The sequence below is a fragment of the Nostoc sp. FACHB-190 genome (assembly GCF_014696905.1).
Classification (GTDB): Bacteria; Cyanobacteriota; Cyanobacteriia; order Cyanobacteriales; family Nostocaceae; genus Nostoc_B.
Map to the genome: position 1 here is coordinate 1 of NZ_JACJQW010000024.1, position 115,343 is coordinate 115,343.

The window sequence follows — 115,343 nt, forward strand, 5'->3', positions numbered from 1 at the left end:
CCTAATCAACCTAGCGGTTGATAATGGTCGGAGGTCAACTCGTCGTCGCCCAAAAATTCATCTCATCGCCTCCCGTTCCGGGTAGGCGAGAGGCTTCTTTTTGATCAAGCTAAATTTAGAGAGTTGATACATTCATTTAAAATATCAAACAAAATTATTTAGGAAAACAGAGTACAGAGGTCAGGATAGAACTCATATCAGTAATTGAGGTAAGGCTACTTTCCTACTCTATAAATACACAAGTAAATTAGGAAATTAACCAGGATTTCTCTATTTAGGATTCATCTCTGGTTACCATCGCTGCGACTTCTTAAATTAGTCGGGAGATGATTTGTCCAGTGACTTATATGCAAGTAGATTTACTGAGGTTTTACAGATTTAATCATTATTAATATATATGTAATCTTCAGGGTATTAAAAATGACTAGCCTGCCGATTCAATGTGCAAATTTAAAAGAGCAAGTTGAATTAATCTTACAACTTTTCCAGCAAGAACCTGCTTTACGTTCTCAGGATATCACACCTGTACAAACTTCTTTAGGCAAGGCTATTTCTCCCAAGTTTGAAATTGTGTTTGCGGGTGCGTTTAGTGCAGGTAAATCTATGCTAATTAATGCCCTCCTGGAAAGAGAATTACTGTATAGTGCAGAAGGTCACGCCACAGGGACAGAATGCAAAATTGAATATGCAGAACTAGATAAAGAAAGAGTCGTACTAACTTTTTTAAGTGAATCGGAAATTAGAGAACAAGCCAGTTATTTATGTCAGCAAATAGGATTTACAACCGCAGTCAATATCAATCAAGCTGAAGTAATTAATTTGCTCAATCAAGGCTGTGACTTAATTCTACAACAGGAAGGTGGCGAAAGTCGTTCGGAACGTGCAAAACAAGCTAAGGCATTAATTTTATTGTTAGCAGGTTATGAAGCGAACCGTGAGCATATTCATACAGTTAATAATGCGACTTATTCAATGGAAACATTTAATTTTTCCAATTTAAAAGAAGCTGCTGGATATGCAAGACGCGGAAGTAATAGTGCTGTTTTAAAGCGAATTGAATATTATTGCAATCATCCTTTGCTGGAAGATGGCAACGTTATTATTGATACACCAGGAATTGATGCTCCTGTAGAAAAGGATGCACAGTTAACTTACGCTAAAATTCAACATCCCGATACTTCAGCAGTGGTATGCGTGCTGAAACCTGCATCGGCTGGTGACATGACAAAAGAAGAAACGCTGCTTTTAGAAACAATGCGGGGAAATAGCGGAATCCGCGATCGCGTCTTTTATGTGTTCAACCGCATCGACGAAACTTGGTACAATACCCAATTAAGGCAGCGATTGGATGATTTAATTAGCAGTCAGTTTCGTGATACCAGCAGAGTTTATAAAACCAGTGGCTTACTTGGTTTTTATGGCAGTCAGATTAAACAGACAAGTATACAGAACAGGTTTGGTTTAGATTCTATCTTTGCGGAAAGTGTAAAAGGCTTGAATGGAGAAGAAGAAACACCACAGTTTGTCTACGCATTTAATAACTATTGTGTGACTTCTGGTAAGCTTTCCTACACTAATTTTCGCATTTCTCTGAATGGATTTGAAACTCCCAATCAAAATTATTCGCGGATTTTAGCTGAACAAGGTATACCTTTAATTAATCAGCTAATTCTCGATAGTGGTATTGAAGAATTTCGCACAGCTATTACCCGCTATCTCACAGAAGAAAAGCGTCCGATGCTGTTTCAAAATCTGGCTGATGATTTAGAAGGTATTTGTATTAAACTGAAAAAAACTTATCAGTCAGTTTACCGAGATTTAGACAGTCAACCAAGAGAAATTGAGGCGATGAAGTCGCAGGAATTACAGCGACTCAACCAACAACTCCAGGAAATTGGCAAAGATTTTAATCAACATATTATCGCAGAAATCAACCAAGTCATTAATAATGGTTCTGAAATCTTTGAAGCTGATTTCCGTCAATTACAATCACGGATGATTCGGCGTTTAGATGAATTGCTAGATACCTTTTCTGTGGCTGAAGCTTATCGCCGTGCAACTCTGAGTCATTTACGGAATGCAACTGCGCCATTGCTGGCGATTTTAGTCGAGGCATTTTATTATTTATCCAATCAGTTGGAAGATATTTTAGTTAATTCCTCTGAACAATTAGTTGCTAATTTCTTTCAACGCTTAATTGAGACAATTCGCAAAACCGAATATTATCGTCAGTTATATCGTTTATTGGGGAATGATGGTGGGATTGAACAAAACATCAAAGCCATCGAAAAACAGGTAACATTAGCTTTAGTAAGTGCTGCTAGTGTAGAATGCGATCGCTTCGTGCGCGAAAGTCCGAGATTTTATGATGAAGGCACTTTTTCTATCTATCAATTTCGTCAAACTTTGCAGCAAACATCCCAAAGTTATGACTGTGAAAGTATGATTGAAGCTGAACCAGCAATTCGGCAATTGTTAAAGTTAGATTTTGAACCAAAAGTTTCCTATACCATTCGGACATCTTTCCGCCAAACCATCAATCAAATTCTAAAAACACAATTGTTACCAATGGCGGAACAACAAGCTGATGATATTCTCCAACAATACCCCCAAGCGCGTGTTTATTTAGAACAGACTTTACAACACGAAGCCGAAGAGAAAATTTTGCAGAACCGCCGCTTGCTAAGTGCTGTGGAACAAAAAATAGAAAGTTATAACACAGCAGTATCGGGAATGAATAGTTGTTTACAAGCAATGCAGTTATATGACTATTTATTGCCAGTAATTAATCTAAATGAATTAGATGCTGTGGAAAAGATTGCTGCAAGTAATGGTGTAATAATTTCTGATGGTTTGTTGGATGGGATGGTGCAAATTCAAGATTGATTAACCACAGATGAAAGTAGGGTAAAGCCTGAGATATTTGCTGCCTAATTTATTGGTGAATCAGAAGATACCTGACTTATTTGAGAAGTTGGGTATCTGTGGCTATCGAGGTGATGATTAATTTTTAAATAGAGGTTGATATGGAAGATATATTCAAACCCATAGAATGTAATGATGATGATGTTCTAGAAATTAAAGATAACATTTATAAAATTAGCAGGATTAAGTCTGGAGTAAGTCAATCATCTAACGAGGATTTATCATACAGTTTGGAACAAGAATTAGGTAGGGGAAGCGTTGATTTTCCATCATGTAATTATTTCTCTGATGAAGGGATAGACTGCAAAATTCTAACATTAGGTTCTCAAAATTGGAAAAATGGAAAAATAAAATTTAAACTCAGCATTGAGTTTTATATTGAAGAGGATGTGGAAATAAATAATAGTCAAGATTTAGATGTCGCTGAAGTAGAATCATCACTGGATGAATTACGACGTAAGCTTCAGGAGGAAAGTTGAGGAATAAAAAAATGGCGTTGCATAAATGCGGGATGAAATCATAAAATTCTACTTTTAAAACTCTTGCTCTTTGCGCCTTTGCGTGAGACAAAAATCATCCCCGTAATCAGCAACGCAAAAAAATATATATAGCCATCCCATCGGAGTTGTGAAAAAGTATTCTTTTTAACGAACCGCAAAGGACGCAAAGGACACAAAGAAGAAGAAGAAAGAGAAGAAAGAGAGTTTTATAAATGATGTAGGATTGCTATATATACCCAGCTTTCTATCTAAAGAGAAGTATTCTTCCTACTTCTAGCCTACACAAATTGAGTTCATTTTTGATTTTGAGGCCAGCGCCAATTATAACGATTCCAATCATAAATGCCTTGAATTTCAAATTCAGAACCGTTATAAAAGCGAATAATGCAATTTGGAGAAGAGTTGTTATTATTGCTGATTTCATCGATGTAAACTACCGTGCAGAGAAACCATTCTCGTTGACAAGGGCCATTGTCTTGCACCCATTCCCAGAGGGCGTTGGAAACTTCGATGCGATCGCCTACTCTTAACTTGAGTGCATCTTCAAAATCAGCATATTTATCAAAATGATAGGACTCAACTCGATTCAACCATTGCAAACCATAGCGTTCGCGGATGAATTGGACTGCGCCTGAGTTTTGGTTATGCAGCCAATCATTGAGTAGTTGCACTTTCCAGGTGCGGTTTTGTTGTTCTTCTGTTTTGACAAATTTTAAAAATGCTAACAGTTCTTCGGAGTCTAATTCGTCTAACGGGTTAGCAATATCGGATGTGGAATCTTGAGGAATTTGCTTGACTACTTGCAGTAATATCTGTTTCTGCGTCTCAGAGAGAGGACAGCTGGCTACATCACAACGCTTAAAGGCTGTTTGCAATGCTGTTTTAATCTCATCTGGGTTCATAGGTCGTCAAGAGCAACTTAGAGGTTATGTCTCTAATTATTACAAAATCCCTAGTTAGACGGTGAACGGCAATAGTATTATTTCTTATTGCCTATTTAATTAAGAATTTTCTCATAACAGAGATGCGATCGCTCAAAATTAATTTTAATTAATTAGTTTGCAAAGCTTTGTTCGCCACCTCAATGACTTCTTTGGCTGCTTTCTCTTTACGTTCACTGTAGCGATCAGTGAGATAATCTACTTTGTCTCGTAACAACAAAGTAAACTTATAAAGTTCTTCCATCACATCCACAACGCGATCGCGGTAGGGTGAATCTTTCATAGTGCCATCTTCGTTAAACTCTTGATATGCTTTCGCTACTGATGATTGATTGGGAATCGTAAACATCCGCATCCATCGCCCCAAAATTCTCAATGTATTCACGGCGTTGAACGATTGGGAACCACCACTTACCTGCATTACAGCCAAAGTTCTACCTTGGGTTGGACGAACTGCACCTATATTCAGAGGAATCCAATCAATTTGGTTTTTCATAATCCCAGAAATCTGACCGTGTAACTCTGGACTAGACCAAACTTGCCCTTCTGACCATAAACTTAATTCACGCAATTCCTGAACTTTGGGATGGGTGTCAGGGACACTACCGTAAATTGGGAGTTCTCTGGGGTCGAAAAACTTCACCTCAGCACCAAATTCTGTAATGATGCGTGCGGCTTCTTCGGCTAACAGGCGACTGTAAGAGCGATCGCGCAAAGAACCATATAAAAATAAGATTCTGGGGGGATGGTCGAATGTTGTCATGATGGAAATAAATAAGTTTATGCTTGATTTACCGATGCGATTAATTGCGCTACCCGTTCTTTAATTTCATCGCGCACTCTCGGAAAAATCTCAGGTTGTTCAGCCGGATCATCCAATTGCCAATCTTCAAATACTTCGCGCACTACCCACTCCGGCGGTAAATTCACACCACAACCACACAGAGAAATCACCACATCAAAATCTTCGGCTTGAAAATCACTTAGGGGTTTGGAATGCTGATCAGTAATATCAATCCCAATTTCTTGCATCACTGCGATCGCTTCTGGCCTTACCTGACTCGCCTCTAATCCCGAACTAGTCACAGCAATTTTTCCCTTACCCAAGGTTTTAGCAAAACCTTCCGCCATTTGTGAACGGGCAGAATTTTTTTTACAGACAAACATGACACGTTTCATAGATAACCCCTGTTTTTTATTCCTGATAGTTGTGATTATTTACAATCCCCAAAACAACGCGGATCTAGCAAGGTTGCTTTCTCCGGTTCTCTCGGAAACCAACTTGCTGTGCGTTTACAAACTTCAACCAGCATTAACATGACTGGCACTTCAATTAAAACCCCTACCACCGTAGCCAGTGCAGCACCCGAACTCAAGCCAAATAAAATCACAGCCGTGGCGATCGCTACTTCAAAATGATTACTCGCGCCAATTAATGCTGCTGGTGCAGCATCTTCGTAAGCTAAATTCAGCTTTAATGCTGCTACATAACTAATCAAGAAAATGAAATTAGTTTGAATAAACAATGGTACAGCAATTAACAAAATATGCAAGGGATTATTCACAATTAATTCACCCTTGAAGGCAAACAGCAGTACCAAAGTTAATAACAAAGCCGTAATCGCCACGGGAGTCAAATAGTTGAGAAATCGTCTTTCAAACCACTCTTTACCTTTATATTTAAAAATCCAGTAACGGCTGTACATTCCTGCTATTAGCGGCAAACCAACGTAAATTAGTACCGACAAAACAATAGTTTCCCAAGGTACAGTTAAATTATTCGCCGCTAGTAACCATCTACCCAAAGGCGCATATAAAAATAGCATAGCCAAAGAGTTTACAGCCACCATAATTAAGGTGTGTCCTTGGTTGCCGTAAGAAAGATATCCCCACATCAGCACCATTGCTGTACAAGGTGCAATTCCTAATAAAATTGTGCCGGCAATGTAAGAATTAGCCAGTGTAACTTCACCACCGCGAATCATTTCACTTCCGACAATCAAAGGACGAAATAACCATCCTAAGAAAAACTGAGCAAAGACCACCATTGTGAATGGTTTAATCAACCAATTCACTACCAAGGTGAGAATTACCGGTTTTGGGGCGCGGATAGCATTTGTAGCTTGGGTGAAGTCAATTTTCACCATGATGGGATACATCATGAAAAACAAACAGACAGCAATGGGAATCGACACTTGATATACGCTCATTGCGTCCAGTGCTACCGCCACTCCAGGAAATAATCGACCCAGTACAATTCCGCCAAAGATACATAAAAATACCCAAACAGTCAGGTACTTTTCAAAAAAACTGAGATTACTGCCTGCTTGTATCCGACTGGGACTAGCTTGTGAATTATGAGCCATTAAAGTACACCTAAAATCAAACTTAATCGCTAAAACTTGGCTTCTTTTCGTAACAATTCACCAATCGTGAGATTCATTTCTGCTTTGCCATCAAATACTGTTCCTACCTTGCTTTGATAAAAGTGAACAGAATTTATCTGGTAGCCTTCGTCAGGTAAAGGTATATAACCCACAGAAGTTACAGCTTTTGGGGCATTTTTAATGTAAAAGTCTATAAATTCGTACAGTATTCCCCTTTGTGAGAAAGATTGAGGATTAACGTAAATAAATAATGGTCGAGAAAGTGGTTGATACATTGCTTTCTCTACTGTTTGCGGTGAAGGTGATACAGAGCCACGGCCGCTATCAATAGAAAGAGCTTTTAATTTATCTTGATGTTTTTCGTAATAAGCGTAGCCAAAGTAACCTAACGCATTTGGATCTTTACTAATGCCATCTACTAACATTTCATCATTTTCACTGGCTGTATAATCGTTGCGAGAAGCTCTAGCTTTACCAACAATTGCCTCTGTAAAGTAGTCAAAAGTACCAGATTTTCCCCCAGCACCATACAAAGTCAAAGGACGATCTGGCCAAGATGCTCGTACTTGGTTCCAGCGAGTAATTTTCCCTTGAGCCGCAGGTTCCCAAATCTTTTTTAATTCTGCTACTGTGATGTCTTTTGCCCAAGTATTTTGAGGATTTACAGCCACAGTTAAAGCATCAAAAGCTATGGGAAGCTCTATATACCCCACTCCATTATTTTTACAAGCTGTCATCTCTGCTAACAAAATCGGTCGGGACGCATTGCTGATTGCTGTTTCTCCTGCACAAAATTTTTCAAACCCGCCTGTAGTACCAGAAAATTTGACTTCAATTTGCGCCTTGTTATTAGAGTCTGCTTGAAACTCTTTGGCGATCGCTTGCGTGATAGGATACACCGTACTAGAACCATCAATTTTAATCGGTATCCCAGTCTTTTTACTATTACTCACTTCTACAGCACTTGGAGACTGCTGACTTTGAGTATTAGAAGTTGATTTATCGGCACAACTGCTGATTAGAGTCAGCGTTCCCAACACGAGAGCCAATTTCTTAACTTTTGTATTCATCGACCTCTCCACCGCGTGTTGTCGCTAAGGTTGTCTATTCCTCATATCAAATTTTCTTGATGTATAAGGTGGATGTCAACTAAAGAATACAAAAATTCATCAAAAAAACTTGATGGATACTCCGCAGAATTTAAAGTCTGCAATCTCTTGGTTGCGAAATTCAGGTAAGCTGAGGTTAAAAATAGTGCTGAATGCCGAGTTTTTCAGCACTAAGTTCACTTAGAGTAATTAATTACCTGTGTGAAATATGAAAAAACAACACAGCAAAGCATTTTTATGGAATTTCCCAACTTTGGTTATGCAGTACTACTCAAAACTGATGCAGCTAATATTTACTGTTTGTCTGTTTGCGCTTCTCTCATGGGTAATCACACCAACAGTCGAAGCCTTAACCCAGATTAAACTATTTGACATTTCTTATAAAGATTGTCCCCCAGAACTAGCTCAGGGGGCAGTGACAAGTGGCGGTAGCGCAACTGCGGCTAATTGCTTTATTGTCATAGGTAAAGCCGAAAATGGCACTTATAAAACCGTCTACGATGCAGATATCTATGGTCGGATATATGATGCTAACAACGACCCAGTTTTACAAAATCGTACCCGTCTTGGTTCTATTGCCGAAGTTCCCCCAGGAACTAGCGATTTTGAGTTGAGAATTTCTGTACCAGCAAATCAGCCATTACCTTTAAAGTTAAAGCAATTTAAAGCGTCGGGATTTAGTAGTCAAGTCCGAAGATGAGTGCTGAGTGCTGAGTGCTGAGTGTTGTACACTGAGCGCAGTCGAAGTGTGAGTGCTGAGTAACGACAGCTTTTAATAAACAGTCTGGGTTAATTAACCCAGACTTTCAATAACATCCAGTGGATAGTTAGGCAAAAACCTGCAAACCACCTACTAGACTACCTACTACTTGTCCTACTATTTGCAGCAATAAAATCGCCAACATTGGGGAAAGATCAATGCCGCCCAAGGGAGGGATAATGGAACGGAAGACATTGAGATATGGGTCAGTAATTTGGCTTAAAGCAGAAAAAGGCTGATTATACCAATTGATGGTAGGGAACCAAGTCAATAAAACTCTAATAAATAGTAGAGCCGTATAAAGCTGTATGAAGGTATTGAGAGTGCTAATCAGTAAAAACATGGATTTTGGGGTTTCCTGCTAAGTTTCACAAGCGGTCTTATAGTTGATTTTAGTTTAGTCGTTGTCATGCTGTCTGCGAATTAGTATCTATTTTGACCACGACTAACGTTTACCGCCGTTGTTGATTAGTCTGAAGATGGAAACTCAGTTGCAGAAAGCCCTTTACAGATGACTAATCTTGTATTGAGGAACGATCGCCTGCTGTTTGACTAGCACTGCCGTTTACATTACCCAACTGTTGCCTTACTTCGTCAATTGTGGCATTTAACTGAGCAATTTTATCTTCTAGCGATCGCCTAGCTGATTCCATTTCCAGATTTCCATTGTCTAAAGCTCTCATCCGTCGTTTGGCTGAATTTTTTTTCGGCTCTACCACACCATTACTGAGTTCGGCTTCTTCTTCTGTTGATTCTAAATCCAGCCGAGAAGTGATGACAGCGCCCAAAACACCACCAACTAAGCCGCCAAACAGCGCCCCTGCGAAAAAACCACTAGCAAAACCATCTCGCTGACTCATAACTTTACCCGCCTTGAAGCAATCTTACAATCTTGATCTTGTGTTAAGCGATTTTCCTTTCCTAGCTGCATAGTAACTTAAGTACCAAAAATGCGATCGCCCGCATCGCCTAATCCCGGTACAATAAAACCGCGATCGTTCACTGTTTCATCAATAGTTGCAGTGTAAACGATTAAACCCGGATACGCCGCACTTAATTTTTGCAATGCTGGCGGAGCTGCAACTACACTGACAATTCGCGTCAACTCCGGGTCAATTCCCCGTTGAGTTAATTCTGCCATCGCCCGCATAATTGACCCCCCAGTAGCTAACATCGGGTCTGTAATTAACACCCTAGTTTGCGGATCAAATTTTTCCGGCAATTTATTCAGATAACACCGAGCCTCCAGCGTTTCTTCATCACGCACTAAGCCCAAATGATAAATTGAAGCCAAAGGTAACAAAGTTTGCGCCCCTTCTAACAATCCTAACCCTGCCCGCAGAATCGGCACCACTGCCACAGGCACTTCTGGATTAATAAAAGTTGCGGGACAAGCCTGCAAAGGAGTCTGCACCGTTGTCTCTAGAGTTGGTAGCCACTCCCGCGCCGCTTCGTAAGTTAGCCATCTGCCTAACTCCGTGATGGCACTGCGAAATAATACTGAAGGTGTAGCAGCATCACGGGCAACTGCCAACCAGTGCTTAATTAAAGGATGGGGTGGAACGTAAACACGCAGCTGTACCGTCATAGCTGGAAATTGGTACTTTTGATTTTATTGGAACTGAAACCTCATCATACTCTTTCCTGTGTGTAGCTGGCAGCCAAAATCAACCTCCAAAAATTATTGAAAATCTTTTTCATTAGTAGTTGACATATATTCTCAATCAAAGTTATATTATGAATCAGTGTTCTCCTCTCTTTAAGGATCGGCAGACGGGATTAGCCAGCAGTTGCAGGCTTGTCCCTCTTTTTTGTTTTGGTCATTGGTCATTGGTCACTTGTTGGGTTTTCAGGCGTAGAAACACAACCCAGTGCAGATATTAACAGGACTTACGCACAAAGATTATCTGTGGAGATTGGGTGTAAGGGTTTTAAATAAGTACACCCTTATACCCCTGAACCCCTATACCCTCGTCAAAACCCTTGATTTTCGTTTTGATGCGTAAGTCCCAATTAAGTAAAAAGACTAAACTTCCGGAACGGAAATTAGGCTATTTTGTAGTTTGTATTTAGCAATACCAATAACCAATAACAAAGGACAAATGACCAATGACAAATAACAATCTTGTATTTGACGCAATTATCATTGGTTCGGGAATGGGTGGCTTAGTAACAGCAACTCAACTAGCAGCCAAAGGCGCAAAAGTTTTGGTGTTAGAGCGTTATTTAATTCCCGGTGGTAGTGCCGGCTATTTTGAACAGCATGGTTATCACTTTGATGTTGGCGCATCGATGATTTTTGGGCTGGGAAAAAACGGCACAACTAACTTGCTGACTCGCGCCTTAGATGCGGTCAATATGCAAATCGAAACAATACCAGATCCAGTACAAATTCATTATCATTTACCCGATGGATTAGACATTAAAGTTGACCGGGTTTATGACAACTTTTTGCAAAATCTTACTGCTTACTTTCCGCAAGAAGCAAGAGGCATTCGCCGCTTTTATAACGAATGCTGGCAAGTTTTTAATTGCCTGAACCGTATGGATTTGTTGTCTTTAGAAGAACCTCGGTATCTGATGCGGATGTTCTTCCAGCATCCTTTAGCGTGTTTTGGGTTACTGAAATATTTACCACAAAATGTTGGAGATATCGCGCGGCGCTATATTAAAGACCCTTTATTATTAAAATTCATTGATATGGAATGTTATTGCTGGTCAGTAGTGCCAGCAAGCATGACACCCATGATTAATGCTGGGATGGTCTTTTCCGATAGACATTATGGCGGTGTTAATTATCCTAAAGGTGGAGTAAGCATAATTGCTCAAAAACTAGTGGAAGGACTAGAACAACTTGGTGGTCAAATTAAGTATCAAGCGAGGGTAAAAAAAATTATCCTAGAACAAGGACGTGCTGTCGGTGTAGAACTTGCTAATGGTAAAATTTATCGAGGTAAACGTATAGTTTCTAATGCTACACGCTGGGATACATTTGGCAAATTAATTCCTGTAGAGAAAATACCTAATAATGAGAAAATATGGCAACAACGCTATGAAAAATCGCCCAGCTTTTTGAGTTTACATATCGGCGTGAAAAGCTCAGTTTTACCTCAGCATATAGAATGCCATCATATTTTGTTAGAAGATTGGGCAAAAATGACAGCCGCAGAAGGCACGATTTTTGTTTCTATCCCCACATTACTTGACCCAGATTTAGCACCACCGGGACATCATATCATTCATGCCTTTACACCTCACTGGATTGATGGTTGGCTGGGTTTATCGCCAAACAGATATGAAGCCAAAAAAGAAGCAGCAGCTTGGCGAATTATTGACCGACTAGAACAAATTTTTCCGGGGTTAGATGCAGGGTTAGATTATTTATCCGTCGGGACACCCCGCAGCCATCGCCGCTTTTTGGGGCGCGAAGATGGGACTTATGGGCCAATTCCCCGACGTAAATTATGGGGCTTGTTAGGGATGCCATTCAACCGCACAGCTATTCCAGGACTTTATTGTGTGGGTGATAGTACCTTTCCTGGTCAGGGTTTAAATGCTGTAGCGTTTTCAGGCTTTGCTTGCGCCCATCGCATCGCTGTTGATTTGGGAATTGGTCGATAGTCATTGGTCATTTGTCACCTGTAACCTGTCACCTGCCATACTCAGCACTTTTAATTTAAGCAACTTGAGACACTGTTTGTTGGAGGGGAATTTTGACGATGAATTCTGTCCCGGTTCCTGGTGAAGATTTACAGGTAATATGACCACCGTGTTTGTCTACAACAATTTGATGGCTGATAGATAAACCTAATCCTGTGCCTTTACCCGCAGGTTTAGTTGTAAAGAAAGGTTCAAATAACTTTGCTTGGACTTCGGGCGGAATTCCTGGGCCGTTATCTGCAATGTGAATGGCAACCCAATCATCACTAATCATTTTGGTATGAATTTTAATGCTGCTGGGTTTTTGGCGAATTTCTGCCAATGAACGGTGTTTGTCATATTCATCTAAAGCATCAATGGCGTTAGAGAGAATATTCATAAATACTTGGTTAATTTGTACGGCATAGCATTCGACTGGTGGTAGTAAACCATAGTCTTTGATAACTGCGATCGCGGGATGGTCGGATTTTTGTTTCAGACGATAATTTAAAATTGTCAGCGTACCTTCAAGACATTCATGAATATCGGTTTCTGTAAGATTTGCGTCATCAGTACGCGAAAAAATTCGCATAGACCTAACAATTTCTCGAATGCGTCTTGCACCAAAATTCATGGAGTTGAGCAATTTTAATAAATCGCTCTCTAGAAATTCTAAATCTGTTAATTCTAGTTCTGCTTGAATGCGGGGTGTGGGTTCTGGGTATTCTTCTTGATATAAATGCAGCAGTTTTAAAACTTCTTGAGTGTATTCATTGGCATGAACGAGATTGCCATAAATGAAGTTGACAGGGTTGTTAATTTCATGGGCAATTCCGGCTACCATTTGTCCTAAGCTGGAAAGTTTTTCGCTTTGAATTAACTGAATCTGGACGTTTTTTAGGTCAGTATAAGCTTGGCTAACTTCCGAAACCTTCTGCTCTAATAGGGAATTTTTATGTTCTAACTTGACAGTTAAATCATGTAGCTTGAGGTGTAATTGAACTCGTGATAAAACTTCTTCTTGTTGAAAAGGTTTAGTGATATAGTCTACTGCACCAACTTGAAACCCGGCGATTTTATTGGTTGTATCTGATAGTGCCGTCATAAAAATAACGGGAATATCTTTAGTTTTGGGGTTTGCCTTTAATAGACGACAGGTTTCAAATCCATCTATTTCTGGCATCATGACATCCAGTAAGATTAAGTCGGGTAAAGCGTATTTAACTCGCTCTAAAGCAACTTTTCCAGATTTCGCTACCATCACTTCCAAACCAGCCTGATCTAAAGCATCAGACAAGACACCTAAATTAGCAGAATTATCATCAACAATTAAAACTGTGGGAGTTTGTTCGGTGGTAAGACTCATAACGCTTACTGTTGAGGGTGAATGAGTGCCAGAATTTCTTGGTCTTGAAATTCTTGTGCTAGTTGTTGCAGCCGTTTGCTAAAAGGAAGATATTTGGGATCTATTTGGGAAATTAATGCTGCTTGTTTTATGATTCCCTTAAAGTTACCCTTCATCACTAATTCATAGAGAGTTTCTATCTCTGCCTGGGGAGGTAGAATTAAATCGGCTTGATGTGTTAATAACGGGTTTTCAGGGCTTTGCTCTTCATACAGCCACTCTAAGTTGAGAAATTGCCGCAATTTTTGAAATAATGCGATCGCCTGCACTGGTTTGGGGAGAAAATCATTACCACCAGCTTCAATGCTGCGATGTTGGTCGCTTTCAAACACGCTGGCTGAGGAAACAATAATCACGATGTGTTTAAAAGCTTCTGATTGGCGAATGCGGTGAATTAACTCAAAACCATCAATTTCTGGCATTAACAAGTCAGTCAGGACTAAATCTGGCTGAAACTCGGCAATTTTTTGCCAACCTTCTGCACCATCATTGGCTTCTGTAACTTCAAACCCAATGGGAGTCAGTAAGTTATAAATCACAGAGCGATTTTCCCATTTATCATCTACAACTAAAATCTTGGGTTTGCGGTCTTTAATCCCGATAATTTGGCCAAAATCATCAGCTTGGGAAGTTTTCACCCATTCTTGAGCTTCTGGTAAGTAAACATCAAACCAAAAAATACTGCCAACGCCAATTTCGCTTTGAACGTGAATGGTGCTGTCCATTAAGTCCACAATTCTTTGGCTAATGGCTAATCCTAAGCCTGTACCTTCTGTTTGTCGCCTTCTGTCGCCTACTTGCTCAAAAGGTTGAAATATGGCTTGGAGTTTTTCTGGGGGGATACCAACGCCTGTGTCGCGGACTTCAAAGCGGATTTTACCTCCAGAAGCATAGCTGATGGTAAAGGTGACTTGACCTGCATCAGTAAATTTAATGGCGTTGCTGAGGAGGTTAATTAAGACTTGTCGCAGGCGTTTTTCATCGGCGCGGATACCAATTGGTAATTCGCTGGCAAATTGATACTGAAATTGAATGCTTTTGAGTTCTGCACGAATGCGACACATTTCGGCGACACCTTGCAGAAATGCGGGAAAGTGGAAATCGCTGGTCATCAGTTCCACTTTTTGGGCTTCAATTTTTGATAAGTCGAGGATATCGTTGATTAAGGTGAGCAAATGAGAACCGCACTGATAAATGACATCAATACGCGATCGCTCATCTTGGTTGAGATGTTTAGAACGCTGTAAAATTTGGGCATAGCCGAGAATGCCATTTAAGGGTGTCCGTAATTCATGGCTCATATTAGCCAGAAATTCGCTTTTGGCATGACTGGCGGCTTCGGCTGCTTCTTTGGCTTGAGCGAGGGCAAATTCGGCTTGTTTGCGATCGGTAATATTGCGGGTGATGGCAACCATACCGAGAATATTACCTTGGGTATCTCGCCAAGGTGCTTTAGAGGTGAGATATATGCCCCGAACTCCATCCTTAGCAACCTCTTCTTCAAAGGTTTCCGCGTTACCTGTGGCGATAATTTCGCGGTCTTTTTTCATAATGGCCAAGGCCACATCTGGCGGAAATATTTCTGTGTCATCTTTGCCGATAATCTCTTCAATTGGTAAGCCAATAAAATTCGCCAAATTAGAGTTCAGGGCAACATGACGACCTTGGCGGTCTTTGACCACGATAAAATCTGGTGTACTTTCTAAAATGGAAGCTAGTACTGTGTTAGTTTGTCGCAATTCTTCTTCGGCTTGTTTGCGATCGCTAATATCACTAGCTAAGGCAATTACACCCAGAATGTTACCCTCAGTATCTTGCCAAGGAGTTTTTGTCGTCCTGAAGGTGCCATTAATTTGACCATCGGCACTACAGAGATATTCTTCATTGGTGATGGTAATACCTGTGGTGATAATCTGTTGGTCTTGAATTGCATACTTACGTGCCACTTCTAATGGCATTAATTCAAAATCGTTTTTACCAATGATCTCTTCAACAGCACGACCCATAAAGTTTGCCGCATTAGAATTTAAAGTAACATACCGCCCTTGAGCATCTTTAACGACAATATAATCGGGTGTACTGTTTAAAATTGAGCGTAGCAAGGTGTTGCTTTCACGCAAGTCTTCTTCAGCTTGTTTGCGATCTTGAATATTTGTCTGTACCCCAATCCATTCTCGAATACTACCGTCAGCTTCCAAGATGGGGACACTCCGCGTCAGCCAGTAAAAATACTCCCCATCATATCGACGAATCCGACACTCTACCTCAAATAAACTTTTATTTTTTACCGCTTTTTCCCATGATTGAGCAGTTAATAAGCGATCGTCTGGATGAATCGCATTTAACCATCCCCATCCCAACAGTTCTTCTAAGGTTTGCCCTGTAAATTCTCGCCACGCGGGAATATCGTTGGTGACAAGACCATCAGGTGGAAGTATCCAGACAATTTGACAAGTAGCTGTAATTAAAGACCGATAGCGTTCTTCGTTGCGCTGGAGGGCAAATTCAGTTTGTTTGCGTTGAGTAATATTTTCAGTAAAGATGATAATGCCGCCAACTTCACCTGTAGCCAAATGCCACGGACGGATTGACCAATTTACCCATTCTTCCGAACCATCAGCACGAGGAAAACAGTCTGCATTGTTTTGCGCGTTGGCTCCGGCTAAACATTGTTGGTGAATTTGCCTCCATCTTTCAGGGATATCAGGGAAAACCTCATAATGAGATTTGCCAATAATATCTTGAGTTAATTTATAGATTTCTAGCCATTTTTGACTTACAGCTAGATACTGCATATTTTGATTAAATATGGCTATTCCTATCGAAGCAGATTCAATAGTTTGATAGAGAGCGATCGCTAGTGGATTGTCATTGATATCTGTTGTCGCTAAAGATTGAATATCTGGGAACATTGTTGGCTCTGGTGTCTGACTCATGCTTTTTGATTACTCATTCTCTTGAAAGTCCGCACCGGGGGAATCCGCCCAGAAATTTGCGGGTTTATCTTCTGAATCAGCAATGTTGTTTTGTGAAGTGATGAGTGTTAACCAATCTACTTCATACCCAGAGTTCCCTAAAAATATTCAAAACTAACAAACAACAAAATTGAGATTATTATTGTAGAATAACTCAATAAAATTACATCTTTTGTTAACTATTTATATAATTGTGTTATACAAAATCGATATTAAGAAGCATATACTGAGAATGCCTTTGCAGGCTAATTAGAGACGTTACACTTAACGTCTCTACTTGCAGTCTGAGGGGTTTAATATGCTATTCAACTCGAAATAATTTGCACTTTACTTGCTGCTGTTGTTGCTTTTTCTCTTGCTTGCTGCACATTCTCAGCCTTAGCTAAAGCAACACCCATACGGCGATAAGGATGAGCCGAAGGTTTACCAAATAATTTTATATCGACATCTTTTTCGGCTAAAGCTTCAGCCACACCAATAAAGTTTATTGAGTCTGATTTTTCGGCAGCTAAAATTACTGCACTAGCTGAAGGGCCAAACTGTTCAATATGAGGAATGGGTAAGCCTAAAACCGCCCGCAAATGTAATTCAAATTCATTCAAATTCTGAGAAATTAATGTCACCATACCTGTATCATGGGGTCGTGGTGAAAGTTCCGAAAAAATTACTTCATCTTTAGTGATGAAAAATTCTACACCAAAAATTCCGGCTCCACCTAAAGCGTCGGTGACTTTTTTAGCTATAGCTTGAGATTGTAAGATTTTATCTTCCGATATGCCTGCGGGTTGCCAAGACTCTTGATAGTCGCCTCTTTCTTGACGATGACCAATAGGTGAACAAAAGATTGTTGGCGCATTCCATTGCTTAATTGTCAGCAATGTAATCTCAATTTCAAAGTTAATAAATTCCTCAACAATGACTTTTTGACTATCACCTCTAGAATTTGCGATCGCATAATTCCACGCCTTTTCCACCTCATCTTGATTCGCAACTACAGATTGACCTTTTCCAGAAGATGACATTACAGGTTTAACTACATTGGGAAAGCCAATTTCATCGGAGATTGCAATTAATTCTTCTAGAGTTATAGCATAACCATATTTAGCCGTTCTAATGCCTAACTCTTTGTGTGCCAATTCCCGAATTCTGTCGCGGTTCATTGTGTAGTTAGTCGCCGCCGCCGTCGGAATAACTGTAATCCCTCTTTGTTCAAATTCTAGTAACTTTTCAGTTCTAATTGCTTCAATTTCTGGTATTATCAAATCGGGCTGATGCTTTGTCACCACTGCTTCTAAATCATCAGCACTCAGCATAGAAATTACTTCCGCACAATCAGCAACCTGCATCGCTGGCGCATTTGCATAGCGGTCAACAGCAATTACATAATTACCCAACCGTTGCGCCGCAATCACAAATTCCTTACCGAGTTCACCTGAACCCAACAGCATCAGTTTTTTCGGTAACTTAATAGAATCACTCATCAATTTATCCAGAAAATTTTCAGTATCATCATCTTATAATTTTTTGGATTTTAATTATCATTATTTTAAATAAGTAAATTTAGCTCCTCGCAACTTTAAATCTTGATACTGTAACTGAGTTAAACCAATACCTTCACCCAACTGACATCCTTCTACTAAAGCCTCTGTCCAAATAGTTTCATTAAGGGTTGCGCCTGTTAAATCAGCGTTGCGTAAGTCTGCTTTAGTAAAATTAGCAAACAGGAGGTCAGCATTCACTAAACTACTATTTTGTAGATTTGCATTAGTTAAGTTACCTCTAATAAAATTTACTTCGTATAATATCAAATTAGATAAATCAGCACCAACTAAATTAGGAAACTTTAGTTGTTGAGGATTTTGTAAAAATCGCATCATACAAACTATATTAGCTTCATTTAATTTAATTTCACTTAAAAAAGTATAACGACCTATTCCTAATAATTTGAGAGTTTGTAGGCGTTGTTCAGGATTTTGTTCTAAAAATAGAATTGCACTTTTTCGTAATTCTGGAGTTGGTGAGTTCAGCATTAGAGACTATTGATACCTGATTACAGCAGATTCGATGTTTATGAGGTACAGCAACTGATTGAAAAAAGTAATGAGTCAAAATTTACCTATTACTCACTACTTATTACTCATTACTTAATACTTATGCTGTGCATCACTTACTTAAGTAAGTATAGCAATCCTAAATCATTTGTGAGATTCTCTTTATTTTCCTCTTTCTCTTTCTTTGTGTCCTTTGCGCCCTTTGCGGTTCGTTAAAAAGAATATGTTTTCACAACTCAGATAGGATTGCTATATCTATTATAAATAATATAAATAGAGTTGAATAATTTACTTTTTGATAGGTAGTATTATATCAATTGTCGTACCTTTATTAATCAGAGAAACACATTTAATCGAGCCACCATGTTGCTCTACAATAATTTGATGACAAATAGATAAACCTAAACCTGTGCCTCGCCCAACAGCTTTAGTAGTAAAGAAAGGTTTAAAAATGCTTTGGCAAATTTGTTCATTCATGCCACAACCATTATCAGTAACTGAGATAGTAACTTGATTTTCATTGGATTGAAATGTCCGAATCCAAATAGTTGCTGCCTCATCGAGATTACTATCGGGGGTTACTTCTTTTTCAATTAAAGCATCAATAGCATTATTAATTAAATTTAGAAATACTTGATTTAAAAGACGAGGATTACAATAAATTTGTGGTATTGTGCCGTAATCTTTAATGATTGAAATAGGTTTGCTATTACTTGCAAAGCGGTTAAGTCTGTGCTGTAAAATTACAAGCGTACTATCAATACCTTGATGAATATCAGCTTTTTTGTATTCCGATTCATTTAACCGCGAAAAACTAGAGAGCGATTCGACAATTTCACTAATTCTAGTTGTGCCAGACTCCATTGAGTCTAAGAGTTTTGGCAAATCAAGATGGATAAAACTTATATCACTTTTAGCAAGAGCTTTAGCAATTTTGTCATCTGGGTTAGGATACACAGCAGCATAAGTATCTAGAAGATTGAGTAAGTCATTAGTATATTGGCGCAAATATTGTAAATTACCATAAATAAAACTGATGGGGTTATTAATTTCATGGGCAACGCCAGCTACCATTTTTCCTAACGCCAACATAGTTTCGCGTTGAATTAATTGCATTTGAGATTGCTGAGTTTCTGTTAATTGAGATAGGGCTGATTCTGCATTATCTTTAGCTATGCGGTATTGTTCTTGTACTAAAAATAATCGTTGCAATGTTTGATAGTAAGTATTCACACTAAACAGCACAAATAATGAACCAAAAAAGAACACCATGCCCGTTAGCAATGGTATCCAGTCAAACAGCTTGTTAATTGTTAAGTAAATACATAATAAATAACCACCCAGAAAAAAGACCATGAGCGAAAACATAACTCGCCAATTGAGTTTATCTGATTCTGTCTTGAAAAATCTGAGAATTTTTCGCGTCTTGATAATGGATAGTCCCATTATTCCAGCACCAAGACTAATCAAGGTGACAATCAAAGACAGAATCATTGGAGAACTTAACATAGTATTCAGCCAAAATTAACGGCAACAGAACCTATACCATCGCTAAACACATAGGGAAATATTCATTTTGATTCGACTGTATCAAAGCAATTCAAGTAATATCATGTCCGTTTGATTACTTACTAAAACCTCTAAACCCCACCCCGCCAAAGCTACGCTTTGTCTCCCGTCCCTATTGAGGGGGAGAATTTGGGGGTGGGGTGTAATGATTCCAGGAATTATAAATAATTAAACGAACTTGATTTGACTGGAATGGCAGATACGCTATTAAATAGCAGAATCATAATCTAATCATAGAAATGCCCTCACCAAAGGGCAAGGGCTGACAGACTCTACCAGGATAAATCAGAAAAACTTCAAGAAAGCTTCATTAATTTTAAGATTCGATTTCGGCTAATTCTAACCAGCGTTCTGTAGCGGTATCAATTGCTTGTTTGAGATTTTCTACTTGTTCGTAAAGTTTCTGGACTTGGCTATAGTTCCCTGGCGCAACTTTATTCATAGCTGCTTCGGCTTCGGATTTTTCGGCTTCTAGTTGAGAAATTTTAGCTTCTAATTGTTCAAATTCGCGTTTCTCCCAATTGGATAACCGACGGCGTTTTTTGGTTTCGCTATCTTTAGTTTGAGTGGCTGTTTGTGCTGTGGAATTTTTGGATTTTTCTTGAGTTTTAGCTGCTTCTTGTTGTGCTGCTTCTTCGGCTTTTTTATAATCGAGATAAACTGAATAATTCCCCGGATATTGCCGGATATTTCCACCTTCTTCTAAGGCAAAGATTGTGTCTACTGTACGGTCTAAAAAGTAGCGATCGTGCGAAACTACAATTACACTACCAGAAAAGTCTTCTAAATAGTCTTCTAAGACTGCCAATGTCTGAACATCTAAATCGTTAGTAGGTTCGTCTAAGATTAAAACATTGGGCGCACTTATTAATATACGCAATAAAAATAAGCGGCGTTTTTCGCCACCAGAAAGTTTATGAATTGGTGCATACTGTTGGTTTCCGGGAAAGAGAAACCTTTCTAACATTTGGGATGCAGTAATTTTTGTGCCATCGGCAATTTGCACAAATTCGCCTTCTTCTTTGATATAGTCAATCACGCGCTGATTTTCATTCAAAGCTGTGAGCAATTCTTCGGAGTGTTGGTCAAAATAACCAATGTGAATTGTCGAACCAATCTCTACATTACCAGAATCTGGCTGTATACGTCCGGTAATCATATTCATTAAAGTAGACTTACCTGCGCCGTTACCGCCAATAATACCAATGCGGTCTTCGGGGCTGAATTCGTAAGTAAAATCTTTAATGAGAGTTCTATCGTTATAAGCTTTAGAAATATTCTGGATGTCAATAACTTTTTTGCCAATGCGACGGCTAACTGTGGAAATATCTACTTTGCCTAAACCTTGTTTAAATTCAGTTTCGCGCATAGCATGGACACGCTGAATTCTGGCTTTTTGTTTGGTACTTCTAGCTTTGGGGCCACGCTTTAACCATTCTAATTCTCGCCGCAAGACTCCTTGATGTTTGCGTTGAGTGCTGGCGGCTGATTCTTCGGCTAGGGCTTTCTTTTCGAGATAATATGAATAGTTACCTGTGTAAGTGTAAATGTCGCCTCTATCGATTTCGATGATGCGATTGGTGACTTTATCTAAGAAGTAGCGATCGTGTGTGATTAAGAATAATGCACCGCGAAAGCGATTTAAATAACTTTGTAACCATTCTACAGATAGTGCATCTAGATGGTTGGTTGGCTCATCCATCAGTAAAACATCGGGTTCTGCAAGCAAGGCTGTGGCTAAGGCTATACGTTTACGATATCCCCCTGATAATGTGGCGATGGGTGCATCAAAATCGGCAATTCCTAATTTTGTCAGAATTATTTTCGCGTTAGTTTCTAATTCCCATGCGCCTGTTGCGTCCATTCTTTGCATAACACTAGAGAGGCGCGACATTAACTGAGTATCTTCAGGGTAATGGGCGAGTTTATCTGATAGTTCTTCGTATTGGCGTACCAATATCATTTGTTCGCCACTATCAGCAAAAACTTGTTCTAAAACTGTGCGACTTTCATCTAAATCTGGTTGTTGGGGTAAGTAAATGATTTTTGCACCGGAGTTGGTGATAATTTGCCCACTATCAACTGTTTCTAGTCCGGCAATCATTTTTAATAGTGTTGATTTACCAGAACCATTAGTACCAATTAAGCCAACTTTATCATTAGCATCAATGCTAAAGTTAGCGTCTTTTAATATTTCTTTGATACCAAAATCTTTTTTAACAGATTGGAGCGTAATAATACTCATAATATAGATTTGTTATTTGCGATCGCCAGTCAGTAGGCAAGGTTCTTACCTTACCTACATTGTCCCAAATTTTAGGCAAATAAATCGAGGGGTAGATGTCCATACATTTCGTTGATTCCTCTTTCATCATAAGATTGGCAAGATACTAATACACCGCGATGATGTCCAGCGTAGGAATCAAGGTAGCACAGACCATTTTTGCCGTTTAATTTGATATAGACTGGCCCTTCGGTGGTGGGTAAATCAGTCGGGACTCCATAACCTAAAGCCCGTGAGTAAGTTTTCATCGCCAGTAGGGCTTCGGCGGCGGTGTCAGCACAAATTCCTAATATTTGATAGTCAGAAAGTTTGGTAATTAAGATTAAAGACTGACGCACCAAGGCTTTTTCGGCATTATCAAGGACTGGGGCAATATCTAAACAGTTGAATTTGTTGAGGAATTTTCGAGCATCAGCAACAGTCAGGGGGAGTTGGTTGGAGTTTGGCATAGATTTAATCATGGTTTTCGAGAATTTGCCTTTTGTGTGAGGTGAACAGAATCAATTTTAGATTGGGGATTTTGATCTTATCTTCAGCTACAAAGGGAAACAATTTGAGTGGGTAAGTTTCCTGGTATAAAGCCAAAAAATCTACAATCTGTAATCTAAAAGTGGCACTGTGAAATATATGGCAGCCCTATTGGATATCTGAACAAAAAAGACAAGGGAAGGTAGACAAGGCAGAGATGTTTGTAAATCATTGATGATTGGATATTTGGTTAATTTACCTAAATTATGGTTGATTAGGAACATTCCCCAGGTTGAAAATAAAAGGTACACTACTTTGAGATTTATCACCCATAACCAAAACTTTTGGCATTTGTGCGCCGCCTGTTTTCCATGCTTCAATTGCTTCTTTTTGCAAAACTAACTGTCCGCCTTGAGCTTTGAGTGTCTCGGCTAAAAGTCTTTGTGCTTCGGCTTTACCTTTAGCGCGATTAATTTCTGCCTGGGCTTCTTGTTCTGCTTCTCTGGCTATATAAACGGCTCTTTGGGCGCGTTGTTCGGCAATTTGTTTTTCTTCTACGGCTCTGGCAAATTCGGGCGAGAAAGTCAAGTCAACTACACTAGTATCTAGCACAATTATTCCGTATTTGTCTAAGCGATCGCCTAACGCATTATCAAAGTCTTCTTTTAGTTCACTCCGTTTAGTAATAGCCTCTTCTACTGTTCTTTTGGCTGCTGCAATTTTAAATGCTTCTTGGGTTTGGGGAGCAATGATTTTTGATACTATATTTTCTAAACTTCCTTGTTTTCTTCTCACTTCTACTACCTGTGAAGGATCAAGACGGAAGTTAATGGCGAATCGTGCCGATAAATTTTGTAAATCTTTGGTGGAACTTTCGGCTGGAACTTCAAATTTCTGCACTGTTAAATCATACACATCGATCACGGAAATCAAAGGCGGTTTCAAATGAATCCCCTCCAATAAAGCACCATCTCTAGCTTTACCCAAAATACTAATCACGCCTGCTTGCCCTGGATTGATAATGATAAAGGCATTCAGCCCAATAATCACCAGTATTCCTAACAAAATTCCTAAAGTTGTAGTTTGCCAATTGCCAAATTGTTGATTTCTCAAGGTTGTATCTCCTTTTGGATTTTCCCGCAACTCCAGTATGATTGTGAGACTTTATTTGCCTGTTAAGGCTGGCTAAATTCTACAAAAGTCAGATACTTCCTCTGCGTGTTATCATCAAATGCACACAATTTTAAACGACTGTGGCTATAGCATTTAATTCTCGTCAGATATTAAACCAGCGTAGACATTCAGTGCATCCCCTCCATCGCCTGCTTGACTACGGACACCAGTATCGTAAACAAATCTGGTTGGCAATTGGTTGTTCTGTTCTGAACAAACTGTTTGATTTAGCGCCACCGGGGTTAATTGGCGTAGCGGTGGATGTAGTAGTCAAACAGCAGGATTCTATCATTGCCCAGTTGGGTGTCAAAGATGTCTTTGGACAATTTTTAATTATTTCCCTACTCACGGTTGTCATCTGGATACTAGAGTCAGTTTTTGAGTACGCTTACGCCAAACTTTGGCGCAATTTGGCGCAAAATATTCAGCATAACCTGAGACTGGATGCTTATAACCATCTACAAGATTTGGAATTAGCTTATTTTGAAGAACGCAGTACTGGTGGTTTGATGTCCATCCTTAGTGATGATATCAACCAACTAGAGCGTTTTTTAGATGTGGGAGCTAATGACATTATCCAGGTAGCCACGACAGTAGTCATTATTGGTGGAGCTTTCTTTATCTTGGCTCCTAGTGTAGCGTGGATGGCGATGTCGCCGATGCCCTTTATTCTTTGGGGTTCCTTTGCTTTTCAACGTCTGCTTGCACCGCGTTACGCTGATGTGCGCGAAAAGGTAGGTTATTTAAATGGGCGACTAGTAAATAATTTAAGCGGGATTACTACTATTAAAAGTTTTACCGCCGAAGATTATGAAAGCTATCGTTTAGCCCAAGACAGTGAAGCTTACAAAAAAAGTAACTCGAAAGCAATTAAACTATCGGCTGCTTTTGTTCCCCTGATTCGGATGCTGATTTTAGTTGGTTTCACCGCATTACTATTATATGGTGGAATGGCTGCGGTTGCAGGACAAATGACTGTTGGCACTTACAGCGTGTTGGTGTTTTTAATTCAACGGTTGTTGTGGCCTTTAACCAGGTTAGGTGATACCTTTGACCAATATCAACGGGCGATGGCTTCAACTAACCGCGTGATGAATTTATTAGATACACCAATTGCAATTCATCCCGGAAATGTAGCCTTACCTGTGGAGAATGTGCGTGGCGAAGTACAGTTTAAAAATGTGACTTTTGCCTATAAAGATAGATTGTCGGTAATTACTGATTTATCTTTGCTGATTCCGGCTGGTAAAACCATCGCCATTGTTGGTTCAACAGGTTCCGGTAAAAGTACTTTGGTGAAGCTGTTACTGCGGTTTTATGAGGTAGAAAACGGCAGTATTACAGTAGATGGAGTTGATATTCAAGATTTAGGTTTGCGTGATTTACGCCGTTGTATTGGCTTAGTTAGCCAAGATGTGTTTCTTTTTCATGGTACGGTAGCGGAGAACATTGCTTACGGCACGTTTGATGCGACTACCGAAGAAATCATCCAAGCGGCGAAGGTGGCAGAAGCCCATGAATTTATTCAACATCTGCCCCAAGGTTATGAGACAATTGTCGGGGAACGCGGACAAAAGTTATCTGGTGGACAACGCCAAAGAATTGCGATCGCTCGTGCAGTGTTAAAAAATCCGCCAATTTTGATTTTAGATGAGGCGACATCAGCTGTAGATAATGAAACCGAAGCCGCTATCCAGCGATCGCTAGAAAAGATTACAGTAGATAGAACCACAATTGCGATCGCTCATCGTCTTTCCACAATTCGTAATGCCGACTGTATTTATGTCATGGAATATGGACAATTAGTCGAGTCGGGAACCCATGAGGAGTTGTTAGAAAAGAACGGAGTTTACGCGAGTTTGTGGCGTGTGCAGAGTGGTTTAAGATAAGTTTCGCGCAGAGGCGCAAAGGCGCAAATAAATGATGTTTGGTAGTACCCAGCCGGAAACAGGTGATAGTAAGTGGCGTAGTCAGTTAGATAGGTTTGTGAAGGCAAATCAACAAGAATTGGCGGCGTTATCTTGGGCATTATGGTTAGAAAATGGGGATAGCCAGGGTACTATCGGCATCGATTTACAGCCGACTCCGCATTTTGTTTATTGTCCCCAAGAAGCGGTAGAAAAATTAAACGAGAATGTGGAAAATCGGCTGCAAGAAATTATCGGAATTATTACCCATCATCAGCCAGAAGTGGAAGTATTGATGATAGGTATTGGCAAGGGAGAAGTTAAGTTAATTCAGTTTGCACCAGAACCAACACCGCCTGAATGTTTTGCACAAGTTGCTAAAGATGTAGATGGGTTGTTGGATTTATTAGAACAGCGAATGAGTGGTGAGATTGTTGTTTAACGCAGAGGAATGTTGAGGAAAACGCAACGTTACGCAGAGAAAGATATCAATTTTCTCTGCGTAGCTTTTTAATTTATTAGCTGTGCCAAAGTTGATAAAACTCTGGATAGTTTAGATTTTCGGCACAATGCCAGATAATTTTCAACACAGCCTCATAGCGATAAGAACTATTTTTGTAAAATTTTTGGTTCAAATAGTCTTTTAAAGATGTGAGGACTTGTGGCAAATATTCAACTTGCAGGATTTTAATCAAACTGTCAGCTATATCTAACAGATAGGATTCATAAGATAGATTGCTGGTAAGATTATTGTAGTAGTTTTGATTGTCATCAGCAGTCTGAAAGTTTTGGATGTATCCGATAAGGATAGGAATAATTTCGTTGAATTTATCTTTCACTAATATGTTGCTGGCATTTAGTTGCTCTAGATTTTGAATCGATGTCATCAATAATATTTGATGTAAATGGTTTTCTGGTGTTGTACATAATGTAAAAATTGCCTGTGGATTACCAGGATCTATTTTTGCTAAACTCTTAGCGATATACAACTTAAATGATTCATCTTGAGTATTTTGGAGTAACTGGGATAATGTACTAATTGCCAATTTATTACCAGGATCTAACTTTCCTATCAGGCAAGCTGCTTTCTTAAGACAAAATTCATCCTGAACCTTTTCTATTTTCTCTATTAGAGTCGTAATCCCGATTTTATTACCTGGGTCAATTTTTTCTAAACTCTCAACTGCGTAACATAACAAATAATAGTCTTGAGTTGAAGTAATTAGCTCAGTTAAAGTGACAAGTACAGCTTTGTTACCCAAACCTATTGATCCCAAATACTTCACGGCTATGCTTAAATATGAATGCTCTTTCGCAGTCCTAATAAGCTGAATTAGGGCATTAATTACTAGTTCATAAGTAGGATCAATTTGTGCCAGACAGATAGTTGCTTGCCATGCAATATACTGAGCATCATCTGGATATTTTGGCGATTGACCGAGATTGTTAACTAATTTGAATAGAGCGTTAATTGCAATTTGATTACTAGAGTCTGCTTCTAGGAGACTTCTAGCCATTTGCAAACATTCTATGTCAGACTGAGCATTTTGAAGTTGTTCGGATAAAGTTGCGATCGCAGTTTCATCTAATACTGATATTTGCCTAAAAGTTTGACTAATCTGGCAAAATGTAGGTTCAGGTTCATCCTCAGCAATTGGCATTAACGCCAAAGCTGCGATCGCACTTTTATTACCTGGATCGAGTTTTCCTAACTTCTCAGCCGCGAGTCTCATAATTGTGCGACTTTCAGTTGTGTGAACCAAATGAACAAAAGCCGCAACTACTTTTTTTCTATCGGTTAATTCCAGGGTTTTTCTCGCCCTCTCAACCAAAGGTTGGGGTAATATCTGCCAGTCTCGCTTATCTTGTCGAAAATAGCCATAACTCCATTTGAGCAGTTGTTCGACAATAGCATCAGCCAAACTGCATTCGGGAAACTTAGCTATTGCCTCAGCCGCCATAAAATAGGCGCGATAGCGATAAAAACCGCCGCAACCGTCGTCAAAATCTATTAAAGCCTGGATAAAATCTTCTTTTTGCTGCTTATCGACATCCTCTCGACTGAACCAGTGGAGAATATCAGCTTTCCACTCCGGTTCAAAGATGCGGTAAGAAACTTGATTTAGATTAGTGCGATCGCTCTTAAAGAAATACTGCCAATCATACATCGCCTCCTACCCACTTCAATATGTGGGACGAAAGGTCATCAAATGAAACTTATCCTACAAGTTAGCTGGCTGTCAAGTTCGTAAAAGATACTACGCTTATCATTGTCTTAGCATTAGTGACAAGGTACTATCCGCATTAGTCGATGAATTGTTGGATTTGTGGGAACAACAGATGAGCGAAAATTTTGGTAATTTATCTCAATCTCGATTCAGAAAGCTCAAATTCTGGACTTGTTATTTTTGCCTTTTGTAAAATCCCTATTAAATCAAAAGCTGAGAGGAATTTTACTCATAAACTGTTACTTAAAGTGATTTTGTGGGAAAACTTGAATCATATACTCCGTAAACCTAGGTGAAATAGGTAATTTTTATGCAGCTAATTACATCATTTGATTTGAAAAAGTCAGAGTATTTATCAAAAGACAGATTCATCAGCTATCATCATCAGTTACGATTAATATTTTCCCTTGGTAATAAAGTTAACCATATTTTAGAAATAGGAATTTACAATTCATTATTAACCGAAGTACTCAAGCGTAATGGTTATGAAGTAACTACAGCAGATATCGACCCTCATCTAAACCCAGATATAACTTTAGACTTAGCAGCAGATTTTTCATTACCAGAAGATAAATTCGATGCTATTGTACTGTTTCAGGTTTTAGAACACTTACCTTATGAACAGTCAGAAAAAGCTTTACGAAAACTTGCTCAAGCTACTAATAAATACTTAGTGATTTCACTCCCACAGAACACTCTATATATGTCAATGCAAGTAAGGGTTTCCGACGTTCCCCGGTCAAGGTATTTATCATTACAAATCCCCAAATTCTGGAGTACAAAACCTATATCTGATAAACATTATTGGGAAGTTGGACTAAAAGGCTATCCTAAAAAAAGAATTTTAACCTCAATTATCAATGCAGGCTTAACTATCAAAAAAGAATTTATCGACCCCGTTAATCCCTACCATTACTTTTTAGTTTTAGAAAAAACTATTAGTAAAAATTAGCATTATTTAAAAACAAAAGGAAATATATAGGACTAATATTTGATTTCTGAAATGTACGTAGGATGTGTTATCGGCGAGAATACGGCATCTACCGCAAAGTTTTCGGTGCGTTACGGCTTACGCCTAACACACCCTACACATGCTGAGATTTTTTCAGAAATCAAATCGGATTCCTATAGATAAGTTAAAACCTCTCTTTTCCGAGAGAGGTTTTGAAATATCGTGAACAACTAAATTTAATTTTCCACTTTTTTAAAAATGCCCACCCATCCATCTTTATTCCCTAACCAGCCAAACGAAATTAGGCATAGCAGCGCACTGATAAACTCAATAACTTGATAAATTTTGGTAGTCCAATTTCTGATGTATTTTCCTCTAACAAAAGTAAATCTATAAGGCTGTCGGCGAAACCTCAAATCTTTGAAGCCAAGTTTATTTCGGGAATAGTATTGAACCTGAGTTGCAGTTTTCCCAAAAACCATCCAAATCCCCGTAGGAGAGTATGGTTTAACATGATCAAAGTCATCATAAAAATATTTCGTTAATAAAGGTGTAGCAATAATTAAGTATCCTCCCATTTTTAATTTATCTAAATAGGAATCCATAAACTCTTTTAATTCTTCTGGAGAGAAATGTTCAATAATATGAGACATCAAAATTATATCGAATTGTTCTTCTGTCTTAGAAAAATCTTCTACTGTAATGCAATTTAAGCCTCGCTTTTGATTAGATTCAATAATTTGAGCATTAACATCTACACCTAAAGTTTGATAACCTGCTGTCGTCAGTTCTGTGAGTTTTTTACCAAGTCCACAGCCAACATCTAATATTTTGCATTTTGACCGTTCTTGTTGAGCGTACTTCTCTAAAAAACTAAGTATAATTGCCAGATCATAGTCATATAAAGTAACAGCATAATAAATTTTTTTAAGCTGTTCAAATAACTTACCAATTCCAGAATTATTCATATTTAACTTTCCAGTAAAGCGCAGTAAATAAATAGATAAGTCTCAACAATTTAGTTCTGCTTAGTGAATGCAGTAACATTGAGTTTTGTAAACTGAATTTATCCGACTGTATATTACATAAATATTGATAATTTACTAATGAGTAGGGTAATCCGAATCTATGATGTCTAGATATTACTGGCCGATTATAAGTGACTGTGTGTCCAGTAGCCGTTACAATCCTCACTGAGACATTGTTATTCATTACAAACCATGCTTGAACAAGGAACTATCAGTATACATACTGAAAATATTTTCCCGATTATCAAGAAGTCCCTTTACTCAGATCATCAAATTTTCCTGCGGGAATTAGTCTCCAATGCCGTAGACGCGATTCAAAAACTGAAAATGGTATCTCGCGCCGGAGAATACAATGGTGATGTAGACGAACCAGAAATTCTAATTGCTATTGACAAAGATAAAAAGACTCTTTCCATTACCGATAATGGTATTGGGATGACCGCCGAGGAAGTCAAAAAATATATTAACCAAGTTGCTTTTTCCAGTGCGGAAGAATTTATCCACAAATATGAAGGAAAAGCAGACCAACCAATTATCGGTCATTTTGGGTTAGGTTTTTACTCTTCGTTTATGGTGGCGCAAAAGGTAGAAATTGATACCTTATCTTATAAAGAAGGTTCACAAGCAGTTCACTGGATTTGCGATGGTTCACCAGAATTTACCTTAGATGACTCTTCCCGCACTACTCGCGGTACTACCATCACCCTCACATTAATGTCAGATGAGGAAGAGTATTTAGAAGCGGCACGCATTAATAATCTTGTCAAGACTTATTGTGATTTCATGCCAGTACCCATAAAACTGGATGGTGAAGTATTAAATAGACAAAAAGCGCCTTGGCGAGATTCTCCCAGCAGTTTAACCAAAGAAGATTATTTAGAGTTTTATCGCTATCTTTATCCTTTCCAAGAAGAACCGTTGCTGTGGGTGCATCTGAATACAGATTATCCGTTTATTATCAACGGTATTTTGTATTTCCCTAAAATGCGCCCAGATGTGGATGTGACAAAAGGGCAAATCAAGTTATTCTGCAATCAAGTTTTCGTCAGCGACAACTGTGACGAAATCATTCCGCAATTCTTAATGCCGATGCGGGGTGTCATTGATAGCACCGATATTCCGTTGAACGTTTCCCGCAGTGCGCTACAAGGCGATCGCACCGTCCGCAAAATCGGCGATTACATAGCCAAAAAAGTAGGCGATCGCCTCAAAGAACTGTACCGTGATGACCGTGAGCAGTACATTAATGCTTGGAAGGATCTCGGCACTTTCGTCAAGTTTGGCACTCTCAACGACGAAAAATTCAAAAAACAAGTCGAAGATATTATCATCTTCCGCAGCACTGCCAAATTTGACCAAACAGCCACTGAAACTCCCGCAGTTGAAGTACAGTCTCAAGAAGGTGACGTTTGGCAAGATGTCAGCCCTGCCAAATCTAGCACCTCTCCCTACACCACCATCAAAGAATACTTAGAACGCAACAAAGAACGCCACGAAAACCGCGTTTTCTACAGTACCGATGAAGCCAGCCAAGCCACATACATAGAATTACACAAAAATCAAGGCTTGGAAGTTCTATTTATGGACTCCTTCATTGATACTCACTTCATTAACTTCTTGGAACGAGAATATAATGATGTCAAATTTTCCCGTGTAGACTCCGACTTAGATAATACACTGCTAGAACAAGACAAATCTGGCGAAATCGTTGACCCCAAAACCAATAAAACCAAGAGTGAAGTCATCAAAGAACTCTTTGAAAAAGCTCTCAACAAACCTAAAGTTAACATTCGCACCGAAGCTTTAAAATCTGAAGATCCTCAAGGCACACCCCCAGCAATGGTACTCTTACCAGAAATTCTTCGCCGCTTGCGAGAAATGAACGCTATGATGCAGCAGCAAAACGCAGAATTTCCTGAAGACCATATCTTACTGGTCAACACTGCCCATCCCCTAATTCAAAATTTGGCAAATCTCAACCAAGGTAGCATCATTCAAGATGGTGCAGAGTCCCCGACAGGTCAGCTAGTCAATATGATTTGTCAACACGTTTATGATTTAGCACTGATGTCTCAAAAAGGATTTGACGCAGAAGGAATGAAATCTTTTGTCGAGCGTTCTAACGATGTACTCACCAAACTAACAGAACAAGTCAGTAAATAGTGCTGTTAGCACCAGGCTGACACAGAAAAGTTGCCTGTTGAGATGGGTGTAAGGGTTTTGAACACCTACACCCCCCACACTCCCCACTCATGCGTGAGAAATTCGGGTTTAATCAAGTAGTCCTACTACTCACTCTCCCGATTCTGTTTCCGAAGCCCTAAAATAGAAAGGTTGTATTAAAATCCAAATTCCTATGTCTCGTCGCTGTCAACTAACTGGCAAAAAAGCCAATAACGCTTTTGCAATTTCTCACTCCCATCGCCGTACAAAGCGTCTTCAACAAGTCAACCTCCAAACCAAGCGCGTTTGGTGGCCAGGCGGAAATCGTTGGGTCAAACTGAAAATATCTACCAAAGCTATCAAAACCTTAGAAATCAAAGGTTTAGAAGCAATGGCTAAAGAAGCTGGTATTAACCTGAACCATTACTAAATTATCAAGCAAAGCAAATTCAACGAGATGGTATTTGTGTACAAGAAGTACATAAATACCTAGTTTGAAATTATCAAAATAGAATTCAGGAGTCAGTCGCCAGAATTCAGAACTGAATCCTGTGCGAGTGTTGGCTGAATAAAAGGTTTAAAACTCCCACAAAATTCTTAATTTGCTGCTTCTCACTGTTGTTGGTGCTTCGCCACATACTTTTGTTCTGGCTTCTGAATTCTTCTGCAATTTTGGTAATTACAAGGATAAGCGAGATATTCGTTGAAATTACTGCCACACAATGTATCAATAGCCAAAAAAATCCTAATTATTGATGCTATTAACCTCCCTGTAAATGGGAGGTTTTTAATTAATTAGGACTTACGCATAAAAACGAAAAATCAAGAGTTTTGACGATGGTATAAGGGTGTAGGAGTGTATGTATCTACAACCATTACACCCAACACCCTTTCACCCCTGTACCCAATCTCCACAGACAATCTTTGTGCGTACGTCCTGTAACTCATACTTTTTATCTTCAATTGATATTTTTTCTTCTCCAGTTGGGTAGCCTAAGTTTATCTTGTCAAACATACCTTCATAAAGTTGTCAGCAAATGCAGTACACATCTTTAAAGTTAAGATGAAGCCTACGTATTTTATCCCAGATCAGCAACAAATTCATTGAGGTGGAAAAATCAGTATTTTCCAGAAAATATAAAAAGTTTAGCAATGGTATAACTTAAAAATCATTGTCTGGTGTTTTACTGTGTTGAGATATTAACTCAACAGGTTAAGCAAGAATTAGCATCAATAAAAAAATTATTTAACCTGAAGAATCACTCAACAGGTAAATTTCACAATTGCCCAAAAATCAACTAGCATCAAACCACTTGACAGGAAAGCAGCTATGTCTTTAAAACGCCAGCTAGTCAAGACTATCAAAATCATCTCCAAAACACTTAGTAAGTACTCTTTATTCACGTTAAAAAAGCAGATTAATTGGCTGCTACGGACTTTATTTCTCAGTAGGAGACGACGAGACTCTGTAAATGCTGGTTTTGTATTGCCAACAGTGGCGATGGTTGCGCTGGTAGTTGTTTTATTGACTACCGCCATTTTATTTAGGTCTTTTGAAAGAGCTAAAAATGCTAGTAACGTGCGAGTGAATGAAGTTGTGCTACAAGCTGCAACTCCCGCCTTGGAGCGTGCTAAAGCAAAACTTAATGCACTATTCACTGACCCTACATTACCAAGAGCAGTACCATCTGATGCAACCCTTTATAAAACCTTAGTGACTAAACTAAGTAACTACACATTAGGTGACGAAACTTCAGTAACATTAGGATATGACATAGATGGAGATAAAACTATCGAAGCTCCCACTGATGGAGCCTTAGAATCTAAGGAAGTACTAGAAACAGCCTGGAAATTCCCTGTAGATACTGATAATGATGGTAAATTTGATAGTTTTACTCTCTATGGTGTTTACTTTCGTAACCCCGCTTACGTTGGTAGTGATCCTGAGCGGAAACGTAGTCCTCTTGAGGCCAGAACTGCTCCAGTATTAGGGAAAGTGTGTGATGCTAGTGGCAGTACCAGTGCAAGTTTAGTTGGTAGTTCTAGTTGGTATAAAGTCATCACTGGAGAATTGAAAAAGAGCTTTTTTATCTACGCCGCTACAGTTCCTATCACGGATGATATGAGTACCTTTGATAGTGAGACTAAGAAACAATTTAAACATTACAAAGGTAACTTGGGCTTTTCAGCCATAGAATTGCAACAAGATCGCAAACAACTACCACTGACCAACAATGCCGTAGTTTATGAAGATGATTTAGAGATTACACCAGGCCCTGCTTTAAATTTGAATGGACGGATTTTTACTAATAGTAATTTCTTTAACAGACAAGCTACAGGTAGTGGTACTGGCTCAATTAAATTCTATCAAGTCAGCAGTACAGAGTCTTGCTACTACGATCGCGAAAATGGCAAAATAATTATTGGTGGTAACGTAGCGACAAATACTGCCATAGCTGAGAACTACGATAAAATCGACAGTAGCACCGTAGATTTATTCAAGGAAAATTCTACTCCTACCAATACAAAGCTAACAGTAGAAACAAATCAATCTACTAATAACTTACCCAACGAAGTTGCCTACAACAGCCAAGCTTACGCAGAACGCATTGATTTCTTGGTCAAAGCTCAATTCAGTCGGGATAAAGGTAATGATCCGCAGGTAGTCAAGGATAACATCTATAATCGCATAACCAAAGACCCTGGCTTAGACACAGATAAAGTCAGAAAAGAAGAATTAGAAGTCTACTTCCGTCAGCGTACTAGGCGTGTACCATTCAAGGAAGTTCCTTTAGGTACATCTGGACTCACTAAAACTGGTACTACTTTATATACATCTAGTGAAGTTCTACAAGGTGATAATGATTCGCTACGTCCGCTAGATGCTTGGGTATACCCCACAGATACAAACACTCAGTTAACCATAGATAAATCCCAGTTACCAGCCACTGATCCAGAAACCGTTGACCAGAATCCTGTTACAGAAGTACTAATAGGCGATCGCATTCTTGTCGGTAACAACCTACCTGAATTGCGATGGAATAGCACTCGCCAGGAATTTGTTGGTGAAGATGTTACAGAAGAAATTTCTGGAGAAAAATGGAAACAAAAAGATGGTAAAACCGATAGCGACAAAACACGCACCCGTACAACCCGCGTCAGACAGTTAGCAGACCTTGGTGTTACAGGACGGGACGGCTATTGGGAAACATCAGCTGCTAGTATTCGTGCTGATGCAGTAGATGTAGTTGGTGGTTTGCGAATAATTACAGGTGCAGGAGTATACAGCCCAGCAGGTTCTAATTTACCAGCACCGCCCACAGCTACTGATAATCCTAATACAACGGAAAAAGAAAACAACGCACCAGTTGTATGGCCTGATACCATGCCAATGGTAGTACCAGATCCTAGTGACCCCACCAATCCTAGCAAACAAACTCGTGGTCATTTGGTCATGCGTGCTACGGCAGTTTATCACTACAATAAAGACCCTTACGATCCAAAAACTGGTGATAACTATCAAAAGCCAATTGCTTGCGTTAGTAGCTACTACAACCCTACAAATTTAACCACTGCAACAACTGATGGTTATGACCCTAATGACGCAACTAAGATAGACAAATCTAATAATGGCTTTAGTTATGAGGTTTCTAAGACATCATCTGCCGATATTACCAGAGGGCTAACTACAGATGCCAATGGGTTATTTAGCACTTCTGCTACTGCTGCTGATGTAGCTAAAAAAACTGTTGGTTTGGCAGAACGCTTGAAGTATCAAGCTAACTTGGTATTCCCTAATGGACAATTTGTTAATCCCCTCTTGCGTCAGGCTTTGAAAAAAGCAACATCTAAACCCCTCAGCCTGTCAGAGCAAGCAGCCATTGATTCTACCATTTGTGCCTTAGAAATTGCTGATGGTACTCTTACGCGGAATGCAACTTTAGTTCCTAATGATGCGATTAAAGAAACAGCCTTTCTTGACGCTAGGCAAATCAAAAGCATAGATAAACTGACACCAGCAACGGGACAATATGACCTGGAAATGGAACAACGTCAGCCTTTAGAAATTCGTGCCACTAAAATTGATCTAGATATACTTCGTAAGCAAGCAATTACTGATACCTGGTCTGATGAATACCTGTTGCCTAATAGTGGCGTTATTTATGCTACCCGTGATGATGCTAAAGCCGATAGCAGCGATTCAAGTGCTAACGTCAGTGCCACCGACTATAAACTTGATCCCAACCGCCGCCCCAACGCCATTATGTTGGTTAATGGCGCAGATTTAAGTCGAAAAACAGATTACAGAGCAGAAGAAAAAGGCTTAATTCTCACTACAGATTTACCAGTTTATATTCAGGGTGAGTTTAATAAACACGAACACGAAGAATTTACTGACTATACCCTGAGTTCTAGCGATTACTGGAGTAATTTTTATAAACGTAAATCAACGAATACCAACTTCGCTTGCCGTCCTAACGATCCGAGATTACCTAAATGTGATAAAGGTGAAAAATGGCGACCTGCTTCTGTTTTAGCTGACGCTGTTACTTTATTGTCAAGCAACTTTAAGGAAGGGTATCGCAGCGATGGTGACTTTGATTTGAGAAACAACCGCACCGATACTAGTGATGCAGCCACAGTCAAAAACAATCGTCTGAAAAGTGGTTTTTGGGACAACAACTTTGTTACTTCCCGCAATTTCACAGATACTCTTTATTCAAGTAGTAATACTGCTGCTGGTGCTAACAGTTCCTACTTCAATAATTTCGTCACTCCTATTCAGCGCCGTGTTAACTTTCCAGAGTACGTCATGGAGATGTGTTTTAAGTTAGATGTTGCTGAATGTAGTGCAACTGATTGGTATATCGGTTTAGATGCAGATACAACTAAAAAATCTAGTGATGTAGTCGGTCAAGATGTTGGAAAACTAATAGCTGGAACAACCGCAAAAGCAGCAAAAATAATCGACCAGGGAAAATCAACAGAAAAAGATTATACAAAATTTCCTCGTCGAGTTGCATTCAAACGAGATTCGAGTGGTAGGTTACTTGATGTAGATAACAACATAATCAATCCAACAGCAATTACTAAACCTCCTGTCGCTTTAGGAATTGTATCAGGTAAAGTTGATGCTTCAGGATCTGTACCTAACGCAACAGATAATGCTCTCTGGTTTACAACTGTAGAGAAAAATCAGAATGCCAACCCGCCACTATTAACGAGAAAGTACTACAACAAAGAAACTCGCCTATTCTACAGATTCGCAACTGGTGCTACATCAACTGATCAACCGATTTTAGAGCCAATTTTGCAAATCAACGTACCTAAAGCCACCCCTTCAGACGAAAAAGACTACGGCAAAATAACTGACTTAGGTACAGAAAGTGAGCGTGTCAAGAATACTAAGTGGTTGCCTAAAGCTACAGAAACTACATTTAACTTGGTAATTGCTGCTGGTGATACCCCAATTCGTGTTGGCAACACTACTAATCCTTACTATGAAATTAATGGAGGCTTACATAACTTTCCTCGCTTTTTAGAGAACTGGGATGATGTTAAAGCTAATATTCTTGGTTCATTTATCCAGTTTAAACGTAGTATTTACGCTACGGCTCCTTTCCAAGTATTTGTAAGGCCATCTCCAAGCGGCAACGCTGTTGCCAACAGTTTATTTTCAGAACGTCAGAATAGCTACTATCACTCAGACAGTGCGGGTATAGGACTAGCACCTTATTACATGCCACCTTTACGTAACTGGGGTTTTGATGTAGGACTCTTATCACAAACTCCAGACTTGTTTGCCCAACGCTTTGTAATTCCCACCACTGACCCACCAGATGAATACTATCGAGAAGTGTCACGGGATGATCCTTGGGTGCAAGCTCTGTTATGTGCAGTTCAGGACACAACGACAAAAGACGGATTCGGTACTGGATTTGAGATACAAATAGAATCCAGTAAGAAAAAGAGTACTAAATATGCTCTACCAAAAAATCAACGTCCTAGCCAGTGTCAAAATTAAACCCGATTAAAAAGAATCGGTAGCAATTACTCTCCCAGCTTATTTGTAATAAATACACTGGGAGAGGACAAATTAAATAACTCAAAAGCAAATTTAATCATGAGTTGAAGTCAAAAATTAGCTGAATTGGTAACTATGAAATCACATCAATTACTACGATTATTTACTTATTCAGACGAGTCTGGTTTTACCATTATTGAATCACTAGTAGCTCTACTTGTAGCCGCAATTTTGTTAACTGCCATTGCACCAGTATTAGTTATGTCTACAGCGACTCGCCTACAAAGCAGACGTGTAGAACTAGCAACTCAAGCTGCAAAAACATACATAGATGGTGTTCAAGCTAGAACCATAGATCCTCCAGCAGAGACAAATACAACACCATCTGGTGTTCCCACAGCAGGAAGCCTTACCTGTGATGCAAATAAATACTGTATTGTACCTGCAACACCAGCCAACAATTTATTTTGTATAGATGGCAATACTGATGGCAAATGTACGAGTGATAACAGCCGGGATTTTGTAATTCAAGCATTTCGTTATAACAAAGCAACAACCGATGCAACAGCAGGATATCAACTAGAAATAAGGGTTTACAGAGCAGATGGCTTTCGAGATAGTAGTGAATTAAAGAGAAATGCTCCTAAAGACCCAAAAGATACTCCACAAAAAGTTACACAAAAGACATTTGCTGAAGGATTAGGCGATCGCAAAGCACCATTACTAGAAATAACCACTGATATTGTTACAGGCCAACCTTCATACAACAATTTATGTCTTCGCATGGGTGGTTGTAGTTAAAAATTCATGATTCTAGATAAATTCCAGTACCCAAAATATTTTATTCAGGAGGTACCATTATAATGAACGTATTGCAGTGGCTTTTAAAAAAACAATTCAATTATTTTCACAAACCACAAAAAAATCATGGTTTTACATTAATTGAACTTTTGGTCGCTATGCTATTGGCAGTGTTAGTTATTACTCCTTTGATGGGAGTAATGATAAGTATGTTAGAAACAGATCGCAGGGAACAGGCTAAAGCAAACTCTGAGCAAGAAATTCAAGCCGCAACTGATTATATTGCACGCGATCTACAACAAGCTATTTACATTTATGATGCTACAGGAGTTGACGCTATTAAAAGTCAATTACCTACAGTCACAAATGGAATCCCTGTATTAGTATTTTGGAAACGTGAAATTTCCAAAGATGCGGTAGTTACAAAACTCAAAGATAAGACATTTTATGATGATTCTTTTGTTAACTCTTTAGTTGCTTACTATTTAATTCAAGACAAGGCAAAGCCTTGGTCTAAAGCTGCTAGAATTGCTAGATTTCAGATTAAAGATGGTGTATTGAATAAAAATGGTAGTAAGTGTACTAAAGCTTATGATACAACTAGCATCTTTACTCAATGTCCTGATGATGGATTTCAAGTATTAAATCTTTCTCAAAAAGATAAAACTTTAGCAGAAAAAATGAATAGTTGGACTAAAACATCACAAGCATATACCCAAAAACCTATAGTTTTGATAGATTTTGTTGATCAAAGTGCTACTACAAATAATAAGGAAGTACCAAGTGCAAGTTGTCCATCTAATATGGTAGTAGTTCCAACCGGTATAACAATGACAGGTTTTTATGCTTGTGTTACTTCTTTGACTGAAGAAAATCGCAGTATTGCTGAAATTTACTTACGTGGAAATGCACTAGCTCGACTGACTGATGATGAAAGCAAAATAATTTACTCTAAGGCACAAAATGTTTATTTTCCCACAACTAAAATTCGTGTAGAAGGACGTAGTTTTATATTTAGTAAATAAATATCTAATTTCTGTAAAATTCTGTAATTTTGAACTATGAAAAGCAAGAAAAATACCGATGTTTTAATGTCAAAGCTAGGCTTTTCCCTGGCACATGAATTTATCCAAATCAAAAAACTTAACTATAACCATAATGAAGCAACTACAAGTGATGATGGTTTTTCACTTATAGAAATAATCGTAGTCTTTCTAATGATTGGTATTTTAGCAGCGATCGCCCTTCCTAGCTGGTTTAGTTTTGTTAACCGACAGCAGGTAAATAAAGCCAATGATGCTGTTTTAGCAGCAATACAAGAAGCACAGCAACAAGCTAAACAGAAAAAACTAAGTTACAGTGTCAGCTTTCAGAAAAATAGCACAACCAAAGTTATAGAAGTTGCTATTTATCGCACGAAAAAAGATGATGGTACTGATTTCAAGTCTAGTGAAATTGCATGGAAGCCTTTATTAGCAGAATTAAATGTTGCTTCTAATAAATTTTTACTTGGTTCAAATCTTACTAGTGAAAACACTGCTGGTTCTTCCGTCTCATATAGTTTAACTGCACCTACAAAAATTACCTTTGACTATATGGGGACTTTGACTTTACCTACAAACTTTGGTACACCACCAACAGGTTCTACAGAACCACCCGGATTAAAAATTGTCGTTGCTGCATCTAACAATACTATAAAGCGATGTGTGATAGTAAAAAGCATTTTAGGCTCAACTCTCAAAGTCAGAGATAGTGAGTGTAATTAAAATTTAGCAAAAAAATCCATAAAAATACGGTACATATAACTACGTTTTGATAGCAAAATTGTAATATCAGGTACAGATTACCGAGTTTAAATCTTACCTGTTTAGCAATTGATTAATTAAAATAAACAACACTCTATTTAGGAGTGTTGTACATACATTTTATTCTTCACATTTTTAAAGTAGAATCTCAAAAAAAACAACCATCAAGACATGACTAAAAGCCTAGATTTTACCGTTGCTATTCCAACTTACAATGGAGCAGTTCGCCTACCTGAACTACTAGAAAGACTGCGAAATCAACAACATACTGAAAATATCACTTGGGAAATTATTGTTGTAGACAATAACAGTACAGATAATACTGCCGAAGTTGTTCAAAGTTATCAAGCAAATTGGCGATATCCCTATCCTTTAAAGTATGTATTTGAAGCCAAACAAGGAGCAGCTTACGCACGAAAACGTGGAGTAGCAGAAGCTTCAGGTAAATTGATAGGGTTTCTTGATGACGATAACTACCCGCTATTAAATTGGGTAGCAGAGGCTTATACTTTTGCTCAAAAATACCCCCAAGCTGGAGCTTATGGTAGTCAAATTCATCCAGATTGGGAAACAGAACCATCAGAAGATTTTCAAAGACGTATTGCTCCTTTTTTAGCAATTACAGAACGTGGAGATGTACCTTTACTCTACGAACCTAAAAAGAAATTATTACCTCCCTCTGCGGGACTAGTTGTGAGGCGACAAGCTTGGTTAGAAAGCGTACCACAAAAAACCATATTAACTGGTAGAACCCCTGGTAATATGCTCACTAGTGAAGATTTAGAAGTACTATGTTACATCCAAAAGGCAGGATGGGAAGTTTGGTATCACCCCAGTATGGAAATTTATCATCAAATACCAAATTCTAGATTGCAAAAAGATTATTTACTTCCTTTTTTTGCAGGAATTGGACTTAGCCGCTACGTTACTAGAATGATTAACATACAACCTGCACATAAACCAATTGTACTTCTGATTTATATGCTAAATGACTTACGCAAAATTATAGCTCACTTGCTTAGACATGGCACAAAAATCAAAATTGATTTAGTGGTAGCTTGTGAAATGGAATTATTCATAAGTAGTTTTATTAGTCCATTTTATTTATTTAATGAAGGTTATTTTAACTCTAAATAATTATTATGAATGAGATATTGAAAAATAACTATGATATTACTGTAGCTATTCCTACATACAATGGAGCTAGTCGATTACCTAAACTTCTAGATTTGCTTTTGACTCAAGTAAATGTAGAGAATCTACAATGGGAAATTATTATTATTGATAATAATAGTTCAGACAATACTGAATTTATAATTCGGGACTATCAAAAGCTTTTTAGCCATAAGGTGCCAGTAAAATACTTTTTAGAAACTCAGCAAGGTGCTGCGTTTGCAAGATTAAGAGCAATATACGAGGCCAAAAGTGAGCTAGTAGCTTTTTTAGATGACGATAATTTACCCGATCTTAATTGGTTAGCAGAAGCTTATGCTTTTGGAGATATATATCCTCAAGCTGGCGCTTGGAGTGGTCAAATTCATGGTAATTATGAAGTAAAACCACCAGAGAATTTTGAAAAAATTCAAGGTTTTCTTGCTATCAGAGAACACGGAAGTGAAGCACATCAATTTGAACCAGATAAGTTAAGGCTACCACCTGCGGCAGCACTTGTTGTCCGCAAACAAGTGTGGCGTGATTATGTTCCGCAGAAACCGTCATTGACTGGAAAATTACCTGGTGTATTTGTTCAAGGAGATGATTATGAACCATTGCTTTACATACACCGAGGTGGTTGGCAAATTTGGTATAACCCCAACATGCACACTTATCATCAAATTCCTCGCTGGCGATTTGAGAAGAGTTATTTGTTAAATTTGGCTCGTGGTTGCGGTTTGTGTATTTTCCAACTCCGGTTAATCAATGCTAAAAATTGGCAAAAACCAATGATTTTATGCAAAACTGTTTTGGGAAATTTGCGGCGAATTTTAAATCATCTGATTAAGTACAGAAGAGGTTTAAGCAGTAATTTGATTGCACTTTTTGAAATAGAGTTTTATTGGGCTAGTATGATGAGTCCTTTATATGCTTTACGATGCTATTTGTCTAATAAATTTGTAGATAATTTAGATAAATTATGACTAATGTCATTCAAAATATTCCCAAAATTTCTGTAGTTATTCCAACTTATAATAGCGAAAGAACTATTAAAACAACTATAGATTCTGTATTGAGCCAGAGTTTTACAGATTTTGAGTTGATTGTCATTAATGATGGTTCGACAGATTCAACTTTAGATATTGCTTCACAAATTCAAGACTCACGCCTTAAGGTATTTTCTTTTGAGAATGCTGGTGGTAATGTCAGCCGCAACCGAGGACTACAGAAAGCAGTTGGAGAATTTGTCAGTTTCTTAGATGCGGATGATGTTTGGACATCTGATAAGTTGGTAAGTCAGTTAGAGGCTTTGCAAGATAATATTGATGCGAAGGTTGCTTATAGCTGGACTGATTATATAGATGAAAATGGTAAATTTTTAGTTTCAGGAAGTCATATTACTGTTAATGGTGATGTGTATGAGAGATTGTTAGTAAGTAACTTTTTAGAAAATGGTTCTAATCCATTAATTTATAGAGAAGCTTTAATTGAATTAGGCGGTTTTGATGAATCACTAAGTGCTGCTCAAGATTGGGATATGTGGTTGCGGTTAGCTGCTAGATATTCTTTTGTTTGTGTCCCGAAAGTGCAAATTTTGTATAGAGTCAGTGCTAATTCGTTATCTTCTAATTTAGTTAGACAAGAAAAGGCTTGTTTATATGTCTTAGAAGGTGCATATCATACTAGAGAATTAGTAAATAAAAATGTTTGGAATTTAAGCCTAACTAACCTTTATAAATATCTAGTATGTAAATCTCTCCAAGAACCATTTAATCGAAAAAAAGGAATATTGGCTGCTAGGTTCTTATACTTATTTTTTATTTACGATACTGCAAGATTAAAGCGAGTTAATTTTACGTTTAAGTTACTACTTAAAATTGCTATAATAGTTATTCTACCAACAAAAATATCAACAAAAATACTTAACAAAATCATAATGAAAACTGCATAGCTTTTGGAAATTAAACTTGGTACGTGATCATTAAATTAATTGTAGAAGTATTTTCAGGTGCATTTATTTTATAGGGGTAAGTTAAAAAATATCTTATATGTGGACTCCTGTAGTGGCTTTACATTACCGGAGATTTTAGTCATTGTTTTAATGTTTGGTATTTTAGCTGGGCTGCTCTTACCAAATTGGTTAGCTTTTGTAGATAGAAGTCGTCTTAATACTGCTCAAGATAAAGTTTATTTGGCTATGCGTCAAGCTCAAAGCCAAGCTCTAAAAGAAAAAGTGAGTTGGCAAGTAAGTTTTCGTGAGGAAAATAATGTTGTGAAGTGGGCAGTTCATCGAGCAGATGCTAATTTTTTTATTTCTGATGCTGTGAATAATAATGCCAATTTATGGCAGAATTTAGAGACTAATATTCTGATTGATAAAAGTTTAAATAATCGCAATACATCTGAGACGACTGTACCAAAACATACTTCTCAAGCAATTTGGCGTGTTGTTTTTAACCACCAAGGTTGTCCAGTTTATCAGCCTGGAGACGAATGTACTAATACATCACTGCGAACGTTAGGACAAATTACTTTATACAGTTATAAAAATGGCAAGGCTAGGCGATGTGTCTATGTTTCTACGATTTTAGGCGCAATGCGAAAGGGCAGAGAACGTTCTAGTGCTAATGAAAACGATAAGTATTGCTATTAAAATATTTGAGTCGCTAACAGTTAAGGTTATTACGTGCTGAAATTATCAGAAGTCCAAAAGCAGCACTTGATTATTTTTACGCGCTATCCAGAACCAGGAAAGACCAAAACTCGGCTGATACCAGCTTTGGGTAGTGTTGGTGCTGCTCATCTGCAACAGCAAATGACAGAATATACTCTGTTGCAAGTTGGAGAATTACAAAAGGCTATTGGTGTTTCTGTGGAAGTGCGGTTTGCTGGTGGTGGTTTGGAGTTAATGCAAGATTGGTTGGGTGGGGAATTACTTTACGCATCTCAAGGTGAAGGCGATTTAGGTACAAGGATGGCGCGATCGCTGGTTGATAGTTTCCGCAAAAATGCTGAATATATAATTATCATTGGTAGCGATTGTCCTGGTGTGACATCTCAAATTTTGGCAACAGCTTTTCAAGAACTACAAACTGTTGATTTGGTACTAGGGCCAGCTATTGACGGTGGTTACTACTTAATTGGTGTGCGTCGCTTCATCCCGGAATTATTCGCTAACATCGATTGGGGAACTTCTCAGGTATTACAACAAACTGTAGATATTGCGGCTGACTTGGGTGTCTCATCTATATACTTACCAACTTTAGCTGATGTTGACCGACCAGAGGATTTGTCTATTTGGCAGGAAGTGCTTCAGCAGTCAGTTTATTTGCGAAAAACCAGAGAGTAGAAGCTGAAAATAAAAGTTGTTTTTTTGATTAATATCAGCTAATCTCGTATCTTCAAACACCATGTATTTTCTGAAGACACTCAAGTTAACTAGTGCTACCGTGGTGTAGTTTCAAACCTACAGGTATCCACTAGGATTACCTTTGCCTTTTCTATATAAGAGATAGTTTTATTGAACAGGCAGAGTTACAGGAACAATATTCCAGTAACTTTAAATAGGACAATCACTCTGACTCACTATTAAGTTTGGAAAATATGACTAATCGTTTTACTTCCGGGAACGCAGCCCTTGGTCTCAAAGTGATTGGGGCAGTTTTAATTTTGTCCTTTTTGCTAGACTTTCTAATTTTATTGCTACCCTTTCAACCTACTGATCGTGGCTGGCAAATTAACTTAGCAACAGCCCTAGTTGACCGGGGGATTGTACCTATGGTGGGCTTAGGTTCTCTGTTGATTGGCTATTGGATTGATGGTGCTAGTGATGGTGGCCCTAAAGGTATCGATTTACGATTGCCAGCGTTTATACTTTCTAGTGTCTTGGGTCTAATTTTCTTGTTGATTTTTCCCTTGCACCTGAACAATGTCAATCAAGCCAAAGCACAAACTGTCACTCAAATTACTCAAGAAGCTGATCAAGCAGAAAAACAACTAGACACCCAGTTGAATCAATTTCAGGCGCAACTCAATACAGATCAGGGGAAAGCGCAATTAGAACAACTCCGCGCCCAAGCCAGGGCGCAGTTTGCTGACTTGCTCAAAGATGATCAAAAGTATAAACAAGCTCTGGCAAATCCGCAATTGCCGCAATCACAGAAAGACTTACTCCAGAAGTTTAAAGCTAATCCGCAAGAACTGGACAAATTTATTGACCAACAAACAGATCCTCAAGCACTGGCGAATCAAAGAAAAGGACAAATTCGTCAGCGTAAGGAAGATGCAGAAAAACAAGCAAGAGACAATGCTTGGAAATCTGGCTTACGGATTGGAATTAGTAGTCTTTTATTATCTGTTGGGTACATTATTATTGGCTGGACAGGATTAAGAGGTGGCGGTGCTTTACAAACAGGTGGACGTAAAGCTGCTGCACGGTAAAAAAGTAGGGAGTAGGGAGTAGGAATTATTGTGACCCTCCTGCCTCCTGCCTCCTAAAAATTAACTGTTAGGAAAATCGCTATAAAATCTGCAAATGTTCTCAATTTACATACTGACATATAACGAAGAACTAGATATTGCACCTTGTATTGAGTCGGCAATGCTTTCGGATGACATTATAGTTGTGGATTCGTGCAGTAGCGATCGCACTGTGGAAATTGCCAGTCGCTATCCTGTACGGGTTGTGCAGCACGCTTTTGAAAGCCACGGTCGTCAACGCACTTGGATGCTAGAATCTCTACCCCCGAAATATGAGTGGGTTTATATTCTGGAAGCTGATGAACGGATGACACCAGAGTTATTTGCGGAATGCACACAAGCCACACATAACCCAGATTACATTGGTTACTACGTTGCTGAACGGGTAATGTTTATGAATCGTTGGATTCGCTATAGCACCCAATATCCCCGTTATCAGATGCGTCTTTTCCGCCACGGTAAGGTCTGGTTTACAGACTATGGTCACACAGAACGAGAAGTATGTGATGGTGCTACTAGCTTTATCAAGGAAACTTACCCTCATTACACTTGCAGTAAAGGTTTGAGCCGTTGGATTGAAAAACATAATCGTTATTCTACCGATGAAGCCAAAGAAACAGTACATCAACTAGAAAATGGCACAGTTGTTTGGCGAGATTTATTTTTTGGCAAAACTGAGGTAGAAAGACGGCGTGCTTTAAAAGACTTGTCTTTGCGTTTACCAGCTAGACCTTTTTTGCGTTTTCTTTATATGTATTTTCTGTTAGGTGGCTGTTTAGATGGTCGCGCTGGGATGGCTTGGTGTACTTTGCAAGCTTTTTATGAGTACCTAATTTTGCTGAAAGTCTGGGAAATGCAGCATCTACCTACACCTACCTTAGCTGAAACACTATCCCAAACTGAGAAAAGCAAGGTTGTCGCTACACAAACTGCTGGAGAAGGGTAAAAAAGGACTTACACACCAAGATTTTCTGTGGAGATTGGGTATTGAGGGTGTAAGGGTTTTGAATACCCACACCCCTTTAAATTTCGGAAATCAAACCGGAGTCTTCTGTTTTATTAAAATTTATAACAAAAGTTTTTCAGAAAAACATCCTTTACTTGCGGCTTAGTTCTAAACTAGTTACAAGTGGATTTTTAGTTGTCATACATAGGTTTCAGAAACATAGTCAGATTTTGAGCGATCGCGGTAGTATTAGTAATAATTAAAATATTTGCAACATTCATTTACAAGCTGTACAAAGAAAAGTAACATCCTCACAGATGGAAGAACTATCGGTAGTTAGCTATATCTTTCTGTATTCAACATCGAACTAGCGAAAAATCAATACTTTTCTGGTCTGAACAGCATATTATCAAGATAAAAGCTATTTAGTGACAGCTTTCTAAAATAGAACAGGGTAAAAAATATTACTAGTACAGCCTTCTAACCTTGGGCGGTTGCTGGTATGAATTTCCGCTTATCTAGAGTTTCACTAGCCAAGAAAAGGAGAAACTAAGTTTGGTAATCGATCGCTTAAAGCAGGACTTGAAAAATGACCTGATAGCAGGATTGTTAGTGGTTATCCCCCTAGCAACCACCATCTGGCTCACAATCACGATCGCTAATTGGGTAATCGACTTCCTTACCCAAGTTCCCAAACAACTCAATCCCTTTGATGGGCTGCACCCAATTTTAGTAAATATACTAAATTTAGCTGTGGGTCTAGCAGTACCACTGTTAAGTATTTTGTTAATTGGGTTAATGGCTCGGAATATTGCTGGGAGATGGTTATTAGATTTTGGTGAGCGAGTATTACAGGCAATTCCCTTAGCGGGACAGGTATATAAAACCTTAAAACAACTGTTAGAGACTTTACTTAAAGATTCTCCAGGCAAGTTTCGCCGTGTGGTTTTAGTTGAGTATCCCAGACAAGGCATTTGGGCGATCGCGTTTGTTACAGGTGCGATCGCCAATGAAATTCAATCCCAAATGCCTCGCCCAATGTTGAGCATTTTCATCCCAACGACACCCAACCCGACTACAGGATGGTATGCAGTAGTACCAGAAGAAGATGTGATCAATCTTTCAATGTCAATCGAAGATGCTTTTAAAGTGATTGTCTCTGGTGGAATTGTGGCACCGAATACGCCCTTACCCCCGCTAGTTTTAGGCAAAGAACAAAATTTAGCGAGTTTAACCAGGGAATCAAAACATTCAGTAATTTCCGTCGAGGAAATATAAAATTTATCCGGCAAAGACACAAGTAAATAGATATTATGAATGTCTGGCTTTGTAGCAATCAATTAAATTTTCACCCTAATTCAGTGCTTAGGCACTCACTTCCATGCAAGACCGCAAACCCCAACAAATCGCTCGTGAACTGGCGCTGTTAAGTCTCAGCCAGCTGCCAGTCAACCCTAAAAAACTCACCGAAGAACATCTGCCTAAATTGGTATTAGCAACCGTGCGTACCTTAAGGGCAGAAGTGCAAGATACCTTAGACAACGCTGCGGCGGAATTGCAACGCAGTAACGATCGCCTATTAACTAGCCAAACTCGCGCTGCTGATATGAATACTGCGAGAACCATGCTACAAGAAGCGATCTCTTATACCCAAACCGCCATCAATCAACTTGGCGCAGCAGTTGAGTTTCCCGAATTAATTCAACTCGCCAACCAAGACAGAGAAGTTGGCAGATATGCCATTCAAATTGTCAAAACCGTGAATGAGCATCGGATCTTGATTGATGAACAAATATCGGCGGCTTTGGTAGATTGGCAAGTCAACCGTCTAGCTCAAATTGACCGCGACATTCTCCGTATCGCTGTAGCTGAAATGACATTTTTAAACTTGCCTGACAGCGTAGCCATCAACGAAGCTGTTTTGTTAGCCAAACGCTACAGTGGCGATGAAGGTCATCGATTTATTAATGGAGTGCTGCGGCGATTCACAGAACAAAAAAAACTTCCTAGTGTTTTATCCTAACTTTGTAACCATTCTGAATGCTAAGTTGTGAGTTGAAGGTGAGGAGAAGTCAGGTACTTGTGAGGGATGAATTACCCCCTCCCAGTAACCCGAAATTGAGAGGTGAGGATATCCCGGAGGATTTCACCACAGGGAAGAGTAACAAATTCTATTAAACTCTTAACTTACGAACTCATAACTCCTAACTTAAATCACAACTAACACTGTTAGCAGCAATGGCTTTTAATTGGTTTCGTCGTCAATATAACGATTCTTCTGCTACTCCCTCTGAAAACCAAGAGGCAGAAAATACTCCCACACCTATAACCGAACCAGAGGCAACCGAAACATCAAATACTAACCCAGAAACTGCACCGGATTCGGCCGCAGATTTGTTGGCGTTTGCTAAAGCTGCCTATAAAAATATCCAGCAAAAACAACAAATAGAAACTGGAGAACCAGCCCCAACAGACACGATAGCCGCAGATTCACAAGAGGTCACAACTCCCAGCCAAGAACCTGCGGCAACTGTCGAAACACCACAACCAGAAGTAGCAACTACTGTTGAGGAAGTAGCTGTTACAGAAACAGAAATTACAGCCAGTACGGAAGAAGTAACATCACAAGAAACTCAGGCCACCGAGACGGCTGCATTATCTTTTTTAGAACGGGCAGCAGCAGAACGGCAAGCCAAGCAAGAACGCTTAATAGCTAGTGCCATTGAAGTTACACAACCAGAGGTACAGCCAGCAAGTGTGAGTGAAGCAACTGCCGCAGAAATACCAGATTTGGCATTTGATGAAGGGTTTGTCTGGTCAGCAGAATTATTGGCGGCTCAAGGTAGACGTGCAGAAGACATTTCGATTGAAGAAATCACCTGGCTGAAAAAGTTACGCCAAGGATTAGACAAAACCCGGCGGAACATCGTCAATCAACTAAAAGCCATTGTTGGACAAGGGCCACTCAACCAAGCAGCAGTAACCGAAATTGAATCTGTATTGTTACAAGCTGATGTGGGTGTAGAAGCCACAGATTATATTATCAGTGCTTTACAACAAAAACTGCGGGAAGAAGTTACACCTCCAGAAGAAGCGATCGCTTACTTAAAACAAATCTTACGGGATATGTTAGAGGAGCCTATTCGCAAATCTGAGAAAACCAGCTTTGCCCCAGATAAAGACAATTTAAATATTTGGTTAATTACTGGTGTAAATGGCGCTGGCAAAACCACAACCATCGGTAAAATTGCCCATTTAGCTCAAAAATCTGGCTACAGATGTTTGATTGGCGCAGCAGATACTTTTAGGGCGGCGGCTGTCGAACAAGTCAAGGTTTGGGGAAACAGAAGTGGTGTAGAAGTCATTGCCAACCCTGGTAAAAATACAGACCCTGCCGCCGTGGTGTTTGATGCGATCGCAGCCGCCCAAGCACGCAACACAGAATTATTATTAGTTGATACTGCGGGAAGATTGCAAAATAAAAAGAACTTAATGGATGAACTCACAAAAGTTCGCCGCATCATCGACAAAAAAGCCCCAAACGCCAAAATCGAATCTCTATTAGTTTTAGATGCTACCCTTGGTCAAAATGGTTTGCGCCAAGCCGAAGTATTTTCCCAAGCGGCCCAACTGAGTGGCGTAGTATTAACCAAATTGGATGGTACCGCCAAAGGTGGTGTCGCATTGGCTGTAGTCCAACAATTAGGTTTACCAATTCGCTTTATTGGGGCTGGTGAAGGAATTGAAGACTTACGCCCATTTTCTAGCTACGAGTTTGTTGAAGCTCTCTTGAGTGGCTAAATCTGTATGGGACAAACGCAAAAGTCAGGTATGTAAGAAGGGTGTAGGGGTCTAGGTATGCAAAACCCTTATACCCTTACACCCCTACACCCATTCTCAACCAGTAATCTTTTTGCGCCAGTCCCAACCTTGTAAACCCAATTGAGAACTGCTATAAATACTGAAAAAAACAAAAAAGCTCAAGTAAGTTCGTTGGTAAGTTAGCAAAAGCCTATTGTTATCAGCAAATCAGCTTGTCCAAATTTAGGAGTATATATATTGAAGTGAATTTCCAGAAAAACTGACAAATATTCTCTAAAGGTAAATTAAAAGTTAGAAAAATGCTCTAGCTGATCCAGTTAAAGTGATATTTTCCCTGAAAATTTTAAGTTATGGTTTATTTCAGTATCTGAATATTTCTCTGAGACAAGAAAAAATCTCAAAAATTGGCAAAAATAATTAATCAATTAATTAAGGAATTTTATGTTTCATGATGTATGATTTGCTAATTGACTGCCGTGAGCGTGAGAATTTTCTCAGCAATGGAGGTATTTACTGATTTATACTCATCAGCTTTTGCGTAAAAACACATGAAATTTATGTATCTGGATTTAGGTAGAAATAAAATCAGCGAATGCTATAGTTTTTTATCGCTCTCGCTTACGTCTTTCTACTCTTGCTAAATTGACTTATCTTGTCTCAATATGATTTAGCAATATTTTGCCGCAAAGAGTTATTAATCAATTGAAAATCTACTACTCTTAACTGGATATTATCTGTGCCTGTGTCTCAAGTACCCTTTCAACCTACTGATGGTAATAATAGTGCCGCGACGGATGTCACACCAGTCGTAGCACTAAAAGAACTTGTGGCAAGGTTGCATCGAGAACAGAACAAAATTCAAGATTTGCTGAGTTCTTTAGGATTTGCCCTCAGAAGCTTCAACAATTTAAATCAGTTTTTAGAACTGATTCCCTTGATGGCCACAAGGGTGACAGATGCTGATGGTAGTGCTTTATTTCTCTACAAGCCTAACGGTCAAGTTAGGTTAGAGCAACTCCACTGGCAGGATAGTCGCCAGCGCAAAAATATTCGCAAAGCTTTAGAAACAGCCAGTAGTCAAGTTACATTACTGCCCAACAGCACACCTTTGGCGAGTTCCACCGGCATATTAGATGATCAGATGCACCGCTATTTGGGGCCTGATGTGCAAATATTCGGCACGGCAATTTTAGTTAAGCATACAGAACGCGGCTGGCTCTACGTTTTAAGTCGTGACCCTGACTATAGCTGGACAGAAACCAGACAAAAGCTAGTGCGCTTGGTTGCAGACCAAACAGCAGTAGCAATTGAAAACGACGAACTAGCTGTAGAACTGCGGAAAAAAGAACGCCTAGACCAAGAATTAGAAATTGGGGCAGAAATTCAACGCCGACTTTTACCGCGTCAATGTCCGAATATTCCTGGTGTATCACTAGCAGCACGTTGTAAACCTGCTAATCGTGTGGGTGGTGATTATTACGACTTTATTCCCACCAATCATAACCAGTTGCAGTTAATTAATAGAGTGTCTCCAGAAAATAGCCGTTGGGGTTTTGTGATTGGGGATGTGATGGGGAAAGGTGTTCCCGCCGGATTAATTATGACGATGATGCGGGGAATGCTGAGGGGCGAAGTCTTACATGGCAATTCCCCGGCGGGGATTTTGCAAAATTTGAATCGAGTGATGTATGCGGATTTGGAAAATTCCCACCGCTTTGTGACGTTGTTTTATTCTGAGTACAATCCCAGAAATCGGATTTTATCTTACAGTAATGCTGCACACAATCCGCCTTTGTGGTGGCACGCAGCCACAAAAACCGTTAGCCGCTTAGATACTTTGGGGATGTTGATTGGTTTAGATGCCAACAGTCAATATGAAGATGCCCAGGCACAGTTAGAACCTGGAGATACTGTAATTTATTATACAGACGGACTGACGGATGCGGCGGCGGCTAGTGGCGATCGCTTCGATGAAGAAAACTTTGTAGCAGCCTTCAGCGCCGCTTGTCGCTATTGCAACGGGCCAGAAGAAATCGTGGATTATTTATTTAACCAAGTTCAGCAGTTTATTGGTACTGATAGGCAAAACACTGATGATATGACACTTTTGGTTTTGCAAATTGTTTAATTTTTGACAAATGACTCATCACCAATGACGAGATGAAGCGACCCCGTTGGTGGGACAATAAAAACGATACATAATGTTTAATTTTTGTTACTTCCCGCCAAAGGAATCTCTAACAATGTGGAAAAAAATTGCAATTATTTGCTTATTAATGTTGAGCTTTAGCTTGATTAATCCTGGTGTAGCTGCTGCGGCTGGATTTAAAAGCTATGTAGATACTGCTGATGGTTATCAGTTTTTATACCCTAATGGCTGGCTATCTGTGAAAGTTGCCAATGGCCCTGATATCGTATTTCATGATTTGATAGAAATCTCGGAAAATGTTTCTGTCGTGATTAGTCCGGTTCCTGAAGGTAAAACCTTAAAAGAATTGGGCGCTCCCACAGAAGTTGGTTATAAACTTGGCAAAGCGGCCCTTGCACCTCCAGATTCTGGTCGCACAGCCGAATTAGTTGATGCGCGAGAAAAGGATAATGAAGGCAAAACCTACTATATATTAGAGTATTTAGTCAAACTCCCAAATTCTCAGCAACGACATAACATCGCTAGTGTTGCTGTTAGTCGTGGCAAACTGTTTACCTTTAACGCCTCCATTCCTGAAAAACGTTGGACAAAGGTGAAACGGACGATGGAAAATGTTGTCGATTCTTTCACCGTGTATTAATTATTAATTAGGGAGTGGGGAGTAGGGAGTGGGGAGTAGGGAAAGCAAGGCAATATAAGCACAAATGACAAATGACCATTGACCAATGACAATAAATATTCCTCAATTTGTATTGGCTTCTGCTTCTCCTGCACGTCGGCGTTTGCTGCAAACGGTTGGGATTGAACCGATAGTTATACCCAGTGATTTTGATGAGTCACAAATTCAACTGAGTGATCCTGGTGAGTTAGTGCAGGTTTTAGCTCAACGTAAGGCAGAAACGATCGCACCACAGTTTCCATCGGCTTTAATTATGGGCTGTGATTCGGTTTTGGCTATTGATGGTAAGATTCATGGCAAACCAGCAGATGCAGCAGAAGCGATCGCTCGTTGGCAATTTATGCAGGGTAATATAGGCGACTTATACACAGGTCATGTGTTGATTGACACTGCCCAAAACCGGACTTTAGTTAAGTGTCAGGTGACAAGGGTTTATTTTGCAACCATGAGCGATCGCGCAATCCAAGCTTATGTCGCTACCGGCGAACCTCTCAAATGTGCTGGTGCTTTTGCTTTGGAAGGTTTTGGTAGTTTATTTGTTGAAAAAATAGCAGGCTGTCACAGTAATGTTATCGGTCTCAGTTTACCTTTGCTACGGCAGATGTTGGCAGAACTGGGATATGAAGCCACTGATTTTTGGCAATAAATTAACTCATCACAACGGGACTTACGCCAAGTCTTCTGAAATTGAGAGTTTTTGCGTAAGTCCTAAACTATTGACCCTTGACCAAGACGCAATGTCACTTCCCCATGATCTGGAACCCAAGCTAACCACTCATCGGCAGAAACTTGGCAAAGTAACAATGCTTCATCATAGCTGTATGGGCTAAGAGGTTCGACAAGGCGCACCCAGACAGCAGGTTGACATGACTTGAGGGAATTTTGACTATAGGCTTTGCTTAACCAAGCTAGGTTTTGTCTAACTGCTGGGACAGCACAATTTGGTCTTTGAGTATTAATTTGCATAACCGAAGACTCCCTGATGAATGAAAATCAAAATAATTCTGTAACTAAGACTACAAAATAAGTAATTCATTTGAAAAGTCAATGTCTTATAACTTTACGTAACTATATGTAACAGTTTGCTTAATGTTGCGCGGCAGAATAGAAGTGGCACGGCTGGCTGTAGACTGGCCTTAGATAGCATTTCTGATGAGAATATGTCATTTACTTCAACTCCCTCACTCCGTGAACAACAACATCCCCTAATTCGGCAGTTAGCTGATAGCATCGAGGCGGCTTGGCACAAGCATTTAGAACTGTCGCCTTACCATTTACCAGCAGAGTTGGGATATGTGGAAGGTCGATTAGAGGGTGAAAAACTGACAATTGAAAATCGCTGCTATCAAACACCACAGTTTCGCAAAATGCACTTAGAACTGGCGAAGGTGGGAAATATGCTGGATATTTTGCATTGCGTGATGTTTCCGCGTCCAGAATATGACTTACCGATGTTTGGTTGCGATTTAGTTGGTGGTAGAGGGCAAATTAGTGCAGCGATCGCCGATTTATCTCCGGTACACTTAGACTTGACCTTGCCAGTTTCCTATACAAATCAACTCACCGCACTGAAAACAATAGAATTTTCCCAACCGCGAGAGTTACCAGAATGGGGTCACATCTTCTCGGAATTTTGCTTGTTTATCCGTCCTAGTTCCCCAGAAGAAGAAGCGATGTTCTTGGAACGTGTGCAGGACTTTTTAGAAGTACATTGTACCCAAGCGATCGCAGCTAGTCCAATTTCCCCTGAACAAACTCAGGAAATTATCGCTGGACAACGCAACTACTGTACCAAACAACAACAAAACGATAAAACCCGCCGCGTCCTAGAAAAAGCCTTTGGGCAAGAATGGGCAGATAATTACATGACGACAGTCTTATTTGATTTGCCAGAATAAGTCATTTGTCATGTATAAAAAAGCAGGAGGTAGAAATTAGGAAACAGAAGGACAAAATTTTATACTTCTCTTGAAGAAGCAAAACGCATCTATTCACATTTTGCACCAAGCGACTGAAGTCGCAGCTACACAGACAAAACCCACCTGCGTGGGTTTAAAACCTTTGATTTTACGTTAGTCTGTGTGGTGCGCCAAGCGCAGTGCAAGCGCGATAGGCAGACTTTGTTCTTATAGCCGCGAGTTCCATTTGTTGAGGCTAGGTGCAAGATATGTGTCTACACACTATCAAACTTCAGACTTTCTTCCCCTGCCGCATCTGTAGATTCTGTTACGTTTTCCTGCAACTGATAAATGTAGAATTTAGTTATAGCAAGAAGCATATAGATTAGGAAATTTTGAACATACAAATGCTGAAAGAATACTAATGCTTCTACCTCCTACCTCTGGTTGGTGAATCTCGACACTTCTCCTACCGGAGACGCTACGCGAACGACAAGCTCAGTGCATCGCTTCGCTCGATTACCGCGCAGTCGAACCACTGCCTCTTGCTATGACAATAGTTTAATGGAGTTTAACCATAGCTGTAGCATCTGTGGAGCGAATTTCCCAATGAGTTCAAAGTTAACAAACCTAATAATTAGTTGACTACAAGTTTAAGGAAACTGTAATGTTAGGGATGCGCTATTTGAGAAAATTGATTGAAAATTTGTAATTGCTAGTTCATAATTAAGTTTCTGATAAAGATTGAGTTTCCAACTGAACCGGGGTTGCTTTTCAAAGCGGTGGATTCTCATTGATATTTTAATTACGCATTAGCAATTGTCTTGATTGTTGCATCTATTGAATAACTAGTAGTTTGTCCCATTAATTTTGCTCTACCACTACTGAAAATTAATGAGATAAACGCTACCTACTATTAGCGCCATGATGTCAAAGTTGTGGCTCTAAGTATTAATTGGTATCAAATTTCCGAGGGTATTTAGTAGAGGTAATTTATCAAATCTCTACTACGTCTCATACTTTTTTATATCCATCAGCACATTTTTAAATAAACAGGCAACAACCATGTCAAGGGTGACTGAGAAGCCAAGATCAAGGCCACCAATACTTGATCCAGAACAACCTAAGATTTGGTGGGGCATCGCTGTAGCCTTACCAATAGTAATCGCTGCGGGGTTACTAACTACAGCTAAAGTTGAGCAATTGAAAAAGATTAACTCATCTGTACCAGTCAGACCAGTTGCTAACACTATTAGTGCAGTAGGGCGTTTAGAACCACGCGGTGAAGTGATTAAACTTTCTGCACCAGCAGCCGGATTACAATCTGCATCACGAGTGAAGCAACTGTTTGTCCGCGAAGGAGAACAGGTGAGAAAAGGACAAGTGATTGCCCTTTTAGACAATCATGACACTCAGTTAGCCAATGTCGAACAAGCAAAAGCCAAATTACTAGAAGCGCGTGCTAATTTAGCCCAAATTCGAGTGGGTTCACCTAGAGATGTACAAGCGCAACAAGCGGTAATTGCTCGACTAGAAGCTCAGTTACGCGGCGAGAGGGATGCTCAACAAGCCTCAATTACTAGAATTGCATCGCAGTTGAGTGCAGAAAAACTAGCTCAACAGGCGACAGTCGATCGCTTGGAAGCAGAATTGCGCGGACAAAGTGATAGCTTAAGAGCCACTTTGACACGTATCCAAGCCGAACAGCGTAATGCTCAAGTTGATGCTGGACGTTATGATTTTCTTTATCGCCAAGGTGCTATCTCTCAACAAGAACGGGATAGACGGCGACTGAGTGCGGTTACGGCTCAACAGCAGGTAGTGGAAAGTCAAGCGACTCTCAGACAAGCGATCGCAACTTTGCGTCAACAAGTTGCAGAAGCTAGGGCGAACCAAGTCAAAACCTTAACCAGCTTACAACAGCAACTAATTGAAGCTAGAGTCACCCGTGACAAAACTGTAGCCACTTTACAAAGACAACTCGACGAAGAACGAGCCAGACTCAAGAGATTGATAGAAGTTGATCCGACGAATGTTCAAATGGCGCAAGCACAAGTTAGTAATGCGATCGCTACTGTGAGACAAGCCGATGCAGAACTGCGATTAAGCTACGTTCAAGCACCAACTTCTGGAGAAATTTTAAAAATTTACACCAAGTCAGGCGAAGCCATCAGCCCCAATGGTATTGCTGAAATTGGTCAAACTGAGCAAATGATGGTGGTTGCAGAAGTTCCAGAAGATAGTATTAGTAAAGTTCGGATTGGTCAAAGTGTTGCTGTCAGTAGTGATAATGGCGCTTTTGAAGGTGAATTAAAAGGAACTGTGGCTGAAATTGGCAGAAAAGTCGGTAAAAAAGATGTGTTGAATAATGATCCGGCTGCTGATGTTGATGCCAGAGTTGTAGAAGTTAAAATTGCCATCTCTCCAGAAGATAGCAGTAAAGTTTCTGGCTTAACTAATGCCAAAGTTCTGGTTGAAATTAATAACCCATCAGCTTCTAATTAACTAGCAGAAGGCAGTGGTTCGGCTTCGCTCACCAACCAGGCAGGTGTTCACTGAGCGTAGTCGAAGTGAGGCAGGAGGTAAAAGTTTGATTATTCCTGGCATTCCAGCTTTCAAAATTTCCTCACATATCTGACTACCGCCCTAGCTTGTGAAAATACACATTGATCAGATGAACAGTTACTAATCTGATTCATTCCAGAAGACCATTGATAAATAACATGATTCAAAAAATACCTCTCGCTTGGCTACAAATGACGCGAGATAAAACGCGATTAGCCGTAGCTTTAGCTGGGATTGCTTTTGCTGATATTTTGATGTTTACCCAACTCGGTTTCCGAGATGCACTTTATTACAGTAACGTGCAGTTACATAGTAGTTTAAATGGTGACATTGTTTTAATTAACCGCCAATCTAATGCGATTTTGTCTATGAAAAGCTTTTCGCAACGGCGGTTATATAAAGCTTTGGATTTGCCAACAGTACAATCAGTACATCCCATATATTTAGATTACACTGCTTGGAAAAATCCAGTCACAGGGCGGTCACGTACTTTACTTGTGTTTGGCATTAACCCGGAAGTTAATTTATTTAATTTACCTGGAGTTTCTGAAAATCTCGACAGATTAAAGCTACCTGATGTAGTTTTATTTGACCGTTCTTCTAGGCAGGAGTATGGGCCGATCGCCTCTGATTTTGATCAAGGTAAAACTGTCACTGCCGAACTCAGAAGACGCAAAATTAAAGTAGTCGGATTGTTTACTTTAGGCACATCTTTTGGTGCGGATGGTAACTTAATTACCAGCGATGTTAATTTTTTACGTATCTTTAATACCCGTCAGCAAGGCTTAATTGATATTGGCGTAATTAAAGTCAAGCCAGGAGCAGATGTTCAGGCTGTGGCGAAAGATTTACGCCAATATTTACCCCAAGATGTGAATGTATTGACTAAACAAGATTTTATCGATTTTGAACGTCATTATTGGGCAAGTAGTACAGCCATTGGCTTTATTTTCAGTTTAGGAACAATTATGGGTTTTATTGTCGGGACTGTAATTGTGTACCAAATTCTTTATACAGAAGTGTCCGACCATTTATCTGAATATGCGACTTTAAAAGCTATAGGCTATACACAAAAATATTTGTTAACAGTGATTTTACAAGAAGCCTTATTATTAGCTTGTTTGGGATATTTACCTGGATTATTTTTTACAATTTTAATGTATCAAAAAGCCAAAGATGCTACACTTTTACCAATTTTTATGACTTTTGACAGAGCAGTTTCGGTATTAATATTAACAATGATTATGTGTTTTATATCTGGTGCGATCGCTGTACGCAAGTTACGTTCTGCTGACCCGGCTGATATTTTCTAAATCATTTTGATAAATATGTAGCAAGCAATCAGTTTTTATTATCAAAATGATATATATTTAATGCTTAAACTGTCACTATAACTGTAAGAACTTAGAATACAGAATCCAGAAGCCAAAGTTAATAAGAGTTTGATAACTAATACTATAAGACTATCAAAACTTTCATCTGGCAAACTCTTGATTGATTTATGATGCTGAATTCTGAATTCTGACTCCTGAATTCTTACTCATGATTTGCAGACAGGCTCTAGAGTTCCGAGAAGCAATTATCAACTTCTAAACAACAACTGAACATGAGACAAGAACCTGTAATTGCCATTAAAAATCTGAATCATTACTATGGCAAAGGCTCACTAAAAAGACAGATTTTATTTGACATTAACCTGGAAATTTATCCAGGAGAAATTGTGATTATGACAGGCCCTTCTGGCTCAGGTAAAACAACATTACTGAGTTTGATTGGCGGTTTAAGGTCTGTCCAAGAAGGTAATTTAAAATTTTTGGGTGTAGAATTATTCGGCTCTAGCCAAACTCAACTAGTACAAATTCGGCGTAACATTGGCTATATTTTTCAGGCGCATAACTTACTAGGATTTTTAACTGCGCGGCAAAATGTCCAAATGGCGGTAGAACTGAATGATAAAGTCAGTCAAAATGATGCGATCGCCAAAGCAGAAACCATGCTAACTGCTGTTGGCTTAAAGAACCGAGTTAATTACTATCCTGATAACTTATCTGGGGGACAAAAACAAAGAGTTGCGATCGCTCGCGCCCTAGTGAACAATCCGCCACTAGTGTTAGCAGACGAACCAACTGCCGCCTTAGATAAACAATCAGGGCGTGATGTTGTAGAAATTATGCAGCGTCTCGCCAAAGAACAAGGAACTTCCATTTTGTTAGTAACACACGACAACCGGATTTTAGACATAGCTGATCGGATTGTCGAAATGGAAGACGGCCTTTTAGCCCGTGACTCCCAAAGCGCCGTTATTAGTTACGATGCTGGAGCATGGAGCGAAAAAGCATAACATACATAGTAGGGGACAGGTAACAGGCTTTTGCCGTGAGCTTTAGTCGAACGGTGACATTTGCTATCTAGATTTGATCATTGACAAATGTCTTAACTACCTTGGCTATGGCTATACCAATTTGTAGTTGATACAAGAGACTCTTTTTCTTTCCCTATTCCCTACTCCCTACTCACGACTCCCAGTCTATTTAGCTGGGGCATTTGCTTGGCGACTAGTCCGAAACGTGACATTTACGCCATCATTGGATTGTTCTAACACTAGTAATGGTGTGGGTTTAGCTTTTTGATCCCAGTGCATAGTAGCAAGGCGACCTTGAATTGTCGGTTGCCATGTATCTTCATCGTCCATCGGGCTAAGATAAGTCTCGATGCAATCAATAATTTGGCTAATTGTGGCGGAAGTTGCTTGGGTGGGTAACTTCATCAGCTTAACTTGAATGCGGAATAGCACCCGTTTCGCAATGTTTGGCGGTGTACCACTTTCATATTCAACATCAAAAATCTCATCCACCTGTCGCCCTGCACTATTGGCTATTCCCACAGTCCCTTGTTGAGATTGGTTGGGACGCAAAGCTTGAGAAATTTTATCTTTGACTCTGATTTTAATTTGGTTCAGAATCGCAAAATGAAATACTTCTTCAGACATCCGCATCCGTAAATAATCGAGGTTGAAGTCCCGTGAGTTTACCAAATCCGGGTTAGTTTCCATTTTGCGGATTGTGTCTAGCGCCAGTTTAAACTTTTTCTCTAGCTCTCTAGCACGGAATTTTTCAAATTTAATTTTTTTCTCTAACTTAGTCATCTGGATTTTGCCAAACACAATCAACCCAATCACCGCTACAGCCAGCCCTCCAGAGGTAATTAATAAAAAGGGCGGTGCTGGGGAAGGTTCACTAGCGGCTGGTTTTTGAGTAACTTTTTTTGTTTTTGCTGGTGGAGATTGCGCCAGAAGTATAGGATTTAGCATGGTAACAATAAATTTACTTGTCATTGTTTAGAATGCCCAAATCCTCAAGGTCATATTGCTGTGTTATTAGTATTTTTAACAGCTTTTTATAAACTGCGTATATACAGTTACTAATATGTATTATTTAAATCTAATTCCTATATCTCAAGCTGCATCTAGTTGCTGGAGTAATATCCGCCTGATTGCTACTGATATGGATGGGACTCTAACCAAGGAAGGAAAGTTTTCTACTGCGTTATTACAAGCGTTAGAAGAATTAACAGCATCTGGAGTTGATGTATTAATTATCACAGGACGTTCTGCGGGTTGGGTAAGTGGAATTAGTAGCTTAATGCCGGTTGCAGGTGCGATCGCTGAAAATGGTGGTATCTTCTATCCCAAGGGTAGTGAACAGCCCATTGCTTTAACTGCGATTCCTGACTTAACATTGCACCGCCAACAATTAGCAGCCGTTTTTGCCGAATTAAAACAGAAATTTCCCCAAATTCAAGAATCTGCGGACAATCGTTTTCGCCTCACAGACTGGACATTCGATGTCGCGGCTTTAACTGTAGAGGAATTACAAACTTTAGGTAATCTCTGTGAATCAATGGGGTGGGGATTTACTTACAGTACAGTGCAGTGTCATATCAAACCCCAAGGTCAAGATAAGGCCGTGGGTTTATTGCAAGTATTACAAGCACATTGGCCTGACTACTCACCCACACAAGTTGTCACTGTTGGTGATAGTCCCAATGATGAGAGTTTATTTGCAGCCAATAATTTTCCTGTTTCTGTGGGTGTAGCGAATATCGTAAAATACGCCAGTCGCTTACAAAATCGACCAATTTACGTCACCAGTGCAGCTGAAGCCGCAGGATTTTGTGAGTTAGCTAGTTATATTTTAAAATCGTCTACTCAAGCAGAATAATTATGCGATCGCCATTCAAAGGCAATCAAGAATAAGAAAATCCCCATCATTACAATCAGGGGATCTATAAAAAGGTGAATTTCCACACTGATGAGAAACTTTATTGATCTATTGTCGCTTTCTGCCCACGCTTCTTCCTTTTGATTAAAGTACCCAAACCCGTTACAGCAGCAATACCGAAAATAGTTGATGGTTCGGGAACTGTGGCAACAAAATCTAAGGTGTAGTTCTGTATCCCACCAACTGTTTCCTGTATCCAGAAAGTGTAAGTACCAGCGCCAAGTCTACCGCTAGGAAAACCCACAAAGTTGTTTCCTTGAATTGATGCTGCTGTACCTAAGTCGTCTAAGACATTATCTCCTTGTTGGGTTCCAGGCGCGGCACCAATTAAAGCTGCACCTAGTAATGGAGGATTATTAATTAGGCTAGTAATACGAGAACCTCTTTGGACTGCTAAAAATCCTTGATTTGCCCCTGTACCATCTAGCCCGGTATAAGTAGTTAAGATAACTTGACGCAATTGAAGACCAGCAGGAATAGTGAAGGTAAAGAAATCTCTGTCCAGAACGGGATTATTATTACCAGTGGTAGAACCACTAATTCTGTTAGAACCAACTGAAAGATTCACTAGTGTTGGGTTTAAGTTGTCGCCAGATAAGTCACCATCAACAGCTTCATTATATATGAGGGTGGCTGCATGAGCATTGGAAGCAAAAAATAAGGTAGCTCCTATTCCCAACAATAAACTTTTCATTTATCTGCCTCTGGTGTAGTTAAATTCAAGTGATTGAGCTAAAACTTGGCTTTTTGAGAAAGTATTTTTCTGTAGCTATTAAGCTTTAAATTACATAATTTCCCATGATGTTACTTGATGATTATCTGTTAATAGTAAGCAGTTAACCACCAACACAAAAGATATCTAAAATTATGTGCGTCTCCGTGTAATAGCTTAAGCCCCAGAGTAATTTTAAACTAAATTCGTAAAGGTAAATTTAAGGAATTAGTCAAAAATACCGATATTAAACTGAGATTTTTATTATTTTCGTAAAGACTAACGTCGCAATCTAAAAAATAACAAATTTCCTAACCCGTGTTTTATGCGTTTTGAGATTCGTTAGTCTGCTGAGATTGTGCTTGTTCAGATATGACAACAACCCGGCCATTTTTTACCACTGTAGAATTTTTAACAGTACTTTGACTGTGGTTGATTGGCTGATTTTGGCACTGCTGTTGGTGAGACATATTTTGTTCCTGTTGTTGGTTGAGAATTACGACACAACTGGAGCAGGAAACTGTAGACATAAGATTAACTTGAGTTCTATATCCATTATCGCGCTTATTGCTGACACTAACAGGACTTACTCGCAAAGATTATTAATGAGTAATGAGTAATGAGTATTTACTAGGACTTATGTAAGAACTCTCTCAAACTCTTATATAGTTTCCTACCCTGCGGGTAGCCGAAGAGTGCGTCTACGTTTTGCGTAAGCCCTGTAATCCTTACTCATTACTCAAAAAACGACCAAACTTTTTCACTCATTTAGTTGACGCATTACCGTCCAGACGGTACACTAAATTTAGTCTACCAACTAAACGGTAAACTAATGGCAGAAACCTAAATTCACAAAAAATCTCATTGCTAGATAAATTGTCTGGTGAAGACAATTTATCTAGCTCCTTAATTCAACGCTATGACTGCTAATAAAAAAACAAAATCTGCGTCTGTTACCCGTACAGCATTGTTAGAAGCAGCAGGGCGAGTGATGGTAGCATCTGGTTTCAAGGCTCTGACGTTAGAAGCTGTCGCTCGTGAAGCAGGTGTCAGTAAAGGTGGATTGCTTTACCACTTTCCTAGCAAAGAAGCCTTGATTTCTGGGATGTTGCAACAGCTAATTGATGAAAAGACACTATCACTAGAGAATGAATTAAAGCAAGATGATGCACCCGATACACCTGGACATTGGCTGAGGGCTTATATCAGGTCATTTAAAAAGTTTGATGCTGAAGCGATCGCTATTCATTTTAGTTTTCTAGCTGCGATCGCCGAAAATCCAGAATTACTTGAGCCAGTGCAGAAACACTTAGCTGATTGGCAACAGCAAATCGAAAACAGTGGAATCGATCCAGCAATAGCAACTGTAATTCGTCTAGCACTTGAAGGTCTTACCTTCGTCCGCATCTTTGGTTTAGGAGTTCCTGATGAATCTTTGCAAAAGCAGGTCTTTGAAACTCTACTAAAATTGGCACAAGAGTAATCAGTTATTTCAGATAGTCGTAAAAAGTGATTTGAGTGCTTTCTGAATCTGATGTTTGCATCTGGAAATTTTGTTATAGCTATCTGGATGATGTGTAGAGTCAGCTTGACTGCAAACATAGTCTTTTCACCAAAGTTTTCTCACAGTCGATGAATAGTCAGATACCACCGAAGTATTATTTCTGGTGATATTTCACTTTTGTCTGGCAAAACCTTCTATATTAACGATCGCATCCTAATATAACCTTGATAATTCTCCATTTAGCAATAACTTATGAAAAAACTGCTGAAATACTTGGGTTTGGGGCTATTATCCACTGTTTTATCAGCTGCTCCTAGCTGGGGAGCCGAACGCATTAGCTTATTTTATCCCCCTTTTGGAGAATTTTCGTTATCCACAGATGCGCTAGAAACCTTCGCCAAAGAAGGCAAAATTACTGGAGAGTTAGACATTTATGCCCAGCGTGCCACACCGGAACAACTGGCGCAACTACGAGAGCTTTTACAACAGCGATTTAGTGCCACACCTACTTTAGTGTCACAGTTTACTTATTCCCCCATCGGAGAGCAAGTTGTACAACGTTTAGGAGAATTGTTACTTACAGAATCTCGCCAAAATGGTTTTTATGCTGTGCGGGCGGCTTTGATTTTAGCTGCGGCAGACTCTAAAGAAGGTTTAACGGTTGTCAATATCATACGTAAGTTTCCTTCGCCCACAATTAAATTAAATTTCTCCGAAGGAATTAAGATAGTCAACAATTTATCAGAATTACTCAAAGATAGAGATGCAGTTGTGGCATATTTGCAACAACAAGCGATCGCTGAATCTAGCAACGCAAACATAGATTTTTCGCAAAAGCCAGATTTACGCCAGCCAGGAAAATTGCCGTTGCAAAAATTGTACTTTGAGTTAAATGACACTAAACGCGATCGTCGTCTACCACTAGATGTTTACATACCACAAGTCACAACCCAAAAGCCTTTTCCCTTAATTGTGATTTCTCATGGGTTAGCTTCAGACCGCTATGCTTTAGCTTATCTAGCAGAACATTTAGTTTCCTATGGTTTCGCCGTCGCCGTATTAGAACACCCCGGTAGTAACGCCCAACGCTTTCAAAAATACTTTGCTGGTTTAGCAGGGCCACCACAACCACGAGAATTTATCGACCGTCCCTTAGATGTCAAATTTGTCCTTGATGAACTCCAAAGCTTAGAAACATCTAATCCTCAGCTACGAGGAAAACTCAACTTTCAGGAAGTTGGAGCCATTGGACATTCTTTTGGTGGTTATACAGTATTGACTTTAGCCGGAGCTAAACTGAACTTTGCTCAGTTGCGTCGAGACTGTTATCCCAATAGATCCTTGAATTTATCTTTATTACTGCAATGTCAAGCTGCTGAATTATCCGAAACAGATTATGCACTACAAGATCCGCGAATTAAAGCAGTGATGGCCATTAATCCAATTAACAGTTCAGTCTTAGGCGAAAATGGCATCAGTGAAATCAAAGTTCCCGCAATGATAGTCACGGGTAGCCAAGATATTTTTGCCCCCGCCATCCCCGAACAGATTCGTCCCTTTACTTGGCTAACTGAACCTAACAAATATCTAGTATTAATTGAAAATGCTACCCATTTTTCTGCACTACAAGAACCTGCTCCAGAAAATAATGTTTTACCTGTACCAACCGGTTTATTAGGGCCAGAGCCAGAACCCGTTTATTCATATTTAAAAGCATTAAGTGTGGCTTTTATGGAAACAAATCTCTTAAATAATGCAGAATATCGCCCTTATTTACAATCATCTTATGCTCAATATATTAATCAAGCACCTCTCAATATCACTTTGTTAAGTAACCTGAGTACAGAACAATTAGCACAGGCCTTAAAAAATGGCACAAATAAAAAACAAAAATAGAAATTTCCTTACAGATATAGCAGGGTTAGCGCGTCTCAAAACCTATTGACAGTGGGATTCTAGGAGAGGATTGAATTGGGGAGAGATGCGGCCAACACAGAAAGCATATACTGATCATTAATAGCGGCTCGCCGAGACTTTTGGCGAATACTGCGGCGGAAAGAGGATTCTCGCTCTAAGGCATTAAGAGCAATGCGACGTAGCAAAGAAAAATTCTGTGGACTGTGCAGAGAACGAATTCGACATTCATCTTCATTAAAAGTGACATCTAATACCAAATTAAAAAATGATTGCGACAGATGGATGACTCAAAAGCCTACCGATCAACCCTTACCCAATCCAAAATCTGTCTTGAAAAGTTTGCTCAAGTCGGGGAACCCGCCCACGCAACTTTTCGCAAAATCTAAAATCCAAAATGGTATAGCGTCCAATGAACAGAATTTTCAATACCCCAATGCTGTCGAATCGCACTACCAATTTTGTTAGCATCACTGGCAAGATTAGTAATGTAAAATTGCAGGGTTTGAGATGTGCTGACCTTGCCCAAATAAGAAGTTATCATAAAGCACAAACCAGATGAAAATTGGCTCGGCTATATTAAACATTATCTTTAAAATAATGTCTAAATAATTAGTTAATTATGCGTAAGTTGTTACTTGGTATATTCGGTAGTGTTGTAATCGCATTACCTCAATCTGTAATGGCTACAGTGGGATTTGCAGAATGGGAAGTGACAACAGCCAACGGTAATTTTATTACCCACAGTGACCCATACAAAGATGAGTGCGGCACCTGTTTAATGAGCAACCAGCGTAAAACTTTAGCTTCCCAAGTTCAATGGTGGAGATATTATCGCAGGCATGTTACAGGTCAAGCGGCTGAGGGTTACTTTTTGCTTGACGAGCGTACCGAAAGTATTCAATTTTGGGATAGTGAAGCAGACTTAGAGAAGGCTGTGGCACTTGCGAATATTGGTAAGCCTGTTTCGCAGCGCATGACTGGGCAAGATGGTTGGAATGCAACATGGATTCCGATAATGCGGCAAATGTACTGTGATAAAAAGAATGTTGAGCGTGTACTGGCAGAAATCCCTAACCAATCGGAAAGGGAAGCTATGCGTAAAAAATATAAAGAACAGTGCCAACTTTTGAAGCTTCAGCTTTTACCAAAAAATAAATAAATGTTGACTCAGAGAGCGATTTTTAAATTTTATCGCCACCACCGTGAAACATCTTGGATAGCAGAAGCTGTATCTCTCAATGCTTGTTCGCTACCTAAAGTATCTATAATTGGAGTTAATATACTTATATCACTAAGTAAACCTGGGCGAGTGTAAACAGATAAGATGTGAAGAGTTTTTCCCCAGAGACAAAAAAGTTGAGTTTTTTGTATTTGTAAAAGTTTATCCACCAAACTACTCAGGACTTGAGCGCGATGCTTCTCATCCTGAATCTTCCTAGCAGCAGCTACAGCCTCTGGTAACAATTCTGGCAATTTATTAGCCAAATCACTTAGAACATCAGCACGATACTCTTCATCCTGAATCTTCCTAGCAGCAGCCACAGCCTCTGGTAACAATTCTGGCAATTTATCAGCCAAATCACTTAGAACATCAGCACGATACTCTTCATCCTGAATCTCCCTAGCAGCAGCCAGAGCCTCTGGTAACAATTCTGGCAATTTATCAGCCAAATCACTTAGAACATCAGCACGATACTCTTCATCCTGAATGTCCCTAGCAGCAGCCAGAGCCTCTGGTAACAATTCTGGCAATTTATCAGCTAAATTATTTAGAATACAGGCACGATACTTTTCATCCTGAATGTCCCTAGCAGCAGCCAGAGCCTCTGGTAACAATTCTGGTGGCAATTTATCAGCCAAACTTCTTAAGGCATCGACACGATACTTTTCATCCTGAATGTCCCTAGCAGCAGCCAGAGCCTCTGGTAACAATTCTGGTGGCAATTTATCAGCCAAACTTCTTAAGGCATTGGCGCGATAGTACTCATCCTGGATTTCCCTAGCAGCAGCCAGAGCCTCTGGTAACAATTCTGGTGGCAATTTATCAGCCAAACTTCTTAAGGCATTGGCGCGATAGTACTCATCATCCTGAATCTCCCTGGTAGCAGCCAGAGCCTCTGGTAATAATTCTGGGAATTTATCAGCCAAACTTCTTAGGGCTAAGGAGCGAGGATACTCATCCTGAATCCCCCTGGCAGCAGCTACCGCCTCTGGCAATAATTCTGGGAATTTATCAGCTAAACTTATTAGAACATAAGCGCGATAGTACTCATCCTCAGTCTCCCTGGCAGCAGCCACAGCCTCTGGTAATAATTCAGGTGGCAATTTATCAGCCAAACTTCTTAAGCTGTCGGCGCGACAATACTCATTCTGAATCTCCCTGGCAGCAGCCAGAGCCTCTGGTAGCACTTCTGGGAATTTATTAGCCAAATTACTTAGAGCATCGGAATGAAACGCATCATACTCAATCTCCCTAGCAGCAGCTACAGCCTCTGATAACAAGTCTGGCAACTGAACAGCCAAACTACCCAGAATAGAGGCGCGAAACTCTCCATATTCAATCTCCCTAGTAGCAGCCACAGCTTCTGGTAACAATTCTGGTGGCAATTTATCAGCCAAACTACTTAAGGCTTGGGCGCGATACTCCTCATCCTGAATCTCTATGGCAGCAGCCAGAGCCTCTGGTAATAATTCTGGAAATTTATCAGCCAAATTACTTAGGGCTTGGGCGCGACTTGACTCAAACTGAATCTCCCTGGCAGCAGCCAACGCCTCTGGTAACAATTCCGGCAATTTACCAGCCACACTACTTAGAATATGGGCGCGATACTTCTCATCCTTAATCTCTCTAGCAGCAGCTAAAGCCTCTGATAACAATTCTGGTGGTAATTTATTTGCTAAACTACTTAGAGCATCGTTGCGATACTTTTCATCCTCAATCTCCCTGGCAGCAGCCAACGCCTCTGGTAACAATTCTGGCAATTTATCAGCCAAACTACTTAAGGCTTGGGCGCGATACATTTCATCCTGAATTTCCCTGGCAGCAGCGAGAGCCTCTGGTAATAATTCTGGGGGCAATTTATCAGCCAAACTACTTAGAATATCAGCGCGATTATAACCATTCTGAATCTCCCTGGTAGCAGCGAGAGCCTCTGGTAATAATTCTGGAAATTTATCAGCCAAACTACTTAGAATATAGGCGCGACTTGATTCAAACTCAATCTCCCTGGTAGCAGCCAACGCCTCTGGTAACAATTCCGGCAATTTATCACTCAAACTTCCCAGTACTTCGGCGCGAAACTCCTCATCATGAATTTCCCTGGCAGCAGCCACAGCCTCTGGTAACAATTCTGATGGTAATTTATTAGCCAAACTAATTAGAGCATCGCGGCGATTGTAGCTATTCTCAATCACCCTGGCAGCAGCCAACGCCTCTGGTAACAATTCTGGCAATTTATCAACCAAAATACTTAGAACAGAGACACGAGAATCCTCATCATGAATCTCCCTGGCAGCAGCCACAGCCTCTGGTAACAATTCTGGTGGCAATTTAACAGCCAAACTACTTAGAATTCGAGCACGCCTAAACTCATCCTCAGTCTTTCTGGCAGTAGCTAGAGCCTCTGGTAACAATTCTGGCAATTTATCAGCTAAACTACCTAGTACCTGGGCGCGAAACTCCTCATCCTGAATCTCTCTGGCAGCAACCAGGGCCTCTGGTAACAATTCTGGCGGCAATTTGTCAGCCAAACTACTTATGGCATCGGCGCGATAGCTCTCAAAATGAATCTCCCTAGCAACAGCCAGAGCCTCTGATAATAATTCTGGTGGCAGTTTAACAGCCAAACTACTTATAATAAAGACGCGAAACTCTTCATCCTCAGCCCCCCTGGTATCAATCTCCCTAGTAGCAGCCAGAGCTTTCGACAGTGCTAATTCTTTTAACTTTGATGGCAAATGATTGGCTAGCTGTGTAAGCAAGTTTGCTTTCTGTGATGGATTCGAGCTTTGTATTGCGTAACTGAGTCCTTGCTCAGGAGTCCACATATTTTTTTCAACTAACGCAACCAGCAGCCCTACTGGTAAATCAACTCTTAAACTATTAAGGGATGCAATAATTAAAGCATAGCGACACTGCAACCCAATAACTTGAGCCAAGGTTGTTTCAGTCCAGGAGTTTTCTGCCAATTCCCAAGCACGAACAACATCAGTTACAAAATTGGCAGTTTGTGATAAGCGATCGCAAGCTTCGTACCAACCATTACCTCCTGTTTCTGAATCTTCTCGTAATAATTCGTGAATTTCTTCTACCTTTTGAGCCTTGGACAAATGCCAAACTAAATGCTGATGGATATACCCGTCATTGGGTAAGGTATGCCAAAGATTTTTAGAGGTTTTATTTCGATAAGTCTCCAAAAAAGTAGCGTGAGCAGAGGCTAAAGTTATACCCAAACCCGATAGATTATCTTCATCCTCTGAGTTTGGTGGAGCAGTCAACAAATTACGTGCTAAGTCATGAAATAAGTCATGTAAACGGTACGTTGGTGTCCCATCTTTTAAAGGAACTCCAGGCGATAAAACTGCTTTATTTTCTAAGTATTCCAATGTCTTAGCAGCATCATATATATCCATTTTCCATAGAGTCGCTGCCATCATCTTAGTGATGGTAACATTTTTCGGTAATACCCCCAACCAAGAAAAATGCTCCTGCTCTTCTTTAGGCATTCGCTTGAGACTCAAATTTAATGATGCTGTTAAGCACAAGCGTTTTAAAATGGTTTCATCAGTAATTTCTTCTGCTTTTGGTCGATTAAGATTTTTTAATCGCGCTACCTCTTGCTGAAAATCCTCTAATAATTGAGTCCAAGTTGTACAACTGGCGATTTCAGCAGCTACCAATGACAACGCCAGAGGGAAATAACTAACGGATGAAGCTAAATCTTGCGCTGGCTGATATTCTATAGCAGTAATCGATCGTCCTAATTTTTTAGTCAGCAGTTCCATTGCTTGGGATGGTTCCATCACATCCAAACAACATGGGGGGTTAGCTCCGAGAGCTTCGGCGATTTCTGCATCGCGGGTTGTTACCAAAACTTGACAGATAGCTCCACCAACATTAAATGCTTGTGCATCCTCTATATTCCAAACATCGTCTATTATTAGCAGCACAGCTTTTTCATACAACAATGTACGCAGTTGATTGGAAGTTGCTTCCACACTGATGGGTTTAAAGTTGTAGTCCCCCAATGCTTGTACCCAAGCACTAAGCAGCGATAAAAGATTAGGCTGTTGACCTAAAGTTACCCAGAGAATCCCGTCACAAAAATGAGCTTGCACCTCTTGGTCATGTGCTAAAGCCATTGCCAGGGTAGATTTACCAACCGCAGCCAAGCCATCAATAGCTGTCACGACCAAAGCACCTACATCTGATGAAGTTTTCAGCAGACGAGTTTTTAACTCTCGGCTGTATTCGAGACGTTCTACATAATAATTTGGTAGAGATGGTGCAAGTAAAGTATCAATCATCTTGTATATTACTGGCTTTTACAGCTTTTGATTGACTAGATATCTCCAAAAACGCTCAAAGCCTTTATGTTCTTCTAAAATTAATTTTACTTTAAGCAAGGTCATAAGTTATGCTCTCATCATCTTCTATACCAATAAATCATTTAGGATTGCTATAATTCGCCATTGCAAAGCCAAAATTGAGCAACTTGATTAATCTAGTAACCGCAGATAAATTTGTATTTATCTAGGTAAAGCATATTTAGGTTTAGCTACCAATTCTTTAAATTTATGTTGATTAGCAAATTGCATTAGTCCATCCATACATTCTGTAAAGCTATCAAAAACATAATCTACTAGAATTAAGGCTTTAGCTTTCTGTTCTGCACTTAATTCAATATTGAGCAGACAATTTTCATTGGCAAATTGAAAATGCTCATTTTCTACATTTACATGGTGCTGACTAATGTAAAAACATTTTTTATTTTTTACAGCTTGTAATTCATCACCAACCTGCGCCATTGCGCGTTGCGCGGTACTTCCTGTAGCTTCTATTGCGGCAATAATCACTATTTTTAGTAAGATGTCATTTTCATAACGACACATTGCTACTAAATTATTAGATAGACGGCGCGTTTTGATAGTTTTTTCACTCCAAATAAATTTGAGAAAGTCACTGAAGCGCATTACCTGATCAATTCCCAGGGTATCTAAATCTCTGAGATACCATTTCCAGTGACTACCATCTTCTACTGACTGCTGGTTAATGATTTTTTGGAGTGGATGATCACTCAACTCGTCTTTGAGAATATCATTATTTAAATCTTTAAAGCTCATAGCAAAATGAGCTAAACAAGGAAACCAGACTAATCGCTGTTCCGGGTCTATTTTACTATTGGTTAAAAATTGAAAAAACGGTAATTCAGAAAACTTTTTTTCTTGGTGTTTAATATATTCTAAAACATCTTGCATACTATCAACCTATGATTTGTAATCAGGAATCTAGGCAATAAAAATTTAGTTGAATCTTGAGCAAGTTCAACAATATTAGGAACACATAAATTATTGTAGAGACATAAAAAACAGCATCTCTGCAATATTTATCAATTCCTAGTTCAATTTGGAATTGAGATGATTTGTTTGTATAAACTTTACACAGTTAAGTAGGCTTTAAGCTTGAAGAAGTTTAGTTGGATGATTAAGTAGTGATTAACCGTCTAGAGTAAATATAAATAATAGCTGAGAGAAAAATCAAGCCTGTTTCCGTAAATTCATGTATTTTTTACAAATACTCCCAGGAATGTACTTAAGTAAATCACACAGTTCATCTTGATGATGACGTGCAATCATAGCATTACCAAGGAAATCTACATTCTTGGTTAATCTATTTCTGTGAGTGAAGTTTGTGTAAAGTTGGTGTAAAAATATATACGTAAAATCGGATTGACAAGCTTAATCAAATGTAATCAACCGTATGAGCAATCTGCATCTCAACCATGTATAATCTCAAGCAATACGGACTAATCAATAATACAAACGCCAAGTTTAACTTAAACTACTAAAAATTTTTTATAAATCTAAGGCTATGATTTCTCAAGATTATGATGTCTATGCTGTCGATGAACTGCTTAGAAAAATCAGAATTAAGGAAAGTCAATTAAAAATTGCTCAAGCATCAAATCTGCTTTATACTTCGGAAGCATTAAACCATCAAATTTTAGAATTACGCCGTCAGCTATCTGAGGCAGAAGACCCAGAAATTAAAGCGTTGATGAGTTTATTGGAAGATTAAGGTTGACTTGGGATGTTATACCATTTCACTTTAAAAATGATACGGATATGCAAGTAGCGCCTCGACTTCGCTCGGCGACCAGAAGCAGAGTTGCAGAGGAAGCGATTTCTATCAGTAATTTCGTGAAATGGTATTAGGGGAGAAGGGGGACGAGGTAGACAATGGAGACAAGGGAGATATTGGAGTATTCTGAAAAGTCTTTTGGTGTGGTTTGTCTTAATACTATGTTGACGCAGAGACGCAGTTTAATTGCGTCTCTACTATGACCCGTTTTACGTGTGAATGAACCGAAGTTAGACTTTTTTCAGCCAGCTAAACATTGCCCGTAGGTCTTTACCGACTACTTCAATGGGGTGTTCGGCTTCTTGACGACGCATAGCGGTAAATCCTGGTTTACCGGATTGATTTTCTAAAACGAATTCACGGGCGAATTGTCCTGATTGAATTTCGCGGAGAATTTTCCGCATTTCGGCTTTGGTTTGTTCGTTAACCACTCTGGGGCCGCGAGTGTAGTCACCATATTCGGCGGTGTTGGAGATGCTATCGCGCATTGTGGCTAAACCGCCTTCTACAACTAAGTCAACAATTAATTTAACTTCGTGCAGACATTCAAAATAAGCCAATTCGGGCTGATAACCAGCTTCGACTAAGGTTTCAAAACCAGCTTTGATTAAGGCACTCAAACCACCACATAATACGGCTTGTTCGCCGAACAAATCAGTTTCGGTTTCTTCGCGGAAGGTGGTTTCGAGGACACCAGCACGAGTACCGCCAATACCTCTAGCGTAAGCCATAGCGCGATCGCGTGCCTGACCACTAGCATTTTGATAAACCGCAAACAACGCAGGTACGCCTTGTCCTTGTTCATAAGTCCGGCGCACTAAGTGACCAGGGCCTTTGGGTGCTACCATAACCACATCTACGTCAGCAGGTGGTACAACCTGCCCAAAGTGAATGTTAAAGCCGTGGGCAAACGCTACTACATTTCCAGCTTCTAAATTAGGTTCAATTTCGTTTTTGTAAACTGTTTTCTGTACTTCATCAGGTAACAAAATCATGATGAAGTCAGCCGCTTTGGCTGCATCGGCAACATTTTTCACGGTTAAGCCAGCAGCTTCAGCTTTTTGTGCTGACTTACTGCCAGGATATAGCCCCACAATCACATTCAAACCGCTATCTTTTAAGTTCAGGGCATGAGCATGACCTTGGGAACCATAGCCGATAATAGCAATAGTTTTTCCAGCCAAAAGGTCTAAATTGGCATCTTCGTCATAGTACATCCGGGCCATAGAAGCATCTCCTGTCAGCAAGCATCACAATTATTTATAGGCAGGTTTTTGATCTTACCGTAAATTGTGTAACCACAGATAAGCTCCGAAGCATGAAAATTTCTCTGTAATCCTCAGAATACAGAAGTCAGGCGTGTTCGCATTTGGTATTTAATATGTGAACACAAAAGACAAGGGAGACAAGGAAGACAGGGTAGACAAGGGAAACAAGGAAGAATGATTTTGATAAATCATTTAAGATTGCTATAACTCGTAGTTTGAAACTATGAGCATCTGCCTCTAGTAAAACTCTGAATTTATTAATCATTCTGACTTCTGACTCCTAAATTCTTCCCAATCAATAGTTATCTTGGGATTTTTTTAGTTGTGTCTGGATGAATTTTCTGCCATATTCCTAGTCGTTTATTTTGAGCATTGGCTTGGGCAATTAAATATTGAGTTTTAGTTTCTGAGCAGTAGTAGATAGTATCTTGGTCAATAACTGCGTTACCTTCGGCAACTAAGCGGAGATTGACTGATTGATTATCTACGAAGATTTCGCCTGTAATGCGATCGCCTTCATCTTCTGTAACTCTTCTAATCACTACAGGACTACCTGCTGGTAATAATTGGTTGAGTTTCTCGGTTGCTGCTAGATTATCTGTTTTTTTTGTTGCGTTCGGTAAATTAATACAAGCAAGTTTTACTGTCTGAATTTGTCCTGTATCATTTTTAACGGTAATTATATTGCTATTGCCGACATTCAGCACTGTCGCTAGAACTAAAAGTAACTCTACAAAATTCATCTTTTAAAAATAGGTATTTTTTTACACCATATTTTCGAGTGTATTTTACTTGTCGGGTAGCTCCTGTGATTTGTCTCACATAGACAGATTCAGCAAAATACTGGTTACATAAATTGCAACAAATCCAATAATAAAACTTTCGTCGGTAATACTGAAATTAATTTCATCTTTCCGAGGTCGAATTATGACTTTTGATTTACCATTACCACGCAAATCAACCTTACTTGTGGGTGCTTTACTAGGAGGGGTTGTTTTTACTAGCTGTGCTGCTCAAGATTTTTCTACTAAATCATTACCGCCAATTGCCAGCCAAGAGCAAGCTGCACCAACGGCTAATAATCTCGTCGCCCAAGCAGAAGCAGCACCAGTCACCAGGGCGCGTCCCCAATTAATCAAAAAAGCCACAATGACAATTGTGGTGAACTCTGTCGAAAACAGCATTAATGCAGTTTCACAGATTATTGCAAAACAGAAAGGTGATTTGATTGGGTTAAATGAAATGCAGCCCACAAAACAAAATTTCCGTCACACTGCATCTATACAGTTGCGAGTGCCGCAAAACTTATTAGAACCGACCTTAGAAGAATTAGCTAAATTAGGTACAATCGAAAGTCGTAATATTACAGCCGAGGATGTAGGCGATCGCTTGGTGGATATCCAAGCTAGATTAACTAATCTCCGCAAAACCGAAGTAAATTTACAAAAAATTATGGACAGGGCTGGTTCTGTGCGTGATGTGTTGAGTGTTGCTCAAGAACTCAGTCGAGTCCGAGAATCTATTGAGCAAATTGACGCTCAACTCAAAAGCTTGCAAAATCAAGTCGCCTACTCCACCATTACCTTAAATCTAGAAGCAGCTGTATCTAGTAACAGTCCCCAACGTGCGCTAGGTTCACAAATTCAAGAAACTTGGAACAATTCGACTCAATCTCTAGGCAGCTTGACTGTTGGGCTATTAAAGTTAGGTATATGGTTAATAGTCTACACCCCTTATTTGTTGATTTTAGCTGCGGGTGTCTACGGTTTTCTCCGTTGGCGACGCACTCATACACCAGGAGAAACTAGAAATTAAGAACCTGACTCTTTCATGGGATTGTACCGCGTAACACGAAATAATGAGCCAGATGAATGCCAAGATCAAAAAAGCAAGCCCTAGGGTATTGAAAGTACTATGCCAGAAATCCACCAATCTATTGCACAGCACTACCACGAACGTACTAAATATGACCCTCAAACCCTAGCCGCGAAAAATCAGAGGCTAGACTGGGCTAAACAGCCAGTACCTTTTAAAGAGTATAAAATTGGCTCGGTTTTTGATCTGAAACCTTACCTGCAAGAATCGTTAGAACCCTTGGCTGCTCAAGCAGATGCAGGGTGGTGGCAAAGACTGTCTCGTTTACTGTTTCGGAGTTACGGGTTAACTGCCAGAATGCCTTCTATGGGTAGTGCAGTTTATTTGCGTTCTGCGCCTAGTGCTGGTGGGTTATATCCCGCAGAGGTGTATGTAGTTTCTCGCGGTACACCCATGCTCCCCGCCGGACTTTATAACTATCAGTGTCGCACTCATTCATTGATGTTGTATTGGGAAAATGATGTGTGGCGAGCTTTGCAAGATGCTTGTTTTTGGCATCCGGCGTTAGAAGGTACGCAATTGGCAATTGTGGTGACTGCGGTTTTTTATCGTTCGGCTTGGCGGTATGAAGACCGGGCTTATCGGCGAATTTTTCTGGATACAGGGCATTTGTTGGGGAATATTGAGTTAGCAAGTGCGATTACTGATTACCGTCCCCACTTGATTGGCGGTTTTGTTGACGATGCGGTTAATGATTTGTTGTATATTGATCCGCAGCAAGAAGGTGCGATCGCAGTTTTGGCGATGGCAGACTTATTAGATATTCAGCAAAATTTGTCTACCGGATGCACAGCTTTACCTTCCGCCACAGAAACTAAATATCCCCCCATCCCTGATGGTGAGTTGCTGAAATATTTCCATCGTCACACCCAAATTCAATCAGGTATTACTGGTAAGTTGAATTTACCAGCAGTGAAACAAGAAAGGTCTTTGGAAGACAAATATAATTTCCCTTTCTGTCTGAAAATTCCCACCGCTACCACACCAATTGACTGGGGGATAAATCTCTCCAGTTTAGAAGCGACTATCCATAAGCGTCGTTCTACTCGTGCTTATAGTGGTGATGATTTAACCTTTGATGAACTCAAAGCTTTATTAGATTTTACCTACCAACCCCAAAATTACATCGACCAACATCTTGACCGGAATCCCGACTACTTTGACCTCAATTTAATTGAAACATTTATTGCCGTGAGTGGAGTCAAAGGCTTGGAATCTGGCTGTTATTATTACGCGCCCAAAGCCCAAGAACTGCGCCAGATTCGGTTTAAAAACTTCCGGCGGGAATTACATTATCTGTGTTTGGGTCAAGATTTAGGCCGAGATGCGGCGGCGGTTGTCTTTCATACCGCAGACCTGAAAGCCGCTATTGCTCAGTATGGCGATCGCGTTTATCGTTATTTACACATGGATGCTGGGCATTTGGGTCAACGCTTAAATTTAGCCGCAGTCCATCTCAATTTGGGCGTGAGCGGTATTGGTGGTTTTTTTGATGACCAAGTAAATGAAGTTCTGGGTATTCCTACAGATGAAGCTGTTCTCTACATTACTACGTTAGGAAGACCAAGATAAAAAAACAGGACTGACGATATTTCCGCCGCGAGTGCAACGACGAGATCGACTGCACTCTGCGGTAAGTCATCAGGACTTACCCACAAAGATTATCAAATTGGGTGTAAGGGTTTTAAATACTTACACCCTTACACCCTCAATACGGTTCGGTTAACAAATATCTGTTGAGGTGAGCAGGGGGGCGGAGGAGCTTCAGGTGCAGGGGAGAGCGTACCTTCCTGCACCCTGTTCTAAAACCTTATTTTTTCGTTTTTTTGCGTAAGTCCTAGCCATAACAAGTGTGTAGTCGGATATGATTAGGACTTACGCACCAAGATTGTCTGTGGAGATTGGGTTTAGGGGTAAAAGGGTATGGGGTGTAAGAGTTTTAGATACATACACCCCTATACCCCTACACCCTTACACCCTTGATTTTTCGTCTTACTACGTAAGTCCTAATGATATCACTTGACATAAAATATAGTGGTAAATGTCCAGCCAACAAAGACCAAAGTTTTTCTCAAAACTCAATATGATTCATATAGTTGGAATAACCGATGCTTTAAATATCACTTTATAATTATGGATGATGATTTCATATTTACTAACAATCCTTCTCCTATTTGGATATACGATAGCCAAAGCTGGCAATTTCTAAATGTAAATGGGGCGGCGATTAGTAAGTATGGTTATTCAAAAAAACAATTTCTGCAAATGCAAGTTACTGACTTGTATCATGCAGAATATCAACCGATTTTATTAGATATTATTAGGAATCATCACAATCAGCTAAGTTTTAATTTTCAATGTCAACATCGTTGTTGTGATGGCAAATATATTGATGTTGAAATCTTTACATACTCCATAGAATATCAAAAGAAAAATGCTCATTTAGTTTATATTCAAGATGTTAGCCAGGAGAAAAAAATAAAGCATCATCTCCTAGCAGCAGATTTTCCAACTCCTGTGCAAGATGGTCGCCTTTTAAAAACATCTTGGACTAATTGTCAAATGAGTACTATCTGTCAAGATATCACCAATTATAAGCAAACAGAACAGGCTTTAAAAACTCAGTTAGCACGAGAACAATTAATGCGAACTGTAGTCCAAAGAATTCATCAATCTTTGAAATTGCAAGATATTCTCAATGCTACAGTGCAAGAAGTACGACATTTACTGCAAGTAGAGCGGGTGATTGTTTATCAATTTGCGCCTGATAAGAGTGGTAAAGTCGTTGCCGAGTCAGTGGAGGCGGGGTGGAGAGAATCTTTAGGTGTCCAAATTGAAGATACTTGTTTTCAAAGTGGGGCAGGCGTAGATTATTATTATGGGCGGAAACGAGCGATCGCCAATATTTACACAGCCGGACTGACAGATTGTCATATTCGACTGTTAGAGCAATTTGAAGTCAAGGCTAACTTAGTTGTACCTATTTTACTAGAAGTCGGTGGCGACAATACTAGCTCTCGACTTTGGGGCTTGCTGGTTGCACATCAGTGTTCTCGTACAAGACAATGGGAAGACAATCAACTAGACTTGCTGGATCAACTTTCAGTGACAATTGCGATCGCTATTCAACAATCTAGTATATTTCAGCAAGCCCAAACAGAATTAGCAGAACGGCAAAAAGCCGAAAGCGAATTGCGGAGTGCTTTAGCTGAAAAAGAAATTCTCTTAAAAGAAGTACATCATCGTGTTAAAAATAATTTGCAAATCGTTTCGAGTTTATTAGAACTCCAATCCCAGACTCTCATAGATCCCGAAGTAATTAGAGTTTTTCAAGATAGCCAAAATCGCATTGATTCCATTTCCTTAATTCACAAAAACCTATACACTTCCCCCAACATCGGACAATTAGATGTAGTTGATTATATCCAAAGTTTAGCAACTAGCATTTTAATATCTTACCAAAATGGGCTAGAGAGAATAGAATTAAAAACTGATATTGCCCCCATTAGTATCAATATTGATCAAGCGATCGCTTGTGGTTTAATCCTTAACGAATTAATCTCTAACTCCCTCAAACATGCCTTCCCCAAGGATCAGAAAGGTATTATCACTATTACCCTAGAAAAAAATCATCATCATATCAAAATGTCTATTCAAGATAATGGTGTTGGGATACCCAATGATTTAGATTGGAGAAATAGCAATTCTTTAGGTCTATCTTTAGTATCTGACTTAGTTACAGAACAGCTAGAAGGTAGCATTACTTTAGAACGTAATCACGGTACAGTGTTTACTATCCAATTTCCCCAGTTCACTTTGGAGTAATATAGGAATCATAAAAAAATTCTCTTTCCTACTGCCTTACTTCCAACCTGCACAGATAATATCAAACATCAAACCAGATTCATATATTTCTAATGGAGCCAGTGAAAATTTTAGTTGTTGAAGATGAAGTCATAGTTGCTAGAACCATTGCTAACCAACTAAATCAACTAGGATATACAGTCATCGGTACAGCTTCTTCAGGACAAGTTGCTATTGCTAAAGCCTTAGAAGGTAAACCAGAATTAGTGTTAATGGATGTCATCTTAAAAGGTGAGATGGATGGAATTACCGCCGCATCTCACATTCGAGAGCAGTTAGATATCCCGGTAATATTTCTCACGGCTTATGGTGATCATCAGACAGTACAGCGAGCTAAAACTACTCAACCATTTGGCTATATCATTAAACCTTTTACACCCAAAGATTTGCGGATAGCCATTGAAATTGGTTTATTAAAACATCAATTAGAACAGGACTTAAGAGAAAATCGAGATAGATTAGCTACTCTTTTAAACTCTATGAGTGATGCTGTCATTGCCACAAATGAACAAGGAATTGTGACATTTATTAACCCAGCAGCAGAGTCGCTAACAGGTTGGAAACAAACAGATGCTTTGGGTAAAGACATATCTAAAATTTTGCAGCTAGTTGATGAAGTCACTGAAGCTTCTGTAGAAAACCCTGTGACTAGAGTTTTAAGGGAACAAAAGGTTGTCTATTTAAATGACTTTACATCATTAATTACAAAAGATGGCTCTAGAGTTCCTATTGGAGATAGTGCTTCTCCGATTATGCGACATCCTGGGCAAATCAATGGTGTCGTAGTGGTATTTTGGGATCTCAGCGAACGGCGACAAACACAATTACTCGAACAAGCATTGCTAAAAGAGCAAGAAGTTAACCAACTAAAATCCCTCTTTATTTCTACTGTTTCTCATGAATTTCGGAATCCGTTAAGTGTGATTCAATCTTCAGTAGAATTGATTGAACTGCAAGGGGAAAATTTAACGGTAGAAAAAAGAAATACTTATTTAAACCGAATTAGTAATGCAGTGCAATCCATGAAACAACTCATGGAAGATGTGCTGTTTATGGGGAAAGCAGATGCAGGTAAATTGGAGTGTCATCCTCATCATCTAAATCTCGATGAATTTTGTCGAGAATTGTTAGCTGAATTTACGATGATTCATCCTACGGGTGCAGAAATTATTTATAACTGCCAGAGCGATCGCACCAATGCCTGGATGGATGAACAATTATTACGTTACATATTCACAAATTTACTCAATAACGCTATTAAATATTCTCCTAAAGGTAAAAAAATCCTATTTGGTTTAACTTGCGATTTAATTCATCAAGTAGCTATCTTTTGCATTCAAGACCAAGGAATTGGCATCCCCGAAGTTGATCAAGCCAGAATATTTGAATCATTTTATCGAGCCTCTAATGTCAAATCCATTCCAGGTACAGGACTGGGATTAGTCATTGTGAAAAAGTGTGTAGAAGCACATCAAGGAGAAATTAGCATTCACAGTCAAGCTGGTGTTGGTAGCACATTCACAGTAACTTTGCCATTAAATTGTTCATAAAATATCAACAAAGGCTGCTTTGGGAAACTTTAAACAAATGGACTAAATATTACCAAATCTTCATTTACTTCAAGCACAATTTATCTTTAAAATCTACATTTGGGGGCAAACTAAAAGAAGTCAGATCATTAAAAATTGTGTTTTCTATGAGCCAGAAATGTCCTACTTCCAAAACTTGTGCTTGTTGTCATCTTGCACGTTGCCAAAGCCAGGAAGCAGGCAGGATTTTTCTCTGGTTTCCTGTTTCCCATACCTTAACAAAAGTCACAAATTACTTGCAGCAGTCTGAGCTAAAGTATGAACTCATGCAAGAGCGTCCGGGGTTAAGTGTAGACTGTAAACCCGGACAAGCCCAGGAAATTGCTCGAAAACTAGCTAAACTTTTAGCGCCAAGAGAGTTGCAAGAGACGCAAGTTTTGTTTATTCGCGGTGCTATTCAACCGCAACTGCAAGACTTTAGTGATATTGTTTCATTACAACGCTTCATTAAGTTTAATCAATCTGACTGGCTAGTAGATATGCTGGCCAAAGAACAATTCACGAGTTACTTTCAACCAATTGTTTCAATTCAGAATACGTCCCAAGTTTATGGATATGAGTCGCTGTTACGTGGCTTAGATGAACAAGGTAATTTATTGTCAATAGAACCAATATTAGAATTAGCAACAGAAGCTGGACTGATACCCCAATTAGACCGACTGGCTCGCCTCAAAAGCATCACGGAATTTAGCCGTCATCAAGTCAACGGGAAAATTTTTATCAATTTTTCACCCACAGCATTGTATGACCCCGTTTCTTGTCTCCGTAGTACAGTCGCCGCAATTGATCAAGCAGGTATTTCCCATGAACGGGTTGTTTTTGAAGTTGTCGAGTCAGATAATCCTCAAGATTTAGCTCACCTCAAAGCCGTATTGCAATTTTACCGAGATTCAGGGTTTTCAGTTGCCTTGGATGATCTTGGCTCTGGTTATTCTGGTTTGAACTTGTTGCATCAGCTACGCCCAGACTTTATCAAGTTAGATATGGAGTTAATTCGAGATGTGCATCAAGATTTGTATAAAGCTTCAATTACCGAGAAAATTTTGGAAATTGCCCAAAAGTTAAATATCTATACCGTTGCTGAAGGAATTGAGTGTATTGAGGAATTAAATTGGTTAAGAGAAAGAGGCGCGACTTTTGCTCAAGGCTATTTAATTGCTAAACCTCATCCTGAACCTGTGACGATAATTCCGCACTTTGATGCGATCGCCTTAAGTTTAGTATCGGTGGATGATCAACCAATCAAGCAGCAGGTAAAACACCAAAGTGAGTCTGAACGCATTGTTGCTGCTGTCACCCAGCGCATCCGCAAATCTTTAGAGTTAAACGAAATTTTGCAAACCACAGCCGATGAAGTGCGACAATTGTTTGCTGTAGACCGAGTGGTAATTTATCGCTTTGAACCAGACTGGAGTGGGTTAGTTGCTGTTGAGTCTTTAGCACCAGGCTGTATGTCTTTGTTGGGATGGAATGTGATGGATACTTGTTTTCTGTCTACCCGCGCAGATTACTACCAGCAAGGCAATACCAGAGCAATTGAAAATATAGAAAATGAAGGACTATCATCTTGTCACGTTGAACTGTTGCAGAAGTTACAAATTCGGGCAAACTTGGTTGTACCGATTCTGCAACAAGAGCGTTTATGGGGATTATTAATTGCTCATCAATGTAGTAGTACTAGACAATGGCAGCAATCGGAGATTAATTTATTTAACCAGTTAGCCGAACAAGCTGCGATCGCCATTCACCAATCGGAACTCTACCATAAATTACAAAAAGCAAACCAAGAATTACAGCGTCTTGCGGCTTCTGATGGTCTGACTCAAGTAGCAAATCGGCGCTGTTTTGATGACACACTTAACAACGAGTGGCAAAGATTAGCCAGGGAACAAGCTTACTTATCTTTAATTTTATGTGATGTCGATTGTTTTAAACTCTACAACGATACTCATGGACATCTGGCGGGAGACGATGCTTTAAGAAATGTTGCCCAAGCAATTTCTCAGATCATTAAACGCCCTGCGGATTTAGTAGCTCGCTATGGCGGCGAAGAATTTGCCATTATTTTACCTTATACCAATGCTGAAGGTGCGATCGCAGTTGCCACAGAAATTCAAACTCATATCCGTGCATTGCAATTGCCACATCCCAAGTCTGAAGTCAATCAATTCATTACCCTTAGTCTCGGTGTCGCAACCATCATTCCCAATCATCAATCGTCCCCTGCAACCTTAATTGCTGCTGCTGATCAAGGACTGTATCAGGCAAAAGCCCAAGGGCGAAACTGTATAGTACAAATTAACTGCTGATACTAAGTTGCTGTCAAATCTGTAGAGAGGTTGTATACAACCTCTCTACTTGGGTGGATTTAAACTCAGAAGCTCAGTAAAAATACTAGTCACTTTTTTACTCCAGTTCCACAACCACTGGTGTATGGTCGCTGGGTTGGGTTAATTTTCTGGGGTTCACATCAATAATGCAACTTTTGGCACGCTCATATAAAACTGGTGTGAGATAGTGATGATCAATACGCCAACCCAAGTTGCGGCGAAAGGCGGCTGTGCGATAATCCCACCAGCTATAATGTCCGCCTTCAGTAGTAAACTTACGGAAAGCATCAGCAAAGCCTAATTCCAGAATATCTCTCAAGGCTTGGCGTTCGGCTGGCGAGGACATAATATGGTTATCTGCATTTACCTTGTCGTGAATATCTATCGATTCCAGCGCAATATTAAAATCACCACAAATGCAAATGGCTGATTGTGACTTCAGCAAAAATTGTAAATACTCCCTTAACACAGTCAACCAGCGTAACTTATATTCATATTTCTCGCTACCAATGGCAGAACCATTGGGTACATATAAATTTACAATCCGCATATCATCAATCACACCTGTAATTACGCGTTTCTGCTCATCCCATTCTGGTTCTAGGTGAGGCAAAATAGCTGTGAATCCTGCTGACACATCTTGTAGTGGTTGACGAGAGATGAGGGCGACACCGTTATAAGCTTTTTGTCCTGAGATTTGGAGATGGTAGCCTAATTCTACAAAAGGCGATCGCGGAAAATCGGCATCTATGACTTTTGTCTCTTGCAAACAAAGCACATCCACAGGATTCTCACTTAACCAATAGATCACCTGTTCTAGACGAGTGCGAATTGAATTAACATTCCAAGTTACAATTTTCATTTAGCTATTTATCGAAATTAATGCCTAAGATTCCTAGTTAACAAAATTTTAGTATTATTTAATCTTTATGTTAATGATCCTCGCAACTGCCGATTTTTAAACAGATTGTGACTCTGAGAAAATTGATCCCGTCCGGGATTTTTAGTATTTATGGCTACAAAATATAGTTTTTTGTAAGTTCCGCTACAAAATATTCAGACTAATTCTGATTCTCAAGGTAGATGAAAATCAAGGAAGGTGAGCTATATTTTAAAGGTGTAGACACTAAGTGACTACAACCTGTAAATAGTCTTAAATTTAGCGGACGACAGAGACGTTACTGTTAACTAATGTTGCACTCTTAAAGGTCAGTTAAGTTAATTGAAATCTTAAAAGAGTCAGTAAAAATGCTTTGTCTGCAAGAAAAGATTTTAATAATCTTTATAGCAAGACTTTCTGACAGCCTAAACCAAAACAATTTATGACAATCGCTCAGGTAGCCCCTTTAGGGAACGAGTTCCACCTCCAAATTATGGAGGAATTGAACTGGTAGTGAGTCGCTTGACCGATGAATTAGTGCATCGTGGCCATAAAGTAACTTTGTTTGCTTCTGGTGATTCACAAACTCTGGCTTGTTTAGGAGCAATTCATCCACAGGCTTTACGTTTAGACATTAATGTCCAAGAGTATGCAGTGTATGAAATGTTAGAACAGCGCCAAGCTGCGGAATTCGACATCATTCATTCTCATGTAGGAATTGGGGCATTACCCTTAGCGAGTTTGGTTACAACGCCCAGTGTGCATCCTCAGCACGGCAATTTTACAAAGGATGACTTAACGTCTACAGTCACCACTATAAGTAAGCTTACGTCAGTATGAGTAACGCTCAATGGCAAATTAATTTAAATTAGCTTGTCACAGTTGATCACGGAATTTTGCTTGCAGATTATCCGTTGATACCAAAAAATTGAGTCTTACTAAAATGGTTGATGGCTACGAAACAGCCTACAAAAAAATTATAAAAAATCGCATCAACCTCAACGGTTAAATCCATACCGCTCAAGGGCGGTAATAATTTACAACCTTTTTACCTGCATTTAATCATCAATCTTATTTTTTAAGGAGGACATTGGAATGAGTATGCGAGCCAACACTTGCCCCTGTTGCGGTGGTTCCCTACTGCGTCATGTCCGTCATGCTGAACTATATTGGTTTTGCCTGTCGTGCCGACAAGAAGTACCACTGTTAACAATTAATCGTTTAAATAATGGAGAAACCCGGAATACAGGAGTGCTGACTCAGCCAAAGATCAACACTTAAGTCTGGTTTTATCCAATAAGATGATTGTTCAAGAGGGATGTAAGGGCTTTGCTGTGAGCATCGGCCGAAGGATGTTCTTATGCAAAACCTTGACATCCTATATCCTTTATTCAACAGGACTTACGCACCAAGATTGTCTATGAAGATTGGGTGTAAGGGTGTGTGGCGTATAGGTTTTAGATAAATACACCCCTATACCCTCGCCAAAACCCTTGATTTTTCGGTTTTATGTGTAAGTCCTATTCAAGTTTCAGATATTGCCCACCTTAAGGTTGTTGAGCATGGTATAACCTAGGGTGGGCATTTGCTTATATCCTCATTTCTACGTTATGGTATGGCTCACCCTACGGCTACGGAGATGGTATAAGGAGGGGTGGGCAATGTGATGAATTTGCTCATATCCTAATTTTTACGTTGTGGCATTATCCAGCCTACGGTTATTGAGAATGGTGCAAGATATCATTTATGATAATTTCTACTCAACGAGTAATTTATTGTCTAAATCCAACATGCGATCGCCCAATTAACCCACTTGGAGAACGCATTTGTAGTAATTGTCAAACTCCTTTAGTTCACCGTTACCTCTGGGCGACTGGTAATTTTGGCGCTAACATCTCCCCAGAAACGCAAGTTGCAGAAAGATATGAGGTTATTCAACCGCAAATCTGGCTAGATACGCAACCAGGACTACCACCAGAAACATTACAAGATTTACCTCAAGTAATTATTCCTTATTTAAAACTGTATCAACAGCATTTACATCTGCCCCAAGTTTATGGCTTTGTTCCGGCTGAGGAAGATGCAGAAGATATTCTGTTGTTAGAAAATGCGCCTATAGATGCAACAGGTAACTTATACCCCAGCATCACTGATGGTTGGGAACAAGCCACCGCCGTCAGACAAGTTTATTGGTTATGGCAAATTCTCCAACTTTGGCAACCTTTAGCAGAACAAGGCGTTGAGCAAAGTTTACTGATTCCCCATAACTTGCGCGTTCAAGGCTGGTGTGTGCGTCTTGTAGAACTTTATCCAGCCCAAAGCGAAAAACCCAGCTTACGTGATTTAGCTCAATCTTGGCAACCTTGGATAGCATTGGCACAGCCACAAGTAGCGGAATCATTACAAAATATAGTTGAGCAGATGTGCGATCGCACAGTCAATCTAGAAAATATCACCAGTCAACTGAATACGCTCTTACTTTCAGCCGCCGGCGAACTACCACTCAGCCTGCAAGTAGCCGGCACAACCGATATCGGCACAGAACCCACCCAAAACGAAGACACTTGCTACCCCAACACCAATGAACCCTATGACCCCCTCATCCCGCGCTTATCAATGGTTTGTGATGGGATTGGTGGGCATCAAGGTGGTGAAGTAGCCAGCCAAATGGCGGTACAATCTTTAAAATTGCAAATCCGTGCTTTATTAACAGAAGTCAGCGAACAAATTGAACCTGTAGCACCCAAACTATTGCAAGAACAGCTAGAAGCCAGCTTGCGGGTAGTGAATAATTTAATTTGTTCCCGGAACGATGAACAAAAACGCCAAGGTAGAGAACGTATGGCGACAACCTTGGTGATGGCACTGCAATTACCCCAACCAATAGTAACAATTTCAGGATGGCGATCGGACAATGCCCATGAACTTTATTTAGCCAACATTGGTGATAGTCGCGCTTACTGGATAACTCGTAATTACTGTCAATTACTCACAGTCGATGATGATGTGGCTTGGCGAGAAGTCCGCTACGGGAGGAGTTTGTATCGACAAGCACTTCAGAGATTAGATGCAACCGCTTTGACTCAAGCATTAGGTACAAAAGAAGCAGACTGTTTGCGAGTGACAATTCAAAGATTCATCATCGATGAAGAAGGTTTATTACTACTGTGTTCTGATGGTTTAAGTGATAACGATTGGGTGGAACACGCTTGGCAAGATTTTGCCATACCTGTGTTATCTGGTGAACTTTCCCTGACAGAAGCTGTAGAAAATTTAATTCATCTTGCCAATCAAAAAAATGGTCATGATAATACATCAGTGGTTCTCACCCTTTGTCGACTTGCTAAAGAATACTTAGTACCAGTCACTTCATCATCGCCACAAGTGGAAGTAGAGATTGTTGAAACAGAAATTCCCGAACTAGACGAACCCGAACCAACTTTGACAGAAAGTTCCCAAGCCTTATTAGACTTAGACTTGACAGCAGAACCAATACCTGAACCAATTCCCACACCAGTCAAGAAACCTCGTCGGCGGAAAAAGCCTCCTGTAGCAAAGGGAATATTATTCGCCTTGCTGGTAGTTGGCGGTACAACTCTAGGATTATTAGCTTGGTGGTTACTCAGTCCTCTGACATTCCAGCAAGCTTGTCAAAAATTACCCCAACCAATGCAGTCAATTTGTCCCTAGGTATCAATGTCAACAACTCGCCTTTGTGCCTAAATCCTATAACTGCCAAACACAGCATATAGGAACGAAATAGCCATTTGATGTAGAATTGGAACTGTTGTTAAAGCGCACAGAAAAGGTAAAACAGGACTTTTATAGCCTGTTAGCTGAAAAATCCTCAAAAAAGTGCTTTTGAGACACCCGTAAGCGTGGACAAGTGCAATGAGGAAAAAAGCAGTGAGACATTTGTCGCTGGTTAACTATGAGCCAAGCCTGCACTGTCAGGCTTTGTTTGTATCAAAGTTGCAAACGCTGTATTTGATGTGTTTGTCTCGATGAGAGATGAAAAATAACTGTTTTAGACAGTTGGTTTTTCACTCAGCAAGTTCGATGAGGGATGGCTGTGGAGATGCTTGTGGAACCGCAAAAGCTAGGTGTAAATTCTCTTATGAAAGTTGGCGATCGCGTCCGTGTTGTAAAATCAGTGGTAGTTTACCATCACCCTGAACATCGCTCTCAAGCTTTTGACCTTGAAGGCTCAGAAGGCGATGTTGTAGATATTGTGACTCAATGGCAAGGTAGACCTGTTAGTGCTAACTTGCCAATATTAGTTCAGTTTAATAAAAAGTTTAAAGCCCACTTGCGCGAAAATGAGTTAGAAATCATCTAAATTACTCAAAAGCGGCGAAGGAACCACCGAAAAATGTTGAGTTCGCCGCGCATTTTTTTGAGTTCTTGACGGTGATTTTCTGCCGTAGCGTTATACCATTCACAATAACGCTGAAACTCTAAGCGTTGCTGAACTTCGTAATAAAATTCATGGGTGGTTTGGTAAGTACTAAAATTTTCTGCAACTCCCGGTTGCGGAGCAGGAATAATATGAGGTAATTCTTGAGGCATGGTTTGTATGATAAGTTTAGAAGTTCTGAGATGATTAGGTGATATTTTGAGAAAAACTAATTTTCTTTGAACAGTGCAGCCAGCATAATTCTAATTATTACTTCTAACTCTTCAGTAACTCGGTAAAGATTGATTGCTTGTTCGATAATTTGTGGCTTTCGATATAGAATGCCAAATTGCCAAATATTACCTGTTGTTACCGCTCCTAATATTTCTGTTTGATTGGAATCTAGCCATCGGTCAAGGGCAATCATTTCAGTGGCTAATTGGGTAAAGCCTTTATTTATATCTGCTTGTTTAGCTTCAATTACAATGACATTAGATTGGTTTCGTAGATAATAATCTAAGTTACCTTGCAGTTGGTTATTAACTTTAATATTGTACTCAATTTTTAATTTAGCATGGGAATAGTGAATTAACTCAATTACAACTGGTGCAATCAGGATTTCTCGGCGTGTAGCTTCATTTTCTAAATCTATATATGGTAGAATTTCTTCAAGACGCTGCTTTAGTTCTGCGACTCTATCTAATGTCCCAGAATACTGCGGTAAATTAAGAAATTTCCGCTCAAAAGTATAACCAAATTCTGTGACTAAATCATCAACTGCAAACCCTAATTCAAAATAATTGCTAAATGTATAAGAGCGATTTGGATCTAACAATGTTGGGTGACTCATACCAATTTTAGATTTTAGATTAAAAGCTTGATGAATCAGTAAGATTACTATTAACGACTTATTTACAGGATATTTCAAGTCAGAGTATTACATCATTTAAGCCGCAAATCTATGTTAGAGACTAAATTCTGACTTCTGTATTCTGCTATAGGACTCATATTTGATTTGGGAAAAAAATCAGTACACTCAGATCAGGCTTCTTTCCTACTCCCAACTCCCTATTCCCTACTTACACAAATAAATTCAGAAATCAAACCGGATTCCTATAGATGCTAACAGGACTTACGTAAGTGTCACAATTGGTGGTTGGTGCGTGACGCTATAAATCTGATGACTACGTTCAAATCTTCTCGTTGCGTCACACACCCTACAGAAAAAATATGCCAGTTGCGTAAGTCATAGCTACAGCCAACCACGTAAGCGATAGATAAAACTACCAATATATTCTTTCAAAGCACTGGTAAATTGATGTAAGTTATCGGTGTCGGGTAGTAAATTTAGCAAGGCGGCTTTAGGTGTGTTAACCAGTTCTTGCAGTTCGCCTTGAGTTACCAGAAAGTCAGTTGGTGCGGGGATAGCGTCAATACCTTGACGTTGGAAAATTTTAAGCGATCGCGGCATGTGCATAGCTGAAGTGACTAATAATATTTGTTTGATACTCCGAGATTGTAAAATTTGTTTGACATTTACAGCATTTTGATAAGTGTTAAGAGAATTTGGTTCCTCAATGATTGCTTGTGTTGGAATGCCAAGAGATATCAAAATACTAGCCATATCTGTTGATTCTGGTTGACCGCTACCACGCCAATCAATCCGACCACCACTGAGAATAATCAAAGGCGCTTTTTTTTGCCGATATAACTGTGCTGCATAAATTACCCGATCGCCTGATTCACTTAAATCAACTGCTGGTCTTGGGAAAGAAGCTGATTTAGTCGCACCACCCAAAACAACGATTGCTTCTGCATTTGGCATTTGCTGAGACGGTAGATTTTGCCATTCTAGCGATCGCACCAGTGCCTTAGCCACCCAAGCATTACTACAAAATAGCAATAAAACTAACCCCAAGGCGATCGCACCTGTCGCTATGCGCGGTTGTTTCCTGATGGTAATCAAAGCTACTACCAAACTCATACTTGCCAATCCCAAAGGATAAAAGAACAGTGGTAGCAACTTAGAAAGATATAAAAACATATAGGTTTTAAAGGCTATAGGTGATAGGTTATAGGTTACAGGTGATAGAAAATTTCTAGTTCTGTTTTTCTTTTTATACTCCTAAACCCTTACACCCTCACGCCCCTACACACCTAAACTCATAAATAAAAAGCGATCGCAGTTCCGTGGTAGCGATCGCTTTAATATATAGCCTATAAAACCCTGAACAAAGTAATCGATTACTAAGATTGTATTTTTGCAAGTGGCATTATGCCTGCTGGGTGAATCCCCTGATGGGTCAGACCCCTCACTACCTTTTTAGGACTTACAAAAATCAAGGGTGTAGGGGTATATGTATCTAAAACCCTTACGCCACGCACCCTTACACCCAATCTTCATAGACAATCTTGGTGCGTAAGTCCTGACACTGTTACTGTCACCTATTACCTGTCACCTGCTATATCTAAAACCCTTTCACCGTTCGGCTGACGCTCACGGCGAAGCCCCTACACCCAATCTCCAAAGACAATCTTTATGCGTCAGTTCTGTATGATTCACAGGCGAATTAAAAAACTATCCCGTAAGTGAAAATCAGCTTCAGCACCTTTATGCGCTAACGCCCAATAGGACACCTGATGATTTTTTTGTTTAACCACAGTTGTGATTGCTACGTCAATGTCTTGGTTGGATGCCACAATCTTAACCAAGTCTACATCTAAATTCAGGGTAAAAATCTCAGCTTGACGGTCAATATTGAATGGTAGAGTTGTCCAAGCCGTTTCCACCTCCATTCCTTGGCGATAACCTGTAAAACGATACACATTCCAGTGTTTAGCCGGGGAAAGGTTAAATTCCCAATAGCATTCTGAGTCTTTGATTCCTACAAAAAACTCAAAACAGGTATCTTCCCAGAGTCCATCTTTGCGGGTGGGCGTATCTGACGGTGGCGCAATCATGATATCTGTTAAATTCCCGATTAAGCTGTAGCTAATCATGAGTTGATGATCATTGCGGGCAATATTACCAATGATTTGGACATCTGGTAGCAAATTGTCAGATTTAAAAGGTTGCAAATTAAATTTTTGCGCGTTCATTTCATCGGAATCTCCGGGAAACCGCATCCCCTTGTGGGCGCGGAGGGATAGGAGCGTCGATTGAGCGGGGTTCAATGCCCCCGAAATCGACACACAATCTTTGCAACTCACAGATAACCTCACGCCTAGATGAAGATACAATGTGTGTATGCAAAGAACAATTCGCATCCAACTTCAACCCGACATCGAAACTGATTCGGTGCTGTCTCAAACGATTGAGCAATACACCTGGTCGTTCAATGCGGTGTGTCAGCATGGATGGGAAAACGACTTGGCAAATGGCGTAGAACTGCACAAAGCAACCTACTACGACCATCGCGCCATTACTGGCTTGCCTTCTCAGTTGGTCTGTGCCGCTAGGGTCAAAGCAACCGAGGCTTTGAAATCGGCTAAGAGCCTGAAGAAGAAGGGCAAAACAGTTAGCTGTCCAACCTCGAAACGTTGCCCCATTCGGTACGATGCCAGGTCTTACACAGTCTGGTTCGACCGCAAAGAGTTGACGATACTCAGCATCAACAGACGGGTAAAACTGCCCTTTGAAATAGCTGAATACTATCGGCAATACCTGAACTGGAAAAACACCAGTGCAGACTTGTTGCAAGACCGCAAAGGGCGATGGTGGCTGCACGTTGTCATGGAGATTAAAACCCCTGAAACCATTACAACAGATGAGGTTGTCGGTGTGGATTTGGGTATCGCTTCTCCTGCGGTTGATAGCAGAGGGAGTAAGTACGGCTCCGACCATTGGAAAGGAGTAGAAGATAGAACGTTTGAGTTGCGCCGTAAACTGCAATCTAAAGGCACGAAATCTGCCAAGCGACATCTGAAAAAGTTGTCGGGCAGACAGAGACGTTTCAGAAAAGACTGTGACCATTTGCTGAGTAAGCGTTTGGCTCGGTCTGTTCAGTCTGGTGCAACATTGGTTTTTGAAGACCTCACAAACATTCGCGGTAGAGCCAAGATGAGGAAGGCTCAACGCCGCAGACTGCATGGATGGAGCTTTCACCAATTCCAGGCATTTGTCACCTACAAAGCCGAAGCTAGAGGCGTGAATGTGGGTTTTGTTGACCCGCGCTACACCTCTCAGAAATGCAGCCAGTGTGGACACATTGAGCGAGGGAATCGCCCGTCTCAGGCTGAATTTCGGTGTAAGAAGTGTGGGTACGAGTGCCATGGGGATTACAATGCTGCGGTGAATATTCGTGAGGATTTTCTCAAACTCAGGGCTGCGGTCAATCAGCCTATTGTGGTCTGCCCAGAAATGGGAACTTGAATCACAAGCCCCATCCCCTTGTGGGTGGGGTTGTTGACATCCTGAATAATCTGGCGAATTTGGGTTTCTTGGGATTCGATACTTTCGGTTAGTTTAAACTGCACGATCGCCCTTGCTAAATTATGTTCTGGATGCTTGACTTTAAAATAAACATTTCCAGCTAAGTAATCGGTAAAAAACCGCAATCCTAATTCAAAGGCAATCAACCGAATGCCATCATACATATAGGCATAATCATTTTCTGTCAAAAATGCCTTAGCTACCGCCAGATAACCTTGTAAAATTCCCGCACATAAATCAGTATCAAAATACACATTATCCCAATCTTCGGTTTCTTCGCCAGCCGGATTGCAACCAGAGCGCAAACAGTCACCAATATCGTAATGTATGAGTCCTGGCTTGACTGTATCCAGGTCAATTACACTGACAGCTTTTTGAGTAACAGTATCAAATAAGACGTTATTAATTTTAGGATCGCCGTGCATCAAGCGTAATGGTAGTAGACCTTGAGCTTTAGCATTTTCTAGGATATGGGCAAAACTGGTGCGATCGCTCACAAACTGCAAACAGTAATTAACCTCTGGTGATGATTTGGGACTAGTTTTGGCTAAAACTTCTTGATAATGACCAAGGTAAAGCGGTGTAATGTGGAAACCTGCAAGTGTATCGGCTAACTTTTCTGGTGGTAAATCACTAATCAAATTATGAAACATCCCCAAGCCATAGCCAATTTCCTGGGCATATTCGATATTAGGCATCGTATCAAAAGACTGTGAGTCTTGAATAAAGCTAATTGCTCGCCAAAAATCACCCTCAGCATTAATGTAATAATCTTGAGCATCCTGAGTTGACAACACCCGTGGTACTTCCCAGCGACGGTTGAGGGGTGTGGATTGCAAACGCTGATAAACATGATCGCTAAAAATCCGCATATTCTGCATAATCAGTTGCGGCTGGCGAAATACTTGAGTGTTGATGCGTTGTAAAACAAAATGTTCTGGGGTTGCGCCATCGAGAGTCACTAAAAAAGTGTCATTAATATTCCCACTGCCAAATGCTGTGACACTCTTAACCTTACCTTGAAGTACAAACTGCTCGGCAATGCCAACTAACTTCTCAACGCTTTGCTGACTGATAACTGTTGCCATATTGATTTTTGACTACTCCCCACGCAAATGCACAAAAGCAATAGCAGACATGGTAACTCAAGTGTTGGTTTCAGGATATATAAATGTGTTGCGAGGATGGCAAACAGTCAGAAACTGTCTGAGAAACCGACACCTATCTCATATAGGAACTCAGTACAACCGCCAGCCACAGCAATTAGAACCAAGCAGTATTAAGCTTTAGGAACTTTTAACATGATCTTGAGTCTAACGAACTGGACAGAAAACTTTACGTAAAATTCCGCAATTGTCACCAGGACAATTGAATACTTATCATGTCATCTTTAACTAGAAAATCAGTAAGTGGTAGTTTTGAGTAAAAATTTCCACTGCTGCTATAAGGCGATCGCTTATATATATTTCCTTTGTTCCTCGTTATGGCAGAAAAACACACCAAGATTAAATTTCCTCTTTGGCAATATCTCAACCAGCCCTTATTTAGCCGTGATCATCAACTAGAATTAAATCCCCAACGCTTTGCTCATAGCTGGCGGATTGATTTGCTCAAACGATGCTGGCACAGAGAATGCGATGCTAAAGGGCCTCAACAATCATAAGTTTAAATATTAAGTAAATATTTAGAGCCGAGATATTTACTACAACTATCAATGCTTGGCAAGTTATCAATATTACAGTAGTTTACATCTGTAGGTTTTATTTAGATATATCTACTTTTGTCAACAATCTATTAATTTTTGTAGGGTGCGTTAACACTGTTAGCGCACCCTATTCGCTGACTAGCCTCTTCGGGGCGGGGTGTGGGGAGTGTGGGGAGTGGGGGAAGTGTGGGGAGTGTGGGAAGTGTGGGGCGTGTGGGGCGTGTGGGAAGTGTGGGGAGTGGGGGAAGTGTGGGGAGTGTGGGGGGAAAGATTTCTTCACCATCCTCCCAAACCTCCAACCCCTCCCACATCCCTCCCACCTGTTCCCTATGAGGATTGCTATATTGTCATCATTAAGATTAAGTAGTATTGCAAATTCACAGCGTTTTGTAGACAACATCATGACCACAACAGCAGTAAATCCTTATCTTGATGGCAATTTTGCGCCAATTTCCGCAGAAATTACGGCAGAAAACCTGCAAGTAATTGGGGAACTCCCACCAGAACTATCAGGGATGTTTGTGCGGAATGGCCCTAACCCGCAATATTCACCTATTGGTCAGTATCATTGGTTTGATGGTGACGGGATGCTGCACGGTGTCAGAATTAGTGGCGGTAAGGCGGTTTATCGCAACCGTTATGTGCAGACGCAAAAATGGGAAACAGAACATGAAGCGGGTAAAGCAGTCTTGACTGGGTTGTTAGAACCACCACAAACAGATGCGCCACCAATATCGAGAAATACCGCCAATACCGCCTTAGTTTGGCATGGTGGTCAGTTATTAGCAGTGTGGGAAGCTGGTGCGCCTCATACAATTCAAGTACCTGAGTTAAAGACAATTGGCGAACACACCTATAATGGCAAACTTGTTTCTCCGTTTACGGCACACCCAAAGGTAGATCCAATTACGGGTGAAATGGTGTTTTTTGGCTATTCATTTACGCCGCCATATTTGCAGTACGGCATAGTTTCCGCTACAGGGGAGTTGTTATTCACTGTACCGATTGAAATTCCTGAACCTGTGATGATGCACGACTTTGCCATTACAGAAGACTATACAATTTTCATGGATTTACCCTTGACCTTCAACCCAGCAAGGATGCAGCAGGGAAAACCAATGATCATGTTTGAGTGCGATCGCCCCAGTCGTTTTGGCATTCTCCCACGTCACGGTGATAACAGCAAGATTCAATGGTTTGAAAGTCCTGCTTGCTACGTGTTTCATACCCTCAACGCCTATCAACAAGGTGATGAAGTCGTATTAATAGCCTGTCGGATGAGTTCTACTTCTGTGTTGGGTGTTAATGGCGTTGATGATCCTGATGGGAATATTCCCCGACTCCATCAATGGCGGTTTAACCTCAAGACTGGGGCTGTGTCTGAGTCCAGATTAGATGACACATCTGGGGAATTTCCCCGCGTCAACGAAAACTTGTTAGGACGACAAACTCGCTATGGCTACGTGAATAAAAGCGCACCTACTCCTGTACCTTTGTTCGACGGTGTAATTAAATACGATTTTGATCATGGTACATCCCAAATTCGTGAATTTGGGCAAGGGCGTTATGGTGGTGAGTCTATATTTGCACCACGTCCTCACGCCACAGCTGAAGATGATGGCTGGTTAATGACTTTTGTTCACGATGAAACAGCCAATACTTCAGAATTATTGGTAATGAATGCTCAAGATATTACTGGTGAACCTGTAGCGCGAGTGTTAATTCCCCAACGTGTACCTTATGGGTTTCATGCTGCTTGGGTGACTGAGAAACAGTTGCAAGGGTTTTAGTTAGTTGGGCGAGATCCCCGACTTCTTTGGAGAAGTCGGGGATCTGACTATTCTTACTTATCTCGTCTAAACCTCAAAATAATAGTATGTGGTTAGCTTGGCTGTGATGTATGAATAATTGTTCTTTAACAATCAAAGAACTAACGGAAGCGGTTGGTGGTGGCATTACGCCGCGTATGGTACGACATTATCATCAATTAGGTTTGTTGCCGCAACCAGTCAGATCGCCGAGTAATTATCGTCTTTACACAGAACAAGATGTCATCAGGCTGCAAAGAATTGTGGCGCTGAAGCAACAAGGGTTCCAACTCAACCACATCCGCCACATTTTGGAGATGGAACCAGAAACCGAAACTCTGACAGCGCAATTACAAAAACAGTATCAGGCAATTATGCAGCAAATTGCCCAATTGCGACAAACCGCCTCAGCCTTAGAAGGATTATTAGGACGCGATCGCCATTGTCAAATTATGCAGGCGGAAGTCTTAGCCCAACTAAAATTGTTAGAAGTCGAAACCCACATAGGATTAGGCGGGTTAGAAAAACTGTGGAATGGTTTAGATGCCCAAGTACACACCCACTCAGAAGCATTTGCCGAATCTCTACAACATTTATTACCTGATTTATCTGACCGTTCGGAAATTGAACAACACCTGATTTCGCAATTGGTTTTAGCCTGTGGTGATGTGAGTTTAGCATCTTTTGTGAGAGTCAGTGCCGGAGCGATCGCAGCTAGTCGTCACGCCTTATCAGCCAGTTGCGAGATTTTTGTGGATATTCCTACCGTTGCCGCCGCTTTAGATCAAACAAGATTAGCTCATTTAGGCTGTCATGTCACAACTTTAATTAATAACCCCCACATCACCACTGCCACAGAAGCCGAACAGGAATTTTGGCAACATCAAGAATGGCAAGAAAAATTATTACAAGTCTCCCAGGGTAGCATTTTAGTCATTGGTTATGCACCCTCTGTATTGTTAGCAGCCTGCACTGCCATTAAAGCACAAAAAATTCAACCCGCCCTCATCATCGGAATGCCCATCGGCTTTAGCCATGCACCCGCCGCCAAACGCCAAATTATGCAACAAGCAATTCCTACCATCACCACAGAAGGCACTTTGGGCGGTGGTTTACTAGCAGCCACAGCCCTCAATGCCTTGGTTGAGTCACTCATTGAAAAGCCCAATTGTCATTGCTATTTATCGGGGAATGGGGAGTAGGGGGTGTGGGAGTGTGGGGAGTGTGGGGAGTGGGGGGAGTGTGGGGAGTGGGGGGAGTGTGGGGAGTGTGGGGAGTGTGGGGGGTGTGGGGAGTGTGGGGGGTGTGGGGAGTGTGGGGAGTGTGGGGGGTGTGGGGGGCTGACAGGTGTAGGTTTTTTACATAAGCATGAGTCCATACTTGAAAATCAGCGTTTTGAACTCACTCAAAAATTTAAGATTCGATTGTCCAATTGCTGGAACACTTAAGTCGTCGTTTCAGCATCAGGTCAAAAATTACGGATTCATACACAACACAGAAAAACAAGGTTCATAATCCGACATATTGACCACGTAATCATCATAGTTTTAGCCACTTTGTAAAAAACCTACACCTGTCAGGGTGTGGGGAGTGTGGGGAGTGTGGGGAGTGTGGGGGGGAAAGATTTCTTCACCATCCTCCCACAAATCAACAGGGTGTAAAATCGGAATTTATTAGTATCTCCAAATACAAATAATAAAAGCTAAAACAAAGTGAAGAATTTGGTTTTTTGGGTGGCAAAACCGTAAAATTACAATCGTAACTAGAGATACAGAAATTAAGTTGTAGTCGTCTCTACACCCGATTTCCGGGCAATTGAGTACAGCTTAATATATCGTAAAATAACTTGGATAAATCGCTGCAAATTCAGACGGGTCAAGGTTTTGATGGTGAGTACCGCAATTCTTAAACCCCCACCCAAGAAATACTAGTACCCCTACTTTAAAAAGCTAGTACCCCTACCCCAAGAGAAATTTATTATTAATTAAAAATAAAGCTTTGTAGTGGTTGAGTACAACCTTAATAAATACAATAAATCCAACCGACATAGAGTGTACTGTCCTGTTGGGGGTCGCCTGCTATAAGCATAAAAATAGCACAAGGCTTTTTTACCCAGACAGTACCGATGCAACAGTCATTAGACAGTAATCAACCAGCGACAGTAGCGCCTGATTCTGTAAAAACATCCCTGCTGAAAAATTTACTCTCTGCTGTCACTTCTTTTGAGCCAGTGTTGAGTGATTTTCGGATTATTTTTGAACGTGATCCGGCTGCACGTAATTGGTTAGAGGTGGTGTTTTGCTACCCTGGCTTCCACGCGCTTTGTTTACATCGTCTGGCTCACTGGTTGCATCGTCGAGGCGTAGCTTTCTTTCCGCGTTTCATTTCTCATATTGGTCGATTCTTAACCGGAATTGAAATTCACCCAGGTGCAGAGATTGGTAAAGGCGTATTTATCGACCACGGGATGGGGGTTGTGATTGGGGAAACGGCGATTGTGGGAGACTACACGCTGATTTACCAAGGGGTGACTCTCGGCGGAACTGGGAAGGAAAGTGGGAAACGTCACCCGACTGTAGGTAACAACGTTGTGATTGGTTCTGGTGCGAAGGTTTTAGGAAATATTCAATTAGGCGATCGCGTCCGTGTGGGTGCGGGTTCCGTTGTGTTGCGTGATGTTCCGGCTGATTCCACTGTTGTCGGCGTTCCCGGACGAATTATTTCTCGCAAAGACAAGAATCAATCTCCTCTCGAACATAACAAACTCCCGGATGTGGAAGCCACTGTGATTCGTTCCTTATTATCTCGCATTGAGCAACTTGAACAAAAAATCAAAAGTTACGAATCAATCCGTCAATCAGAAGTTAAAACTCAAAAGGCAAAAGAATAAAACATAGTAACTAATATTACACAAAAGAAAAAGGACAAAGGACAAATGACCAATGACAAATAATACTTTAGGTGAGCAAATTTTACAGATTCCATTGAGCGATCGCTGGCGAATTTATCACCGTTTGCAAGAGTTAATGATTCCCTGTGCTTGTCACCCTGATGGTTCTTTACGAGTCCAAGTTAACAGTTTACTGGCAGCAATTTTAGTCCGTAGTACGATTATGCAATTTTTCGCTCCACGTCAAGAATTGGTCAACTGGTTAAAACATTGTTGGGATTTATAAACCTGTCTTGACAAACCAAAAAAATCAGCTTCTCTTTTATTTTTAACTCTGATTTTTTTAGTTGCCTAAATTGCATACTCAATCTTTAATTCTCCTCTATACTTATCTGTTTCTGGTTTAGTTATGTCCACCCGCACGAAAGAATCAAAATTCATCAAATTTTTACATACAGAACTCGAACTCACCAATGCAGATATTGCTGTAGCACTGCGACACAAAAAGTTTGATGATGCACCATTACCGATGCTGCTTTGGCAATATGGATTGGTCAACTTAGAACAGCTAGAACAAATTTTAGATTGGCTAGATGAGCATAGATAGGGAGATGGGGGAGATGAGGGAGACAGGGGAGACAAGGGAGAAATTGGAGCTTTGATTTGTGGGATGAACTGAACAAATTTTTACTGGCAATATGTTGGCGATCGCTAGTTACAACTTTTTGGCAGAAATGACTTGCAATTATCGGGAGATAGGATTATGATTTCTAGCTTTGTTTGTGGATTTGTTTTCTTATTTGTTTCCAGTCTACTTAACACCTATTTGGGCTATCTTCTACTAGAAAAAAGTGTGCATGACAATAGTGAAAATGGCAGTTAAATTATACTGTCGTTTTGTTTTCTGTCATACAGATGCGATGTCTTTATCTGGTTAATATTAAAGAATGATGAAGACAAAATATTAATTGGATTAATTTATAGCATTTACCTTTACTCAGCGTTGCGGAAAATAATTAACGCTACAGAAAGAATATTAAGAAAAATTCCTATGAGGCTGTTTGAAATGAGTGAAATCATAATTAATGACACTACATTACGCGATGGCGAACAAGCAGCAGGTGTTGCTTTTACCTTAAAAGAGAAAATTGCGATCGCCAAATTTCTCGATGCTATCGGCGTGCATGAATTAGAAGTCGGTATCCCAGCGATGGGAGAAGATGAAATTCGTGCCATCTCAATCATTGCTGACTTGGGATTAAAAGCCAACCTCCTCGCCTGGAACCGCGCTGTAATTTCTGATATCAAAGCTTCCATTGCTTGTGGAATGCAGCGAGTACATATTGCGATTCCGGTTTCCGGTATCCAAATCGCTGCCAAGTTTCATGGACAGTGGCGAGTAAGTCTGCAAAGACTCAAAGATTGTATCAGTTACGCACGCGATCGCGGTCTTTGGGTAGCCGTCGGTGGCGAAGATTCTTCCAGAGCCGATGAAAACTTTTTGTTAGATGTCGCTCTGTATGCTCAAGAATGGGGTGCATCTCGCTTTCGTTTCTGCGACACCGTAGGAGTTCTCGATCCTTTCACCACCTACAAAAAAGTTAAGCGCCTTGTTTCTTGGTTGTCGATTCCTGTAGAAATCCACACCCACAACGATTTCGGCTTGGCGACAGCTAACGCACTTGCCGGAATTAAAGGTGGCGCAACATCTGTTAACACCACCGTCAACGGCTTGGGTGAAAGAGCAGGTAACGCCGCTTTAGAAGAAGTTGTCATGGCCATCAAACGCATCTATGGCTTAGATATGGGAATTAACACACCCCGTTTGTTGGAATTATCGCAACTTGTAGCCGCAGCCGCCGGTGCTGGTGTACCACCTTGGAAAGCAATTGTTGGTGAGAATACCTTTGCTCACGAATCTGGAATTCATGCACACGGCGTATTACAAAACCCTAACACCTACGAACCCTTTGCACCAGAAGAAGTTGGTTGGGAAAGACGTTTAGTCGTTGGTAAGCATTCTGGAAAGCATTTGGTATCTAGCTTACTTCAGCAGCATGGGATCTTTCTCAACCCCGAAGAAACCCAATCTGTATTAGATGCAGTCCGCCAACAATCAGTTAAGAAAAAACGCAGCCTGACAACCGAAGAACTGTTGAACTTGGTAAAAGAACAGAGGTATTCTCATGCAACCCGATGAATACGAATTAGAGTCAGAACCTGATTTTGAAATTGGTGAAAAAGTCAGACTCCGCAAACAAATTAAAAATGACGGTACATTTCCCGGTAGAGAAATTGGCGAAATTTTAGCGAAGAAAGGAGACATTGGTTACGTAGCAAGTATAGGCACTTTTTTACAACGTTCCTATATTTATGCGGTGCATTTTTTAGATAAAGGCATTGTTGTTGGTTGTCGCAAAAAAGAACTAGAATCTGCTGAGGAAAATCATGAAGGTAATGCTACGGATGAATGATAATGGTAATTTAACAGTCTACGTCGCTAAAAAAGATTTAGAAGAAGTAGTAGTTAAACAAACAGACGGTGAAGCTGGTAAAATTCTTACCTTAGCCAATGGTTGGGAATTAGAATTTCCCGAAATACCTGATGTAGCAAATTTGCCTAAAACTGTAGAAGCTAGACGCTTGGCTTGAAATCAGAGGCTAGAGAATAAAAATATTCATTCCTGATTTGTAGGCTATTACCTATAGGAATCTAGCGAAAAAATACAAGTCAACAGTAAAGAGAGAAGGCAAAAGGTAACAACCAATTTTTCCTTCTTCCTTTTTACTCAAGAATCAGCAAAAATGCCCCACAAGCATGGGGTTAATTATTTTGTAATTAAATTTTGAGTAGTTAACATGGGTGACAAATATCTCAGATTATCGGAATTGAACTTAGAAGGTCAGTTCCAGGGTTTTGCAGGCATTAAATCAGGAAAAGCTAAATATCTGCAATTAGCAATTCCTTCTGGTAATTTATATATCAAATTACCAAAAGATTTGCGTAGTTCGTTGCAATGTAGTTTAGCTCCTGGTGAGCAAATTCATGTTTGTGGTGTGAGTAAAGTCAACACACGCACAGGCAAAATCAAAATTAAAGCACATCAAGTCACACCAGTTGCTGCTTGTCCAACTCAAGAATTATTACCGCAACCAGAAGCCAAAATTATGGTGTGTCAAAAATCTGGCTGTGTGAAAAAAGGTGGTAAAGGTTTATTATCAGAATTAGAAAAAACTCTGTGCGATCGCGGTTTGCGAGACAAAGTAAAAATTGAACACACAGACTGTCAAAAACGTTGTAGCAGCGCCCCTAACTGCGTTTTGTTACTCGGTAAAAAGAAGTATAAGAAACTTCATCCAGAAGCGATCGCATCATTGCTAGAAAATCACTTAAATGTTGAGTGAGTAAATATTTGGATTTAATTAATAACAGTTATCAATTTTTCAAAATAGCTGTTTAATTCATAGATTAAACTAATGCAATCAACATGATCAATATCCGTTGATTCATTAGTTATCTTTAAGATATTGTCTTGCATTCTGTAAATCAAAAAAATCACAGATTCGTGGTTTAAATTTAGAGATTGTGAAGTTTCTTTTCTATCCAAACAATCAAGTCTAAGCTTATCAAAAACGCTAGTGTCATAAGATAGTATGACATACATAATGTATTTTAAAATATTTGCCATATCTCTTTGGATAGTTTCTATATAGCTCTTGATGTGTGCTTGATCATTTGAATCAATTAGTTTTTGCTCTATTAACAAGTCTTTGGCGCAATTAGCTATTATCTGATGAACATTCTTCAGGATAAAATCAACAAAATATAAACGCTTTTCTTCTTCCTTAACATAACGCGTTATGTAATGGGTAGGATTGTCAAATAAGCAATAAGAGTCTAAGAACTGTTTTACTGGTACTAAAGAAAAAATATTTTCTGAAATATATTTAAAATCTAAATTATAGAATATTTGTAAATTACCTTTTTTTCTACTTAGAATATAATCGAGATTTAAAACACTTGCACAGGCTAACTGTATTGCAAATTCAAAATCTTCTATTTTATAACTGCTGGCTTTTGCTAAAATTTGATCATCAATAGGGCAAATATTCATGATTGCTCGAATCTCTGATAAAGCTTGCCAGGCGATCTCAATATCTCCTTTTTCTCTACCAATATCAAATATTTTGTTGAGAGTTGTTAGGGTTACATAACCTTCTATCTGCCCAGACTCGATTAACTCCCAGAGTTTTACAGAATATTCTACATACGGCTCTCGGTCTAGCAGAACATCTAGTAGAATATCAAAATCTACTAAAACACGTCTAATCACGTATGTTTACCTAAACTTGATTATTAGTTTTAGAAATTTCAGCATCAGTCGAAGAATGCTGATTGTGTCCTACTTGCTTCAGTTTAAATAGTCCACGCACTCGTTTCAGCCTTGGTAGTTCTTCTGATGATTCTTCGTCAGCTGCTTCAACTTCAGGAAGTAAATTTGCTACTCCAAATAATTGTCCTAAAGAAGATGTTTTTAGAAAAGCTTGTCTTTGAGCGTGTGTCATCATCTCTTTTGATCCTGCTCTAATTTCATCACTGCTCATACTGTATTGCTCCTCCCCATTGGCTTTCATGTCGCTGGCAGAATGCTTCTGCTGCTGTTCGTGAGAATCTGAAGCCATATAAATCTTCTCCAGGAGTGCTACGTGCGAAACCAAGATATTCCATCTGCACCTTATCTCTGTAGTATGACACAGCTGTATCTAGAGCTTCTAGAATAACGAGTGGATCATCTGATTGTGCTTGACAAAACTTTAAAGCAACCTGTGTTGCATACCAGATTAACCATTTGCCAATAGGTTCCATAAACCGCCCAGCAATTTCTCCTCGACTTGTAGGGTGCGCTTCTATGTGTTCTATCTCTAAAAATCTGGGAGGAACAGAATTGGGATAAAGATATGGATAAAGACCATAATGCACTAATCCCCAAACCTCATCCTGATAAACAATTTTGACTATATTTTGACACTCGAAGTTAGTATTTTTCCAGAAATTCACCCAGTTACAAGACCAATTATTTGGTATGTCATCTATACTGGCTGGGGAAAGAAAAGCATTATCCTGAGCCAGTGCATTTATTTGGACTTTTACTTGATAGCATCCAATGTGAGTCAATTAACTTTGATAATTTTTAGTACAGTTACAGATCCATAAATTATACAGTTAATTAGCTATTACTCTATAGTATCTTTTGAATATAACAAACAGTTTTTTTAATTAATAGGACTTATGCAAGAACTCTCTCAAACTCTTATAAATTCGTGTCCTTTGCGCCCTTTGTGGTTCGTTTTTTCATACTTTTGCGTAAGTCCTGATAAATCTAACATTTAGGAATTAACTTCAAAGTTTTGATGATGTTGGGTTCCGTTCCTCCACCCAACCTACGCCTAATAACGACAACCGGAAACGGAAACTGCTCATCTGCGTAAAATCTTGCCATTTACGCTACCTGATTACGCTCAATTACCAATTCAATTTCATCAGAATGAGCTTTTGCATATACCCAAGCATTAGCTAAATCTGTAGCTGAAATGCTGGGATAGCTTGTCAAAAGGTCAGCATCACTATATCCAAGACGGCGAGCTTCCACAAGTACCCAAACTGGAATACGAGTGTTGGCAATTCGCGCCTCGCCACCACAGACTCCAGGGGTTTTCTCTATTCCTTGCCAACTGCTACCAAGACTTTGGGCAAGTAACTGTATTGCCTGCAATTTTTCACTAGGGCTAAGAGCAAGAAGTTGGTTTTCTAATTCTCTAAGTGTCACGAATTTAAATTTTTTGGTATTTTGTCAGACTATAATTTACGCGATGTGCGATTTATTCTTGAAACCCCTCTCCAAACCTCTCACGCCAGTCGCTACAACGGAGGGAACCTCCGCAACGCGCTGGCTCCCCGAAGCGGAGAGACGCTTTGAATCTTGCTCCCCTTCTCTGTCTGCGACACGCTGCGCGAACGTAGGGAAGGAGTTGGGGGTTAGGTTTGAGATAAAGTTGTACACGGCGTTATATCTACAATTCTAGATTTCATATTCAAATTTCAGCAGTCAAGTCTCTGAGAAAGGCTCTCATCATTAGGTTCCGCTTACGTTTTGGGGTCTTCCCACCAGGATGATAAAGGTTCTCGCAGTGCTTCTTGAATTACTTCTTTAATATGTGGGACATCCAATTTATCCCGCGTCGGCCCTGCAAAACGTGGGTCATACATCACAATATGAATCAAACTCAGTGCAGGTTCCCAGTTGACTTCTGCTAATGCTTGTCGAAAACCTTCAACATGGCTGCCGTCATCTGGGGTTCTGGCTCCATTTACCCATGAAAATATGCGGTTTTGCGAGAAGCGATCGCCAAAAGCTGCCGCTTCAATCAAAATATTATTATGATGCAAAGTTACGTGAAATGGCTCATTGTTAGCGTCTGTTTGCCGAGTCAAAAGTATATATCCCAGCATTTTCAGTCCTTGTGGTGCATAGAAACGCTCTTCATTTAATCCAATTCTCAACCCAGCAAATAAATGAGCAGTGTCAAACAAAGCCCTCCGAATTATCCCGACTCTGGGTTGTGTTTGTCTAAAAAGTTCAGGATCAGGTGTGACTTCAATTTTGGTTCCTCGACCATTACCTTGTTGAATAATCTTGGCTGATCCTTGAGCAATTCCTTTACTAAAACACTGTTCCCATAGCATTCCAGAACGCCAACTTTGTACCTTAAGTTGAATACTAGTCGCATTCATTGGTGCTAAACCAACGCCTCGGCTAACTATATGAACATGGGGAGTGTGTTCATCAAATGAGCGTGTTTGATGAATCCGAGTTAGCAACTTAGTAGCCAGGCTAACACCTTCGATATCACTGGGTTCATCAAATGGCAGTCCTGGGCCATCATCTACAACTGAGATAGTGGTTCCATCCAAAGTTACATTCACAAAGGTTGCTTTTTTTGTCAAATAAGCATCAAGAACATTGGCTACCAGTTCATAAACAAACTGTTCTGTACCTTGCACTCCTGCACTCCCAAAGTACATAGCCGGTCGGCGACGAATTGCTTGAATTTCTTCTATGTGACTGAGGTTGTTAGACATTTTTGCATTATCAAGGTGATGCTTGCTAATTATTATGATTGTTCTGCTCGTGAAATAACACCAGCGCCACTGTGAACTTCCGGTGATTTTGGGTTAAAAAAGAAACATGAAAATTATCAAACCCATCACCAACTGGTTAGAAAATCGGGCAAGTACACCTACATACGGCGGTTGGGTGCTTGCGGGAGTTGCTATTTGTTTTTTTGGGGCGGCTGTCAATACGATGGCGGGGTGGCTGTATGCTATTAGCGGTGTGAGTGTGGCGCTGTTGGTAGTAGCAGCAGTTTTACCACCACGATCGCTTGTTGGTTTAACTATCACCCGCAATCCAATTCAGCCTGTCTCGGCTGGGGATGAATTGACTGTAGAATTAGAAATCCACAATCCCACGTCACAATCTGTAAGTTTGCTGCAAGTCGAGGATATTTTGCCTTTTGTTTTGGGTAAGCCAATCAAACAGCCAATAGAAGTTATTCCGAGTAAAAATAGTTACCGTTGGATTTATTATCACCAAACCCAGCGTCGAGGTATTTATCGTTGGCACAATGTGGAATTAGCAACTGGCGCACCTTTAGGTTTATTTTGGTGTCGTCGTCAGCGAGATTGTGAAGCGATCGCTATTGTTTACCCCACTGTATTACCTTTAACCACTTGTCCCTTAGTTGATGAAATGGGACAAGAAGAAAGCAAAAAAGGTGATTCTATCAATCGCCCATTGCAGACAGCGACATCGGGATTAGTGCGATCGCTGCGTCCTTACCGCATCGGCGACCCCACCAGACTGATTCATTGGCGGACTAGCGCCCGTTATGGTGAATTACGAGTCCGGGAGTTAGAAGTTGTCACAGGTGGACAAGAAATCATTATTGCCTTAGATAGTGGTGGTGAATGGCAAGAAGATGATTTTGAGGAAGCCGTAATTGCCGCAGCCAGCTTGTACTTTTACACACAACGGATGGGAATGCCCGTCAAACTCTGGACAGCTGGGACAAATTTGGTAAAAGGCGATGCCTGCGGCAAGTCCTCCGGCCTACGCATTGTTCTAGAAACCCTAGCTGCGGCAACATCTCAAGAAGATATCAACGCCACAGAAACACCAAACAATCCTTTAATTTGGTTAACTCAAAATTCTCTGACACTCTCTTCCTTACCCCAAGGCAGTCGTTGGATTTTGTGGCAGAATAATAATTCCTCAGATCAAGCATCAACGGTTGTCAATCGTGACTGCCCTGGTATTGTGGTGCAAAGCGAACAAGCTTTACAACCCCAACTACAAAAACCTTTACAAGCATTTTAAATGAGTATTCTATGTATTTAATATTTCAATGAATGCTAATTTATTGCGGTTTTTGTTAAATATCATCATTGAATCTGTTCAGGTTGGGGAGATATCCCCAGTAATAGCGCCTTGAGGCTGAGGTACAATGCAAAGAAATATTTAAATTATGAGCGGCCGATCCACATGATCACATCAGAAGTTAACACACATTCCAGCGATAAAAGCTTAGAAGCAATGCGGCATTTTTCCGAACAATACGCCAAGCGTACTGGAACGTACTTCTGTAGTGAACCTTCGGTTACAGCAGTGGTAATTGAAGGGTTAGCCAAACATAAAGACGATCTAGGTGCGCCTTTGTGTCCCTGTCGCCACTACGAAGACAAAGAAGCTGAAGTCAAGGCTACATATTGGAACTGTCCTTGTGTACCAATGAGGGAACGGAAAGAATGCCATTGTATGCTGTTTTTAACATCAGACAATGAATTTGCTGGTGAAAGCCAAGAAATCTCTATCGAAACTATTAAAGAAGTAAGAGATAGTATGGCATGAGCGAAACTATGCCCCAAGAGTTTTGGCAAGGTGTAGAACAGTTCAACTCTGGACAGTTTTACGCCTGTCATGACACTTTAGAGGCTTTGTGGATCGAAGCCATTGAACCCGAAAAAACTTTTTACCAGGGCATTCTCCAAATTGCTGTAGCTTTGTATCATCTCAGAAATGAGAATTTGCGCGGCGCAGCTATTTTACTCGGAGAAGGAAGCAACCGCCTGCGCCGTTATCCAGATAGTTATGGCGGTATTAATGTAGATGAGTTATTAAGCCAAAGTGCCGAATTATTGACAGTATTACAGCAAACAAGTTTAAACAAAATTCCGGCAAGTGAATTGCTGGAAAATCAAAACTTGCCGATACCTAGACTTTTACTATCTAATGATTGTTAAACAGGGAACAGCGAAAAATCATCATGGGCAAGGGTGAAAGGGTATAGGGGTGTATGTATCCAAAACCCTTACACCCCATATTCTTTCACCCTCACACCCAATCTCTACAGACAATGTTGGTGCGTAAGTCCTACCTTTTTAGACATTGAGTGCTTGTCTTGGTGGTGTGGCTTTGTAATATTTACTAGGCGCTTCATTTCCTGCTTGTGCCAAAGCTTCTTGCCCAGTAATCAATCTTGCGCCACGTTTGCGGGTGACATAGTTCCATACCCACTGAATCATGACTACTAGTTTGTTATCAAACTCAATTAAGAAGTAGATATGAATCAATAGCCAAAATAGCCAAGCAAAGAAACCTTTGAGTTTGATAAAGCCTAAATCCACGACGGCTAGATTTTGCCCAATCATGGCTAAACTGCCGCGATCGCTATAGTTGAAAGCAGGTAAGGTATTACCTTTGATTTTTTCCTTAATTAATTTAGCAACATATTCTCCCTCTTGCATCGCTACTGGCGCAACACCAGGAAGAGGTTTGCCATTTTGATGGGAGAAGTTTGCTAAGTCGCCAACTACATGAATGTTGGGATAGCCTTTGATGCTTAAGTCTGGTTCAACAACCACTCGTCCGGCGCGATCGCATTCTGCACCTGTACATTCTGCTAAAACTTGCCCCATTGGTGAAGCTTTCACACCTGCTGCCCATAATACTGTTTTGGCAGCAATTTCTTTCACTTCATCACCTTGTTTGAGGGTGACAATATCGTTTTCAATGTTGGTGACTAAAGTTTTGGTTTGAACGCTAACACCCAATTGCTGTAAAGATGCTTCTGCTTGTTGCGATAATTCTGGTGCAAAGGGTGGCAAAATCCGATCTAGTCCTTCTAGAAGTAAAACTCTCGCTTCGGATGTGTCGATATTGCGGAAATCTTCTTTGAGGGTTTGATAAGCAAGTTCAGCGATCGCACCTGCTAATTCTACCCCTGTAGGGCCACCACCTACAATCACAAAGGTTAACCAAGCCCGACGTTTTTCAGGATCAGTTTCTTTTTCTGCGGCTTCAAACGCCGAGAAAATCCGGCGACGCATTTCGATCGCATCTTCTACAGTTTTTAAACCAGGCGCAAAATCTTCCCAGTTATCTTTACCAAAATAGGAATGCTTGGCACCTGTAGCCACTATTAACGTATCGTATGGTATCGCTTGATCACCCAAAAAGACTTGCTGTGCTTGGGGATCTATATCATTCACCTCTCCCAACAACACTTTCGTATTTTTGCTTTTGTTTAATACCGATCGCAACGGAGAGGAAATATCAGCAGGTGATAGTGTACCTGTGGCAACTTGGTACAGCAATGGTTGGAACAAGTGAAAATTACGTTTGTCAATCAGCGTTACGTCTACCTTAGCCTTAGCCAGTGCCTTTGCTGCATATAGTCCACCAAAGCCACCACCAATGATCACGACTTGATGCGGTGGGTTATTCTCAAGGGAGTCTACCATAAGAAGAAATATTTCCTAGTGTTACGGGTGCTGTAACTATTCTTAACAAATATGTATCAAACTTGTCATATATGTTTCTGTTCACGCTGCACAAATGAAAAAAACATAAAGGTAAGCTAGATTACCATTCCCAGGTGATACATATTACATTCATATATTGCCCTCTTAGCTTTAGTGTTTATCGCCCTTTGTTTAGATACATTACAAAGGGCATTATTTTATGAGGATTTCTGCACAAAGATTGTTTGTGGCGACTGGGTAAAAGGGTTTGGGGTGTCGGGATTTTAGTTTATTTTCGCCCAACTCATGCAAGAGGCGATTGACTAACTTCGATTATCTATTTGGGCGCGTTGTAAACTACCAGAAAAGTCAACATACACACTCTTCCATTCTGTGAATACATCTAAAGCAGTGGTTCCGGCTTCGCGGTGTCCGTTACCTGTTTGTTTCACACCACCAAAAGGTAAATGTACTTCTGCGCCAATAGTCGGGCCATTAATATAGGTAATGCCTGCTTCAATGTCCCGCATGGCGGTAAACGCCCGGTTGATATCGCGGGTATAAATGGAAGAAGACAGACCGTAATTAGTATCATTGAGAATAGCGATCGCTTCTTCAAAGGAATTAACCTCAATTAATGCCACTACAGGGCCAAATATCTCTTCACGGGCAACGCGCATATCTGGCGTAACATTATCTAAAATAGTTGGCCAAAAGAAATTACCCTGTTGTAGTTGTCCTTCAGTGGCAATTTCGCCACCAATTAAAATTTTTGCCCCTTCTTCACGGGCAATTTTCATATATTCATTCACCCGTTGCAATTGCCTTTGATTAATTATCGGCCCAATTTCTGTATCTTGGTCATAACCAGCACCCAAGCGTAACTTACTAGTACGCTCATACAGCATTGCCGTAAACTCTTCTTTAATGTCACGGTGCAAGATCAGCCGACTCGTAGCCGTACAACGTTGCCCAGTTGTCCCAAAAGCCCCCCAAACCGCACCATCTAAAGCTAGTCCTAAGTCGGCATCTTCCATCACCACTTGGGCATTTTTACCGCCCATCTCCAGACAAACACGCTTGTGAGTGCGTCCGCAAGTTGCACCCACAAAAGCACCCGTTTCCGAAGAACCAGTAAACGAAACTAAATCAACATGGGGATGTTCGACTAAAGCTTTACCAACTTCTTCACCAACACCATGCACTAAGTTAATTACACCTGCTGGTAAACCGGCGGCGGCAAAAATTTCTACTAGTTTAGTTGCACAAGCGGGAGTATCTTCAGCAGGTTTGAGAATAACAGTATTACCGCATACCAAAGCCGGCATAGCTTTCCAGCAAGGAATAGCCACAGGGAAATTCCACGGTGTAATTAAAGCACAAACACCAATGGGCATTCGCACCGTCATCGCAAATTTATTCGGCATTTCTGAAGGTGTCGTTAACCCAAACAGCCGCCTTCCTTCACCAGCACTATAAAAAGCACAGTCAATACCTTCCTGCACATCACCCCTAGCTTCGGTTAAGGGTTTACCCATTTCCCGACTAATTAATTGGGCGAGTTCTTCTTTATGCTGGAGTAATAATTCTCCCACACGAAAAATATATTCGGCTCTGGCTGGGGCAGGAACTTGCCGCCAACTACGGTAAGCTTCACGGGCGGCGGCGACGGCTTTATCTACATCCTCAGTGTGAGAACGGGGAAAGGTGGCGACAACTTCACTTACCAAAGCTGGGTTATAACTTTCCAGAACGTTTCCTGTCGTAGCATCCACCCACTGACCATTAATATAATTGCGACAAGTTAGCAAAGTCATAATTAGTATTTAAAAATTTTTTTGAGATAACTGCTATGGATTTGATTTGCTTTCTACGTTAACGTCAAGTTTAAAGAATGGGCAGAAGGCGAAAAAGTTATACACAAAAGTTAAGGCACAAAAGCCAACACACCCACAGGAGAACCAGAACCACCACGCAATCTGAGAATAGCGATCGCTAATGTAGTACCTTGAGGAGGTAGTTGATCTAAATTCGTCAAGTTCTCCAACACAATACCCTGCTGTGCCAACACTAAATGGTTAGTCGTAAAACTGTTATCTTTTCCAGGATCAACACCGTGGGTATCAATTCCTACACCAGCAATTTGCCGTTCATCCAACAAAAACTGTGTAGCATCACCTCTAAAGCCTGGAAAGTGCATAATTCCTGCCGCATCTTGGTTAAAGAAGGCATGACTATCAGTCCACTTGTGCTGCCAGCCAGTATACAGTATGACTAAACTACCCCTGGCAATCACACCGTATTTTGCCTCCCAAGCCAGAATATCAGCAATACTCAAAGCATAATCAGGATTATTCCCAGCAACTTCGCAGACATCTATCACTACTGCCGATAAAACCAGTGATTCCGCCGCATATTCATCAATTCCTACACCAGCAGTATCAAAACTATTCGGGGCGTTGATATGGGTAGCACTATGTTCACCTAACGCAAAACGCCGCAGATAGTAACCATCATTTTGAATATCAGCAACAGTGTTAAGTTCTATCGCTGGGTCGCCCGGCCATAAAGGTATATTTTCATCAATAATATGGCTTAAGTGTATAACGCGGGAATAATTAATTTGCATAAAGTACAAAGCAATATAGCGTTTCTCGGTTGAGTGCAGTACAAGTAGATAGGAGATAGAGGCTAGAGGCTAGAGGCTAGATGAATGTACCTCATTGCAATGAAAAACGCCATAGCAGAAATCAGGTGATAGATAACAGAAGCTTTCACCATATATTATGAAAATAAGAAAGATTTAAGTTAGGTTATGGGTATTGATGAAATAATCACAGCTTACCGTGAAGAAATTTTACAAATTGCTGCTGAGTACGGCGCA

General features: G+C 40.1%; 100 protein-coding genes and 2 pseudogenes (1 of these 102 running past the window's edge). 60 read left to right on the forward strand and 42 right to left on the reverse strand.

Annotated elements, in window-relative coordinates:
- The first annotated feature begins 420 nt into the window (after positions 1 to 420).
- On the forward strand, positions 421 to 2,886 hold the full coding sequence (locus tag H6G28_RS22925) for a dynamin family protein (RefSeq protein WP_190591454.1): 2,466 nt from the start codon (positions 421 to 423) through the stop codon (positions 2,884 to 2,886).
- 140 nt (positions 2,887 to 3,026) lie between these two features.
- Positions 3,027 to 3,404, forward strand: a complete 378-nt coding sequence (locus H6G28_RS22930) for a KGK domain-containing protein (RefSeq protein ID WP_190674455.1) — start codon at positions 3,027 to 3,029, stop codon at positions 3,402 to 3,404.
- A gap of 314 nt (positions 3,405 to 3,718) precedes the next feature.
- Here H6G28_RS22930 and H6G28_RS22935 read toward each other — a convergent pair whose 3' ends face one another.
- From H6G28_RS22935 to H6G28_RS22955, 5 genes are all read right to left on the reverse strand, one after another.
- Positions 3,719 to 4,327 carry a hypothetical protein gene (locus H6G28_RS22935; RefSeq protein ID WP_190594882.1) on the reverse strand — a complete coding sequence of 203 codons (609 nt, stop codon included), beginning with the start codon at positions 4,325 to 4,327 and terminating at the stop codon, positions 3,719 to 3,721.
- A 148-nt stretch (positions 4,328 to 4,475) separates the two neighbouring features.
- The gene (gene arsH / locus H6G28_RS22940; protein WP_190674458.1) at positions 4,476 to 5,129 is read right to left on the reverse strand and encodes an arsenical resistance protein ArsH; all 654 of its coding nucleotides are present in this window, start codon (positions 5,127 to 5,129) and stop codon (positions 4,476 to 4,478) included.
- Between the two features lie 17 nt (positions 5,130 to 5,146).
- On the reverse strand, positions 5,147 to 5,545 hold the full coding sequence (arsC, locus tag H6G28_RS22945) for an arsenate reductase, glutathione/glutaredoxin type (RefSeq protein WP_190594884.1): 399 nt from the start codon (positions 5,543 to 5,545) through the stop codon (positions 5,147 to 5,149).
- A 35-nt stretch (positions 5,546 to 5,580) separates the two neighbouring features.
- Entirely contained in the window at positions 5,581 to 6,732 is a 1,152-nt protein-coding gene (gene arsB, locus H6G28_RS22950) for an ACR3 family arsenite efflux transporter (RefSeq protein ID WP_190674460.1), read from the reverse strand.
- Between the two features lie 29 nt (positions 6,733 to 6,761).
- Complete coding sequence (locus H6G28_RS22955) at positions 6,762 to 7,823, reverse strand: PstS family phosphate ABC transporter substrate-binding protein (protein WP_190594886.1); 1,062 nt, start codon at positions 7,821 to 7,823, stop codon at positions 6,762 to 6,764.
- A gap of 298 nt (positions 7,824 to 8,121) precedes the next feature.
- On the opposite strand from H6G28_RS22955, the gene H6G28_RS22960 reads away from it, so the two are divergent.
- A complete protein-coding gene (locus tag H6G28_RS22960; RefSeq protein WP_190674618.1) occupies positions 8,122 to 8,562 on the forward strand; it encodes a biotin carboxylase in 441 nt (146 codons plus the stop codon).
- 127 nt (positions 8,563 to 8,689) lie between these two features.
- On the opposite strand, the gene H6G28_RS22965 is transcribed toward H6G28_RS22960, so the two are convergent.
- The 3 genes from H6G28_RS22965 to upp form a co-directional block, all read right to left on the reverse strand.
- Positions 8,690 to 8,965, reverse strand: coding sequence for a YggT family protein (locus H6G28_RS22965; protein WP_062287113.1), 276 nt, complete (start codon positions 8,963 to 8,965; stop codon positions 8,690 to 8,692).
- Positions 8,966 to 9,137: 172 nt separating this feature from the next.
- Positions 9,138 to 9,482, reverse strand: a complete 345-nt coding sequence (locus H6G28_RS22970) for a ssl2009 family thylakoid membrane protein (protein ID WP_190594887.1) — start codon at positions 9,480 to 9,482, stop codon at positions 9,138 to 9,140.
- A 77-nt stretch (positions 9,483 to 9,559) separates the two neighbouring features.
- Positions 9,560 to 10,210, reverse strand: coding sequence for a uracil phosphoribosyltransferase (gene upp / locus H6G28_RS22975; RefSeq protein WP_190594888.1), 651 nt, complete (start codon positions 10,208 to 10,210; stop codon positions 9,560 to 9,562).
- Between the two features lie 521 nt (positions 10,211 to 10,731).
- Between upp and crtH the strand changes: the two genes are divergently transcribed.
- The gene (gene crtH, locus H6G28_RS22980) at positions 10,732 to 12,243 is read left to right on the forward strand and encodes a carotenoid isomerase (protein WP_190674463.1); all 1,512 of its coding nucleotides are present in this window, start codon (positions 10,732 to 10,734) and stop codon (positions 12,241 to 12,243) included.
- A 55-nt stretch (positions 12,244 to 12,298) separates the two neighbouring features.
- On the opposite strand, the gene H6G28_RS22985 is transcribed toward crtH, so the two are convergent.
- The 8 genes from H6G28_RS22985 to H6G28_RS23020 form a co-directional block, all read right to left on the reverse strand.
- A complete protein-coding gene (locus tag H6G28_RS22985; protein ID WP_190674467.1) occupies positions 12,299 to 13,627 on the reverse strand; it encodes a hybrid sensor histidine kinase/response regulator in 1,329 nt (442 codons plus the stop codon).
- A 5-nt stretch (positions 13,628 to 13,632) separates the two neighbouring features.
- Positions 13,633 to 16,602, reverse strand: coding sequence for a PAS domain-containing hybrid sensor histidine kinase/response regulator (locus H6G28_RS22990; protein ID WP_242054631.1), 2,970 nt, complete (start codon positions 16,600 to 16,602; stop codon positions 13,633 to 13,635).
- Between the two features lie 344 nt (positions 16,603 to 16,946).
- Complete coding sequence (purT, locus tag H6G28_RS22995; protein ID WP_190674470.1) at positions 16,947 to 18,122, reverse strand: formate-dependent phosphoribosylglycinamide formyltransferase; 1,176 nt, start codon at positions 18,120 to 18,122, stop codon at positions 16,947 to 16,949.
- Positions 18,123 to 18,182: 60 nt separating this feature from the next.
- Complete coding sequence (locus H6G28_RS23000) at positions 18,183 to 18,671, reverse strand: pentapeptide repeat-containing protein (RefSeq protein WP_190674473.1); 489 nt, start codon at positions 18,669 to 18,671, stop codon at positions 18,183 to 18,185.
- Positions 18,672 to 18,980: 309 nt separating this feature from the next.
- The gene (locus H6G28_RS23005; protein ID WP_190674476.1) at positions 18,981 to 20,201 is read right to left on the reverse strand and encodes a sensor histidine kinase; all 1,221 of its coding nucleotides are present in this window, start codon (positions 20,199 to 20,201) and stop codon (positions 18,981 to 18,983) included.
- Between the two features lie 376 nt (positions 20,202 to 20,577).
- Complete coding sequence (locus H6G28_RS23010) at positions 20,578 to 22,506, reverse strand: ABC-F family ATP-binding cassette domain-containing protein (RefSeq protein ID WP_190594894.1); 1,929 nt, start codon at positions 22,504 to 22,506, stop codon at positions 20,578 to 20,580.
- A 71-nt stretch (positions 22,507 to 22,577) separates the two neighbouring features.
- Positions 22,578 to 22,994 carry a DUF1824 family protein gene (locus tag H6G28_RS23015; RefSeq protein ID WP_242048725.1) on the reverse strand — a complete coding sequence of 139 codons (417 nt, stop codon included), beginning with the start codon at positions 22,992 to 22,994 and terminating at the stop codon, positions 22,578 to 22,580.
- A 283-nt stretch (positions 22,995 to 23,277) separates the two neighbouring features.
- Positions 23,278 to 24,126 carry a prohibitin family protein gene (locus tag H6G28_RS23020; protein ID WP_190594896.1) on the reverse strand — a complete coding sequence of 283 codons (849 nt, stop codon included), beginning with the start codon at positions 24,124 to 24,126 and terminating at the stop codon, positions 23,278 to 23,280.
- 140 nt (positions 24,127 to 24,266) lie between these two features.
- Here H6G28_RS23020 and H6G28_RS23025 point away from each other — a divergent pair, with 140 nt between their 5' ends.
- Positions 24,267 to 26,075 (forward strand): ABC transporter ATP-binding protein, encoded by a 1,809-nt coding sequence (locus tag H6G28_RS23025; RefSeq protein ID WP_190674479.1) that lies wholly within the window; start codon positions 24,267 to 24,269, stop codon positions 26,073 to 26,075.
- A 31-nt stretch (positions 26,076 to 26,106) separates the two neighbouring features.
- Positions 26,107 to 26,535, forward strand: a complete 429-nt coding sequence (gene ccmS / locus H6G28_RS23030; protein WP_190674481.1) for a beta-carboxysome assembly chaperone CcmS — start codon at positions 26,107 to 26,109, stop codon at positions 26,533 to 26,535.
- Positions 26,536 to 26,611: 76 nt separating this feature from the next.
- Here the strand turns inward: ccmS and H6G28_RS23035 are convergent, their stop codons facing one another.
- A complete protein-coding gene (locus tag H6G28_RS23035; protein ID WP_190674484.1) occupies positions 26,612 to 28,261 on the reverse strand; it encodes a hypothetical protein in 1,650 nt (549 codons plus the stop codon).
- A 370-nt stretch (positions 28,262 to 28,631) separates the two neighbouring features.
- On the opposite strand from H6G28_RS23035, the gene H6G28_RS23040 reads away from it, so the two are divergent.
- On the forward strand, positions 28,632 to 29,273 hold the full coding sequence (locus H6G28_RS23040; protein WP_190674489.1) for a class I SAM-dependent methyltransferase: 642 nt from the start codon (positions 28,632 to 28,634) through the stop codon (positions 29,271 to 29,273).
- A 236-nt stretch (positions 29,274 to 29,509) separates the two neighbouring features.
- On the opposite strand, the gene H6G28_RS23045 is transcribed toward H6G28_RS23040, so the two are convergent.
- Positions 29,510 to 30,241, reverse strand: coding sequence for a class I SAM-dependent methyltransferase (locus H6G28_RS23045; RefSeq protein ID WP_190674492.1), 732 nt, complete (start codon positions 30,239 to 30,241; stop codon positions 29,510 to 29,512).
- A gap of 252 nt (positions 30,242 to 30,493) precedes the next feature.
- Between H6G28_RS23045 and htpG the strand changes: the two genes are divergently transcribed.
- The 19 genes from htpG (at position 30,494) to H6G28_RS23140 (ending at position 54,971) form a co-directional block, all read left to right on the forward strand.
- Positions 30,494 to 32,464: a molecular chaperone HtpG gene (gene htpG / locus H6G28_RS23050; protein WP_190674495.1), complete on the forward strand. Its 1,971-nt coding sequence runs from the start codon at positions 30,494 to 30,496 to the stop codon at positions 32,462 to 32,464.
- A gap of 193 nt (positions 32,465 to 32,657) precedes the next feature.
- The gene (rpmB, locus tag H6G28_RS23055; RefSeq protein ID WP_190588648.1) at positions 32,658 to 32,894 is read left to right on the forward strand and encodes a 50S ribosomal protein L28; all 237 of its coding nucleotides are present in this window, start codon (positions 32,658 to 32,660) and stop codon (positions 32,892 to 32,894) included.
- Positions 32,895 to 33,794: 900 nt separating this feature from the next.
- Entirely contained in the window at positions 33,795 to 38,489 is a 4,695-nt protein-coding gene (hpsA, locus tag H6G28_RS23060) for a hormogonium polysaccharide biosynthesis protein HpsA (protein ID WP_190674498.1), read from the forward strand.
- Between the two features lie 135 nt (positions 38,490 to 38,624).
- A complete protein-coding gene (gene hpsB, locus H6G28_RS23065; protein WP_190674502.1) occupies positions 38,625 to 39,290 on the forward strand; it encodes a hormogonium polysaccharide secretion pseudopilin HpsB in 666 nt (221 codons plus the stop codon).
- Positions 39,291 to 39,352: 62 nt separating this feature from the next.
- Positions 39,353 to 40,315 (forward strand): hormogonium polysaccharide secretion pseudopilin HpsC, encoded by a 963-nt coding sequence (hpsC, locus tag H6G28_RS23070; protein WP_190674505.1) that lies wholly within the window; start codon positions 39,353 to 39,355, stop codon positions 40,313 to 40,315.
- 36 nt (positions 40,316 to 40,351) lie between these two features.
- A complete protein-coding gene (locus tag H6G28_RS23075) occupies positions 40,352 to 41,056 on the forward strand; it encodes a pilus assembly FimT family protein (RefSeq protein WP_190588652.1) in 705 nt (234 codons plus the stop codon).
- A 210-nt stretch (positions 41,057 to 41,266) separates the two neighbouring features.
- The gene (hpsE, locus tag H6G28_RS23080; RefSeq protein WP_190588653.1) at positions 41,267 to 42,232 is read left to right on the forward strand and encodes a hormogonium polysaccharide biosynthesis glycosyltransferase HpsE; all 966 of its coding nucleotides are present in this window, start codon (positions 41,267 to 41,269) and stop codon (positions 42,230 to 42,232) included.
- Positions 42,233 to 42,237: 5 nt separating this feature from the next.
- On the forward strand, positions 42,238 to 43,233 hold the full coding sequence (gene hpsE, locus H6G28_RS23085) for a hormogonium polysaccharide biosynthesis glycosyltransferase HpsE (RefSeq protein WP_190674508.1): 996 nt from the start codon (positions 42,238 to 42,240) through the stop codon (positions 43,231 to 43,233).
- A complete protein-coding gene (locus tag H6G28_RS23090; RefSeq protein WP_190674511.1) occupies positions 43,230 to 44,201 on the forward strand; it encodes a glycosyltransferase in 972 nt (323 codons plus the stop codon). The genes hpsE (H6G28_RS23085) and H6G28_RS23090 overlap by 4 nt, the downstream gene beginning before the upstream one ends.
- Before the next feature lie 99 nt (positions 44,202 to 44,300).
- Positions 44,301 to 44,903 (forward strand): pilus assembly FimT family protein, encoded by a 603-nt coding sequence (locus H6G28_RS23095; protein ID WP_313949975.1) that lies wholly within the window; start codon positions 44,301 to 44,303, stop codon positions 44,901 to 44,903.
- A gap of 33 nt (positions 44,904 to 44,936) precedes the next feature.
- Entirely contained in the window at positions 44,937 to 45,599 is a 663-nt protein-coding gene (locus H6G28_RS23100) for a TIGR04282 family arsenosugar biosynthesis glycosyltransferase (protein ID WP_190674518.1), read from the forward strand.
- A gap of 254 nt (positions 45,600 to 45,853) precedes the next feature.
- Positions 45,854 to 46,690 (forward strand): hormogonium polysaccharide biosynthesis protein HpsJ, encoded by an 837-nt coding sequence (gene hpsJ-B, locus H6G28_RS23105; RefSeq protein WP_190588658.1) that lies wholly within the window; start codon positions 45,854 to 45,856, stop codon positions 46,688 to 46,690.
- Positions 46,691 to 46,784: 94 nt separating this feature from the next.
- A complete protein-coding gene (locus H6G28_RS23110) occupies positions 46,785 to 47,675 on the forward strand; it encodes a glycosyltransferase family 2 protein (RefSeq protein ID WP_190674521.1) in 891 nt (296 codons plus the stop codon).
- Positions 47,676 to 48,230: 555 nt separating this feature from the next.
- A complete protein-coding gene (locus tag H6G28_RS23115; protein WP_190588660.1) occupies positions 48,231 to 48,953 on the forward strand; it encodes a DUF502 domain-containing protein in 723 nt (240 codons plus the stop codon).
- Between the two features lie 103 nt (positions 48,954 to 49,056).
- Positions 49,057 to 49,698: a transcription antitermination factor NusB gene (gene nusB, locus H6G28_RS23120; protein ID WP_190588661.1), complete on the forward strand. Its 642-nt coding sequence runs from the start codon at positions 49,057 to 49,059 to the stop codon at positions 49,696 to 49,698.
- A gap of 215 nt (positions 49,699 to 49,913) precedes the next feature.
- Positions 49,914 to 51,476: a signal recognition particle-docking protein FtsY gene (ftsY, locus tag H6G28_RS23125; RefSeq protein WP_190674523.1), complete on the forward strand. Its 1,563-nt coding sequence runs from the start codon at positions 49,914 to 49,916 to the stop codon at positions 51,474 to 51,476.
- 757 nt (positions 51,477 to 52,233) lie between these two features.
- Positions 52,234 to 53,625, forward strand: coding sequence for a PP2C family protein-serine/threonine phosphatase (locus tag H6G28_RS23130; RefSeq protein WP_190588663.1), 1,392 nt, complete (start codon positions 52,234 to 52,236; stop codon positions 53,623 to 53,625).
- Positions 53,626 to 53,740: 115 nt separating this feature from the next.
- Positions 53,741 to 54,286 (forward strand): photosystem II reaction center PsbP, encoded by a 546-nt coding sequence (gene psbP, locus H6G28_RS23135; protein WP_190588664.1) that lies wholly within the window; start codon positions 53,741 to 53,743, stop codon positions 54,284 to 54,286.
- 91 nt (positions 54,287 to 54,377) lie between these two features.
- Positions 54,378 to 54,971 carry a Maf family protein gene (locus H6G28_RS23140; protein ID WP_190588894.1) on the forward strand — a complete coding sequence of 198 codons (594 nt, stop codon included), beginning with the start codon at positions 54,378 to 54,380 and terminating at the stop codon, positions 54,969 to 54,971.
- 62 nt (positions 54,972 to 55,033) lie between these two features.
- Here H6G28_RS23140 and H6G28_RS23145 read toward each other — a convergent pair whose 3' ends face one another.
- Positions 55,034 to 55,291, reverse strand: a complete 258-nt coding sequence (locus H6G28_RS23145) for a hypothetical protein (RefSeq protein ID WP_190674526.1) — start codon at positions 55,289 to 55,291, stop codon at positions 55,034 to 55,036.
- A 194-nt stretch (positions 55,292 to 55,485) separates the two neighbouring features.
- Here H6G28_RS23145 and H6G28_RS23150 point away from each other — a divergent pair, with 194 nt between their 5' ends.
- The 4 genes from H6G28_RS23150 (at position 55,486) to H6G28_RS23165 (ending at position 61,129) form a co-directional block, all read left to right on the forward strand.
- Positions 55,486 to 56,223, forward strand: a complete 738-nt coding sequence (locus H6G28_RS23150; RefSeq protein WP_190674624.1) for a phycocyanobilin:ferredoxin oxidoreductase — start codon at positions 55,486 to 55,488, stop codon at positions 56,221 to 56,223.
- A gap of 1,065 nt (positions 56,224 to 57,288) precedes the next feature.
- Entirely contained in the window at positions 57,289 to 58,728 is a 1,440-nt protein-coding gene (locus H6G28_RS23155) for an HlyD family efflux transporter periplasmic adaptor subunit (RefSeq protein WP_190588667.1), read from the forward strand.
- 218 nt (positions 58,729 to 58,946) lie between these two features.
- Positions 58,947 to 60,101 carry an ABC transporter permease DevC gene (gene devC / locus H6G28_RS23160; RefSeq protein WP_190588668.1) on the forward strand — a complete coding sequence of 385 codons (1,155 nt, stop codon included), beginning with the start codon at positions 58,947 to 58,949 and terminating at the stop codon, positions 60,099 to 60,101.
- A 293-nt stretch (positions 60,102 to 60,394) separates the two neighbouring features.
- Positions 60,395 to 61,129 carry a DevA family ABC transporter ATP-binding protein gene (locus H6G28_RS23165; RefSeq protein ID WP_190588669.1) on the forward strand — a complete coding sequence of 245 codons (735 nt, stop codon included), beginning with the start codon at positions 60,395 to 60,397 and terminating at the stop codon, positions 61,127 to 61,129.
- A 186-nt stretch (positions 61,130 to 61,315) separates the two neighbouring features.
- Here H6G28_RS23165 and H6G28_RS23170 read toward each other — a convergent pair whose 3' ends face one another.
- The gene (locus H6G28_RS23170) at positions 61,316 to 62,098 is read right to left on the reverse strand and encodes a hypothetical protein (RefSeq protein WP_190588896.1); all 783 of its coding nucleotides are present in this window, start codon (positions 62,096 to 62,098) and stop codon (positions 61,316 to 61,318) included.
- 115 nt (positions 62,099 to 62,213) lie between these two features.
- Between H6G28_RS23170 and H6G28_RS23175 the strand changes: the two genes are divergently transcribed.
- A complete protein-coding gene (locus H6G28_RS23175) occupies positions 62,214 to 63,008 on the forward strand; it encodes an HAD family hydrolase (RefSeq protein ID WP_190674529.1) in 795 nt (264 codons plus the stop codon).
- 100 nt (positions 63,009 to 63,108) lie between these two features.
- Here the strand turns inward: H6G28_RS23175 and H6G28_RS23180 are convergent, their stop codons facing one another.
- Positions 63,109 to 63,762, reverse strand: a complete 654-nt coding sequence (locus H6G28_RS23180) for a PEP-CTERM sorting domain-containing protein (RefSeq protein WP_190674532.1) — start codon at positions 63,760 to 63,762, stop codon at positions 63,109 to 63,111.
- A 341-nt stretch (positions 63,763 to 64,103) separates the two neighbouring features.
- On the reverse strand, positions 64,104 to 64,310 hold the full coding sequence (locus tag H6G28_RS23185; protein WP_190588672.1) for a hypothetical protein: 207 nt from the start codon (positions 64,308 to 64,310) through the stop codon (positions 64,104 to 64,106).
- A 389-nt stretch (positions 64,311 to 64,699) separates the two neighbouring features.
- On the opposite strand from H6G28_RS23185, the gene H6G28_RS23190 reads away from it, so the two are divergent.
- Both H6G28_RS23190 and H6G28_RS23195 read left to right on the forward strand, forming a co-directional pair.
- Complete coding sequence (locus tag H6G28_RS23190) at positions 64,700 to 65,263, forward strand: TetR/AcrR family transcriptional regulator (protein ID WP_190674535.1); 564 nt, start codon at positions 64,700 to 64,702, stop codon at positions 65,261 to 65,263.
- Positions 65,264 to 65,536: 273 nt separating this feature from the next.
- Entirely contained in the window at positions 65,537 to 67,180 is a 1,644-nt protein-coding gene (locus H6G28_RS23195; protein ID WP_190588674.1) for an alpha/beta hydrolase, read from the forward strand.
- 59 nt (positions 67,181 to 67,239) lie between these two features.
- Here the strand turns inward: H6G28_RS23195 and H6G28_RS23200 are convergent.
- Both H6G28_RS23200 and H6G28_RS23205 read right to left on the reverse strand, forming a co-directional pair.
- Positions 67,240 to 67,452, reverse strand: a pseudogene (locus H6G28_RS23200) (transposase); the annotation flags it as partial.
- A gap of 131 nt (positions 67,453 to 67,583) precedes the next feature.
- Positions 67,584 to 67,742, reverse strand: coding sequence for a transposase (locus tag H6G28_RS23205; RefSeq protein WP_190588945.1), 159 nt, complete (start codon positions 67,740 to 67,742; stop codon positions 67,584 to 67,586).
- A 78-nt stretch (positions 67,743 to 67,820) separates the two neighbouring features.
- Between H6G28_RS23205 and H6G28_RS23210 the strand changes: the two genes are divergently transcribed.
- Positions 67,821 to 68,360: a hypothetical protein gene (locus H6G28_RS23210; RefSeq protein WP_190588675.1), complete on the forward strand. Its 540-nt coding sequence runs from the start codon at positions 67,821 to 67,823 to the stop codon at positions 68,358 to 68,360.
- A 29-nt stretch (positions 68,361 to 68,389) separates the two neighbouring features.
- On the opposite strand, the gene H6G28_RS23215 is transcribed toward H6G28_RS23210, so the two are convergent.
- Positions 68,390 to 72,727, reverse strand: a complete 4,338-nt coding sequence (locus H6G28_RS23215) for an NB-ARC domain-containing protein (protein WP_190674538.1) — start codon at positions 72,725 to 72,727, stop codon at positions 68,390 to 68,392.
- Between the two features lie 222 nt (positions 72,728 to 72,949).
- Positions 72,950 to 73,678, reverse strand: coding sequence for a hypothetical protein (locus tag H6G28_RS23220; RefSeq protein ID WP_190674540.1), 729 nt, complete (start codon positions 73,676 to 73,678; stop codon positions 72,950 to 72,952).
- A gap of 613 nt (positions 73,679 to 74,291) precedes the next feature.
- Between H6G28_RS23220 and H6G28_RS23225 the strand changes: the two genes are divergently transcribed.
- On the forward strand, positions 74,292 to 74,498 hold the full coding sequence (locus H6G28_RS23225; RefSeq protein ID WP_190588678.1) for a hypothetical protein: 207 nt from the start codon (positions 74,292 to 74,294) through the stop codon (positions 74,496 to 74,498).
- A 293-nt stretch (positions 74,499 to 74,791) separates the two neighbouring features.
- On the opposite strand, the gene ilvC is transcribed toward H6G28_RS23225, so the two are convergent.
- Positions 74,792 to 75,787, reverse strand: a complete 996-nt coding sequence (ilvC, locus tag H6G28_RS23230; protein ID WP_190588679.1) for a ketol-acid reductoisomerase — start codon at positions 75,785 to 75,787, stop codon at positions 74,792 to 74,794.
- Positions 75,788 to 76,131: 344 nt separating this feature from the next.
- On the reverse strand, positions 76,132 to 76,572 hold the full coding sequence (locus tag H6G28_RS23235; protein ID WP_190674543.1) for a thermonuclease family protein: 441 nt from the start codon (positions 76,570 to 76,572) through the stop codon (positions 76,132 to 76,134).
- Positions 76,573 to 76,756: 184 nt separating this feature from the next.
- Here H6G28_RS23235 and H6G28_RS23240 point away from each other — a divergent pair, with 184 nt between their 5' ends.
- The 5 genes from H6G28_RS23240 to H6G28_RS23260 all read left to right on the forward strand — a co-directional run bounded on the left by H6G28_RS23240 (position 76,757) and on the right by H6G28_RS23260 (position 85,466).
- On the forward strand, positions 76,757 to 77,644 hold the full coding sequence (locus H6G28_RS23240; RefSeq protein ID WP_190674546.1) for a DUF4349 domain-containing protein: 888 nt from the start codon (positions 76,757 to 76,759) through the stop codon (positions 77,642 to 77,644).
- Between the two features lie 99 nt (positions 77,645 to 77,743).
- Positions 77,744 to 79,276 carry a SagB/ThcOx family dehydrogenase gene (locus H6G28_RS23245; RefSeq protein WP_190588682.1) on the forward strand — a complete coding sequence of 511 codons (1,533 nt, stop codon included), beginning with the start codon at positions 77,744 to 77,746 and terminating at the stop codon, positions 79,274 to 79,276.
- 561 nt (positions 79,277 to 79,837) lie between these two features.
- Positions 79,838 to 81,529 carry a PAS domain-containing sensor histidine kinase gene (locus H6G28_RS23250; RefSeq protein WP_190674549.1) on the forward strand — a complete coding sequence of 564 codons (1,692 nt, stop codon included), beginning with the start codon at positions 79,838 to 79,840 and terminating at the stop codon, positions 81,527 to 81,529.
- A gap of 92 nt (positions 81,530 to 81,621) precedes the next feature.
- On the forward strand, positions 81,622 to 83,118 hold the full coding sequence (locus tag H6G28_RS23255; protein ID WP_190674551.1) for a hybrid sensor histidine kinase/response regulator: 1,497 nt from the start codon (positions 81,622 to 81,624) through the stop codon (positions 83,116 to 83,118).
- Positions 83,119 to 83,264: 146 nt separating this feature from the next.
- Positions 83,265 to 85,466, forward strand: coding sequence for an EAL domain-containing protein (locus H6G28_RS23260; protein ID WP_190674554.1), 2,202 nt, complete (start codon positions 83,265 to 83,267; stop codon positions 85,464 to 85,466).
- Positions 85,467 to 85,563: 97 nt separating this feature from the next.
- Here the strand turns inward: H6G28_RS23260 and xth are convergent, their stop codons facing one another.
- Positions 85,564 to 86,349, reverse strand: a complete 786-nt coding sequence (gene xth / locus H6G28_RS23265) for an exodeoxyribonuclease III (protein ID WP_190674557.1) — start codon at positions 86,347 to 86,349, stop codon at positions 85,564 to 85,566.
- Between the two features lie 460 nt (positions 86,350 to 86,809).
- On the opposite strand from xth, the pseudogene H6G28_RS23270 reads away from it, so the two are divergent.
- The 4 genes and pseudogenes from H6G28_RS23270 to H6G28_RS23285 form a co-directional block, all read left to right on the forward strand.
- Positions 86,810 to 87,236, forward strand: a pseudogene (locus H6G28_RS23270) (glycosyltransferase); the annotation flags it as partial.
- Positions 87,237 to 87,462: 226 nt separating this feature from the next.
- Positions 87,463 to 87,648: a hypothetical protein gene (locus tag H6G28_RS23275; protein WP_190588691.1), complete on the forward strand. Its 186-nt coding sequence runs from the start codon at positions 87,463 to 87,465 to the stop codon at positions 87,646 to 87,648.
- Between the two features lie 468 nt (positions 87,649 to 88,116).
- A complete protein-coding gene (locus H6G28_RS23280; protein ID WP_190674627.1) occupies positions 88,117 to 90,057 on the forward strand; it encodes a PP2C family protein-serine/threonine phosphatase in 1,941 nt (646 codons plus the stop codon).
- A 376-nt stretch (positions 90,058 to 90,433) separates the two neighbouring features.
- Complete coding sequence (locus tag H6G28_RS23285; RefSeq protein ID WP_190588692.1) at positions 90,434 to 90,706, forward strand: ferredoxin-thioredoxin reductase variable chain; 273 nt, start codon at positions 90,434 to 90,436, stop codon at positions 90,704 to 90,706.
- Between the two features lie 5 nt (positions 90,707 to 90,711).
- On the opposite strand, the gene H6G28_RS23290 is transcribed toward H6G28_RS23285, so the two are convergent.
- The 4 genes from H6G28_RS23290 to H6G28_RS23305 all read right to left on the reverse strand — a co-directional run bounded on the left by H6G28_RS23290 (position 90,712) and on the right by H6G28_RS23305 (position 93,862).
- Positions 90,712 to 90,936 carry a hypothetical protein gene (locus tag H6G28_RS23290; protein ID WP_190588693.1) on the reverse strand — a complete coding sequence of 75 codons (225 nt, stop codon included), beginning with the start codon at positions 90,934 to 90,936 and terminating at the stop codon, positions 90,712 to 90,714.
- A gap of 56 nt (positions 90,937 to 90,992) precedes the next feature.
- On the reverse strand, positions 90,993 to 91,613 hold the full coding sequence (locus tag H6G28_RS23295) for a hypothetical protein (protein WP_190674560.1): 621 nt from the start codon (positions 91,611 to 91,613) through the stop codon (positions 90,993 to 90,995).
- Between the two features lie 402 nt (positions 91,614 to 92,015).
- Positions 92,016 to 92,807, reverse strand: coding sequence for a YdcF family protein (locus H6G28_RS23300; RefSeq protein WP_190674562.1), 792 nt, complete (start codon positions 92,805 to 92,807; stop codon positions 92,016 to 92,018).
- Positions 92,808 to 93,322: 515 nt separating this feature from the next.
- Positions 93,323 to 93,862, reverse strand: coding sequence for a DOMON-like domain-containing protein (locus H6G28_RS23305; protein WP_190588902.1), 540 nt, complete (start codon positions 93,860 to 93,862; stop codon positions 93,323 to 93,325).
- Positions 93,863 to 94,010: 148 nt separating this feature from the next.
- Between H6G28_RS23305 and H6G28_RS23310 the strand changes: the two genes are divergently transcribed.
- Positions 94,011 to 95,135 carry an RNA-guided endonuclease InsQ/TnpB family protein gene (locus H6G28_RS23310; RefSeq protein ID WP_190674564.1) on the forward strand — a complete coding sequence of 375 codons (1,125 nt, stop codon included), beginning with the start codon at positions 94,011 to 94,013 and terminating at the stop codon, positions 95,133 to 95,135.
- Here the strand turns inward: H6G28_RS23310 and H6G28_RS23315 are convergent.
- Positions 95,099 to 96,283 (reverse strand): phosphotransferase enzyme family protein, encoded by a 1,185-nt coding sequence (locus H6G28_RS23315; RefSeq protein ID WP_190674568.1) that lies wholly within the window; start codon positions 96,281 to 96,283, stop codon positions 95,099 to 95,101. The two genes, H6G28_RS23310 and H6G28_RS23315, sit on opposite strands and share 37 nt — an antisense overlap.
- A gap of 49 nt (positions 96,284 to 96,332) precedes the next feature.
- On the opposite strand from H6G28_RS23315, the gene H6G28_RS23320 reads away from it, so the two are divergent.
- The 11 genes from H6G28_RS23320 to H6G28_RS23370 all read left to right on the forward strand — a co-directional run bounded on the left by H6G28_RS23320 (position 96,333) and on the right by H6G28_RS23370 (position 105,003).
- Positions 96,333 to 96,485: a hypothetical protein gene (locus tag H6G28_RS23320; RefSeq protein ID WP_190588698.1), complete on the forward strand. Its 153-nt coding sequence runs from the start codon at positions 96,333 to 96,335 to the stop codon at positions 96,483 to 96,485.
- A gap of 193 nt (positions 96,486 to 96,678) precedes the next feature.
- Positions 96,679 to 96,858, forward strand: a complete 180-nt coding sequence (locus tag H6G28_RS23325; protein WP_190588699.1) for a hypothetical protein — start codon at positions 96,679 to 96,681, stop codon at positions 96,856 to 96,858.
- Between the two features lie 443 nt (positions 96,859 to 97,301).
- Complete coding sequence (locus H6G28_RS23330) at positions 97,302 to 98,690, forward strand: carotenoid oxygenase family protein (RefSeq protein WP_190674570.1); 1,389 nt, start codon at positions 97,302 to 97,304, stop codon at positions 98,688 to 98,690.
- 110 nt (positions 98,691 to 98,800) lie between these two features.
- On the forward strand, positions 98,801 to 99,910 hold the full coding sequence (locus H6G28_RS23335; RefSeq protein ID WP_190674574.1) for a precorrin-8X methylmutase: 1,110 nt from the start codon (positions 98,801 to 98,803) through the stop codon (positions 99,908 to 99,910).
- Between the two features lie 923 nt (positions 99,911 to 100,833).
- On the forward strand, positions 100,834 to 101,598 hold the full coding sequence (cysE, locus tag H6G28_RS23340) for a serine O-acetyltransferase (RefSeq protein WP_190674577.1): 765 nt from the start codon (positions 100,834 to 100,836) through the stop codon (positions 101,596 to 101,598).
- Positions 101,599 to 101,650: 52 nt separating this feature from the next.
- Entirely contained in the window at positions 101,651 to 101,884 is a 234-nt protein-coding gene (locus H6G28_RS23345) for an Asr1405/Asl0597 family protein (RefSeq protein WP_190674579.1), read from the forward strand.
- Positions 101,885 to 102,007: 123 nt separating this feature from the next.
- Positions 102,008 to 102,205: a DUF2949 domain-containing protein gene (locus H6G28_RS23350; protein ID WP_190588704.1), complete on the forward strand. Its 198-nt coding sequence runs from the start codon at positions 102,008 to 102,010 to the stop codon at positions 102,203 to 102,205.
- 459 nt (positions 102,206 to 102,664) lie between these two features.
- On the forward strand, positions 102,665 to 103,798 hold the full coding sequence (nifV, locus tag H6G28_RS23355) for a homocitrate synthase (RefSeq protein ID WP_190674582.1): 1,134 nt from the start codon (positions 102,665 to 102,667) through the stop codon (positions 103,796 to 103,798).
- The gene (locus tag H6G28_RS23360; RefSeq protein ID WP_190588706.1) at positions 103,785 to 104,072 is read left to right on the forward strand and encodes a nitrogen fixation protein NifZ; all 288 of its coding nucleotides are present in this window, start codon (positions 103,785 to 103,787) and stop codon (positions 104,070 to 104,072) included. The genes nifV and H6G28_RS23360 overlap by 14 nt, the downstream gene beginning before the upstream one ends.
- Positions 104,047 to 104,250 carry a putative nitrogen fixation protein NifT gene (gene nifT / locus H6G28_RS23365; protein ID WP_190588707.1) on the forward strand — a complete coding sequence of 68 codons (204 nt, stop codon included), beginning with the start codon at positions 104,047 to 104,049 and terminating at the stop codon, positions 104,248 to 104,250. Before H6G28_RS23360 ends, nifT begins: the two co-directional genes overlap by 26 nt.
- A gap of 207 nt (positions 104,251 to 104,457) precedes the next feature.
- Positions 104,458 to 105,003, forward strand: a complete 546-nt coding sequence (locus H6G28_RS23370; protein WP_190588708.1) for a (2Fe-2S) ferredoxin domain-containing protein — start codon at positions 104,458 to 104,460, stop codon at positions 105,001 to 105,003.
- Positions 105,004 to 105,017: 14 nt separating this feature from the next.
- On the opposite strand, the gene H6G28_RS23375 is transcribed toward H6G28_RS23370, so the two are convergent.
- The 5 genes from H6G28_RS23375 to H6G28_RS23395 form a co-directional block, all read right to left on the reverse strand.
- Positions 105,018 to 105,932 (reverse strand): bilin-binding protein, encoded by a 915-nt coding sequence (locus H6G28_RS23375; protein WP_190588709.1) that lies wholly within the window; start codon positions 105,930 to 105,932, stop codon positions 105,018 to 105,020.
- A 10-nt stretch (positions 105,933 to 105,942) separates the two neighbouring features.
- Positions 105,943 to 106,203 (reverse strand): hypothetical protein, encoded by a 261-nt coding sequence (locus H6G28_RS36950; protein ID WP_242048273.1) that lies wholly within the window; start codon positions 106,201 to 106,203, stop codon positions 105,943 to 105,945.
- Entirely contained in the window at positions 106,193 to 106,774 is a 582-nt protein-coding gene (locus tag H6G28_RS23385; protein ID WP_190588710.1) for a hypothetical protein, read from the reverse strand. The genes H6G28_RS36950 and H6G28_RS23385 overlap by 11 nt, the downstream gene beginning before the upstream one ends.
- Positions 106,775 to 107,099: 325 nt before the next feature.
- A complete protein-coding gene (locus H6G28_RS23390) occupies positions 107,100 to 107,426 on the reverse strand; it encodes a DUF433 domain-containing protein (RefSeq protein WP_190588711.1) in 327 nt (108 codons plus the stop codon).
- Between the two features lie 317 nt (positions 107,427 to 107,743).
- Positions 107,744 to 108,739 carry an ATP-binding protein gene (locus H6G28_RS23395; RefSeq protein ID WP_190674585.1) on the reverse strand — a complete coding sequence of 332 codons (996 nt, stop codon included), beginning with the start codon at positions 108,737 to 108,739 and terminating at the stop codon, positions 107,744 to 107,746.
- A gap of 106 nt (positions 108,740 to 108,845) precedes the next feature.
- On the opposite strand from H6G28_RS23395, the gene H6G28_RS23400 reads away from it, so the two are divergent.
- From H6G28_RS23400 to H6G28_RS23410, 3 genes are all read left to right on the forward strand, one after another.
- Entirely contained in the window at positions 108,846 to 110,036 is a 1,191-nt protein-coding gene (locus H6G28_RS23400; RefSeq protein ID WP_190674588.1) for a DUF58 domain-containing protein, read from the forward strand.
- Positions 110,037 to 110,201: 165 nt separating this feature from the next.
- Complete coding sequence (locus tag H6G28_RS23405) at positions 110,202 to 110,567, forward strand: ferredoxin thioredoxin reductase catalytic beta subunit (protein WP_190588714.1); 366 nt, start codon at positions 110,202 to 110,204, stop codon at positions 110,565 to 110,567.
- A complete protein-coding gene (locus H6G28_RS23410; RefSeq protein ID WP_190588715.1) occupies positions 110,564 to 110,959 on the forward strand; it encodes a DUF309 domain-containing protein in 396 nt (131 codons plus the stop codon). Before H6G28_RS23405 ends, H6G28_RS23410 begins: the two co-directional genes overlap by 4 nt.
- 138 nt (positions 110,960 to 111,097) lie before the next feature.
- Here H6G28_RS23410 and H6G28_RS23415 read toward each other — a convergent pair whose 3' ends face one another.
- The 3 genes from H6G28_RS23415 to H6G28_RS23425 all read right to left on the reverse strand — a co-directional run bounded on the left by H6G28_RS23415 (position 111,098) and on the right by H6G28_RS23425 (position 115,088).
- Positions 111,098 to 112,459: an NAD(P)/FAD-dependent oxidoreductase gene (locus tag H6G28_RS23415; RefSeq protein WP_190588716.1), complete on the reverse strand. Its 1,362-nt coding sequence runs from the start codon at positions 112,457 to 112,459 to the stop codon at positions 111,098 to 111,100.
- A gap of 323 nt (positions 112,460 to 112,782) precedes the next feature.
- Positions 112,783 to 114,279 carry an aldehyde dehydrogenase family protein gene (locus H6G28_RS23420; RefSeq protein WP_190674631.1) on the reverse strand — a complete coding sequence of 499 codons (1,497 nt, stop codon included), beginning with the start codon at positions 114,277 to 114,279 and terminating at the stop codon, positions 112,783 to 112,785.
- A gap of 107 nt (positions 114,280 to 114,386) precedes the next feature.
- A complete protein-coding gene (locus tag H6G28_RS23425; RefSeq protein WP_190674592.1) occupies positions 114,387 to 115,088 on the reverse strand; it encodes a cyclase family protein in 702 nt (233 codons plus the stop codon).
- Between the two features lie 186 nt (positions 115,089 to 115,274).
- Between H6G28_RS23425 and H6G28_RS23430 the strand changes: the two genes are divergently transcribed.
- On the forward strand, positions 115,275 to 115,343 hold the 5' portion of the coding sequence (locus H6G28_RS23430; RefSeq protein ID WP_190588718.1) for a nucleotidyltransferase family protein. The gene runs 222 nt beyond the window's last position; 69 of the gene's 291 nt are visible here — the first part of the coding sequence; the start codon lies at positions 115,275 to 115,277; its stop codon lies off the right edge, out of view.

Bases quoted from the DNA above. Each gene is read 5' to 3' on its own strand.
- H6G28_RS22925 (WP_190591454.1), top strand. From the start codon at position 421: ATGACTAGCCTGCCGATTCAATGTGCAAATTTAAAAGAGCAAGTTGAA.
- H6G28_RS22930 (WP_190674455.1), top strand. From the start codon at position 3,027: ATGGAAGATATATTCAAACCCATAGAATGTAATGATGATGATGTTCTA.
- H6G28_RS22935 (WP_190594882.1), bottom strand. From the start codon at position 4,327: ATGAACCCAGATGAGATTAAAACAGCATTGCAAACAGCCTTTAAGCGT.
- arsH (WP_190674458.1), bottom strand. From the start codon at position 5,129: ATGACAACATTCGACCATCCCCCCAGAATCTTATTTTTATATGGTTCT.
- arsC (WP_190594884.1), bottom strand. From the start codon at position 5,545: ATGAAACGTGTCATGTTTGTCTGTAAAAAAAATTCTGCCCGTTCACAA.
- arsB (WP_190674460.1), bottom strand. From the start codon at position 6,732: ATGGCTCATAATTCACAAGCTAGTCCCAGTCGGATACAAGCAGGCAGT.
- H6G28_RS22955 (WP_190594886.1), bottom strand. From the start codon at position 7,823: ATGAATACAAAAGTTAAGAAATTGGCTCTCGTGTTGGGAACGCTGACT.
- H6G28_RS22960 (WP_190674618.1), top strand. From the start codon at position 8,122: ATGCAGTACTACTCAAAACTGATGCAGCTAATATTTACTGTTTGTCTG.
- H6G28_RS22965 (WP_062287113.1), bottom strand. From the start codon at position 8,965: ATGTTTTTACTGATTAGCACTCTCAATACCTTCATACAGCTTTATACG.
- H6G28_RS22970 (WP_190594887.1), bottom strand. From the start codon at position 9,482: ATGAGTCAGCGAGATGGTTTTGCTAGTGGTTTTTTCGCAGGGGCGCTG.
- upp (WP_190594888.1), bottom strand. From the start codon at position 10,210: ATGACGGTACAGCTGCGTGTTTACGTTCCACCCCATCCTTTAATTAAG.
- crtH (WP_190674463.1), top strand. From the start codon at position 10,732: ATGACAAATAACAATCTTGTATTTGACGCAATTATCATTGGTTCGGGA.
- H6G28_RS22985 (WP_190674467.1), bottom strand. From the start codon at position 13,627: ATGAGTCTTACCACCGAACAAACTCCCACAGTTTTAATTGTTGATGAT.
- H6G28_RS22990 (WP_242054631.1), bottom strand. From the start codon at position 16,602: ATGAGTCAGACACCAGAGCCAACAATGTTCCCAGATATTCAATCTTTA.
- purT (WP_190674470.1), bottom strand. From the start codon at position 18,122: ATGAGTGATTCTATTAAGTTACCGAAAAAACTGATGCTGTTGGGTTCA.
- H6G28_RS23000 (WP_190674473.1), bottom strand. From the start codon at position 18,671: ATGCTGAACTCACCAACTCCAGAATTACGAAAAAGTGCAATTCTATTT.
- H6G28_RS23005 (WP_190674476.1), bottom strand. From the start codon at position 20,201: ATGTTAAGTTCTCCAATGATTCTGTCTTTGATTGTCACCTTGATTAGT.
- H6G28_RS23010 (WP_190594894.1), bottom strand. From the start codon at position 22,506: ATGAGTATTATTACGCTCCAATCTGTTAAAAAAGATTTTGGTATCAAA.
- H6G28_RS23015 (WP_242048725.1), bottom strand. From the start codon at position 22,994: ATGCCAAACTCCAACCAACTCCCCCTGACTGTTGCTGATGCTCGAAAA.
- ccmS (WP_190674481.1), top strand. From the start codon at position 26,107: ATGATGTTTGGTAGTACCCAGCCGGAAACAGGTGATAGTAAGTGGCGT.
- H6G28_RS23035 (WP_190674484.1), bottom strand. From the start codon at position 28,261: ATGTATGATTGGCAGTATTTCTTTAAGAGCGATCGCACTAATCTAAAT.
- H6G28_RS23040 (WP_190674489.1), top strand. From the start codon at position 28,632: ATGCAGCTAATTACATCATTTGATTTGAAAAAGTCAGAGTATTTATCA.
- H6G28_RS23045 (WP_190674492.1), bottom strand. From the start codon at position 30,241: ATGAATAATTCTGGAATTGGTAAGTTATTTGAACAGCTTAAAAAAATT.
- htpG (WP_190674495.1), top strand. From the start codon at position 30,494: ATGCTTGAACAAGGAACTATCAGTATACATACTGAAAATATTTTCCCG.
- rpmB (WP_190588648.1), top strand. From the start codon at position 32,658: ATGTCTCGTCGCTGTCAACTAACTGGCAAAAAAGCCAATAACGCTTTT.
- hpsA (WP_190674498.1), top strand. From the start codon at position 33,795: ATGTCTTTAAAACGCCAGCTAGTCAAGACTATCAAAATCATCTCCAAA.
- hpsB (WP_190674502.1), top strand. From the start codon at position 38,625: ATGAAATCACATCAATTACTACGATTATTTACTTATTCAGACGAGTCT.
- hpsC (WP_190674505.1), top strand. From the start codon at position 39,353: ATGAACGTATTGCAGTGGCTTTTAAAAAAACAATTCAATTATTTTCAC.
- H6G28_RS23075 (WP_190588652.1), top strand. From the start codon at position 40,352: ATGAAAAGCAAGAAAAATACCGATGTTTTAATGTCAAAGCTAGGCTTT.
- hpsE (WP_190588653.1), top strand. From the start codon at position 41,267: ATGACTAAAAGCCTAGATTTTACCGTTGCTATTCCAACTTACAATGGA.
- hpsE (WP_190674508.1), top strand. From the start codon at position 42,238: ATGAATGAGATATTGAAAAATAACTATGATATTACTGTAGCTATTCCT.
- H6G28_RS23090 (WP_190674511.1), top strand. From the start codon at position 43,230: ATGACTAATGTCATTCAAAATATTCCCAAAATTTCTGTAGTTATTCCA.
- hpsJ-B (WP_190588658.1), top strand. From the start codon at position 45,854: ATGACTAATCGTTTTACTTCCGGGAACGCAGCCCTTGGTCTCAAAGTG.
- H6G28_RS23110 (WP_190674521.1), top strand. From the start codon at position 46,785: ATGTTCTCAATTTACATACTGACATATAACGAAGAACTAGATATTGCA.
- nusB (WP_190588661.1), top strand. From the start codon at position 49,057: ATGCAAGACCGCAAACCCCAACAAATCGCTCGTGAACTGGCGCTGTTA.
- ftsY (WP_190674523.1), top strand. From the start codon at position 49,914: ATGGCTTTTAATTGGTTTCGTCGTCAATATAACGATTCTTCTGCTACT.
- psbP (WP_190588664.1), top strand. From the start codon at position 53,741: ATGTGGAAAAAAATTGCAATTATTTGCTTATTAATGTTGAGCTTTAGC.
- H6G28_RS23145 (WP_190674526.1), bottom strand. From the start codon at position 55,291: ATGCAAATTAATACTCAAAGACCAAATTGTGCTGTCCCAGCAGTTAGA.
- H6G28_RS23150 (WP_190674624.1), top strand. From the start codon at position 55,486: ATGTCATTTACTTCAACTCCCTCACTCCGTGAACAACAACATCCCCTA.
- H6G28_RS23155 (WP_190588667.1), top strand. From the start codon at position 57,289: ATGTCAAGGGTGACTGAGAAGCCAAGATCAAGGCCACCAATACTTGAT.
- devC (WP_190588668.1), top strand. From the start codon at position 58,947: ATGATTCAAAAAATACCTCTCGCTTGGCTACAAATGACGCGAGATAAA.
- H6G28_RS23165 (WP_190588669.1), top strand. From the start codon at position 60,395: ATGAGACAAGAACCTGTAATTGCCATTAAAAATCTGAATCATTACTAT.
- H6G28_RS23170 (WP_190588896.1), bottom strand. From the start codon at position 62,098: ATGCTAAATCCTATACTTCTGGCGCAATCTCCACCAGCAAAAACAAAA.
- H6G28_RS23175 (WP_190674529.1), top strand. From the start codon at position 62,214: ATGTATTATTTAAATCTAATTCCTATATCTCAAGCTGCATCTAGTTGC.
- H6G28_RS23180 (WP_190674532.1), bottom strand. From the start codon at position 63,762: ATGAAAAGTTTATTGTTGGGAATAGGAGCTACCTTATTTTTTGCTTCC.
- H6G28_RS23185 (WP_190588672.1), bottom strand. From the start codon at position 64,310: ATGTCTACAGTTTCCTGCTCCAGTTGTGTCGTAATTCTCAACCAACAA.
- H6G28_RS23190 (WP_190674535.1), top strand. From the start codon at position 64,700: ATGACTGCTAATAAAAAAACAAAATCTGCGTCTGTTACCCGTACAGCA.
- H6G28_RS23195 (WP_190588674.1), top strand. From the start codon at position 65,537: ATGAAAAAACTGCTGAAATACTTGGGTTTGGGGCTATTATCCACTGTT.
- H6G28_RS23205 (WP_190588945.1), bottom strand. From the start codon at position 67,742: ATGATAACTTCTTATTTGGGCAAGGTCAGCACATCTCAAACCCTGCAA.
- H6G28_RS23210 (WP_190588675.1), top strand. From the start codon at position 67,821: ATGCGTAAGTTGTTACTTGGTATATTCGGTAGTGTTGTAATCGCATTA.
- H6G28_RS23215 (WP_190674538.1), bottom strand. From the start codon at position 72,727: ATGATTGATACTTTACTTGCACCATCTCTACCAAATTATTATGTAGAA.
- H6G28_RS23220 (WP_190674540.1), bottom strand. From the start codon at position 73,678: ATGCAAGATGTTTTAGAATATATTAAACACCAAGAAAAAAAGTTTTCT.
- H6G28_RS23225 (WP_190588678.1), top strand. From the start codon at position 74,292: ATGATTTCTCAAGATTATGATGTCTATGCTGTCGATGAACTGCTTAGA.
- ilvC (WP_190588679.1), bottom strand. From the start codon at position 75,787: ATGGCCCGGATGTACTATGACGAAGATGCCAATTTAGACCTTTTGGCT.
- H6G28_RS23235 (WP_190674543.1), bottom strand. From the start codon at position 76,572: ATGAATTTTGTAGAGTTACTTTTAGTTCTAGCGACAGTGCTGAATGTC.
- H6G28_RS23240 (WP_190674546.1), top strand. From the start codon at position 76,757: ATGACTTTTGATTTACCATTACCACGCAAATCAACCTTACTTGTGGGT.
- H6G28_RS23245 (WP_190588682.1), top strand. From the start codon at position 77,744: ATGCCAGAAATCCACCAATCTATTGCACAGCACTACCACGAACGTACT.
- H6G28_RS23250 (WP_190674549.1), top strand. From the start codon at position 79,838: ATGGATGATGATTTCATATTTACTAACAATCCTTCTCCTATTTGGATA.
- H6G28_RS23255 (WP_190674551.1), top strand. From the start codon at position 81,622: ATGGAGCCAGTGAAAATTTTAGTTGTTGAAGATGAAGTCATAGTTGCT.
- H6G28_RS23260 (WP_190674554.1), top strand. From the start codon at position 83,265: ATGAGCCAGAAATGTCCTACTTCCAAAACTTGTGCTTGTTGTCATCTT.
- xth (WP_190674557.1), bottom strand. From the start codon at position 86,349: ATGAAAATTGTAACTTGGAATGTTAATTCAATTCGCACTCGTCTAGAA.
- H6G28_RS23275 (WP_190588691.1), top strand. From the start codon at position 87,463: ATGAGTATGCGAGCCAACACTTGCCCCTGTTGCGGTGGTTCCCTACTG.
- H6G28_RS23285 (WP_190588692.1), top strand. From the start codon at position 90,434: ATGGCTGTGGAGATGCTTGTGGAACCGCAAAAGCTAGGTGTAAATTCT.
- H6G28_RS23290 (WP_190588693.1), bottom strand. From the start codon at position 90,936: ATGCCTCAAGAATTACCTCATATTATTCCTGCTCCGCAACCGGGAGTT.
- H6G28_RS23295 (WP_190674560.1), bottom strand. From the start codon at position 91,613: ATGAGTCACCCAACATTGTTAGATCCAAATCGCTCTTATACATTTAGC.
- H6G28_RS23300 (WP_190674562.1), bottom strand. From the start codon at position 92,807: ATGTTTTTATATCTTTCTAAGTTGCTACCACTGTTCTTTTATCCTTTG.
- H6G28_RS23305 (WP_190588902.1), bottom strand. From the start codon at position 93,862: ATGAACGCGCAAAAATTTAATTTGCAACCTTTTAAATCTGACAATTTG.
- H6G28_RS23310 (WP_190674564.1), top strand. From the start codon at position 94,011: ATGCAAAGAACAATTCGCATCCAACTTCAACCCGACATCGAAACTGAT.
- H6G28_RS23315 (WP_190674568.1), bottom strand. From the start codon at position 96,283: ATGGCAACAGTTATCAGTCAGCAAAGCGTTGAGAAGTTAGTTGGCATT.
- H6G28_RS23320 (WP_190588698.1), top strand. From the start codon at position 96,333: ATGGTAACTCAAGTGTTGGTTTCAGGATATATAAATGTGTTGCGAGGA.
- H6G28_RS23325 (WP_190588699.1), top strand. From the start codon at position 96,679: ATGGCAGAAAAACACACCAAGATTAAATTTCCTCTTTGGCAATATCTC.
- H6G28_RS23330 (WP_190674570.1), top strand. From the start codon at position 97,302: ATGACCACAACAGCAGTAAATCCTTATCTTGATGGCAATTTTGCGCCA.
- H6G28_RS23335 (WP_190674574.1), top strand. From the start codon at position 98,801: ATGAATAATTGTTCTTTAACAATCAAAGAACTAACGGAAGCGGTTGGT.
- cysE (WP_190674577.1), top strand. From the start codon at position 100,834: ATGCAACAGTCATTAGACAGTAATCAACCAGCGACAGTAGCGCCTGAT.
- H6G28_RS23345 (WP_190674579.1), top strand. From the start codon at position 101,651: ATGACAAATAATACTTTAGGTGAGCAAATTTTACAGATTCCATTGAGC.
- H6G28_RS23350 (WP_190588704.1), top strand. From the start codon at position 102,008: ATGTCCACCCGCACGAAAGAATCAAAATTCATCAAATTTTTACATACA.
- nifV (WP_190674582.1), top strand. From the start codon at position 102,665: ATGAGTGAAATCATAATTAATGACACTACATTACGCGATGGCGAACAA.
- H6G28_RS23360 (WP_190588706.1), top strand. From the start codon at position 103,785: ATGCAACCCGATGAATACGAATTAGAGTCAGAACCTGATTTTGAAATT.
- nifT (WP_190588707.1), top strand. From the start codon at position 104,047: ATGAAGGTAATGCTACGGATGAATGATAATGGTAATTTAACAGTCTAC.
- H6G28_RS23370 (WP_190588708.1), top strand. From the start codon at position 104,458: ATGGGTGACAAATATCTCAGATTATCGGAATTGAACTTAGAAGGTCAG.
- H6G28_RS36950 (WP_242048273.1), bottom strand. From the start codon at position 106,203: ATGAGCAGTGATGAAATTAGAGCAGGATCAAAAGAGATGATGACACAC.
- H6G28_RS23395 (WP_190674585.1), bottom strand. From the start codon at position 108,739: ATGTCTAACAACCTCAGTCACATAGAAGAAATTCAAGCAATTCGTCGC.
- H6G28_RS23400 (WP_190674588.1), top strand. From the start codon at position 108,846: ATGAAAATTATCAAACCCATCACCAACTGGTTAGAAAATCGGGCAAGT.
- H6G28_RS23405 (WP_190588714.1), top strand. From the start codon at position 110,202: ATGATCACATCAGAAGTTAACACACATTCCAGCGATAAAAGCTTAGAA.
- H6G28_RS23410 (WP_190588715.1), top strand. From the start codon at position 110,564: ATGAGCGAAACTATGCCCCAAGAGTTTTGGCAAGGTGTAGAACAGTTC.
- H6G28_RS23415 (WP_190588716.1), bottom strand. From the start codon at position 112,459: ATGGTAGACTCCCTTGAGAATAACCCACCGCATCAAGTCGTGATCATT.
- H6G28_RS23425 (WP_190674592.1), bottom strand. From the start codon at position 115,088: ATGCAAATTAATTATTCCCGCGTTATACACTTAAGCCATATTATTGAT.